The 88995-nt window shown below is 59.6% G+C and carries 84 protein-coding genes, 5 tRNA genes and 1 CRISPR repeat array; of the genes, 25 read left to right on the forward strand and 64 right to left on the reverse strand.

What is annotated here, in order from left to right:
* Positions 1 to 138: 138 nt before the first annotated feature.
* A CRISPR array of direct repeats spans positions 139 to 1266; the repeat unit is 29 nt; unit sequence CGGTTTATCCCCACTCGCGTGGGGAACAC.
* A gap of 170 nt (positions 1267 to 1436) precedes the next feature.
* Genes M6G53_RS15770 through M6G53_RS15780 form a run of 3 tightly spaced genes read right to left on the reverse strand, consistent with a single transcriptional unit; the run spans position 1437 to position 4680 of the window.
* A complete protein-coding gene (locus M6G53_RS15770; protein WP_253332864.1) occupies positions 1437 to 2576 on the reverse strand; it encodes an ABC transporter permease in 1140 nt (379 codons plus the stop codon).
* Positions 2573 to 3727 (reverse strand): ABC transporter permease, encoded by a 1155-nt coding sequence (locus M6G53_RS15775; protein WP_253332866.1) that lies wholly within the window; start codon positions 3725 to 3727, stop codon positions 2573 to 2575. Before M6G53_RS15775 ends, M6G53_RS15770 begins: the two co-directional genes overlap by 4 nt.
* Positions 3709 to 4680: an HlyD family secretion protein gene (locus tag M6G53_RS15780; RefSeq protein ID WP_060452835.1), complete on the reverse strand. Its 972-nt coding sequence runs from the start codon at positions 4678 to 4680 to the stop codon at positions 3709 to 3711. Before M6G53_RS15780 ends, M6G53_RS15775 begins: the two co-directional genes overlap by 19 nt.
* Before the next feature lie 230 nt (positions 4681 to 4910).
* On the opposite strand from M6G53_RS15780, the gene M6G53_RS15785 reads away from it, so the two are divergent.
* Complete coding sequence (locus tag M6G53_RS15785; protein WP_253332868.1) at positions 4911 to 5924, forward strand: luciferase-like monooxygenase; 1014 nt, start codon at positions 4911 to 4913, stop codon at positions 5922 to 5924.
* A 37-nt stretch (positions 5925 to 5961) separates the two neighbouring features.
* On the opposite strand, the gene yedF is transcribed toward M6G53_RS15785, so the two are convergent.
* The 19 genes from yedF to rlmE all read right to left on the reverse strand — a co-directional run bounded on the left by yedF (position 5962) and on the right by rlmE (position 25532).
* On the reverse strand, positions 5962 to 6201 hold the full coding sequence (gene yedF / locus M6G53_RS15790) for a sulfurtransferase-like selenium metabolism protein YedF (RefSeq protein WP_123893220.1): 240 nt from the start codon (positions 6199 to 6201) through the stop codon (positions 5962 to 5964).
* Positions 6198 to 7412: a selenium metabolism membrane protein YedE/FdhT gene (yedE, locus tag M6G53_RS15795; protein ID WP_253332870.1), complete on the reverse strand. Its 1215-nt coding sequence runs from the start codon at positions 7410 to 7412 to the stop codon at positions 6198 to 6200. Before yedE ends, yedF begins: the two co-directional genes overlap by 4 nt.
* A 146-nt stretch (positions 7413 to 7558) precedes the next feature.
* A complete protein-coding gene (locus M6G53_RS15800) occupies positions 7559 to 9487 on the reverse strand; it encodes a DEAD/DEAH family ATP-dependent RNA helicase (protein WP_197833194.1) in 1929 nt (642 codons plus the stop codon).
* Positions 9477 to 9557: a protein YrbN gene (gene yrbN / locus M6G53_RS25595; protein WP_099032700.1), complete on the reverse strand. Its 81-nt coding sequence runs from the start codon at positions 9555 to 9557 to the stop codon at positions 9477 to 9479. Before yrbN ends, M6G53_RS15800 begins: the two co-directional genes overlap by 11 nt.
* Before the next feature lie 116 nt (positions 9558 to 9673).
* Complete coding sequence (gene nlpI, locus M6G53_RS15805) at positions 9674 to 10558, reverse strand: lipoprotein NlpI (RefSeq protein ID WP_004933495.1); 885 nt, start codon at positions 10556 to 10558, stop codon at positions 9674 to 9676.
* Between the two features lie 128 nt (positions 10559 to 10686).
* A complete protein-coding gene (gene pnp, locus M6G53_RS15810; protein WP_253332872.1) occupies positions 10687 to 12804 on the reverse strand; it encodes a polyribonucleotide nucleotidyltransferase in 2118 nt (705 codons plus the stop codon).
* Positions 12805 to 13060: 256 nt separating this feature from the next.
* A complete protein-coding gene (gene rpsO / locus M6G53_RS15815) occupies positions 13061 to 13330 on the reverse strand; it encodes a 30S ribosomal protein S15 (protein WP_004933502.1) in 270 nt (89 codons plus the stop codon).
* A gap of 124 nt (positions 13331 to 13454) precedes the next feature.
* Entirely contained in the window at positions 13455 to 14399 is a 945-nt protein-coding gene (gene truB, locus M6G53_RS15820; RefSeq protein WP_004933505.1) for a tRNA pseudouridine(55) synthase TruB, read from the reverse strand.
* Positions 14399 to 14809 (reverse strand): 30S ribosome-binding factor RbfA, encoded by a 411-nt coding sequence (rbfA, locus tag M6G53_RS15825; RefSeq protein WP_004933508.1) that lies wholly within the window; start codon positions 14807 to 14809, stop codon positions 14399 to 14401. The genes truB and rbfA overlap by 1 nt, the downstream gene beginning before the upstream one ends.
* Before the next feature lie 70 nt (positions 14810 to 14879).
* Positions 14880 to 17570: a translation initiation factor IF-2 gene (gene infB, locus M6G53_RS15830; RefSeq protein WP_073531383.1), complete on the reverse strand. Its 2691-nt coding sequence runs from the start codon at positions 17568 to 17570 to the stop codon at positions 14880 to 14882.
* A gap of 23 nt (positions 17571 to 17593) precedes the next feature.
* On the reverse strand, positions 17594 to 19102 hold the full coding sequence (nusA, locus tag M6G53_RS15835; RefSeq protein ID WP_004933514.1) for a transcription termination factor NusA: 1509 nt from the start codon (positions 19100 to 19102) through the stop codon (positions 17594 to 17596).
* Positions 19103 to 19123: 21 nt separating this feature from the next.
* Positions 19124 to 19576 (reverse strand): ribosome maturation factor RimP, encoded by a 453-nt coding sequence (gene rimP / locus M6G53_RS15840; protein ID WP_028127574.1) that lies wholly within the window; start codon positions 19574 to 19576, stop codon positions 19124 to 19126.
* A gap of 217 nt (positions 19577 to 19793) precedes the next feature.
* Positions 19794 to 19870, reverse strand: a tRNA-Met gene (locus M6G53_RS15845).
* A 60-nt stretch (positions 19871 to 19930) separates the two neighbouring features.
* Positions 19931 to 20017: transfer RNA gene (locus tag M6G53_RS15850), tRNA-Leu, on the reverse strand.
* A 70-nt stretch (positions 20018 to 20087) separates the two neighbouring features.
* The gene (gene secG, locus M6G53_RS15855) at positions 20088 to 20423 is read right to left on the reverse strand and encodes a preprotein translocase subunit SecG (protein WP_004933519.1); all 336 of its coding nucleotides are present in this window, start codon (positions 20421 to 20423) and stop codon (positions 20088 to 20090) included.
* Positions 20424 to 20643: 220 nt separating this feature from the next.
* Complete coding sequence (gene glmM, locus M6G53_RS15860) at positions 20644 to 21981, reverse strand: phosphoglucosamine mutase (protein WP_253332874.1); 1338 nt, start codon at positions 21979 to 21981, stop codon at positions 20644 to 20646.
* A gap of 4 nt (positions 21982 to 21985) precedes the next feature.
* On the reverse strand, positions 21986 to 22822 hold the full coding sequence (gene folP / locus M6G53_RS15865; protein WP_253332876.1) for a dihydropteroate synthase: 837 nt from the start codon (positions 22820 to 22822) through the stop codon (positions 21986 to 21988).
* A gap of 92 nt (positions 22823 to 22914) precedes the next feature.
* Complete coding sequence (gene ftsH / locus M6G53_RS15870; protein ID WP_253332878.1) at positions 22915 to 24846, reverse strand: ATP-dependent zinc metalloprotease FtsH; 1932 nt, start codon at positions 24844 to 24846, stop codon at positions 22915 to 22917.
* Between the two features lie 56 nt (positions 24847 to 24902).
* Positions 24903 to 25532 (reverse strand): 23S rRNA (uridine(2552)-2'-O)-methyltransferase RlmE, encoded by a 630-nt coding sequence (gene rlmE, locus M6G53_RS15875; protein WP_004933533.1) that lies wholly within the window; start codon positions 25530 to 25532, stop codon positions 24903 to 24905.
* 143 nt (positions 25533 to 25675) lie between these two features.
* On the opposite strand from rlmE, the gene yhbY reads away from it, so the two are divergent.
* Positions 25676 to 25969 carry a ribosome assembly RNA-binding protein YhbY gene (gene yhbY / locus M6G53_RS15880; protein WP_004933536.1) on the forward strand — a complete coding sequence of 98 codons (294 nt, stop codon included), beginning with the start codon at positions 25676 to 25678 and terminating at the stop codon, positions 25967 to 25969.
* Positions 25970 to 26081: 112 nt separating this feature from the next.
* On the opposite strand, the gene greA is transcribed toward yhbY, so the two are convergent.
* On the reverse strand, positions 26082 to 26558 hold the full coding sequence (greA, locus tag M6G53_RS15885) for a transcription elongation factor GreA (protein WP_004933539.1): 477 nt from the start codon (positions 26556 to 26558) through the stop codon (positions 26082 to 26084).
* A gap of 256 nt (positions 26559 to 26814) precedes the next feature.
* Between greA and dacB the strand changes: the two genes are divergently transcribed.
* Genes dacB through pmrB form a run of 3 tightly spaced genes read left to right on the forward strand, consistent with a single transcriptional unit; the run spans position 26815 to position 29977 of the window.
* A complete protein-coding gene (gene dacB / locus M6G53_RS15890; protein ID WP_253332880.1) occupies positions 26815 to 28248 on the forward strand; it encodes a serine-type D-Ala-D-Ala carboxypeptidase in 1434 nt (477 codons plus the stop codon).
* A gap of 8 nt (positions 28249 to 28256) precedes the next feature.
* Complete coding sequence (pmrA, locus tag M6G53_RS15895; RefSeq protein ID WP_253332882.1) at positions 28257 to 28919, forward strand: two-component system response regulator PmrA; 663 nt, start codon at positions 28257 to 28259, stop codon at positions 28917 to 28919.
* Entirely contained in the window at positions 28916 to 29977 is a 1062-nt protein-coding gene (gene pmrB / locus M6G53_RS15900; protein ID WP_253332884.1) for a two-component system sensor histidine kinase PmrB, read from the forward strand. The genes pmrA and pmrB overlap by 4 nt, the downstream gene beginning before the upstream one ends.
* A gap of 38 nt (positions 29978 to 30015) precedes the next feature.
* Here the strand turns inward: pmrB and cgtA are convergent, their stop codons facing one another.
* The 4 genes from cgtA to rplU form a co-directional block, all read right to left on the reverse strand.
* Positions 30016 to 31188, reverse strand: a complete 1173-nt coding sequence (cgtA, locus tag M6G53_RS15905) for an Obg family GTPase CgtA (RefSeq protein WP_033641651.1) — start codon at positions 31186 to 31188, stop codon at positions 30016 to 30018.
* 16 nt (positions 31189 to 31204) lie between these two features.
* Entirely contained in the window at positions 31205 to 32176 is a 972-nt protein-coding gene (locus M6G53_RS15910; RefSeq protein WP_253332886.1) for a DMT family transporter, read from the reverse strand.
* A gap of 105 nt (positions 32177 to 32281) precedes the next feature.
* Positions 32282 to 32539: a 50S ribosomal protein L27 gene (gene rpmA, locus M6G53_RS15915; RefSeq protein WP_004933559.1), complete on the reverse strand. Its 258-nt coding sequence runs from the start codon at positions 32537 to 32539 to the stop codon at positions 32282 to 32284.
* Positions 32540 to 32556: 17 nt separating this feature from the next.
* Positions 32557 to 32868 (reverse strand): 50S ribosomal protein L21, encoded by a 312-nt coding sequence (rplU, locus tag M6G53_RS15920; protein ID WP_004933561.1) that lies wholly within the window; start codon positions 32866 to 32868, stop codon positions 32557 to 32559.
* 270 nt (positions 32869 to 33138) lie between these two features.
* On the opposite strand from rplU, the gene ispB reads away from it, so the two are divergent.
* A complete protein-coding gene (gene ispB, locus M6G53_RS15925; RefSeq protein ID WP_253332888.1) occupies positions 33139 to 34110 on the forward strand; it encodes an octaprenyl diphosphate synthase in 972 nt (323 codons plus the stop codon).
* Between the two features lie 50 nt (positions 34111 to 34160).
* On the opposite strand, the gene M6G53_RS15930 is transcribed toward ispB, so the two are convergent.
* Positions 34161 to 34517, reverse strand: a complete 357-nt coding sequence (locus M6G53_RS15930; protein WP_253332890.1) for a DNA-binding protein — start codon at positions 34515 to 34517, stop codon at positions 34161 to 34163.
* A gap of 181 nt (positions 34518 to 34698) precedes the next feature.
* On the opposite strand from M6G53_RS15930, the gene M6G53_RS15935 reads away from it, so the two are divergent.
* Positions 34699 to 34959 carry a helix-turn-helix domain-containing protein gene (locus M6G53_RS15935; protein WP_253332892.1) on the forward strand — a complete coding sequence of 87 codons (261 nt, stop codon included), beginning with the start codon at positions 34699 to 34701 and terminating at the stop codon, positions 34957 to 34959.
* A 66-nt stretch (positions 34960 to 35025) separates the two neighbouring features.
* Here M6G53_RS15935 and mdh read toward each other — a convergent pair whose 3' ends face one another.
* On the reverse strand, positions 35026 to 35964 hold the full coding sequence (gene mdh, locus M6G53_RS15940; RefSeq protein ID WP_253332894.1) for a malate dehydrogenase: 939 nt from the start codon (positions 35962 to 35964) through the stop codon (positions 35026 to 35028).
* 464 nt (positions 35965 to 36428) lie between these two features.
* Between mdh and argR the strand changes: the two genes are divergently transcribed.
* The 3 genes from argR to yhcN (M6G53_RS15955) all read left to right on the forward strand — a co-directional run bounded on the left by argR (position 36429) and on the right by yhcN (M6G53_RS15955) (position 37950).
* Positions 36429 to 36899: a transcriptional regulator ArgR gene (gene argR, locus M6G53_RS15945; RefSeq protein WP_016929335.1), complete on the forward strand. Its 471-nt coding sequence runs from the start codon at positions 36429 to 36431 to the stop codon at positions 36897 to 36899.
* A 403-nt stretch (positions 36900 to 37302) separates the two neighbouring features.
* Complete coding sequence (gene yhcN / locus M6G53_RS15950; protein ID WP_038879766.1) at positions 37303 to 37566, forward strand: peroxide/acid stress response protein YhcN; 264 nt, start codon at positions 37303 to 37305, stop codon at positions 37564 to 37566.
* Between the two features lie 120 nt (positions 37567 to 37686).
* Positions 37687 to 37950 (forward strand): peroxide/acid stress response protein YhcN, encoded by a 264-nt coding sequence (gene yhcN / locus M6G53_RS15955; RefSeq protein ID WP_253332896.1) that lies wholly within the window; start codon positions 37687 to 37689, stop codon positions 37948 to 37950.
* 197 nt (positions 37951 to 38147) lie between these two features.
* On the opposite strand, the gene mpl is transcribed toward yhcN (M6G53_RS15955), so the two are convergent.
* Positions 38148 to 39527: a UDP-N-acetylmuramate:L-alanyl-gamma-D-glutamyl-meso-diaminopimelate ligase gene (gene mpl, locus M6G53_RS15960; protein ID WP_253332898.1), complete on the reverse strand. Its 1380-nt coding sequence runs from the start codon at positions 39525 to 39527 to the stop codon at positions 38148 to 38150.
* 169 nt (positions 39528 to 39696) lie between these two features.
* Here mpl and fbp point away from each other — a divergent pair, with 169 nt between their 5' ends.
* The gene (gene fbp, locus M6G53_RS15965; protein ID WP_004933587.1) at positions 39697 to 40701 is read left to right on the forward strand and encodes a class 1 fructose-bisphosphatase; all 1005 of its coding nucleotides are present in this window, start codon (positions 39697 to 39699) and stop codon (positions 40699 to 40701) included.
* A gap of 45 nt (positions 40702 to 40746) precedes the next feature.
* On the opposite strand, the gene M6G53_RS15970 is transcribed toward fbp, so the two are convergent.
* Complete coding sequence (locus tag M6G53_RS15970; protein ID WP_253332900.1) at positions 40747 to 42300, reverse strand: methyl-accepting chemotaxis protein; 1554 nt, start codon at positions 42298 to 42300, stop codon at positions 40747 to 40749.
* A 260-nt stretch (positions 42301 to 42560) separates the two neighbouring features.
* On the opposite strand from M6G53_RS15970, the gene ppa reads away from it, so the two are divergent.
* Positions 42561 to 43091 (forward strand): inorganic diphosphatase, encoded by a 531-nt coding sequence (ppa, locus tag M6G53_RS15975; protein WP_004933594.1) that lies wholly within the window; start codon positions 42561 to 42563, stop codon positions 43089 to 43091.
* Positions 43092 to 43143: 52 nt separating this feature from the next.
* Here the strand turns inward: ppa and M6G53_RS15980 are convergent, their stop codons facing one another.
* The 3 genes from M6G53_RS15980 to tamA are packed head-to-tail and all read right to left on the reverse strand — an operon-like array spanning position 43144 to position 49027.
* Positions 43144 to 43491: a gamma-glutamylcyclotransferase family protein gene (locus tag M6G53_RS15980; protein WP_253332902.1), complete on the reverse strand. Its 348-nt coding sequence runs from the start codon at positions 43489 to 43491 to the stop codon at positions 43144 to 43146.
* Between the two features lie 2 nt (positions 43492 to 43493).
* Complete coding sequence (tamB, locus tag M6G53_RS15985; protein WP_253332904.1) at positions 43494 to 47312, reverse strand: autotransporter assembly complex protein TamB; 3819 nt, start codon at positions 47310 to 47312, stop codon at positions 43494 to 43496.
* The gene (gene tamA / locus M6G53_RS15990; protein WP_301286227.1) at positions 47309 to 49027 is read right to left on the reverse strand and encodes an autotransporter assembly complex protein TamA; all 1719 of its coding nucleotides are present in this window, start codon (positions 49025 to 49027) and stop codon (positions 47309 to 47311) included. The genes tamB and tamA overlap by 4 nt, the downstream gene beginning before the upstream one ends.
* Before the next feature lie 305 nt (positions 49028 to 49332).
* On the opposite strand from tamA, the gene msrA reads away from it, so the two are divergent.
* Positions 49333 to 49974 (forward strand): peptide-methionine (S)-S-oxide reductase MsrA, encoded by a 642-nt coding sequence (msrA, locus tag M6G53_RS15995; protein WP_436286527.1) that lies wholly within the window; start codon positions 49333 to 49335, stop codon positions 49972 to 49974.
* Between the two features lie 179 nt (positions 49975 to 50153).
* A complete protein-coding gene (gene paeA / locus M6G53_RS16000) occupies positions 50154 to 51485 on the forward strand; it encodes a polyamine export protein PaeA (RefSeq protein ID WP_253332908.1) in 1332 nt (443 codons plus the stop codon).
* 53 nt (positions 51486 to 51538) lie between these two features.
* Here the strand turns inward: paeA and M6G53_RS16005 are convergent, their stop codons facing one another.
* Positions 51539 to 51745, reverse strand: a complete 207-nt coding sequence (locus M6G53_RS16005) for a DUF1107 domain-containing protein (protein WP_004933604.1) — start codon at positions 51743 to 51745, stop codon at positions 51539 to 51541.
* A 330-nt stretch (positions 51746 to 52075) separates the two neighbouring features.
* On the opposite strand from M6G53_RS16005, the gene M6G53_RS16010 reads away from it, so the two are divergent.
* A complete protein-coding gene (locus M6G53_RS16010; protein WP_253332910.1) occupies positions 52076 to 52633 on the forward strand; it encodes a YtfJ family protein in 558 nt (185 codons plus the stop codon).
* 1 nt (position 52634) lies between these two features.
* On the opposite strand, the gene cysQ is transcribed toward M6G53_RS16010, so the two are convergent.
* Positions 52635 to 53375 (reverse strand): 3'(2'),5'-bisphosphate nucleotidase CysQ, encoded by a 741-nt coding sequence (gene cysQ, locus M6G53_RS16015; protein ID WP_253332959.1) that lies wholly within the window; start codon positions 53373 to 53375, stop codon positions 52635 to 52637.
* Positions 53376 to 53630: 255 nt separating this feature from the next.
* On the opposite strand from cysQ, the gene M6G53_RS16020 reads away from it, so the two are divergent.
* Positions 53631 to 55583: a bifunctional 2',3'-cyclic-nucleotide 2'-phosphodiesterase/3'-nucleotidase gene (locus tag M6G53_RS16020; protein WP_253332912.1), complete on the forward strand. Its 1953-nt coding sequence runs from the start codon at positions 53631 to 53633 to the stop codon at positions 55581 to 55583.
* Positions 55584 to 55684: 101 nt separating this feature from the next.
* Here M6G53_RS16020 and bamJ read toward each other — a convergent pair whose 3' ends face one another.
* Entirely contained in the window at positions 55685 to 56305 is a 621-nt protein-coding gene (gene bamJ, locus M6G53_RS16025; RefSeq protein ID WP_004933618.1) for a BamJ family beta-barrel-assembly machinery protein, read from the reverse strand.
* Between the two features lie 267 nt (positions 56306 to 56572).
* Between bamJ and M6G53_RS16030 the strand changes: the two genes are divergently transcribed.
* The gene (locus M6G53_RS16030; RefSeq protein WP_253332914.1) at positions 56573 to 57232 is read left to right on the forward strand and encodes an OapA family protein; all 660 of its coding nucleotides are present in this window, start codon (positions 56573 to 56575) and stop codon (positions 57230 to 57232) included.
* Positions 57233 to 57235: 3 nt separating this feature from the next.
* Here M6G53_RS16030 and M6G53_RS16035 read toward each other — a convergent pair whose 3' ends face one another.
* The 5 genes from M6G53_RS16035 to rpsF all read right to left on the reverse strand — a co-directional run bounded on the left by M6G53_RS16035 (position 57236) and on the right by rpsF (position 59149).
* Positions 57236 to 57589, reverse strand: coding sequence for a DUF488 domain-containing protein (locus M6G53_RS16035; RefSeq protein ID WP_253332916.1), 354 nt, complete (start codon positions 57587 to 57589; stop codon positions 57236 to 57238).
* A 111-nt stretch (positions 57590 to 57700) separates the two neighbouring features.
* Positions 57701 to 58153, reverse strand: coding sequence for a 50S ribosomal protein L9 (gene rplI, locus M6G53_RS16040; RefSeq protein WP_004933629.1), 453 nt, complete (start codon positions 58151 to 58153; stop codon positions 57701 to 57703).
* A 39-nt stretch (positions 58154 to 58192) separates the two neighbouring features.
* Positions 58193 to 58420 carry a 30S ribosomal protein S18 gene (gene rpsR / locus M6G53_RS16045; RefSeq protein ID WP_000135199.1) on the reverse strand — a complete coding sequence of 76 codons (228 nt, stop codon included), beginning with the start codon at positions 58418 to 58420 and terminating at the stop codon, positions 58193 to 58195.
* A gap of 4 nt (positions 58421 to 58424) precedes the next feature.
* Complete coding sequence (priB, locus tag M6G53_RS16050) at positions 58425 to 58742, reverse strand: primosomal replication protein N (RefSeq protein WP_004933632.1); 318 nt, start codon at positions 58740 to 58742, stop codon at positions 58425 to 58427.
* Positions 58743 to 58750: 8 nt separating this feature from the next.
* Positions 58751 to 59149 carry a 30S ribosomal protein S6 gene (gene rpsF / locus M6G53_RS16055; protein ID WP_004933634.1) on the reverse strand — a complete coding sequence of 133 codons (399 nt, stop codon included), beginning with the start codon at positions 59147 to 59149 and terminating at the stop codon, positions 58751 to 58753.
* Between the two features lie 236 nt (positions 59150 to 59385).
* Between rpsF and M6G53_RS16060 the strand changes: the two genes are divergently transcribed.
* Both M6G53_RS16060 and M6G53_RS16065 read left to right on the forward strand, forming a co-directional pair.
* Positions 59386 to 59607: a hypothetical protein gene (locus M6G53_RS16060; protein ID WP_253332918.1), complete on the forward strand. Its 222-nt coding sequence runs from the start codon at positions 59386 to 59388 to the stop codon at positions 59605 to 59607.
* Positions 59604 to 59870, forward strand: a complete 267-nt coding sequence (locus M6G53_RS16065; RefSeq protein ID WP_253332920.1) for a YdgH/BhsA/McbA family protein — start codon at positions 59604 to 59606, stop codon at positions 59868 to 59870. The genes M6G53_RS16060 and M6G53_RS16065 overlap by 4 nt, the downstream gene beginning before the upstream one ends.
* Positions 59871 to 59970: 100 nt before the next feature.
* Here the strand turns inward: M6G53_RS16065 and M6G53_RS16070 are convergent, their stop codons facing one another.
* The gene (locus tag M6G53_RS16070) at positions 59971 to 60345 is read right to left on the reverse strand and encodes a hypothetical protein (RefSeq protein WP_253332922.1); all 375 of its coding nucleotides are present in this window, start codon (positions 60343 to 60345) and stop codon (positions 59971 to 59973) included.
* Positions 60346 to 60468: 123 nt separating this feature from the next.
* Positions 60469 to 61221, reverse strand: a complete 753-nt coding sequence (yjfP, locus tag M6G53_RS16075; RefSeq protein WP_253332924.1) for an esterase — start codon at positions 61219 to 61221, stop codon at positions 60469 to 60471.
* Positions 61222 to 61348: 127 nt separating this feature from the next.
* On the opposite strand from yjfP, the gene bsmA reads away from it, so the two are divergent.
* Both bsmA and M6G53_RS16085 read left to right on the forward strand, forming a co-directional pair.
* Positions 61349 to 61657, forward strand: coding sequence for a biofilm peroxide resistance protein BsmA (gene bsmA, locus M6G53_RS16080; protein ID WP_253332926.1), 309 nt, complete (start codon positions 61349 to 61351; stop codon positions 61655 to 61657).
* Between the two features lie 123 nt (positions 61658 to 61780).
* Positions 61781 to 62056, forward strand: a complete 276-nt coding sequence (locus M6G53_RS16085; RefSeq protein WP_253332928.1) for a YdgH/BhsA/McbA family protein — start codon at positions 61781 to 61783, stop codon at positions 62054 to 62056.
* On the opposite strand, the gene M6G53_RS16090 is transcribed toward M6G53_RS16085, so the two are convergent.
* The 16 genes from M6G53_RS16090 to nnr all read right to left on the reverse strand — a co-directional run bounded on the left by M6G53_RS16090 (position 62053) and on the right by nnr (position 80679).
* Positions 62053 to 62451 carry a DUF350 domain-containing protein gene (locus M6G53_RS16090; RefSeq protein WP_015376394.1) on the reverse strand — a complete coding sequence of 133 codons (399 nt, stop codon included), beginning with the start codon at positions 62449 to 62451 and terminating at the stop codon, positions 62053 to 62055. The genes M6G53_RS16085 and M6G53_RS16090 overlap by 4 nt on opposite strands.
* Positions 62452 to 62517: 66 nt before the next feature.
* Positions 62518 to 64146 (reverse strand): isovaleryl-CoA dehydrogenase, encoded by a 1629-nt coding sequence (locus M6G53_RS16095; RefSeq protein ID WP_253332930.1) that lies wholly within the window; start codon positions 64144 to 64146, stop codon positions 62518 to 62520.
* A gap of 116 nt (positions 64147 to 64262) precedes the next feature.
* The gene (gene rlmB, locus M6G53_RS16100; RefSeq protein ID WP_038879203.1) at positions 64263 to 64994 is read right to left on the reverse strand and encodes a 23S rRNA (guanosine(2251)-2'-O)-methyltransferase RlmB; all 732 of its coding nucleotides are present in this window, start codon (positions 64992 to 64994) and stop codon (positions 64263 to 64265) included.
* Between the two features lie 61 nt (positions 64995 to 65055).
* The gene (rnr, locus tag M6G53_RS16105; protein ID WP_253332933.1) at positions 65056 to 67530 is read right to left on the reverse strand and encodes a ribonuclease R; all 2475 of its coding nucleotides are present in this window, start codon (positions 67528 to 67530) and stop codon (positions 65056 to 65058) included.
* A 59-nt stretch (positions 67531 to 67589) separates the two neighbouring features.
* Positions 67590 to 68015: a nitric oxide-sensing transcriptional repressor NsrR gene (gene nsrR, locus M6G53_RS16110; RefSeq protein WP_141971336.1), complete on the reverse strand. Its 426-nt coding sequence runs from the start codon at positions 68013 to 68015 to the stop codon at positions 67590 to 67592.
* A 233-nt stretch (positions 68016 to 68248) separates the two neighbouring features.
* Positions 68249 to 69547, reverse strand: coding sequence for an adenylosuccinate synthase (locus M6G53_RS16115; RefSeq protein ID WP_025159583.1), 1299 nt, complete (start codon positions 69545 to 69547; stop codon positions 68249 to 68251).
* A gap of 98 nt (positions 69548 to 69645) precedes the next feature.
* Positions 69646 to 69846 (reverse strand): DUF2065 domain-containing protein, encoded by a 201-nt coding sequence (locus M6G53_RS16120; RefSeq protein ID WP_253332935.1) that lies wholly within the window; start codon positions 69844 to 69846, stop codon positions 69646 to 69648.
* A 63-nt stretch (positions 69847 to 69909) separates the two neighbouring features.
* Positions 69910 to 70914 (reverse strand): protease modulator HflC, encoded by a 1005-nt coding sequence (gene hflC / locus M6G53_RS16125; protein ID WP_253332937.1) that lies wholly within the window; start codon positions 70912 to 70914, stop codon positions 69910 to 69912.
* 3 nt (positions 70915 to 70917) lie between these two features.
* Positions 70918 to 72168, reverse strand: coding sequence for an FtsH protease activity modulator HflK (hflK, locus tag M6G53_RS16130; protein WP_253332939.1), 1251 nt, complete (start codon positions 72166 to 72168; stop codon positions 70918 to 70920).
* A 68-nt stretch (positions 72169 to 72236) separates the two neighbouring features.
* A complete protein-coding gene (hflX, locus tag M6G53_RS16135; protein ID WP_004933675.1) occupies positions 72237 to 73517 on the reverse strand; it encodes a ribosome rescue GTPase HflX in 1281 nt (426 codons plus the stop codon).
* A 98-nt stretch (positions 73518 to 73615) separates the two neighbouring features.
* On the reverse strand, positions 73616 to 73924 hold the full coding sequence (gene hfq, locus M6G53_RS16140; RefSeq protein ID WP_004933678.1) for an RNA chaperone Hfq: 309 nt from the start codon (positions 73922 to 73924) through the stop codon (positions 73616 to 73618).
* Positions 73925 to 74038: 114 nt separating this feature from the next.
* Positions 74039 to 74980: a tRNA (adenosine(37)-N6)-dimethylallyltransferase MiaA gene (miaA, locus tag M6G53_RS16145; RefSeq protein WP_049272190.1), complete on the reverse strand. Its 942-nt coding sequence runs from the start codon at positions 74978 to 74980 to the stop codon at positions 74039 to 74041.
* Positions 74973 to 76856 (reverse strand): DNA mismatch repair endonuclease MutL, encoded by a 1884-nt coding sequence (mutL, locus tag M6G53_RS16150; protein ID WP_253332941.1) that lies wholly within the window; start codon positions 76854 to 76856, stop codon positions 74973 to 74975. The genes miaA and mutL overlap by 8 nt, the downstream gene beginning before the upstream one ends.
* 22 nt (positions 76857 to 76878) lie before the next feature.
* A complete protein-coding gene (gene amiB / locus M6G53_RS16155) occupies positions 76879 to 78675 on the reverse strand; it encodes an N-acetylmuramoyl-L-alanine amidase AmiB (RefSeq protein ID WP_253332943.1) in 1797 nt (598 codons plus the stop codon).
* 7 nt (positions 78676 to 78682) lie between these two features.
* Positions 78683 to 79153, reverse strand: coding sequence for a tRNA (adenosine(37)-N6)-threonylcarbamoyltransferase complex ATPase subunit type 1 TsaE (gene tsaE / locus M6G53_RS16160; RefSeq protein ID WP_253332945.1), 471 nt, complete (start codon positions 79151 to 79153; stop codon positions 78683 to 78685).
* An 11-nt stretch (positions 79154 to 79164) separates the two neighbouring features.
* Positions 79165 to 80679: a bifunctional ADP-dependent NAD(P)H-hydrate dehydratase/NAD(P)H-hydrate epimerase gene (nnr, locus tag M6G53_RS16165; protein WP_253332947.1), complete on the reverse strand. Its 1515-nt coding sequence runs from the start codon at positions 80677 to 80679 to the stop codon at positions 79165 to 79167.
* On the opposite strand from nnr, the gene queG reads away from it, so the two are divergent.
* The gene (gene queG, locus M6G53_RS16170; RefSeq protein WP_253332949.1) at positions 80678 to 81817 is read left to right on the forward strand and encodes a tRNA epoxyqueuosine(34) reductase QueG; all 1140 of its coding nucleotides are present in this window, start codon (positions 80678 to 80680) and stop codon (positions 81815 to 81817) included. The two genes, nnr and queG, sit on opposite strands and share 2 nt — an antisense overlap.
* Positions 81818 to 82128: 311 nt before the next feature.
* Here the strand turns inward: queG and M6G53_RS16175 are convergent.
* The 4 genes from M6G53_RS16175 to orn all read right to left on the reverse strand — a co-directional run bounded on the left by M6G53_RS16175 (position 82129) and on the right by orn (position 83214).
* Positions 82129 to 82204: transfer RNA gene (locus M6G53_RS16175), tRNA-Gly, on the reverse strand.
* A 54-nt stretch (positions 82205 to 82258) separates the two neighbouring features.
* Positions 82259 to 82334, reverse strand: a tRNA-Gly gene (locus tag M6G53_RS16180).
* A 66-nt stretch (positions 82335 to 82400) separates the two neighbouring features.
* Positions 82401 to 82476 (reverse strand) — tRNA-Gly (locus M6G53_RS16185).
* 192 nt (positions 82477 to 82668) lie between these two features.
* Positions 82669 to 83214, reverse strand: a complete 546-nt coding sequence (gene orn, locus M6G53_RS16190; RefSeq protein ID WP_123893188.1) for an oligoribonuclease — start codon at positions 83212 to 83214, stop codon at positions 82669 to 82671.
* A gap of 239 nt (positions 83215 to 83453) precedes the next feature.
* On the opposite strand from orn, the gene rsgA reads away from it, so the two are divergent.
* The 3 genes from rsgA (at position 83454) to mscM (ending at position 88834) form a co-directional block, all read left to right on the forward strand.
* Positions 83454 to 84503: a small ribosomal subunit biogenesis GTPase RsgA gene (rsgA, locus tag M6G53_RS16195; RefSeq protein WP_253332951.1), complete on the forward strand. Its 1050-nt coding sequence runs from the start codon at positions 83454 to 83456 to the stop codon at positions 84501 to 84503.
* Positions 84504 to 84579: 76 nt separating this feature from the next.
* The gene (asd, locus tag M6G53_RS16200; RefSeq protein WP_253332953.1) at positions 84580 to 85467 is read left to right on the forward strand and encodes an archaetidylserine decarboxylase; all 888 of its coding nucleotides are present in this window, start codon (positions 84580 to 84582) and stop codon (positions 85465 to 85467) included.
* Between the two features lie 19 nt (positions 85468 to 85486).
* A complete protein-coding gene (mscM, locus tag M6G53_RS16205; protein WP_253332955.1) occupies positions 85487 to 88834 on the forward strand; it encodes a miniconductance mechanosensitive channel MscM in 3348 nt (1115 codons plus the stop codon).
* Positions 88835 to 88995 lie beyond the last annotated feature (161 nt).

The following is an 88995-nucleotide window of genomic DNA, read 5'->3' on the forward strand; positions in this document are numbered from 1 at the left end:
AAGGGCAAACATCAACAACGAAATCCATATCGTGTTCAGACATAAAAAAATCCGGAATCAGAGGGCTGAATCCGGATTGTCTCTTACTGAGTGGATCGTTCAAGTGTTCTTAAACGATCGGCATTAGCCTGTGGCAGCCGGTTTATCCCCACTCGCGTGGGGAACACCATATTCAACAGACTCACCCTCCACAGCGGAACGGTTTATCCCCACTCGCGTGGGGAACACGTTGATAATATGAATCAAACCGCGCATCGGTACGGTTTATCCCCACTCGCGTGGGGAACACCAGATGGGCTTCCAGTTCGTCGGCCTCGATCACGGTTTATCCCCACTCGCGTGGGGAACACTTCAACTTGTCACCGCTGATAAAGGTGATCGCCGGTTTATCCCCACTCGCGTGGGGAACACGGGACATCAACGATGCGTTGATGGGGGGCACACGGTTTATCCCCACTCGCGTGGGGAACACCCTCAGATTAGGAGTTAGTGTCATGCATCCCCCGGTTTATCCCCACTCGCGTGGGGAACACGTGCAGACGAGATAGCGATGCACATACGCGGACGGTTTATCCCCACTCGCGTGGGGAACACGGCGATGCGCTGCGTTAGGGCGGAGACGTACTCGGTTTATCCCCACTCGCGTGGGGAACACCGCTGCTCAACACAGCCAATCTGAACGAGCAGCGGTTTATCCCCACTCGCGTGGGGAACACGTTCGCGTTGTTCTGGCGCTATCAGTCTTCGCCGGTTTATCCCCACTCGCGTGGGGAACACTACTTCATCCAACTGGATGACGATTACACCGCCGGTTTATCCCCACTCGCGTGGGGAACACGGCTTTCCACCACAGATGGTGCATATTGGGCCCGGTTTATCCCCACTCGCGTGGGGAACACTTCCGCGTGCTGCGGCCACACGGCGTTCTGATCGGTTTATCCCCACTCGCGTGGGGAACACTCGCCATGTGCGGGGAGTCTCCTGCGGTACGACGGTTTATCCCCACTCGCGTGGGGAACACGGGGAAAAGCAGTTGAAGAAGGCAACCACCATCCGGTTTATCCCCACTCGCGTGGGGAACACCCGCTTTACTACGAGCAAAACGGCATCGACCGCGGTTTATCCCCACTCGCGTGGGGAACACTGATGAATCACACATTGAAAATCATATTTTTCCGGTTTATCCCCACTCGCGTGGGGAACACGAGCGTTTTCGTGTTGGCATGCAGGCGGTGTACGGTTTATCCCCACTCGCGTGGGGAACACTCTAAATATATCCAATTGAATTAACTAAGCTTTCTGAAGCTATAAAACTGTACCGCAATTTAGGTATCCAGATGATTACATAACCCTTTGAATTCTATAAAATAAAAAAAACAGCCTACACAATAAAACCAAGTCACCAAAACTCTTCTTTTATAACAACACGATACCGCCTACACCCGCCGCTTCCTGAACATCCCGCGCAGCGCCACGCTGTTGCGCAAGAAGCCGACGCCGAAGCCCAGCAGGGTGTAGACCACGCCGAGCACCAGCATCATCATCACGTCGCCCCACACTTCGTTCAGCGACAGCCCCATCTGGTTGACGCCGGCGATCGCCTTGGTGCCCCAGGTGGAGGGAATGCTGTACGAGATGGCGCGCACCCAGGCCGGCATCGACTGCAGCGGCCAGATGGTGCCGGACAGGTAGAAGATCGGCGTGGTGATGAACGCCAGCGTCAGGTAGATCATTTCGACGCTGCGCAGGCACTCGGTCACCAGCTTGCCCAGCCCCAGTACCGCCAGCAGGAACGGGAAGGTCAGCAGCAGCAGTTCGGCGATGTTCGCCGTCTGCCTGTAGCCCAATACCCACGGCCACAGCACGAACAGCACGATCGACAGGAACAGCCAGATCGGCAGCAGCGCCGTCAGCCCGCCGAGGTGTGCCGCCAGCGGCGCCTTGCCGCCGGGTATGCTCTTCATGGCAATGTTGACGCGGATACAGGCGATCAGCAGCGAGTGCTGCAACAGCATCACCAGCAGGCCGGGGAAGATGATCGCCGCAAAGCTGATACCGGGGTTAAACACGTCCAGCGTTTGCCCCAGTATCGGCGTCAGCAGTATCTGCGCCTGCCGTTCGCTGAAGCCGCTGCGCAGCAGCAGCCCGTTGTTGTACTCCGTCAGCAGCTGCTGGTAGGCCGCCACCACGTCCTGTTGGATCTGGCCATTGGCCAGGCGGTTGGTGGCGTCGCCGTACACCGGCACCACGATGTTCTGCCCGCTGAGGATCTTCTTCTCCAGATCCACCGGCATGATGATCACCGCAAACAGCTTGCGCCAGCCGAGATCGCGCTGCGCCTGTTCCAGGCTGTCGTAGGTTTCAATCGCGATCTTGGAGGTGGCGTCCAGCTGACGGATCAGCTGGCGGCTGGCGGCACTGTGGTCCTGATCAACCACCCCCACCGGCAGATCCCACACCGTGCGGTTGGCGTACACCATGCTCATGATGCACAGCGACAGGATCAGCATCAGCCACACCGGCCGCTCGAGCATGCCGAGCAGCACCTTAACGAAGGTTTGCCAATAGAGCTTCATCCGGCGTTCCCCTCTTTTGCCAGCCGCGCCGGCAGGCGATTGCGCACCAGCAGCGCGGCCACCAGCGGGTAGACCGCCAGCAGCGCGCACACGCTGAAGATGGCGCTGGCATGCACCTGCCGCAGGAATACGTCGAACATCGCGTACAGCGCGTGGGTCAGCGGTTCGATGTTGGAAATGATGCGCGCCGGCAGCGGCATCGACAGCTCAGGCACCGCCATGCCGGAGAAGGTCATCGCGATACTGACCAAAATACCGATCAGGCTGTAGGCGGTGATGGTGCTGCCGGTAAAGGTGTACAGCAGCAGGCCGATGCTCTGCGCCGCCATCACGTAAAACAGGCCGATCATCAGCATAAACAGCGGGTTGCCGCTGACGCGGGCGTCAAAGATGCCGACCAGCGCCGCGATCTCCACCATCAGCAGGGTGGTGAAACACAGCGTGTAAGGCGCCAGCTTGCCGAGCAGCGCCAGGCTGAACGGCTTGGCCTGCAGCAGCGATTTGCTGCGCGCCAGCACGTAGATCATGCAGGTCACCACGAACAGCTGCAGCAGGTGAATGGTGGCGGCGAACTGCTGGTAATAGATATAGCTGCCGCTGGCGTTGAACAGGCTGCCGTAAGAGAGCGTCACGTTCGCCAGCGGCGGCAGCGATTTGCCCATCTCGGTGGCGATGATGCTGCGGGTGCTGGCGTTGATTTCGTTCATCAGGCCGCCGAAGTCCTGGGTGGAGTACAACCCGGCGCCGTAGAACAGCGCGTTGTAATACATCACCACGCTCGGCTGCTTTCCCGACAGCGCGTTGGCCTCAAAGTCCGGCGGGATGTACAGCAACGCGTAATCCTGCGCGCTGCGCAGGCGGTTCAGTGACTCCGGCAGCCCGCCGCCGTAGGCCTCGACGTGGGCGTGCGAACCCGCATCCAACCGCCGCGTCAGCGACTTGGACAACGGGCTGTGATCGCTGTCCACCACCGAGACCGGCAGATCGAGCAGCGTGCCTTCGGAGAAGTTGCTGCTGATCAGCCCAAACAGGATCAGCGGAAAGATCCAGCTCAGCCAGTGCACCACCGGGCTGCGAAAGGCGACGCGACACTCTTTGTCGAACGCGTGACTGAAGCAGCGCCAGCCGGCCCTTACTCTTTCCATTGCCATAAGGTGCTCATCCCCGGACGCAGGCCGTCCACCGGCTGTGACGGATACAGGCGCACTTCGAAGGTTTTCAGGTCGAAGTCGCCGGTGGCGCGGGTGGCGCGCTTGGTGGCGTAATCCCCCAGCGGCGCGATGTAGCGCACCTCGGTGTCGATCATTTTGTCCTTCAGCGCCGGCACCCGCAGCTTGACCTTGTCGCCTTTGCGCACGTGGGCCAGAATGTCTTCGCGCAGGTTAAACACGAAATAGGCGTCCGGTACCCGGATCAGCGTCACCAGCGGGCTGCCGGCGTTCAGCAATTCACCCACTTCGGCCGGGATCGGCCCCACTTCGCCGTCTACCGGCGCTTTCACCTGCAGATCGTCGCTCTGCGCCTGGATCTGCAGCAGGTTCTCTTCTGCCGCCCGCAGCGCCGCCGCGTATTGTTGCCGCAGCTCGACGCGGTCGCCGTTGATACCTTCGTCCAGATTGGCCTTGGCCGCCTGCACCTGCTGGAAGGCGGTATCGCGCGCCCGGCGCGAAGCGTCCAGCTCGGACTTCGAGATATAGCCCTTGCCGGACACGCTCAGGTTGCGGTTGTAGTCGTTTTGCGCGTTGCGGTACTGCGCCTCGGCCTGCGCCAGATTGGCGCGCAGGTTGCGGATGCTCTCTTCACGGGTGCCGTGCAGCGACTGATCGAGCTGAGCCTTGGCTTCGTCGCGCGTCGCCTGGGCGGAACGCAGCTGCGCCATCAGTTCGGGGCTGTCGAGCTGAATAATCAGCTGGCCGCTTTTCACGTCGTCGCCGCGTTCGATCAGGCGTTCAACCACCCGGCCTTTCGCTTTGGAAGCGACGATCACTTCGGGGGCGTCTACTTCACCCTGCAGTAACAGATCCTGATTATGCGCGCGGAACAGGATCGCCAATGCGATCGCCACCATCATCAGCAACAGGGTAAACAACGTCTTTTTTTTCATTATGTCGGCTCCCGGAACGGTAAGCGGCGGGCGGGGATAATCATTTCCATATCTCAAATTGCTCCAAAAAACACCATTGCTCTCATGAGGATATCACAAGCACATATCTCCTCTTTTATAACTATAAATTGGATTATGCTTTTAACACTAAAAAGCATCATTTTCGGCTTTTTGGTATGCAGACGCCTGCAATCGCCCTTTAAGCGATCCACTCTCTGATGGACGATGTCATGACTGAAAACACTGCCGTACCGCTGTCGGTACTGGATTTATCGCCAATCCCACAAGGGGCCAAAGCGCGCGACGCTTTCCACTGTTCGCTGGATTTGGCGCAGCACGCCGAACGCTGGGGCTACCGGCGCTACTGGCTGGCCGAGCACCACAACATGACCGGCATCGGCAGCGCCGCCACCTCGGTGCTGCTGGGCTATCTGGCCGCCGGCACCCAGAGCATTCGCCTCGGCTCCGGCGGCGTGATGCTGCCGAACCATGCGCCGCTGGTGATCGCCGAACAGTTCGGCACGCTGGAGTCGCTCTACCCTGGCCGCATCGATCTGGGGCTGGGCCGGGCGCCCGGCACCGATCAGCGCACCATGATGGCGCTACGCCGCCACCTGTCCGGCGATGTGGATACCTTCCCGCGCGACGTGCAGGAGCTGCAACACTACTTCTGCGATGCGCAGCCCGGCCAGCCGGTGCAGGCGGTGCCGGGCCAGGGGCTGCACGTGCCGCTTTGGCTGCTCGGCTCCAGCCTCTACAGCGCGCAGCTGGCGGCGCAGCTTGGCCTGCCGTTCGCCTTCGCCTCGCACTTCGCCCCGGATATGCTGTTCCAGGCGCTGCAGCTGTACCGCGAGAACTTCAAACCGTCCAAACAGCTGGCGCAGCCGCACGCCATGGTGTGCGTCAACGTGATCGCCGCCGACAGCGACAGCGATGCGCGCTTCCTGTTCAGCTCGATGCAGCAGCAGTTCATCAACCTACGCCGCGGATCGCCCGGCCCGCTGCCGCCGCCGGTGGATAACATCCACGCCCTGTGGACCGCCGGTGAGCAATACGGCGTCGAGCAGGCGCTGCGGATGTCGATCGTCGGCGATGAAAAAACCGTGCGCCACGGGCTGCAAACGCTGCTGCGTGAAACCGATGCCGACGAGATCATGGTCAACGGCCAGATCTTCGATCATCAGGCGCGGCTGCGTTCGTTCGAGATTGTCGCCGGAGTGAAAGGCGACGTCGTGAAGGGATAAAACGCGAAAAGGCGGTGGGAACCCCACCGCCTCGGCGTTAACGCTGGATCAGATAGCGGATGGTCGGCCCGTCCTGCTGGATATCCAGCACCTTGTAGCCGTGGTTGCGCGCATCGAGCGGAATGTTGTTGATCGACTGCGGGCAATCGCTGATCACCTCCAGGATTTCTCCCGGCTTCAGCTGCGGCATCGCCTCCAGCGTCGCCACCGCCGGGTATGGGCAAGGCTCGCCCAGCATGTCCAGCCGGTAGTCCGGCACTATCGCGGTCTCTTTCATGGCATGCTCCTCAAATTCACTACTTGCGCCTCAGGCCGGGCGCGGAAAAAGCGTTTCTCCCACCACAGCATGGCGACGAAGGCCAGCGCCAGCAGCAGGTAAGTCACCAGCAGGCCGCCGATCGGACCGAAGGTGTCGAGCAGGTTGATCTTGTCGTAGTCGGTCGCCAGCGCCGGCGCCAGATCGTCCCAGTAATAGGCCAGCAGCGTGGCGCCGATGATGTTGCCGAGCCCCACCCACCAGTAGTGCACCTGCCCTTCCACCGCGCGGTACATCCAGCCGGTCTCGCAACCGCCGGCCAGCACGATGCCGAAGCCGAACAGCAAGCCGCCCAGCACCGCATTCGGGCCGGCCCACATGATCTTCGGCGCCACGCCGAGCTGCACGTAGCTGAAGATGCCGATGGCGCTCACCGCCATGCCGATGATGATGGCTTTCGCCATGTGGGTGCGGCCGGTGATCCACAGATCGCGGAACGCAGAGGTGAAGCAGATCTGCGCGCGTTCGATCAGCAGACCGAAGCCGATGCCGAACAGCATGGCGATGCCGAGCTTCGGCGCATCGAACAGCGTCCACAGCGACCAGGCCACCGCCAGGCCGAAGACCGCCATGCCCAACCGGAAGCGGCGGCGCGCCTGCTCAGGCTTCTGCGTCAGCGGCGCGGCGGCCTTCACCTTTTGCAATTTGACCGGGATGCGGAACATCGGCAGCAGCGTGAATTTGGCACCAAAGTAGGAGCCGGCGGCGGTCGCCAGCGCGAAGAACCAGGCGTGCAGCGAGAACTGCGGAATGCCGGTGAAGAATGCCGCCAGGTTACAGCCCATCGCCAGGCGCGCGCCGAAGCCGGCGATGATGCCGCCCAGCAGCGCCTGCACGATGCGAATGCGGTGCTGCGGCTGGCGCAGCTTGATGTTGTTGGCCCACAGCGCGGCGGCGATGCAGCCGGCGAACATGCCGATGATCATGCGCCCGTCGATGCGCTCCAGCGGCGTGCCCTGCAGGCCGATAACCTTGAAATAGCCCCACTGCTCGGGGTGCAGGCCGAACCACTGCAGCACATGGCCGCCCCAGCGGGTGAACTCGCCGGTCACCGCCCAGAAGGTGCCGGTCATGCCGAAGTAGTAAGTAGAAAGGATCCCGGCGGCAATCACCGCCGGCAGCGGTGCCCAAAAGCGCACCAGGTATTGAGATTTGAACTGCTGCCAACTCATGGCATCTCCCGTGCATATCATCCGTAAGAAAAAACCTTATGAATGATACGCCATTCAGGGGCGTTTGACGGCAACTTTCAGGCATAAAAAAACCAGCCCGCAGGCTGGTTTTTCAGAGCGCTTCACCGCGCACGGCGAATCGGCGATTACGCGTCGCCGAAACGACGACGTGGTGCTGCCGGTGCGCCGTCATCACGGCGTGGCGCCGGCTTGCCGTCGCGGTTGTAGTTACCGCCACGACGCTCGCCGCCGTTGCCGCCTTCACGACGTTCGCCGAAGGAACGACGTGGGCCGCCTTCGCGACGTTCGCCGTTGAACGGACGACCGTTACCGTTGCCGCGACGCTCACCGCCGTTGCCACCGTCACGACGCTCGCGACGTTCGAACGGCTGTGCATCACCCAGCAGCTGCATGTTCATCGGCTTGTTCAGGATGCGGGTGCGAGTGAAGTGATTCAGGATCTCGCCCGGCATGCCTTTTGGCAGCTCGATGGTGGAGTGGGACGCGAACAGCTTGATGTTACCGATGTAACGGCTGCTGATGTCGCCTTCGTTAGCGATAGCGCCAACGATGTGACGCACTTCTACGCCATCGTCACGGCCCACTTCGATGCGGTACAGCTGCATTTCGCCAACGTCACGACGTTCGCGACGCGGACGATCGCCGTCACGGCTATCGCGGCTGTCGCGACGGTCGCCACGACGATCGTCACGGTCGTTGAATTCGCGGCGCTGGCGCGGTTTGAAGACCGGATCCGGTGGCAGGATCAGCGGACGTTCGCCCTGTGCCATTTTCAACAGCGCTGCGGCCAGGGTTTCCATATCCAGCTCTTCTTCCGGCTGCAGTTTGGTCAGCAGTGCGCGGTACAGATCCAGATCGCTGCTTTCCAGCTGCTGCTGAACTTTCGCGGCGAACTTGGCCAGACGACGCTCGCCCAGCAGTTCTGCGTTCGGCAGTTCCACTTCCGGGATGGTCAGCTTCATGGTGCGTTCAATGTTGCGCAGCAGGCGGCGTTCGCGGTTTTCCACGAACAGCAGCGCGCGGCCGGCGCGGCCCGCACGACCGGTACGGCCGATACGGTGAACGTAAGACTCGGAGTCCATCGGGATGTCATAGTTGACAACCAGGCTGATGCGCTCAACGTCCAGGCCACGGGCCGCAACGTCGGTCGCGATCAGGATATCCAGACGACCGTCTTTCAGGCGCTCCAGGGTCTGCTCACGCAGCGCCTGGTTCATGTCGCCGTTCAGCGCGGCGCTGCTGTAACCGCTGCGCTCCAGCGCTTCGGCCACTTCCAGGGTCGCGTTCTTGGTGCGCACGAAGATGATCGCCGCGTCAAAGTCTTCCGCTTCCAGGAAACGCACCAGCGCTTCGTTTTTACGCATGCCGTAGACCGACCAGTAGCTCTGGCTGATGTCCGGACGGGTAGTCACGCTGGACTGGATGCGCACTTCCTGCGGCTCTTTCATGAAGCGGCGGGTGATGCGACGGATCGCTTCCGGCATGGTGGCGGAGAACAGCGCGGTCTGATGTTCAGCCGGGATCTCAGCCATGATGGTTTCTACGTCTTCGATAAAGCCCATGCGCAGCATTTCGTCGGCTTCATCCAGCACCAGACCGCTCAGGTTAGAGAGGTTCAGGGTACCGCGCTTCAGGTGGTCCAGCAGGCGGCCTGGGGTACCCACAACGATTTGCGGGCCCTGGCGCAGAGCGCGCAGCTGCACGTCGTAACGCTGGCCGCCGTACAGGGCCACCACGTTAACGCCGTTCATGTGTTTGGAGAAATCGGTCATCGCTTCGGCAACCTGAACCGCCAGTTCGCGGGTCGGTGCCAGCACCAGGATCTGAGGTGCTTTCAGGTCTGCCTGCAGGTTGTGCAGCAGCGGCAGCGAGAACGCTGCGGTTTTACCACTACCGGTCTGTGCCATGCCCAGCACGTCGCGGCCGTTCAACAGGTGAGGAATACACTCAGCCTGGATCGGAGATGGTTTTTCATAGCCCAGATCGTTCAGGGCGGAAATGATTGGAGCAGACAGCCCCAGATCGGCAAAAGAGGTTTCAAACTCAGTCGTCATGTACACGTGCCTCATTAATAATGGCAGCCAGTCTACATAACTCGTCGAGAAAATTTTCAGTCATTTTCATTGAAAAGTGTGAACCGGCTCAAATTAGATTATAAAACGAACAAAAAAGCCCTCACCCGTGAAGGCGATAACTTTGGTTAAAAACCAATGTCCATCAGGCTGATAGGTGTTCGTCAGCTATTGCTGGTCCGATTCCGATAGGTCGTCTTGCTCTTGGCCCAAAAGCGCCAATTCCAACAATGCATAGCGGTGCTCAACGAAGTTGTGAACGTTGTTAGACACCGTCAGTTTGAACAGCGCCGAAGCGGTGTCCTTGTCCCCCAGACTCAGGTAGTGTTTACCCAAATAGAAGTCAGTTTCACTGAGATGCTCAGCGAGCGAAGTGTTATCCGTTGCATCTGCCTTGAGGCGTTCCATCAGCGTTTTTTCGCTGATCTTGCCCAGGTAGAATTCGACAATATTCCATCCCCATTGCCCTCTGTCCGCTTTGTCATAGCGCTGCTGAAGCGCTACCTCGGCCTTCTTGGGATCGATTTCTCGCTCCACCAGATACAGCCATAACGAACGGAAGGGATCGTTTGGGTCGTCTTGATAAAACGCCTGCAGATCATCCTGCGCCAACGGGAAGCGGCCGCCATAATACAGTGCGATGCCCCGGTTTAAACGCGCGTAATTGTAAGTTGGATCAAGCTCTAGTACAGAATCAAACGCTTCATAGGCAGCATCAAAATTGCCTGCCTGCGTTAAGTAAATGCCCAGGTAGTTGAAAACTTCCGGCATGTCGGGACGTATCGCCAGCGCCTGCGAGAAATCATTGCGCGCTAAAGCACGTAACCCGAGGCTATCATACAGCACACCGCGCTCATATAAAAGCTGTGCGCGTTCGTCGTCCGTCAGTGCCCGGCTGGCAAGAATTTGTTCCATGCGCGCCAGGATCACTTCCTGCTGCAACGTTGGCTGCAACGGGATTGCCAAAACTTCGTCTTTACGCCAATCATGGTTGCTGCATCCTGCCAGCATGAGTGCTGTCGCAACGTAACACCAGCGCAAGAAAGGCTTCATTTCCCACTCCCGAAGACAAACATTGGATGAACGTCCTGTCCTCCGTTTGCTAAAACGCGGGCATCCTACCCGCGCGACACGAACAGCTCCCAACCCCATGGCGGGGAGCTGTAAAACTATCTATACAGTTATTCTGCTTCAGGCGCAGGTGAACCCGCTTCCGGCGCCATCGCTTCTTTGATGCTCAGACGCACGCGGCCCTGACGGTCAACTTCCAGCACCTTAACCGGCACTTCCTGACCCATCTGCAGATAGTCGGTCACTTTCTCGACGCGCTTGTCGGCGATCTGAGAAATGTGCACCAGGCCTTCTTTACCACCGCCGATAGCGACGAACGCGCCGAAATCAACGATACGGGTCACTTTACCCTGATAGATACGGCCCACTTCGATCTCTGCCGTGATCTCTTCGATACGACGGATAGCGAATTTCGCCTTCTCACCGTCGGTCGCAGCGATTTTAACTGTACCATCATCTTCGATTTCGATGGTAGTGCCAGTCTCTTCGGTCAGTGCGCGGATAACGGAACCGCCCTTACCGATCACGTCTTTAATCTTATCCGGGTTGATGCGGATAGTATGAATACGCGGTGCGAATTCGGAGATATCGCCGCGCGGGGTGCTGATAGCCTGTTCCATCACGCCCAGGATGTGCAGACGCGCGCCCTTGGCCTGGTTCAGGGCCACCTGCATGATTTCGCGGGTGATGCCTTCGATTTTGATGTCCATCTGCAGCGCGGTGATACCGTCGCGGCTACCGGCCACTTTGAAGTCCATGTCGCCCAGGTGATCTTCGTCACCCAGAATGTCGGACAGAACCACATAGTTGTCGGCTTCTTTCACCAGGCCCATCGCGATACCCGCAACGGCGGCCTTGATTGGCACACCGGCGTCCATCAGCGCCAGAGACGCGCCGCACACGGAAGCCATGGAAGAAGAACCGTTGGATTCGGTGATTTCAGACACCACGCGAACGGTGTACGGGAAATCTTCCTGCTTAGGCATCATAGCCAATACGCCGCGTTTCGCCAGGCGACCGTGACCAATTTCACGACGCTTAGGTGAACCGACCATGCCGGTTTCGCCTACGGAGTACGGAGGGAAGTTGTAGTGGAACAGGAAGCTGTCGGTCTTCTCGCCCATCAGCTCATCCAGGCTTTGCGCATCGCGGGCGGTGCCCAGGGTCGCGGTAACCAGCGCCTGAGTTTCGCCACGGGTGAACAGCGCGGAACCGTGGGTGCGCGGCAGTACGCCGGTACGCACGTCCAGGCCACGGATCATGTCTTTTTCACGGCCGTCGATACGCGGCTCGCCACGCAGTACGCGGCTGCGCACCACGTTCTTCTCCAGGTTGCCCAGGATGTCTTGAATTTCACCGGCGTCCAGCGTTTCGTCCTGCGCCAGCAGGGTTTCAACGACGCTGTCTTTGATCGCGTCAACCTGAGCGTAACGCTCTTGTTTCTCGGTGATGTGGTAAGCGTCGCCCAGGCGAGCTTCGGCCAGTTCAGCCACGCGCGCGTGCAGCGCTTCGTTGACCGCAGGGGCCTGCCAATCCCACTTCGGCTTGCCGGCTTCGGCAACCAGGGAATTGATGTTTTCGATAACCACTTGCTGCTGGTCGTGGCCGAACACCACGGCGCCCAGCATCTGATCTTCGCTCAGCACTTCCGCTTCGGATTCAACCATCAGCACCGCGCCGGCAGTACCGGCAACCACCAGATCCAGACGGCTTTCTTTCAGCTCGTCGGTAGTCGGGTTCAGCACGTACTGGTCGTTGATGTAACCCACGCGCGCTGCGCCGATTGGGCCGTTGAACGGAATACCGGACAGGCTCAGGGCCGCGGAAGCACCGATCATCGCAACGATGTCCGGGTTCACCTGCGGGTTAACGGAAACCACGGTCGCGATCACCTGAACTTCGTTCAGGAAGCTGTCCGGGAACAGTGGGCGGATCGGGCGGTCGATCAGACGGGAAGTCAGGGTCTCGCCTTCGCTCGGACGGCCTTCGCGACGGAAGAAGCTGCCCGGAATACGGCCGGCAGCGTAGGTACGCTCTTGGTAGTTAACCGTCAGCGGGAAGAAGCTCTGGCCCGGCTTGGCTTTTTTCTGGCCAACGACGGTAACGAATACGGCGGTGTCATCCATGCTCACCATAACGGCGGCGGTGGCCTGACGAGCCATCATACCGGTTTCGATGGTGACGGTATGCTGGCCATACTGGAATTTGCGAATGATCGGTGTCAGCAAAATTATATCCTTGATTAGCGGCGCGCAATCGCATTGACGACTCGACACGCCTGTGACTCGATTTGCCTTCTCACTACATCCTCGCGACTAATGACAATCCTTACCTCAGGCGGGAGATAAAGCCTCTCATTAGCCGCGCGAACCTCTGTAACGGAAGAGCCTGTTTGGAAACATCAGTAATACATTAACCTGATTTGCTTATGCTTCCTAGAAGAAAGGGGCCAAAATAGGCCCCTTTCCACTGAAACTTGCTAGATTAGCGACGCAGACCCAGACGCTCGATCAGGCTGGTGTAACGTGCTACATCTTTACGCTTCAGGTAGTCCAGCAGCTTACGACGCTGAGAAACCATACGCAGCAGACCACGACGGCTGTGGTGATCTTTTTTGTGCTCGGAGAAGTGGCCTTGCAGATGGTTGATCTGCGCAGTCAGCAGGGCAACCTGAACTTCGGTAGAACCGCTGTCGTTAGTACCACGACCGAAATCAGCTACGATTTGAGCTTTAGCTTCAACACTTAGAGACATTGTAATACTCCAGATTATAGATAATAAAAACAGGCGCCGATCTCTAATTCAGCAACCCAATGCATAAGCTGCGCCATTCTACTCTTAGCGCAGTGCGATCGCAAGGCAACGCAGTGCCCCGCCGTCAGTCGAAATGTTCGACCACCAGGCGGCGCGGCGCCACGCGACCATCCTCGGCGATGTCGCCAACGCCGATGAATTTCCGCTCTTCACCCTCGGTGATGCGCACCATGCCGGAAGCCGGCGCGCCGGCCACCTGCACCGGTTGCCCCTGCTTGACGTAGCCCGCCACCACCGGCAGCAAATTCACTTCCGGATAGTTCTCAACCGGGCTGTCCATTGGCATCAGCAGCGGATCGAGCAGCTCGCCGGGGGCGATCGCTTGTTCCTGTGCCTGTGCCAACAAGGCGTTCAGCTGTTCCAGCGTCACCATGCGCGCGATCGGGTAAGTCGCCACCTGCAGGCGGCGCAGATAGATCACGTGCGCGCCGCAGCCCAGCAGCTCGCCGAGATCGTCGGTGATGGTGCGGATGTAGGTGCCTTTCGAGCAGTGGATCTCAAGCTCCAGCTCATCCCCTTCCCAGCGGATAAACTGCAGCTCGTACACCGTGATGCTGCGCGCTTCGCGCGGCACTTCAATCCCCTGGCGCGCATACTCGTAGAGTTTCTTGCCCTGGTATTTCAGCGCCGAATACATCGAAGGCACCTGCTGGATGTCGCCGCGGAAGGTGTCCAGCGCCGCGTCGAGCTGCGCCTGGGTGAAGTTCACCGGGCGCTCCTGCACGATCTGGCCGTCGGCGTCGGAGGTATCGGTACGCTGCCCCAGTTTGGCGATCACCCGATAGCGTTTATCGGAATCGAGCAGGTATTGCGAAAACTTGGTCGCTTCGCCCAAGCAGATAGGCAGCATGCCGGTCGCCAACGGATCGAGCGCGCCGGTATGGCCCGCCCGGTTCGCGTTGTAGAGGCGTTTTACTTTTTGCAGCGCATCGTTGGACGACAAACCCTGCGGCTTGTCCAGCAACAGCACGCCGTGGATATCACGGCCGCGGCGACGAGGGCGACTCATTAGTCCTCCTTGTCATCGCCTGAGGCGGAACGGCGCTCGGCGTCGTTCTTCACCACGTTGGTCACCAGGTTGGACATGCGCATGCCTTCCACCAGGGAGTTGTCGTAGGCGAAGGTCAGCTCCGGCACCACGCGCAGGCGCATCGCTTTGCCCAGCAGGGTGCGGATGTAGCCGGAGGCGTCCTGCAACGCTTTAATGCCGTTAGTGACCAGATCCGGATCGTGGTTCTCGGTCAGCACGTTGAGGAAGGTGACGTAAACCTTGGCATACGCCAGGTCACGGGACACTTCTACGCCGGACACGGTCGCCATGCCGACGCGCGGATCTTTCACTTCACGTTGCAGAATGATCGCAATCTCTTTCTGCATCTCTTGCGCCACGCGTTGACCGCGGCTGAATTCTTTTGCCATTTTGGATTCTCCAGACAAATCGGGGGGCACAAAGGCCCCCCGTAAACAGATATAAGCAGATGTGCAATCGTTAAGCGATGGTGCGTTGGATCTCAATGATTTCGAACACTTCGATCATGTCGCCGACGCGCACGTCGTTATAGTTCTTAACGCCGATACCACATTCCATGCCGTTACGGACTTCGTTAACGTCATCTTTGAAGCGGCGCAGGGATTCCAGCTCGCCTTCGTAGATAACCACGTTGTCGCGCAGTACGCGGATTGGGTTGTGACGCTTGATGGTCCCTTCGGTAACCATACAGCCGGCAATAGCGCCGAACTTAGGCGATTTGAACACGTCGCGCACTTCGGCCAGGCCGATGATCTGCTGCTTGTATTCCGGCGCCAGCATACCGCTCATCGCCTGCTTCACTTCGTCGATCAGGTTATAGATCACGGAGTAATAACGCAGATCCAGGCTTTCCGCTTCGATGACGCGGCGCGCAGAAGCGTCGGCACGCACGTTGAAGCCCAGGATGATGGCGTTGGATGCCGCAGCCAGCGTCGCGTCGGTTTCGGTGATCCCACCTACGCCGGAGCCGACAATCTTCACCTTCACTTCGTCGGTGGAGAGTTTCAGCAGCGAGTCGCTGATCGCTTCGCAAGAACCCTGTACGTCGGACTTCAGTACGATGTTCAGCTCGGACACTTCGCCGTCGGTCATGTTGGCGAACATGTTTTCCAGCTTGGACTTCTGCTGACGCGCCAGTTTGACTTCGCGGAATTTGCCCTGACGGTACAGCGCCACTTCACGCGCTTTCTTCTCGTCACGCACCACGGTCGCTTCGTCACCCGCTGCAGGCACGCTGGACAGACCCAGGATTTCCACAGGGATAGACGGGCCGGCGGAGGTCACTTCACGGCCCAGCTCGTCGCGCATCGCACGCACACGGCCGTATTCGAAGCCGCACAGGACGATGTCGCCCTTGTTCAGCGTACCTTCCTGAACCAGCACGGTGGCAACCGGGCCACGGCCTTTATCCAGGAAGGACTCGATCACTACGCCGCTCGCCATGCCGCTGCGAACCGCTTTCAGCTCCAGCACTTCGGCCTGCAGCAGGATAGCCTGCAGCAGCTCGTCGATACCGGTACCGGCTTTCGCGGACACGTGGACGAACTGCGCTTCGCCGCCCCACTCTTCCGGCATCACGCCGTACTGAGACAGTTCCTGCTTAACGCGGTCCGGATCGGCTTCCGGCTTGTCGATTTTGTTCACCGCAACCACCAACGGCACCTGCGCCGCTTTCGCGTGCTGGATAGCTTCGATGGTCTGTGGCATCACGCCGTCGTCGGCCGCCACCACCAGAACCACGATGTCAGTCGCCTGAGCGCCGCGAGCACGCATCGAGGTAAACGCGGCGTGGCCCGGGGTATCCAGGAAGGTGATCATGCCGTTCTCGGTTTCTACGTGGTAGGCACCGATGTGCTGGGTAATGCCGCCGGCTTCGCCCGCCGCCACTTTGGTGGAGCGGATGTAGTCCAGCAGAGAGGTTTTACCGTGGTCAACGTGACCCATGATGGTCACGACCGGCGCACGCGGCTCGGCCGCAGCGCCCGTATCACGGTCGCTCATCAGCGCTTCTTCCAGCTCGTTTTCACGACGCAGAATAACTTTGTGGCCCATCTCTTCGGCAACCAGCTGTGCGGTTTCCTGGTCGATAACCTGGTTGATGGTAGCCATAGCGCCCAGCTTCATCATCACTTTGATGACCTGAGAACCTTTTACCGCCATCTTGTTGGCCAACTCGGCCACGGTGATGGTTTCGCCGATCACTACGTCACGGTTAACCACCTGCGCCGGCTTGTTGAAGCCTTGTTGCAGCGCGCTAGGCTTGCGTTTGCCGCCTTTACCACCACGGGTAACGGCGCGCGCTTCTTCGCGATCCGCTTTGGATTCGGACAGCTTGTTGCCTTTCTTCTGCTTGGTGGCTTTGCCGCCGCGGGTGCGGCTGCGACGATCGCCTTCAACTTTGGCGTCGTTCTCGTCTTCTGCGGCACGGGCGTGCTGAGAGGTGGTCACGTGATAGTCGGCGCTTTCAACCGCGGCGCTTGCCGCGTCGGCTTCGGCCCACTTCTCGCCGTTCTCTTCGGCCATGCGACGGGCTTCTTCCGCCACGCGCTTGGCTTCCTCTTCAACCTTGCGGCGCACTTCCTCTTCCGCTTTGCGTTTCAGTTCAGCGGCTTCGGCTTCACGGCGTGCTTTTTCCGCCTGAGCTGGCTTGGTCATTTCGTCGGTATGTTGATTGGTCACTTTTTCTTTTTCCGCTGAATTACGCTTAGCAATCTCCGCGGCCTCACGTTTGGCTTGCTCTTCGGCAGCGCGCTTCGCTTCCGCTTCGCGTTTTGCGAGCTCTTCCGCTTCGCGCCGTGCCTGCTCTTCCGCTTCACGCTGTGCCTGCTCTGCCGCTTCAGCCAACTGGGCTTCCTGCGTATCGCGATTTACATAAGTGCGTTTCTTGCGGACCTCAATTTGCACCGATTTACTTTTACCGCCGGTGCTCGGGATATTCAAGGTGCTGCGCGTTTTGCGCTGCAAAGTGAGTTTACCCGGCGCGCTGCCGTGTTCACGGTTCAGGTGCGCCAGCAATGTTTCTTTTTCTTGCTGGGTAACAGAGTCCGACTCGGACTTGTTGATCCCTGCATCAGCAAACTGCTGTACCAGGCGATCAACCGGAGTCTGAATCTCTGCTGCCAGCGATTTTACGGTTACATCTGTCGTCATGCTGTTCCTTCCTGCTACAGTTATTACGCGTTGTCGCCAAACCAACAGATATTGCGTGCAGCCATGATCAGCTCGCCGGCTTGCTCGTCGCTAAGCCCTTCAATATCAGCCAGATCGTCAACACCCTGCTCGGCAAGATCTTCCAGCGTACAAACCCCACGCGCGGCCAGTTTAAAGGCCATGCTGCGCTCAAGTCCCGGCAGGTTGAGCAAATCGTCGGCCGGTTTGTTGTCGCCCAGGCTTTCTTCTTGTGCCAGGGCCAGCGTGGTCAATGCAGCTTTGGCGCGTTCGCGCAATGCTTCAACCGTATCTTCATCCAGACCGTCGATTTCCAACAGCTCTTTGATCGGCACGTAGGCCAGCTCTTCCAGCGTGGAGAAGCCTTCTTCAACCAGTACGGTGGCGAAATCTTCGTCGATATCAAGATACTTGGTGAAGGTATCAATAGCGGCATGAGCCTCGGCCTGGTGCTTGGCCTGCAGGTCGTCCGCCGTCATCACGTTCAGTTCCCAACGATCGTCGCCGCGGTGTTGTTTCAGCAGCTGGGAAGCCAAACGCACGTTTTGGCCGTTACGGCCGATCGCCTGCGCCAGGTTGCTGGCTTCAACGGCGATATCCATGGTGCAGTTATCTTCGTCTACCACGATCGACGCGACGTCGGCCGGCGCCATGGCGTTGATGACGAATTGCGCTGGGTTGTCATCCCACAGGATGATGTCGATACGTTCGCCGCCGAGCTCGCTCGACACGGCCTGAACGCGCGCACCGCGCATACCTACGCAGGCGCCGACCGGGTCGATGCGCTTGTCGTTGGTTTTCACTGCAATTTTCGCGCGGGAGCCAGGATCGCGGGCTGCCGCTTTAATCTCGATCACTTCTTCGCCGATTTCCGGCACTTCGATGCGGAACAGTTCTTTCAGCATTTCCGGGCTGGAACGGCTGACGAACAGCTGCGCGCCGCGAGCTTCTGGACGCACGGCGTACAGTACGCCGCGAATGCGGTCGCCCGGACGGAAGTTTTCGCGCGGCAGCATGTCTTCACGGCCAATCACCGCTTCGGCGTTGTTGCCCAGATCCAGCGCGATGCTGTCACGGTTCACTTTCTTCACCACGCCGGTGACGATCTCACCTTCGTGTTCACGGAAAGCGTCAACCACCATCGCACGCTCGGCTTCGCGCACTTTCTGCACGATAACCTGCTTGGCGGTTTGGGTGGTGATACGGTCGAAGGTCACGGATTCGATCTGATCTTCGACGTAGCCGCCGAGCTCGATGCTCGGATCTTCAAACTGAGCGGCTTCCAGCGTGATTTCACGCGTTGGCTGAGTCACTTCGTCTACGGCGACCCAACGGCGGAAGGTATCGAAATCGCCGGTTCTGCGGTCAATGCTGACGCGCACGTCGATTTCCTGCTCGTATTTTTTCTTGGTTGCGGTGGCTAATGCAGTTTCCAGCGCTTCGAAAATCTTCTCGCGCGGAAGGGATTTTTCATTGGAAACTGCTTCAACAACAGCCAGAATCTCTTTGTTCATCCTAGTTGCCTCTTCCAAACTTTAAAAGTGGGGTACCAGGTTCGCTTTCTGGATGTTGCTCAGCGCGAACACTTCATCTTTCCCTTCCACAGTAACCGTGATCATCTCGCCTTCGACAGACTTGATAATACCCTGCCACTTGCGACGGTTCTGTACCGCCATGCGCAGGACCAGGCTGACTTCTTCACCGAGGAAACGCGTATAGTGCTCTGCGGTGAACATCGGGCGATCAAGGCCAGGAGAGGAGACTTCCAAGTTGTAAGCGACCGTGATTGGATCTTCGACGTCCAATACAGCGCTGACCTGGTGGCTGACATCAGCGCAATCATCAACATTGATGCCGTTATCACTATCAATATAGATGCGGAGCGTCGATTGGCGCGCACGAATGAATTCGATGCCTACAAGCTCAAAGCCCAACGCTTCTACCGGTGCCGAAAGCATCTCTGTTAACTGTTGCTCTAATGTGGACAAGCCCACCCCCAAGACATAAAAAAAGGGCTAAATAGCCCAGTGATTCTGTTGCCAAATAACAAAAAACCCCGAAAAATCGGGGCTTTATGCAACTGGACCCTGTTTGCCGCTAGGCGGCCTCGGTACAACTTTCGAGCAAGTGTCATTTTCAAATGTTGATCGAGAAAAGCGGGTTTCAATCGAAAAGTGTATTTGAAAATAAACACTTAAAGGAAAGTGGTTGCGGGGGCCGGATTTGAACCGACGACCTTCGGGTTATGAGCCCGACGAGCTACCAGGCTGCTCCACCCCGCGTCCGAAAACGTGGCAAATACTACGCCGATAATCGCAAAATTGCAAGTTATCTCTGGGATTTGGTACCGAGGATGGGACTCGAACCCACAAGCCCGTTAGGGCACTACCACCTCAAGGTAGCGTGTCTACCAATTCCACCACCTCGGTACTGATTCTTACTGCTAACGGCCGTTGTTCCTTCGAGTTCACAACCACCGTTTTCAAACTCTGTTGCGGCTTACTGCGGGATATCGCTGCTCGGCTTGGCTGGTGCTGCCGGCGCGGTTGTCTGCTCAGTTTTCACCGGCTGACCCAGGTTTTCCCACTCGCTGCCTTTCTTGCTTTGGTTGCTGCTGAGGTTGCCCAAAATCAGGCTGATGACGAAGAACAGCGTCGCCAACACAGCTGTCATGCGGGTCATAAAGTTACCGGAACCACTCGAACCGAACAACGTGCCTGATGCACCTGCTCCGAAAGAGGCTCCCATATCAGCGCCTTTACCTTGCTGCAGCATAATCAGAGCAACCAGCCCGATTGAGATCAGCAGGAAAATTACCAGAAGAGCTTCGTACATAGTAGTACCCGTATCCTTGCGGCCTAACCGCATGCCAAATGCTTCACACTCATCAAGCAGGCGTTTTTATAAACTGCCTACTGAAGCGGGTGTGAATACTAACCAAAGCCGCCAACCCGCGCAAGGGCAATTTGCAGCCGCCGGCGCGTTTGCGGAAAAAAACGCCAACAATCGCCGATTCGGGCTCGGCTTCACCGAGCCCGGCGGCTAACTGTCTGTTTTAACCTGCGGATTTCACCGCGTCGGCGATGCAATGCGCCAGCGCGGTCACCTGCTGTTCGTCCTCGCCTTCCACCATCACGCGGATCAGCGGTTCGGTGCCCGATTTACGCAACAGCACCCGGCCGCGGCCGGCCAGTTCGGCTTCCACCTGTTCGGTAACCTTGCGCACCGCGTCGGACTCCAGCGGGTTGTGCTCGCCGGCGAAACGCACGTTGACCAGGATCTGCGGCAGCAGCTTCATGCCGCTGCACAGGTCATGCAGGCTCATGTGGTTGCGCACCATGGCGGTCAGCACCTGCAGCCCGGCCACGATGCCGTCGCCGGTGGTGGTTTTGTCCAGCAGGATCACATGGCCGGAGTTTTCCGCACCGATGCGCCAGCCCAGCTCCTGCAGCTTCTCCAATACGTAGCGGTCGCCCACTTTGGCGCGAGCGAACGGAATGCCCAGCTGTTTCAGCGCCAGCTCCAGCCCCATATTGCTCATCAGGGTGCCGACTGCGCCGCCGCGCAGCTGGCCCTGACGCAGGCCTTCGCGGGCGATGATGTACAGGATCTGATCGCCGTCCACCTTGTTGCCCAGGTGGTCCACCATCATCACGCGATCGCCGTCGCCGTCGAACGCCAGGCCAACGTGCGCTTTTTCCTTGAGTACGCGTTCCTGCAGCTGACGTACGTCGGTAGCACCGCATTTTTCGTTGATGTTCATGCCGTCCGGCTCAACGCCGATGGCGATCACCGTCGCGCCCAGCTCGCGCAGCACGCTCGGCGCGATGTGGTAAGTCGCCCCGTTGGCGCAGTCGACCACGATTTTCAGCCCCTTCAGGCTCAGCTCGCTCGGGAAGGTGCCTTTGCAGAATTCGATGTAGCGGCCGGCGGCGTCGATGATGCGGCTGGCTTTACCCAACTCGGCGGACTCGACGCAGGTCAGCGGCTTTTCCATCTCGGCTTCGATCGCTTCTTCGACGTTGTCCGGCAGCTTGGCGCCGTCGATCGAGAAGAACTTGATGCCGTTGTCATAAAACGGGTTATGCGAAGCGGAGATGACAATGCCCGCTTCGGCGCGGAAGGTGCGCGTCAGATAGGCCACCGCCGGAGTAGGCATCGGCCCGGTGAAGGAGGCGGACAGCCCTGCGGCCGCCAGGCCGGCTTCCAGCGCGGACTCCAGCATATAACCTGAGATGCGCGTATCCTTACCGATGATGATCTTGCGCGAACCGTGACGCGCCAGCACTTTACCGGCCGCCCAGCCCAGCTTCAGCACGAAGTCCGGCGTGATGGGGCTGTCCCCGACCTTGCCACGGATGCCGTCGGTGCCAAAATATTTGCGCTCGCTCATGTCTCTACTGTCCCTTAGCTGAAAGTGTTGCCTCGACGACACGCATCGCCTCGACGGTTTCTTTAACGTCATGCACTCTGACAATCTGCGCGCCTTGCATCGCTGCGATCACCGCGCAGGCCACGCTGCCGATAACCCGTTGATCCGGCGGCACATTCAGCAGTTGTCCAATCATCGATTTGCGCGACATACCGACCAACAGCGGTAAACCAAAACGATGAAACTCCGACAACCGGGCCAGAAGCTGATAGTTGTGCGCCAAATTTTTACCGAAACCGAAGCCTGGGTCGAGCAGCAATTTCTGATTTGTTATCCCCGCCTCGTTGCAACGCCGGATATGGTGTGCGAAAAACGCCTGAACATCGGCGATCAGATCGTCGTAGTGCGGCGCCTGCTGCATGGTGCGCGGCTGCCCTTGCATGTGCATCAGGCAAACCGGCAGGCCGCTTTCCGCCGCTGCCACGAGAGCACCTGGCTCCTGCAGCGAGCGAATGTCGTTGATCAGGTGGGCGCCGGCCTGCGCCGACTCGCGGATCACGCCCGCTTTGGAGGTATCGACCGAGATAAAGACTTCGAAGCGCTGCGCCAGCGCTTCCACCACCGGCACGACCCGCTCAAGCTCCTCCTCTTCGCTCACCTCCGCCGCCCCCGGCCGGGTCGACTCGCCGCCGATGTCGATCATCGTGGCACCGGCCGAAATCAGCGCATGCGCGTGCAACAGCGCCTGGTTCAGCGTGTTGTGGCGGCCGCCGTCGGAAAACGAATCCGGCGTCACGTTGAGGATGCCCATCACCTGCGGATGGGAGAGGTTGAGCGTCATATCGCGCACGGTTAACTGCATGGTTGATCCACCTTACTGTTGCCTGGTTCACTGCCCGCCGGGCAAAAAAAAACCCCGGCGTACCGGGGTTTGATGTTATTACACAGCCGCAGTTACTTGTCGAGCTGTTCGGACATGGTGTTGCCCGGCGTTGGGGTGCGCGGCTCATCTACCGGCGTCGGGGCTTTCGGGGTGCCGCCGTTGTCGGAGCTGTTGCCTTTGCTCGCATCGTCCCAGCCCGCCGGCGGACGCACGTCTTTGCGATTCATCAGATCGTCGATCTGCGGCGCATCGATGGTTTCATACTTCATCAGCGCATCCTTCATCGAGTGCAGGATGTCCATGTTTTCCATCAGCAGCGAGCGTGCGCGAACATAGTTGCGTTCGATCAGCGACTTCACTTCCTGGTCGATGATACGCGCGGTTTCGTCCGACATGTGCTTCGCCTTGGCCACGGAGCGGCCCAGGAATACTTCGCCCTCTTCTTCCGCATACAGCAGCGGCCCCAGCTTCTCGGAGAAGCCCCACTGGGTCACCATGTTGCGGGCGATGGAGGTCGCCACTTTGATGTCGTTCGACGCACCGGTAGAGACTTTTTCCGGCCCGTAGATGATCTCTTCCGCCAGACGACCGCCGTAGAGGGTGGAGATTTGGCTCTCCAGCTTCTGACGGCTGGCGCTGATCGCATCCCCTTCCGGCAGGAAGAAGGTCACACCGAGCGCACGGCCACGAGGAATGATGGTCACCTTGTGCACCGGATCGTGTTCAGGAACCAGGCGGCCAATGATGGCGTGGCCCGCTTCGTGATACGCGGTCGACTCTTTTTGCGCTTCGGTCATCACCATGGAGCGACGTTCCGCACCCATCATGATCTTGTCTTTGGCTTTCTCGAACTCCACCATCGACACCACGCGCTTGTTGCCGCGGGCGGCGAACAGCGCCGCTTCGTTGACCAGGTTAGCCAGATCGGCACCGGAGAAGCCCGGCGTACCGCGCGCAATGACGGAGGCGTCAATATCGGCGGCCAACGGCACGCGGCGCATGTGCACCTTCAGGATCTGCTCACGGCCACGCACATCCGGCAGCCCGACCACGACCTGACGGTCGAAACGGCCTGGACGCAGCAGCGCCGGGTCAAGCACGTCCGGACGGTTGGTGGCCGCGATGACGATGATGCCTTCGTTGCCTTCGAAACCGTCCATCTCAACCAGCATCTGGTTCAGGGTCTGCTCACGCTCATCGTGGCCGCCACCCAGGCCGGCGCCACGCTGGCGACCGACGGCGTCAATTTCATCGATGAAGATGATGCACGGCGCGGCTTTCTTCGCCTGTTCGAACATGTCGCGCACGCGGGATGCACCCACACCGACGAACATTTCGACGAAGTCAGAACCGGAAATGGTGAAGAACGGCACCTTCGCTTCGCCGGCGATCGCTTTCGCCAACAGCGTTTTACCGGTCCCCGGCGGGCCAACCATCAGCACGCCTTTCGGGATCTTGCCGCCCAATTTCTGGAAACGGCTCGGCTCGCGCAGGTATTCCACCAGTTCGCTCACCTCTTCCTTCGCTTCGTCACAACCGGCGACATCGGCGAAAGTGGTCTTGATCTGGTCTTCCGTCAGCATGCGGGCCTTGCTCTTGCCGAAGGACATCGCGCCCTTGCCGCCGCCGCCCTGCATTTGCCGCATAAAGAAGATCCAGACCCCGATCAGCAACAGCATCGGGAACCAGGAGATAAAGATAGAAGCCAGCAGGCTCGGCTCTTCAGGCGGCTCGCCGACCACTTTCACATTCTTCGTTAACAACGTATCCAGCAACTTAGGATCGTTGACAGGGATGTAGGTCGTGTATTTGTTACTGTCTTTCTTGGTAACGTTAATTTCACGTCCGTTGATTCGCGCTTCGCGAACCTGGTCCTGGGTCAGTTCGGACATGAAGGTAGAGTAATCCACCCTACGGCCATTCGACTCGCTGGGCCCAAAGCTCTGGAATACAGACATCAACACTACCGCGATGACTAACCAGAGAATTAGGTTTTTCGCCATGTCACTCAAGGGATTAACCTCATCTTACAACTGTGTTAACAAACAGCGTTAGGGTACTACAGTTTGCGCCCTGTCGCTACAATGTACACTTCGCGCGAACGGGCGCGGGAAGCGTCTGGCTTACGAATCTTAACCTTCGTAAACAGGGAGCGAATTTCCCGTAGGTACTCGTCAAAGCCATCTCCCTGGAACACCTTCACCAGGAAACTTCCGCCTGGTGCGAGGACATCACGACACATATCCAGCGCCAACTCCACCAGATACATCGATCTTGGAATATCGACCGCCGGGGTGCCACTCATATTCGGGGCCATATCGGACATGACCACCTGAACCTTACTTTCGCCTACCCGTTCCAACAGCGCCTTCAGCACCAGTTCATCACGAAAATCGCCCTGAAGGAAATCGACGCCAACGATAGGATCCATTGGCAAAATATCACAGGCGATGATGCGCCCGGTACCGCCGATTTGGGTGACCACATACTGCGACCAGCCGCCCGGTGCGGCGCCGAGATCAACCACGGTCATGCCCGGTTTGAACAGTTTGTCGCTCTGCTGTATTTCATCAAGTTTAAACCAGGCGCGGGAACGCAGTCCTTTTTTCTGCGCCTGCTGTACATATTTATCGCTAAAGTGTTCTTGTAACCAGCGACTGGAGCTAGCCGAACGCTTTTTATTAGCCATCTCGTTTTCCAACTATCATAAAAAGAGTCTTATGTCAGGGTCGCTGCTCACGTAGACTCACACCGGTAAAGACCGATTTGGTGATATACATGAGATGGCGGTAGAATGTACCGTTTTCAATCCCAACTTAAGCAAAAAAGACAATGAATCTGAATAATAAACAAAAACAGCACCTGAAAGGCCTGGCGCATCCGTTAAAACCGGTGGTGATGCTGGGCAATAACGGTCTTACCGAAGGGGTGCTGGCTGAAATTGAACAGGCTCTGGAGCATCATGAGCTGATCAAGGTGAAAATCGCCGCTGAAGATCGCGAAACCAAAACCCTGATCGCCGACGCTATCGTGCGTGAAACGGGTGCCTGCAATGTGCAAGTTATCGGCAGCACGCTTATTCTTTACCGCCCGTCGAAAGAGCGCAAGATCAGTCTACCGCGTTAATAACCATCAGGTTAACGAAAAGGTGCCATGCGCCTGACCAAGATAAAAGGCCGCTTGCGGCCTTTTTCCTATCTTTACAAAACGTTGGCGCATTAATGACCAACGGCCTCGATCAGAGATACTCCACCTTCAGGATCTCATACTCGACGTCGCCGCCAGGGGTTTTGATCACCACCACATCGTCTTGCTCTTTGCCGATCAGGCCGCGCGCCATCGGCGAGTTTACCGAAATCAGATTTTTCTTGAAATCGGCCTCATCGTCGCCAACGATGCGGTAAGTCACTTCTTCTTCACTGTCCAGATTCATCACCGACACGGTGGCGCCGAAGATCACCCGGCCGGTGTTCGGCATCTTGGTGATGTCGATCACCTGAGCATTGGACAGCTTGGCTTCGATTTCCTGAATGCGGCCTTCGCAGAAACCCTGCTGTTCGCGGGCGGCGTGGTACTCGGCGTTCTCTTTCAAATCGCCGTGCTCGCGCGCTTCAGCGATATCCGCAATGATTTTCGGACGGCGCACGCTTTTCAGATATTCGAGCTCTTCGCGCAGTTTTTCAGCGCCAAACAAGGTCATCGGAATTTGGTTCATCGTATAAATACCTCTAAATCTTTCCTGTTCAAATAACCGTCATCCTGACGTATTCGTATGAAAACACGGTTGGCATACCGCCACCCGCCTCCAGGCGACAAACAAAAGAAACCTGACTCGGAACGGAGCCCAAGCCAAGATCGGTTTTGCATTTTGATACGCATTTTAGCCTAGAGTTCCTTGAGGGTCATCGTTTACTTTTTCCCTGATTGCACCGTAGTATGACGGCACGTTATCCAGCTGTTATCCCGAGATTATGCGTTTTTCACGAATTGTCAGTGCATTGGCTTGCGCATTTGTTCTGAATGCGAATGCGGCCCCGGTTGAAGAGTACACACAATATCTGCCTGATGGGGCCAACCTTGCCCTGGTCGTTCAGAAAATCGGCGCCGGCACGCCGACGATCGATTACCACTCTCAGCAAATGGCGCTGCCGGCCAGTACCCAAAAAGTGCTGACGGCGCTGGCTGCGCTATTGCAACTCGGGCCCGATTACCGTTTCACCACCACGCTGGAGAGCCAGGGCGACATCCGCGACGGCGTGCTGCGCGGCAACCTGATCGCCCGTTTCAGCGGCGATCCGACCTTCAAACGTCAGAGCCTGCGCAATATGGTGGCTGTCCTGAAGAAACAGGGCGTGCGCCAAATCAGCGGCGACGTGCTGGTCGACACGTCGGTCTTCGCCAGCCATGACAAGGCGCCGGGCTGGCCGTGGAACGATCTGACGCAGTGCTTCAGCGCACCGCCGGCCGCTGCGATCGTCGATCGCAACTGTTTCTCGGTCTCGCTGTACAGCGCGCCGAACCCGGGCGACATGGCATTTATCCGCGTCGCCTCCTACTATCCGGTCAATATGTTCAGCCAGGTGCGCACCCTGGCGCGCGGCTCCGCAGACGCGCAGTACTGTGAGCTGGACGTGGTGCCGGGCGAGCTGAACCGCTTTACCCTGACCGGCTGCCTGACACAGCGCAGCGAACCGCTGCCGTTGGCCTTCGCCATCCAGGACGGCGCCAGCTACGCGGGCGCTATCCTGAAAGACGAATTGACGCAGGCCGGCATCCAGATTGACGGGCACCTGAAGCGCCAGACGCGCCCCGGCATCACCGGCACGGTGATCGCGCAAACCCAGTCTGCGCCGCTGCATGACCTGTTGAAGATCATGCTGAAGAAATCGGACAACATGATCGCCGATACCGTCTTCCGCACCATCGGCCACGAACGCTTCGGCGTGCCGGGCACCTGGCGAGCCGGTTCCGATGCGGTGCGGCAGGTGCTGCGCCAGAAGGCCGGCATCGATCTGGGCAATACCATCATCGCCGACGGCTCCGGCCTGTCGCGCCACAACCTGCTGGCGCCGGCGACCATGATGCAGGCGCTGCAGTACATCGCGCAGCACGACAACGAGCTGAACTTCATCTCGATGCTGCCGCTGTCCGGCTATGACGGCACCCTGCGCTACCGCGGCGGCCTGCATGAAGCCGGCGTCGACGGCAAAGTGTCGGCCAAGACCGGCGCACTGCAGGGCGTCTACAACCTGGCGGGCTTCATCACCACCGCCAGCGGCCAGCGCATGGCCTTCGTGCAGTATCTCTCCGGCTACGCCGTGCCGCCGGAAGATCAGAAACAGCGTCGCGCGCCGCTGGTGCGTTTCGAAAGCCGCCTGTATCGGGATATTTATCAGAACAACTGAGGCCCGTCATGAAGCTGCTGGTCGTTGAGGATGATGAACTGCTGCAACAGGGGCTGGCGCTGGCGCTGGCCGGCGAGGGCTACGTCTGCGACTGCGCTGCCACGGCGGCGGAGGCCAACGGCCTGCTCGTCACCAGCCAATACAGTCTGGTGATCCTGGATCTCGGTCTGCCGGACATGGACGGCACCGCGTTGCTGCGGCAGTGGCGCCGCCAGCAGATCGATCTGCCGGTGCTGATCCTGACCGCCCGCGACGCCCTGGAAGATCGCGTCGACGGGCTGGATGCCGGCGCCGACGACTATCTGGTCAAGCCCTTCGCGCTGGTCGAGCTGCTGGCACGCGTGCGCGCCCTCCTGCGGCGCTACCAGGGCCACAGCGACAATCTGATGCAGGTGGATGACCTGCAGCTGAACCTCTCCAGCCAGCAGGTCTACCTGCAGCAGCAGCCGGTGGAGGTGACGCCGAAAGAGTTCGCCATTCTGGCGCGTCTTATCATGCGTGCCGGGCAGACGGTCAACCGCGAACTCCTGCAGCAGGATCTCTACACCTGGCAGGACGACCTGGGCTCCAACACCCTGGAAGTGCACATCCACAACCTGCGCCGCAAACTGGGCAAGGATCGCATCCGCACCGTGCGCGGGATCGGCTATCGTCTGGAACCTTCGTCATGATCAGCATGCGCCGCCGTCTGCTGCTGATGCTGGCGCTGATCCTGCTGGTCACGCAGCTGATCAGCGCCTTCTGGCTATGGCACGAAAGCCAGGAGCAGATCGGTTTTCTGGTGGACGAAACCCTGTCCGCCAAAGTGCGCAGCGAGCGCGTCGATACCGAGATCGCCGAGGCCATCGCGTCGCTGTTGGCGCCTTCGCTGATCATGATGATCGTCACGCTGCTGGCGTCGTTCTGGGCCATCAGCTGGATCACTCGGCCGCTCAACCAATTGCAGCAGCGGCTGGAAAAGCGCTCTGCCGATAACCTGACGCCGCTGCCGATCAGCAACGACAGCCTGGAGATGGTGGCGGTCACCACCGCGCTCAATCAGCTGTTCTCACGGTTGGACAACACCATACAACAGGAACGCCTGTTCACCGCCGACGCCGCCCACGAGCTGCGCACGCCGCTGGCCGGCATTCGCCTGCATCTGGAACTGATGGAGAAACAGGGCGCCAAGGGCAGCCAGGCGCTGATCGCCCGCATCGATCAGCTGATGCATACCGTCGAGCAACTGCTGATGCTGTCGCGCGCCGGGCAAAACTTCGCCAGCGGCCATTACCAGCATTTCGATTGGGTGGCCGAGGTGATCCAGCCGCTGCGCGAAGAGCTCGACGAAATGGCCGCCCAGCGCGGGCAAACGCTGGACTGGCAATTGCCGGCCGAGGCGGCGGTGAACGGCGATCCGGTGCTGCTGCGGCTGCTGCTGCGCAACCTGGTCGAAAATGCCCACCGTTACGGCCCGGAAGGCGGCACGATCCAGGTGCGATTAACGCCGCAGGACAACGGCTATCTGCTGCAGGTTCTCGACGATGGTCCGGGTATCAAGGAAGAGATGGCCGGGGAGCTGACGCAGGCATTCCGCCGCATGGATCAACGCTACGGCGGCAGCGGACTGGGCTTGAATATAGTGCTTCGCATTGCGCAGCTGCACCAGGGGCGTTTGACGCTGGGAAACCGCCACGAAGCACGCGGCCTGAACGCCCAGTGCTGGTTGCCGGAAAAAGCGCTCAAATAACAAGGGCCCAGCGTTGCACTGAGCCCTTTATCACCGAATTACTTCTGGTAGATGATTTCGACGCCTTCGTCGTCGTCTTCGTCCCAGTCGTCATCCCAGTCGTCGTCCGCTTCCGATTCCATTTCCGCCAGTTGCTCGCGGTGGTAGTCGTCCCACATGAACTCGACTTTCTCCGGCGCGCTTTCTTCGATCGCCATCGCTTTCGGCTGGGTGTTGATGAAGTTCATCACGTCCCAGCACAGCGCGTTGACGCCTTCGCGGTTGGCGGCGGAGATCATGTAGTACTTCCCTTCCCAGCCCATGCCTTCCACAATCGCCTTGGCGCGCTCGGCGGCTTCTTCCTCACCAATCACATCAATTTTGTTGAACACCAGCCAGCGTGGCTTCTGCGCCAGATTTTCGCTGTATTGGTTCAACTCGTTGATGATGACTTTGGCGTTTTCCACCGGATCGGATTCGTCGATCGGCGCGATATCCACCAGGTGCAGCAGCACGCGGCAGCGTTCCAGGTGTTTCAGGAAGCGAATGCCCAGGCCTGCGCCTTCGGATGCGCCCTCGATCAGCCCCGGAATGTCGGCGACCACAAAGCTCTGCTCGTGGTCCATGCGCACCACACCCAGGCTCGGCACCAGCGTGGTGAACGGATAATCGGCCACCTTCGGCTTGGCGGCGGACACCGCGCGAATGAAGGTCGACTTGCCGGCGTTCGGCAGGCCCAGCATGCCCACGTCGGCCAGCAGCAGCAGCTCCAGCAACAGATCGCGCGCTTCGCCGGCGGTACCCAGCGTCTTTTGACGCGGTGCACGGTTGACCGAAGATTTGAAACGGGTGTTGCCCAGGCCGTGCCAGCCGCCTTTGGCGACCATCAGCTTTTGCTCGTGGCGGGTCATGTCGCCGAGGATCTCGCCGGTGCCCTGATCCTTCACGCGCGTGCCGACCGGCACCTTGATGATGACGTCTTTACCGCGTTTACCGGTACAGTCGCGGCTCTGGCCATTCTGGCCACGCTCGGCACGGAAAGACTTCTCAAAGCGGTAGTCGATCAGGGTGTTGAGGTTCTCGTCCGCCAGCAGGTAGACGTCGCCGCCGTCGCCGCCGTCGCCGCCGTCAGGCCCGCCGTTCGGGATATATTTTTCGCGGCGGAAGCTGACGCATCCGTTGCCGCCGTCGCCTGCAACGACCAGAATCGCTGCTTCATCTACAAACTTCATTTACCGTCTCCGTAAATCATTCACCGGGCTGCTTCAAAGGCGCAGCCAGGGGGGGTTCTGCCCGTCGCGGCCACCACCGGTGACCAATTGCGGAAAACATGGCGCCCGCCACAACCACAAACGCGCCAACATAGCCGACGACATTCAACGTCGGCGCGGCGAATGCCTGGGGCCAGGCCAGCGCCAATAAATCTGAAAACAGCAGGGTAAACAGCGGGGTCAGCGTCACCAACGCGCTCACCTGCGCCGCCTGCCAGCGCGCCATCGCCTCCGCCAACGCGCCGTAACCGATCAACGTGTTGGCGCCGCAAAACAGCAGGCACGCCAATTGCCAGCCGCTAAGCTGGAAAATCACCTCGGGTTTGGCCAGAGGGAACAACGCTATCGCACATAAAGTGTACAACATAACCAGGATCTGCGGCGAAGCCAGCCGGCGCAGCAACACCTTCTGCGCTACGCCGTAGCTTACCCAGACCATCGCCGCGCACACGCCCAGCACGACGCCCAGCGTGTAGTCCGTCAGCCGGGTGAAGATCTCAACCAGACTGACGTTGAAAAACAGCATCAGCCCGCCAATCAGCATCAGCGCGCCGATCGCCTGGGTGATGCGCATGCGCTCTTTCAGGATCAGCACGCTGGCGAACATCATGCCGACCGGCGACAGTTGGCCAATCACTTGCGACGCCGTCGGGCTCAGGTATTGCAGCGATGAGCTGAACAGCACGAAGTTACCCAACAGCCCCGCCGTGGCGATCGCCAACAGCAGCAGCCAGCGCGGCTGGCGGAACATCGTCAACGGCGGCAGCTTGCCGCGCAGCGCGAGGATCACCCCCAAACCGATGGCGGCCATGGTAAAGCGATACCAGACGACGGTAAACGGCGTCATCACCGCCAACACTTCTTTCATCGCGATCGGCAACGCGCCCCAGCAAACCGCCGTGGTTAACGCCAGGGAAATGCCAACGCCGACCTGCTGCTTCGTATCCATATCACCTTCGCCCACGCTGACGGGCCTGCACCCGGGCAGCCCATAAATGTAAAAAGCCCCGCAACGAATTGCGGGGCTTACATCTATTTCGTAAGGCTCGAAAAATTATTCAGCTTCGATGCTGATGAATTTACGATTGCTCGGGCCTTTAACTTCGAATTTGACTTTACCGTCTTTCAAAGCAAACAGAGTGTGGTCTTTGCCGCAACCCACGTTGGTACCAGCGTGGAATTTGGTGCCGCGCTGACGAACGATGATGCTGCCTGCCAGTACTGCTTCGCCGCCAAAGCGTTTTACGCCCAGACGTTTAGCTTCTGAATCGCGACCGTTACGAGTCGAGCCGCCAGCCTTTTTGTGTGCCATTAATCCGCTCTCCTAACTTAAGCGCTGATGCCGGTGATTTTAACGTCAGTGAACCACTGACGGTGGCCCTGCTGCTTACGGTGGTGTTTACGACGACGAAACTTAACGATTTTAATTTTCTCGCCACGACCGTGAGCAACGACTTCAGCTTTGATCTTGCCGCCATCGACGAAAGGAACGCCGATTTTGATATCTTCGCCATTAGCAATCATCAGAATCTGGTCAAACTCAACCGCTTCACCAGTTGCGATGTCCAGCTTTTCCAAGCGAACGGTCTGACCTTCGCTTACTCGGTGTTGTTTACCACCACTTTGGAAAACCGCGTACATATAAAACTCCGCTTTCCGCGTGCCCGACTGTGTTAGTTCAGAGCGCGCTATAAATATTCACAATAGGGCGCGAATTCTACGCAAAAAAGCGGCGCATGACAAGAGCAGAATAAGACCAGAAGGAGAAAAAAGAAGAAAAAAAGCACAGTTTCTTTCGTGGCGTTTATCTGAACCGTTTTTCAAGTACAATCATAGGGACAGTTACCGCCATGTACCGATGTGAGCAGCGATCTCAACGCGGTGAAGAGAAACACAGCTGAAAAAAATACAATGAACCTAGAGCAAATTACCGAGTTAACCGCGCAAGATATGGCGGCCGTGAACGCAACAATTCTCGAACAGCTGAATTCCGATGTCACGCTCATCAATCAGCTTGGCTATTACATTATCAGCGGTGGCGGTAAGCGCATCCGGCCGATGATCGCCGTCCTGGCGGCGCGGGCGCTGGGCTATGAAGGCAACAAGCACGTCACCGTCGCCGCCCTGATCGAATTCATTCATACCGCCACGCTGCTGCATGACGACGTCGTCGACGAATCGGACATGCGCCGCGGCAAAGCCACCGCCAACGCGGCGTTCGGCAACGCCGCCAGCGTGCTGGTCGGCGACTTTATCTATACCCGCGCCTTCCAGATGATGACCAGCCTGGAATCCTTGCGCGTGCTGGCGCTGATGTCGGAGGCGGTCAACGTCATCGCCGAAGGTGAAGTGCTGCAGTTGATGAACGTGCACGATCCCGACATCAGCGAAGAAAGCTATATGCGGGTGATCTACAGCAAAACCGCGCGTCTGTTTGAGGCGGCGGCTCAATCGTCTGCGATCCTCTCCGGTGCCAGCGCCGCGCAAGAGCAGGCGCTGCAAGATTACGGCCGCTACCTCGGCACCGCATTCCAGCTGATCGACGATCTGCTCGACTACAGCGCCGACGGCAGCACCCTGGGTAAAAACACCGGTGACGATCTGAATGAAGGGAAACCGACCCTGCCGCTGCTGCACGCAATGCACAACGGCGATGACGCGCAGCGCGACATGATCCGCGGTGCGATTGAGCAAGGCAACGGCCGTCACCTGTTGGAGCCGGTACTGCAGGCGATGCAGCAATGCGGTTCGCTGGAATACACCCGCAAACGCGCCGAGGAAGAAGCCGACAAGGCCATCGCCGCGCTGCAGGCGTTGCCGGCATCGGAGCACCGTACGGCGTTGGAAGGCCTGGCCCACCTGGCGGTGCAACGCGATTTTTAAGAAACAATGGTTTCTTAACGCTCTCATCAGGCCCGCTCATGCGGGCCTGCCTATGTCTTGATCTCTTCGTCGATACGCGCCAGCAGGCCGCCGATCCCTTCCCGCATCAGGAAAGCCACCAGTTTCTCACGCTCGTTTTCCGTCAGATGATAGTAATACTCGATCCATACCGCTAACGGATCCTGACGCTCTACGTCATACGCCGCCCCGTCTTCCTTCAGCATCAGCAGGTTGCGTGCGCCTGGCGGCAGGCTGTCGATATGATACTCCAACGCTTTTCCCTGTACGCCTTTACGCCTGCGGCTGACCCAGCTTTCGCGCCGGGCCATCAGATTGATTCCCTGTGGTGAGGAAGGTAATCCTGCGATGCCTGTCAGCTCCTTGGCGGCAAACCACTCGTTTTTCATAGCCATCATCTCTGGGCAATAGTGGGCAACGTCATTTTTTGGAAATTACTTGGGTCTTTTTTAGGAAATTTAATGGTATTCTGGTTTCCGAATAAGCGTTTCACGTTGTTCAAACGCCTAACCTTGACCCGTTAGTTATACCACTAATGCAACTTTGGCTAATCAGAAAAGGAATGTAAACATGAATTCAAGGAACCAGGATTGGCACCCGGCAGACATCATTGCGGCACTACGCAAGCAGGGCACCACGCTGGCAGCGGTGTCGCGCAAAGCCGGATTAAGCTCATCGACGCTGGCCAATGCGCTGTCGCGCCCGTGGCCAAAGGGGGAATGGCTGATCGCCGAAGCCGTGGGCGTTCACCCTTCGGAAATCTGGCCAAGCCGCTATTATGACCCGCACAGCGATCGCCTGCTGGATCGCAAAGCGCGTATCAAGTCGTGAACGCGAGGCAAAAAAAACCGCCGGAACAGCGTCCGGCGGCGTTTATCGGCTGGCTATCGACAACAGTCAGTTATTGATGAACTTCTCGCCCAGTTCGATATCTTTGTGCAGTACGTCCAGCATCTCGTTCAGCGCTTTCTGTTCGAAGGCGCTCAGGGTACCGATGTCTTTGCGTTCTTCAACGCCGTTTTTGCCCAGCACCAGCGGTTGCGCGAAGAAGCGCGCGTATTTGCCGTCGCCTTCAACGTAAGCACATTCCACCACACCTTTCTCACCCTGCAGCGCACGCACCAGAGACAGACCGAAACGCGCGGCCGCCTGGCCCATGGACAGCGTTGCAGACCCGCCGCCGGCTTTGGCTTCCACCACTTCAGTGCCGGCGTTCTGAATGCGTTTGGTCAGATCCGCCACTTCCTGATCGGTGAAGCTCACGCCAGGGATCTGCGACAGCAGAGGCAGGATGGTCACGCCAGAGTGGCCGCCGATCACCGGCACGTTCAGCGCTTCCGGCTGCTTGCCTTTCAGCTCGGCCACGAAGGTGTTGGAACGGATGATATCCAGCGATGTCACACCGAACAGTTTGTTCTTGTCGTAAACGCCGGCTTTTTTCAGCACTTCCGCCGCGATGGCGACCGTGGTGTTAACCGGGTTGGTGATAATGCCGATGCAGGCTTTCGGGCAGGTTTTCGCCACTTGTTCAATCAGGTTACGCACGATGCCGGCGTTTACGTTGAACAGGTCAGAGCGATCCATGCCTGGCTTACGGGCCACGCCGGCGGAGATCAGCACCACGTCCGCGCCATGCAGAGCCGGGGTCGCGTCTTCGCCGCTGAAGCCTTTGATTTTAACTGCGGTTGGGATGTGGCTTAAGTCGACGGCAACGCCAGGGGTAACGGGGGCAATGTCGTAGAGAGAGAGTTCAGAACCTGAAGGAAGCTGGGTTTTGAGTAGAAGGGCGAGGGCCTGGCCGATACCGCCAGCAGCACCGAGAACTGCAACTTTCATCCTATACTCCTTTATTATCTTAAATATATAAAGCGCCGTGAATGCGTTGGTTACGGACCTTAAGCTATTACACCTTTAAAAACAATAAATTAGCCAATTCTTGCCTGCGGGTGTAATAAAACGGCCGCTGTCGCGCCCATTTTAGATTAAATCGCTTGCGCATGAAGGGCATAGCGCACACTAATCAAAAATAATGCGAGGTTATTCACGAGCAAGTTAACCGGCCGTTACATTACACCCTTACGCAACATCAGAACAACATCATTTTAATAACATTTTATTTACCACCGCAGGCCGATTTTCCATCGTCAAAAGGGCATATTCATCGCGGCCGGATTTTGTTAAAATGCCGCCCTTTCCTCGCCGCCCGGTCATGTTTATTTTCTTTGGGTCGGCCTTTGTTGCATAAAAATTCATCTATATGCATAATCATCACTTCCACTATCAACATTCCACGGTGCAAAATGCGTAATCCCGCAAAACAGGAAGATCTGATCAAGACGTTCAAAGCGTTATTGAAAGAAGAAAAATTCAGTTCTCAAGGCGAGATCGTTTTGGCGCTGCAAGAAGAAGGCTTCGAAAACATTAACCAATCCAAAGTATCGCGCATGCTGACCAAGTTCGGCGCGGTGCGTACGCGCAATGCCAAAATGGAAATGGTGTATTGCCTTCCGGCCGAACTCGGCGTGCCGACCACCACCAGCCCGTTGAAAAATCTGGTGCTGGACGTCGACCATAACGACGCCGTCGTGGTGATCCACACCAGCCCGGGCGCCGCACAGCTGATCGCTCGCCTGCTCGATTCATTGGGCAAATCCCAGGGTATTCTCGGCACGATTGCCGGCGACGATACGATTTTCGTTACCCCATCCAGCGGCTTTACCGCTCAGAAGCTGCATGAAGCCATCCTGGGCGTATTCGAACAAGAGCTGTGAAACCTGGCGCTAACAAAGTGCGGCTATCACCCGCATTTTGTTAGCGCTTTTTTAACCCTCGCGTTACCTTCCCAGCCTGCAACCGCGTTTAACACTGCTTTTTTATCCGTCGGCAACACATTTCCATGACATATCCATGTAACCAGCAGTACCCACTGTGATCTTCCGCACTTTTGGTCAAAATCACTTAGCCCATTGAAATTACATAAATTTAACATCAAAAGATCGTTTTGTGAGCGGTTTTTATTACTTATGGTTATAAAAAATAAGAATCATCAGGTTAAAGTTTCACTAGCAACTGTTAGCGAACTATTAATTTTTCACGTTACTAGCTGTATACTCATTTCCGTGAACTGAATCACAGTTCGTTGGAACTGATAAAAGAATACGATGAGGTGAAATGATGAAAATTAAAACTACCGTTGCAACCCTGAGCGTTCTGTCCATGCTTTCATTTGGTGCATTCGCAGCACAATCCGTTGATGCAACTCAGGCCGCGAAACTGCAGCCGGCCGGTGTGATCACGGTGAGCGGCGTTGCCGCTGCACCTTCCGATATTCGCCAGGCGCTGTCCGATAAAGCCGACGCCAAAGGGGCAACCGCTTACCGCGTGATCGAAGCGCGCAACGACGGCAACTTCCACGCGACCGCTGAAATCTACAAATAAGTACCGGCATTACCCGGCAACGGGCAATACATCTCTGGAATCAAACGCTGTCATAACGGCCTTCAAGAATAAAAATCGCGGCCAAGCCCTTCCAGGCTGTTATGAACAAGGAGCGCTATCATGAACATGAAAACTACCCTCGCTGCACTCGGTCTGCTGTCTGTCGTTTCCTTCGGTGCCTGTGCCGCCCAGTTGGTGACTGACGATCAGACCGCCAATCTGCAATCGATCGGCACCATTACCGTCAGCGGCATCGACGGCGCACCGACCGACATTCGCCAGGCGCTGTCGGAAAAAGCGGATAAACAGGGCGCAACCGCCTACCGCGTGATCGAAGCGCGTAACGAAGGCGGCTACCACGCCACCGCCGAGATTTACAAATAACAACTCTGGGAACGGCTTTGCCGAGCTGTTCACCCTCGTCACTGCCACTGCCGAGTTCGGACGCAAACGCCGATTTCCCAGAGACCCTCTCGTCGTCCTATCCGACGAACCCCGTTGCCCTCGCTCGCGAGGGCTTTTTTATGGGCGCAAAAAAGGCCGCGAATGCGGCCCTTGTGTTGGCTGATGCGGCTGAGCGATCAGTAGGTCACCTTCGGTTCCTGCTTTTTCGCCAGCGCGTCCAGCAGGCGATCGTGAATGCCGCCGAAGCCGCCGTTGCTCATCACCAGAATGTGATCGCCCGGCTGTGCGGTTTTTACCACCATGTCCACCAGCGTGTCGAGATCGGCGCTCCAGTGCGCCGGCTGCACGCAGGCATCCGCCACCTCCGCCACCTGCCACGGAATGTGGTGCGGCTGGAACAGGAACACTTCATCGGCGCGGCCGAGCGAAGGCGCCAGATCGTTTTTACTGATGCCCATCTTCATGGTGTTGGAACGCGGTTCCAGCACCGCCAGAATGCGCGCCGTACCACCGACCTTGCCGCGCAACGCGGCCAGGGTAGCCAGGATCGCCGTCGGGTGGTGCGCGAAGTCGTCGTACACCGTGACGCCGTTGGCTTCGCCACGCAGCTCCAGGCGGCGGCGGGCGTTGATGAAATCGCCCAGCGCGCGGCAGGCGTCCGCCGGCTGTACGCCAACGTGGCGGGTAGCGGCGATGGCCATCAGGCCGTTATGCATGTTGTGCTCGCCCACCAGCGCCCAGTTCACTTCGCCGACCTGTTCGCCGTCGAGGAACACCGCGTAATGGCTGGCATCCGGCGTCAGCTTCTGCGCGCGCCAGGTGCCCTCTTCCCCCACCAGCTCCTGCTCGCTCCAGCAGCCCATCGCCATCACCTGCTTGAGGTGGCTGTCGTTGTCCGGCAGGATGATCTTGCCTTTGCCCGGCACCAGACGCACCAGGTGGTGGAACTGTTTCTGGATGGCTTTCAGATCGTCGAAGATATCGGCGTGATCGAACTCCAGGTTATTCATGACCAGCGTACGCGGGCTGTAATGCACGAACTTGGAGCGCTTGTCGAAGAACGCGCAGTCGTACTCGTCGGCCTCGATCACGAAGAACGGGCTGCCGCCGAGGCGGGCCGAAACGTCGAAGTTGCCCGGCACGCCGCCGATGACGAAGCCGGGCTGGTAGCCGCAGGCCTCGAGGATCCAGGTCGCCATGCCGGCGGTGGTGGTTTTGCCGTGGGTGCCGGCGACGGCCAGTACCCAGCGATCGCGCAACACGGCATCGTGCAGCCACTGCGGGCCGGAAACGTAAGGGATACCACGCTCCAGCACCGCCTCCACGCACGGGTTGCCGCGCGTCATGGCGTTGCCGATGATCACCAGATCCGGCGCCGGATCCAGCTGGGCCGGATCATAACCCTGAATAAGATCGATCCCCTGGTTCTCCAGCAGCGTGCTCATCGGCGGATAGACGTTGGCGTCCGAACCGGTGACGTCATGCCCCAGTGAGCGCGCCAGCATCGCCAACCCGCCCATAAAGGTGCCACAGATCCCAAGAATGTGAATGCGCATAGGTTTCTCATGTGAGTGCATCGAATGTCGGCATATTCTAACGCCCAGAATCGTCCAGAAGAAATGGATTTGCCTATGAATGGCGCGCATCTTTGGGCTACACTGCACGCGAAAACGTTGGCGGTTTGTTAACAGGCCGCTATCCATCCGTAGATTCAGGGATTGTGTCATGAAAACGTTAGGCGAATTTATCGTCGAGAAACAGCACGACTTCTCTCACGCCACCGGCGAGCTGACCGCGTTACTTTCTGCAATTAAACTGGGCGCCAAAATCATCCACCGCGACATCAACAAGGCCGGCCTGGTTGATATTTTGGGAACCAGCGGGGTGTCCAACGTACAGGGCGAAGTTCAGATGAAACTGGACCTGTACGCGAACGAAAAACTGAAAGCGGCGTTGAAAGCGCGTGGTGAAGTTGCGGGTATCGCTTCCGAAGAAGAAGATGAAATCGTGATATTCGACGGCGAGCGAGCTGAAAATGCCAAGTATGTCGTATTGATGGATCCGTTGGACGGTTCGTCCAACATCGACGTCAACGTCTCGGTCGGTACGATTTTCTCTATCTACCGTCGCATCACGCCGGTCGGCACGCCGGTGACCGAAGAAGACTTCCTGCAGCCGGGCAGCGCCCAGGTCGCAGCGGGTTATGTGGTTTACGGTTCGTCCACCATGCTGGTATACACCACCGGCTATGGCGTCCACGCCTTCACTTACGATCCGTCTCTGGGCGTCTTCTGCCTCTCCCACGAGAAAGTACGCTTCCCGGCGAGCGGCAACATGTATTCCATCAACGAAGGCAACTACATCAAGTTCCCTCTCGGCGTGAAGAAATACATCAAGTACTGCCAGGAGCAGGATGAAGCGACGCAGCGCCCTTACACCTCACGCTACATCGGTTCTCTGGTGGCGGACTTCCACCGCAACCTGCTGAAAGGCGGCATCTACATCTACCCAAGCACCGCCAGCCACCCGCAAGGCAAGCTGCGCCTGTTGTACGAATGCAACCCGATGGCGTTCCTGGCCGAACAGGCCGGCGGTAAGGCCAGCGACGGCAAAAACCGCATTCTGGACATCACGCCGGTGAAACTGCACCAGCGTGCGCCATTCTTCGTCGGCACCAAGTCGATGGTAGAAGACGCCGAACGCTTCATCGCCGAAAACCCGGACGAGTAACGCGTTCTTTGCAAGGGTTCGGCGCCGCGCCGAACCCTTATCGCCTTACAGCTTGAACGCCGCCATGCTCTGCGCCAGCAGCTGAGCCTGATCTTCCAGCGAGCGCGTCGCCGCCGCCGATTCTTCCACCAGCGCCGCATTCTGCTGCGCCACCTGATCCATCTGCGCCACCGCCAGGTTCACCTGTTCGATACCGCTGCTTTGTTCGCGCGTCGCCGCCGAGATCTCGCGCATCAGCGCCGTCACCCGGCCCACTTCGCCGGTGATGCCGCTCATGGTCTGCGCCGCCGACTCCACCATCTGCTCGCCTTCCTGCACCCGGTTCTGCGACGCTTCAATCAATCCTTTGATCTCTTTCGCCGACTGGGCGCTGCGCTGCGCCAGATTGCGCACTTCACCGGCCACCACCGCGAAACCGCGGCCCTGTTCGCCGGCGCGCGCCGCTTCCACCGCTGCGTTCAGCGCCAGGATATTGGTCTGGAAGGCGATGCCGTCCATCACGCTGATGATGTCGGCGATGCGGCGCGAGCTGTCGGTGATCGCCTGCATCTTGCTCATCACCTGGCTGACCACGTCGCTGCCCTGGTTGGCGATATCGGACACGCTCAGCGCCAGCTGGTTAGCCTGTTCGCAGTTCTCGGCATTCATTTTCACCGTCGAGGTCAGCTGTTCCATGCTGGCGGCGGTTTCTTCCAGCGAAGCGGCCGATTCTTCAGTGCGCTGCGCCAGGTGCAGGTTGCCGGCCGCCAGTTCGCGTGAACCGGTGTCGATCTGGCTGCTGGCATCGCGCACTTTGCTGACCGAACTGGACAGCGCCTGCTGCATACGCTGCATCGCCCGCACCAGGCGGCCCATTTCGGTATCGCCCTCGCCGCGGATTTCATGGGTCAGATCGCCGGCGGCGATGTGTTCCAGCTGCGCGATGGATTCGTCCAGCGGGCGCAGAATGATCACGCGCAGTGCGAACCAGGCCAGCACCGCCAGCAGCACGCTGAGCAGGCCCGCCACCGCGATCAGCGAGATCTTGGTGCTGGCGTTGTTTTCCGCGTCATACACCTGCTGTGCGCCGAGCTTCATGGCGAAACTGCGAAAATCGGTGAGATCCTTTTCGAAAGCGATGCTCAATGCGGAGATACGGGTCTCCTGAATGTGATAATACTCATCGATCTTGCCGGCCTTGATGGCGGCGGCCATCGGCTTCACGCCCTGCTCCAGATAGGCGCGGTAGCTGTTTTGCAGACGGTTGGAGAGCTCACGGCCGCGATCGGTCACGGTGCCGACGCCAACAAAGCGCGCCATTTCCTGGTTCGATTGCTCGAGATAACCGTAGATGCGGCCCACGGTGGCGTCGGAGACATCAGTCTGGCCGACCTCCCGTTGGCGCACCGCCAGCGAGGCGGCGGTTCTGGCGCGCAGCGTCAGGTTGGAGCTGTTGGCCAGCGAACCCAGCTCTTCGCCGAGGATCTGGTTTAAGGTATGGATCGAGCGCGATCCTTCGTTAATCGCGTTGACGCCAATAACGCTGACCATGATCAGCAGCATGGTCATCAGGCTCAGCAGGGCGATCAGCCCAGCCTTCACCGTAATCTTTTTTAGCATGAGTTCTTCCCGGCTTCAGAATAGTGAGATCAGACATAGTAGGGGTGGCAAAACGCGGAGCCAGCTTTGCTGACTCATTATTGTTTGTTGAAGTTATCGGCAGCCGGAGGCAAAACTTCATGCCGCGCCGGGATTAATCTGGAAATTCTCCGTGCGCCGGCACGCTGGTTTTTCAACGATGAAAAGGGCAGGAAATCGCAAAAGAGTCCGCTATAATAGCCGCCACTCCATTTCTGGTTTGATGATTAAAGGAAACCGACATGAGCTTGAATCTGGTCCCAGCTGGCAAAGACCTGCCGGAAGACATCTACGTAGTAATCGAAATCCCGGCCAACGCCGATCCAATCAAATACGAAATCGACAAAGAAACCGGCGCGCTGTTCGTTGACCGTTTCATGTCCACCGCGATGTTCTACCCGTGCAACTACGGCTACATCAACCACACCCTGTCTCTGGACGGTGATCCGGTTGACGTGCTGGTCCCAACGCCATACCCACTGCAGCCGGGCTCCGTGATCCGCTGCCGTCCGGTTGGCGTGTTGAAGATGACCGACGAAGCCGGTGAAGACGCCAAGCTGGTTGCGGTACCGCACAGCAAGCTGACCAAAGAGTACGATCACGTGAAAGACGTGAATGACCTGCCGGAGCTGCTGAAAGCCCAGATCGCTCACTTCTTCGAGCACTACAAAGATCTGGAAAAAGGCAAATGGGTGAAAGTGGAAGGCTGGGCAGACGCTGCCGCGGCTAAAGCGGAAATCATCGCCTCCTTCGAACGCGCTGCCAAGAAGTAATTCCTGCCGCTGTCGATGAAAAAACACCGCTCAATGAGCGGTGTTTTTTTTCTTACTGTTCGTCGAGACGCTTCAGCCAGTCGCCGCTGGTAATCTGCGGGTAACCGTCCACGCTGTGTTTATACAGGTAGATCCACGCACTCCCATAAGGCGTCTGAATCAGCTCGCGCTTATAGTCCTTGGTGTTGCTTTTCAGTTCGTCCAGCTCTGCCAGAATCGATGAGTTAATACGATACACCTCGCAGTGTATCGTGCCCTCTCCAGGGATCGCCGCCGGGTAATGGCCCAGATTATAAATCTGATAGCCTTCGAGCTCGTGCTCGCCGAGCCATTGGGCGTTGGTCATCCAATGGCTGTTTCCCTGTTTGCGCCGTAAACTGCCGTAGACAATTATTCGCATCGCTAAAACTCAAACTGATAGAGCAAATCTAATGCCTGGTCGAGACCAGACACCGCTTCAAGATACAACTTAGGCATAAGACGATAACGCAACGTCAGCGTGGCCAGCGAGTCGAAAATGCCCACCCCATATTTTACTTGTAAGCCTGGGAGGACATAGCCACTCACGACAACCTGGGAATTGTCGCCAACCCCCTGAGTGTCCAGAGCCAAATTACTCACGCCGAATGCCTCGCCGATTTTACCCACAAGTTGACCACTTTGTGCAACCCCCATGCCGATTAACATCGAGGTCATGGCGTTGCCGTCGGCGCCGGAGCTGCTCAAGCCCTGGCCGCGCAGCAGATAAGACAAGGCTTCCTGCTGCGATTTGGCCGGATCGGAGAACACTTCCAGCTTCGGCGCATCCGCCAGGCCGGTCACGCGCACGCCGGCGGTCACATCGTCCTCGGTGGAGTCCGGGTTGCGGATCGCCTCGATATTCAGCAGCGGCTGATCCGGCGGGCCGGAGAACATCAGCTGCCCTTTACGCACGATCAAATCCTGACCATAAGCATGGAATCGGCCGGAAGGGATGTCAATCTGGCCGTTGAGGCCCAGCCCTTTCTTGTCCTGCACCACCTTCAGGTCGCCCTTCAGACGGGCTTTGAGGCCGAAGGCATCCAGCCGCACGTCGTTGCCGACGTGGATCATCAGATTGCTGTTGATCGGGATCGACGCGGTCTTCGGTTGGATAGGCTTCAGCTGGTCGTCCAGCATCACCTCGTCGGAAGAAACGCCCACCGCACTTTCCGGCAGCTCCTGCACCGTGATGCGCGCCCACGGAATGTCCACCTTGCCGTTGAGCGAGAACAACTGCGGCGTGGCTTCGAACACCAGATCCGGCGACACGTCGATGCGGATCATCGGCGGCACCGTCACCCGCAGCTTGTCACCCTTGGCGGAAATGCGTGCGCGCCAGGCGTTGATGTCGCGCCAGTCGGCGTCGCCCGCCAGATTCAGCTGGCCGCGCGTGGTGCTGAGCAGCCCTTCCAGCGTCGAGGTCATACCGTTGAAATTCACCGCCAGCCGCGCGTCGGTCATGTCGAACGGCATCCAGTGCCCCTGCACCTTCGCCCGATCCAACGCCAGACGCCCGAACACCAGCGGCTTCTGGGCGCTGCCGCCCAGGCGCAGGTTGGCGTTCAGCATGCCCGCCGCGCTTTCGCCCTTCATCAGCGCCGGGTTGATCATCGCCAGCGAAATGTTGGTGATATTGACGTTGCCGCTGATGGTGCGCCGCACCTGCGGATCCGTCACCTGGATCTTGCCGTCGAACTGGCCGTTGTTGGTCAGTTTGATCCGCCAGTCGGCCTGCGCGCGGCCGTTGTTCAGACCGGCGTTGAGGGTCAGCGTATCGAAGGCGATCGGCAGCGCGTTGCCCTGCACCTGTTGCACCGCCTTGACGCCGCTGCCGGCCAGCGTGACTTTCGCCTCCGGCAGCGCACCGCCCGGCTTCCAGCTGACGTCGGCCCGGCCGGTGAACACGCCGCTCAGGGCGGTGTCCGGGCCGAGGAACGGCTTGATCATCGCCAGGTCGAACCGGTTGAGCACCACGCTGGCCTGGCCGCTCTGGCCCGCTTCAATGGTCTTCGGCACGCACAGCTCGGCGTTCGGGTTCTGCCAACAGTGCGGCCCGACGCTGATTTTCTGCTCGGTGTTCAGGTAGTCCAGCGCGATGGCGCGCGTCAGGCGCCATTCCCCTACCGGCGTATCGAAGCGGGTGTTGTTCAGATTGCCGCGCCAGCGCTGCTGCTGACGATCGAAGCTGCCCTGCAGCGCCAGCTGGCCGGAGACCGGCTTGCCGTCAATCTTCAGCTGCAGCTGGTGCTGCTTCTCACTGCCTTTGGCGTCGAGGGTCAGCAGGCTAACCTCCAGCGCATCCTGCTTCAGCTGTTCGACGCGTACCGCCAGCTGCCCCTGGATCTGATCCGTGGAGCGCACGTCGCCGTCAATCTTCACGCGGTTGATGCGCAGCGCCTGCCACTGCAAGCCGGAAGCGGTCAAATCCGCCAGCAGCTGCGGCGCCTGCAGATTGCCGCGCAGCTTCAGCTGCCCTTTGGCGGTGCCGCCCAGGCCCGGCAGCGCGCCGTCCAGACGCGGCGCGTCGATGTTGGCGTCCAGGTTCCAGCTCTTCTCGTCCAGCTGCCCTTTGACGTTCAGTTGGTTACGCCCCAGCGCCAGATCGATGCCGGGGATTTTCCACTGCCCGGCGGCGTTGCCGCTCAGCGTACCGCGCGCCGTGACCTTGTTCTGCTTCACGTTGCCGTCCAGCTGCAATACCGGCACCTGCAGCTGCCAGCTGCCGCCGTGCAAACTGCCGCGCGTGGTGATCTTGCCGTCGAGTTTCGCCGGCCATTCCGGCCACTGCTTGGCGGTATTGATGCCGCTCAGCGTCAATTGCGAGGTCCAGCTGATGGCTTTGCTCCAGTCCACCAGCGCGGTAAGGTCGGTATTGCCCTGCAGCGCCGCCAGCCGCAGACGCTCCAGCTTGAACTGCTCGACGTTGCCTTTGCCGTCCAGCGTCAGCACCGCCGGCGGCAGATCCTGGCCTTTCAGATTGGCGCGCGTCGACAGCGCGTAATCGGTCGCCTTGCCGTTAAAGCGCAGGCGGAAGTCATTGACCTGATACTGCGCCTCGCCGCTCAGCGGCCATTTCAGCTGCTTGCTCTGCAGCGTCAGCGCCAGCGGCAGGCCGGCTTCGGCCAGCCGGGTTTGCACATCGAGCTGGGCGCCGACCGGGCCGGACAGATTCAGCGCCACCTTCAGCTCGTCACGCAGCCCGCCGCCGATGTTCAGCTTCACCTTCTCGCCCTTCAGCGGTTCGATGTTCAGCGCGCTGTTGGCGGTCAGGGCCACCGGCCAGTCGCCGGTCAGGGTCGCCTGGCCCTGCACCGACAGCGTGCCCTGCGGCGACTTAACGTCGAAGTTGTCCAGCTGGATATGCTGATCCTGCGTACTGGCCTGCAGTAACAGGCTGGTGATCAGCACGTCGGTATCGCCGGTCAGGCGCAGCTGCTCGCCGCTGATCTCTTTGACGGTGATATCCAACGGCAGGCGGATGTCCGGCAGATCCGGCAACAGCGGTTTGGCGAACAGTTCCTTCAGCGTTTCGCCCAGCGGTTTCTCTTCCGGCTGAGGTGCCTGCTTCGCCGCGTCGCTGACCTGCTCGCCGACCTTTTTCGCCACCTCGGCCGCCGGCTGCACCGCTTCCGGCAGCGGGTTTTGCGGGGTTTTCGGCAAGGCGATCAGCAGCGAGCCGATCTGGGTCGGCATCAGCGTCAGCGCGCGCTCTTGCCACTGTGCGCCGGTGCGGAACTCGGCCAGCGAGATGGCGGTGTCGTCGACGGTGACCTTGACGTTGTTCAACGCCAGCAGGCGCAGCGTGATAGGGTAAGGCGTGCTGAGATTGGTGGTCGGCTCACTGCTCTCCTCCACCGGCGCGGAAGGCGCCATCTCTTTGGTGTTCACCGCCACGTCCACATCCTGGGCGGTCAAGGCATTGACGCACAGCGAGCTGCGTTTAAAGCAGGACAGGTCAAGGGAGAGATGGAACTGCCCGGCGTTGACCGTCACGCCCGGCATCTGATATTTCACGCCCTTCAGCATCAGATCGCGCCAACCGCCGCTGACGCCGGCGATCTCCAGCCCTGGCACCCAGCGCGCAGCGCCGTTGATGACCATATGCAAACCGGTGGTGGTGCCTATCAGGAAGGCCAGACCGCCGATCAGCAACAGCAGAACGACCAGAAATCCGAGACAAATCTTTTTAACCAGGCTCATAGTTCAGGCCCCAAACCGATGTAGAACTGCATCCCGTGGGTATCCTTGTCCCCCACAGGCGCGGCGATATCCAGCTTCACCGGCCCTACCGGCGACTGCCAGCGCACGCCCACGCCGGCGCCGGTCTTGAAGTTGCTCTTTTTGATATCGTTTACCGCTTCACCGGAGTCGACGAACATCGCCCCCCACCATTTTCCGGTCACGTTGTATTGGTATTCCAGCGAGCCGGTCAGCATCTTGGAGGCACCGGTCAGCTTGCCGTCGGCATCGCGCGGCGAAATGTCTTTGTACTTGTAGCCGCGTATGCTGCGGTCACCGCCGGCGAAGAAACGCAGATCCGGCGGCACCTTGTCGAAGTCGTTGGTTTCTATCCACCCTACCTGCCCGCGCGCCACGAAACGGTGCTTGTCGGCCAGGGTGCGGATCCACACGTTCTGTGCCTGCATCAGCGCGAAGTCCACGCCGGAACCCCAGGTGGTGTCGGACACGTCGATAGAGTAGCGTTGGCTGTCGCCCCAGGTCGGCATCAGGCCGCCGCGCGAGCGGGTGCGGTTGAAGCTGACGCCGGGATACAGCAGCATGGTGGTGTTGCTGACGTTACCCTGGGTAAAGTTATCCCAGCGCCAGGTCAGGTTGATCGCCCGCTGCCAGCCGCTGGAGAGATCCCAGTTGCGCGAGGCCACCACTTTGGAGGTGACCGACTTGGTGTCGTTAAGATTGACGTTTTTGAGGCCACCCTGCAGCAGGTAATACTGCTCCAGCGGATTCTTCAGCAGCGGGATCTTGTAGGTCAGATCCAGCTGCTGCTCCGGCGCCGACACGCTGGCACTGGTTTCCAGGCTATGCCCGCGATCGTTGAGCCAGGGCTTTTTCCAGGTGCCTTTCACCCGCGGGCCGACGTCGGTGGAGTAACCGATACCGGTCTCGACGGTGTTGCGCGTGCGCGGCGTCACCAGCGCGTCCAACGGCAAAATCTTGTTCTCTTTGGCATCATTGAAATCAGGGGACACCACCACCGAGTTGAACCAGTTGGTGGCGGACAAACGGCGGTTCAGCTCGGCCAAATCCTCCGAACTGTAGTAATCCCCCTGATGAAAGGGCACCAGATTTTGCAGATAGTCTTCGCGGATTTGCGAGCCGGTGAATTTCACCTTGCCGAAGCGGTAACGTTCGCCGCTGTTGAAATCGATATCCCAAAACGCCTTGTGCAGATCTTCGGCCACGCCGAGCTGGCTTTTGGTCATGTCGGCGTCGAAGTAGCCTTTGCGCAACGCCAGGCCAGTCAACGATCCTTTGAAATCGTCATACTTGCCGTGGTTGAGGATCTCGCCGATGGTCGGCCGCCCCTTCTTTACCAGCGTCAGGTAGTCCTCATCGGTCTTCGCGCCCCCTTCCAGCACGATGTTGGCGCCGGCGATGCGCACCGGTTCGCCCGGGTTGACCTTGGCGTGCAACACCGGACGCGACATCCCCGGTCGATCGTCCAGCGTAAAATCGATGGTCGGCTGGTAATAGCCGAGCGCCCGCAGCCCCTGACGCACCGCCTCATCCACCCGTGCGCGGAAGCGACCGTCGGTGCCGACTTCTTCAGGCGTGATCGACGACAGCCGCACCCGAACGTTTTTTTCCAACTCTCCGCTTAACCCCTCCACCTGCAGCCGCACGTTCGCCGCGTAGGCTGCAGGTGCCGCAAGCAGCACGGATAACAAGCACATGACCGGGTACTTTGGCACGTGTTCTCCTTATTGATTTTACTTTCCTGTTATGGTGTTGGCTCCGGGGCCAGGGCAGACTCCGCGCTATCATGACGGCAGCCCTCTTCAGCCTTGTTCCGGACGCTGCCCGCCGCGCTTTGTCACCGCCGCGCAACAGGCGAATTCTTCACTTTTGGCGCTCAAAATACTGCGTTAAGCTTATACATAAACCCAACTCGCCACTTATTGTGGGCAAAGACGCGGTGAGATACAACCGAACCGCCCCCGTGTAGGGTCAATTCTTACTGTGACAACAGGAGTTAACCGTGGTGCCATTTTTTGATAAATCACAAACCGTCGATAAGGCAAGCGCGCTGCCTGGCCGCACCACGCCAATGCCTGTCGCAACGCTCAACGTGGTCACCGAACACTCGATGACCCAGGTGCCGGCCGGCATGGAAGTGGCGATCTTCGCCATGGGCTGTTTCTGGGGTGTAGAGCGCCTGTTCTGGCAACAGCCGGGCGTCTACAGCACCGCCGCCGGCTACAGCGGCGGCTACACGCCGAACCCGACCTACCGCGAAGTGTGCAGCGGCCAAACCGGCCATGCCGAAGTGGTGCGCGTGGTGTTCGATCCGCAGATCGTCAGCTACACACAGCTGCTGCAAGTATTCTGGGAAAATCACGATCCGGCGCAGGGCATGCGCCAGGGCGGCGACGTCGGCACGCAGTACCGCTCGGCGATTTACACCCTGAGCCCGGAGCAGCAGGCCGAGGCGGAAAGCAGCCTGCAGCGCTTCCAGCAGGCGATGGACGCGGCGGGCGACAAGCGCGTCATCACCACCGAGATCGCGCCGGCGCTGCCGTTCTATTACGCGGAGGACGATCATCAGCAGTACTTGTTCAAAAACCCGGAAGGCTACTGCGGCCTGGGCGGCATCGGCGTTTGCCTGCCGCCGCAGGGCTAATCCACTGCCGGCCGGCGGCACTTTTTTAACCGCTGGCGGCCCCTGTGGGGCAACTGCTATACTGTACGGGCCGCTTTTGCGGCCCGATAGCTTCTTTCTGGTTGTTATCGCTGCTTTTTTTACTATGTACTACCCTTCCTCAAGAGCGCCGGCATCCCGTCGGCACGTATGGATAGATTATGTTAAACAGTATTTTACTGATTCTTTTTCTGATCGCGGTGAGTGCGTTCTTCTCACTGTCGGAAATCTCTCTGGCCGCCTCGCGCAAGATTAAACTGAAGCTGATGGCCGACGAAGGCAACGTCAACGCCGCCAGAGTGCTCAAACTGCAAGAAACCCCAGGCATCTTCTTCACCGTGGTGCAGATCGGCCTGAACGCCGTGGCCATCCTCGGCGGTATCGTCGGCGACGCGGCGTTTTCCGGCACCTTCCAACAATTCTTTATTCGATTCCTGTCGCCCGAACTGGCAGAACAGGTCAGCTTCATCTGCTCCTTCGTGCTGGTGACCAGCCTGTTTATCCTGTTCGCCGATTTGACCCCGAAGCGCATCGGTATGATTGCACCAGAGACAGTCGCCGTCCGGATCATCAACCCGATGCGTTTCTCCATCATGATCTTCCGACCGCTGGTGTGGTTCTTCAACGGCATGGCCAACCTGATCTTCCGCATGTTCAAGCTGCCGATGGTGCGTAAAGACGACATCACCTCCGACGACATCTACGCGGTGGTGGAAGCCGGCGCCCTGGCGGGCGTGCTGCGCAAGCAGGAGCACGAGTTGATTGAAAACGTGTTCGAACTGGAATCGCGCACCGTGCCGTCTTCGATGACCTCGCGCGAAAGCGTGGTGTACTTCGATCTGCGCGAAAGCGAAGAGAGCATCAAGGAGAAGGTCTCGACCCACCCGCACTCCAAGTTCCTGGTGTGCGACGGCCATATCGATCAGGTGGTCGGCTACGTCGACTCCAAAGACCTGCTGAATCGCGTGCTGGGCAACCAGAGCCTGGTGCTGAGCAGCGGCGTGCAGATCCGCTCGGCGCTGATCGTGCCGGATACGCTGACGCTGTCCGAAGCGCTGGAAAGCTTCAAGACCGCCGGCGAGGACTTCGCGGTGATCCTCAATGAATATGCGCTGGTGGTGGGCATCATCACCCTTAACGACGTGATGACCACGCTGATGGGCGATTTGGTCGGCCAGGGCCAGGAAGAGCAGATCGTGGCACGCGACGAAAGCTCATGGCTGATCGAAGGCGGCACGCCAATCGACGACGTGATGCGCGTGCTGGATATCGACGAGTTCCCGCAGGCGGGCAACTACGAGACCATCGGCGGCTTTATGATGTATATGCTGCGCAAGATCCCGAAACGCACCGACTTCGTCAAATACGCCGGCTACAAGTTTGAAGTGGTGGATATCGACAGCTACAAGATAGACCAGCTGCTGGTCACCCGGCTGAGCGACAAACCGGCGGCGGTGCTGCCGAAGGCACCGGAAGAAACCCCGTCGGCCTAAAACGTCAGCGGCCCCATCGGGGCCGCATTTTTTTACCGCTGTCAGCGCGGTGTTCACCCCATCTCGGTCTGCAACAGCAGCACCTGACGGTTCACTTCTGACATCACGCTGAAATGGCGCTTGTCGCGAATCTTCGGCGGCAGGATTTTCCCCTCGTCGAATTCAAATGCGCCCACGTCCTTGATATACAACCGTCCGCGAAACAGGGTCTTAACGTACTTTGCCACTTTCAAAGGGTTATAACGCTGGAAGATTCTCATTCTTTTACGCTCCTCCCGTTGATCCATACGCTCAGCGAGCCGCCAAAGGTGGCAGCCTCGAAATTCAGAACGCAACTTGATTGCATGTAGTAGACCCAGTAAAGACCAGAACGTTCACTTCCACCCGGTGATCTACGCTGGATTTACACTTTTTGACAGAATTGTATATGATAATTTATAACGTTTTCAGGATATCCCTTCAAAATCTGATGATTAGCGAACCAAGGGAAAATCTGCGATCCGGTTAACAGGACAGACCTCTGATCACATCCTATGCTTTAGGCTGTCGAAGTGCTGTCGCACAAATTCCCCCTATTACAAGGAGAAAGCATGAAAACAAGTCGCATGCTGATGGTATCCCTGCTGCTCGCCCCGCTTTTCGCCTCCGCACACAACTTCCAGCTCCAGCAGCGCGTGGCGCCGGTCGGCGTCAGCGACAAAGGAGAGCTCAATTACGCTGACGGTAATTTTAGCTACCAGAACTGGAACAGCGCACAGCTCAGTGGAAAAGTGCGAGTGATACAACATATTGCCGGCCGCACCTCTGCCAAAGCCATGAACGACCCACTGATTGAAGCGATCAAGAAGGCGAAGCTACCACACGATCGTTACCAAACGACGACAATCGTCAACACCGACGACGCCCTGATGGGCACCGCGATGTTCGTGCGCAGCAGCATCGAAGACAGCAAGAAGGAATTCCCGTGGTCGCAGTTTATCGTCGACAGCGACGGCAACGTGCGCAAGGCCTGGGATCTGCAGCCGAAAGGCTCCGCCATCGTGGTGCTGGATAAGCAAGGGCGCATTCAGTTCGCCAAAGACGGTGCGCTGACGCCGGAAGAGGTGCAGCAGGTGATGTCCAAGCTGCACCAGCTGTTGGCGAACTAACTCAGAACAGCGACACCCGGAAGCCGGGGTTGAGGAAGGATTCACGCGGGGTATAGAGCAACGGCTTGCCCTGCCAATCGTGAATTTGCGCTCCGGCGGCCACCGCCACCGCATGGCCTGCGGCGGTATCCCAAATGTTGGTTGGCCCAAAGCGCGGATAGAGCTGCGCCTTGCCTTCCGCCACCAGGCAGAACTTCAGCGAGGAACCAACGGACACGGTCTGGTGCTCACCCAGTTGCTGCAGATAGTCTTTCAGCTCGTCGTCGATATGCGAGCGGCTTACCACCACCAACGGCGGATGTGCGTTGCTGACGCCGATCGCCTGCCGCACGCCCTTCTCTTCTTTCCAGGCCTTGCCGCGTTCCGCCAGATACAACACGTCGATCGCCGGGGCATACACCACCCCCATCACCGCCTGCCCGTCTTCAATCAGGGCGATATTGACCGTGAACTCACCGTTGCGGTGCAAAAACTCTTTGGTGCCGTCCAACGGATCGACCAGCCAGTAACGCGTCCAGCTGCGGCGCTCTTCCCACGCCGGCGGATCTTCTTCCGACAGCAGCGGCACCTCGGGCGTCAGCGCCGCCAGGCCGCGCTTGATGATGTGATGCGCCGCCAGATCGGCCGCCGTCACCGGTGAATCATCTTTTTTCTGTGCGACATCAAGCGGTTGTTCACCGTCGTACACCGCCATGATCGCCGCCCCCGCCTCGCGGGACAGTTGGCAAATTTGCTCTAGCATCATGCACCTCAACTCTGCATCTCCGTGGGAAATTTCCCCCTGTCTCTGCTAGCAGACTAGTTTTTTTTACGCCGAATATCCATCTCAACCGGCTAACCCCCGGGAATTCCTCAGATCTTGTTAGGCACAACTGTGAACTTCCCCGCGTTACCCGCCACCGTTTTCTGCCACACTTCACAGTTTGCTGTGGCAAGCCATGTTAATTACATTTCCCTCTGCGATAACACTCGAATAATGGAATGGAGAGAGCCCAAAATGATGAAGCATCCACTGACGCTGTCCGCGCTTGCGCTGCTGGTGTGCACCTCGGCGCAGGCGGCCACCGTCGATCTGCGCGTGCTGGAAACCACCGACCTGCACAGCAACATGATGGACTTCGACTACTACAAGGACACGCCGACCGATAAATTCGGCCTGGTGCGCACCGCCAGCCTGATCCAGCAGGCGCGCCAGCAGGCCGCCAACGCGGTGTTGGTGGATAACGGCGACATCATTCAGGGCAGCCCGCTCGGCGACTACATGGCGGCCAAGGGGCTGAAACCGGGCGACGTGCATCCGGTCTACAAGGCGATGAACACGCTGGACTATGTGGTCGGCAACATCGGCAACCATGAGTTCAACTACGGGCTGGACTACCTGAAGAATGCCATCGCCGGCGCCAAATTCCCGTATATCAACGCCAACGTCATCGACGCCAAAACGCAAAAACCGCTGTTCACGCCCTACATCATCGTCGATACGCCGGTGAAAGACCGCGACGGCAAGGCGCATACGCTGCGCATCGGCTACATCGGCTTCGTGCCGCCGCAGATCCTGGTGTGGGACAAGGCTAACCTGCAGGGCAAGGTGACGGTGGACGACATCACCGCCACCGCCAAACGCTACGTGCCGGAAATGCGTAAACAGGGCGCCGATCTGGTGGTGGCGATCCCGCATTCCGGGCTATCCAGCGAACCTTACAAGGCGATGGCGGAAAACTCGGTCTACTACCTCAGCCAGGTGCCGGGCATCGACGCCATCATGTTCGGCCACGCCCATGCGGTGTTCCCGAGCAAGGACTTCGCCAACATCAAAGGCGCAGATATCGATAAGGGCCTGCTGAACGGCGTACCGGCGGTGATGCCGGGCCAATGGGGCGATCATCTCGGCGTAGTCGACCTGCAGCTCAACAACGATAGCGGTAGCTGGAAAGTGACCGCCGCCAAAGCGGAAGCACGGCCGATCTACGACAAAGAGAACAAGAAATCGCTGGCGGCGGAAGACGCCGCGCTGGTGAACGTGTTGGCGGACGATCACAAGGGCACGCGCGAGTTCGTCAGCCAGCCGATCGGTAAATCCGACGGTAACATGTACAGCTACCTGGCGCTGGTGCAGGACGATCCGACGGTGCAGATCGTCAACAATGCGCAGAAGGCCTACGTCGAACATTATATTCAGGGCGACCCGGACCTGGCCGATCTGCCTGTGCTGTCGGCGGCGGCGCCGTTCAAGGTCGGCGGCCGCAAGAACGATCCGGCCAGCTTCGTCGAAGTGGAAAAGGGCCAGCTCACCTTCCGCAACGCCGCCGATCTCTATCTCTACCCCAATACCCTGGTGGTGGTGAAGGCCAGCGGCAAAGAGGTGAAAGAGTGGCTGGAGTGCTCCGCCGGCCAGTTCAACCAGATCGACGTCAACAGCGCCAAGCCGCAGGGCTTGATCAACTGGGACGGCTTCCGCACCTATAACTTCGACGTGATCGACGGCGTCAATTACCAGATCGACGTCAGCCAGCCGGCGCGCTACGACGGCGAATGCCAGCTGATCAACGATAAGGCGGAGCGCATCAAGCAGCTGACCTTCAACGGCAAGCCGATCGATCCCAACGCCACCTTCCTGGTCGCCACCAACAACTACCGTGCCTACGGCGGCAAATTTGCCGGCACCGGCGACAAGCACATCGCCTTCGCCTCGCCGGATGAAAACCGTTCGGTGCTGGCGGCCTACATCAGCGCCGAAACCCAGCGGCACGGTGCGGTGCATCCGCAGGCGGACAACAACTGGCGTTTGGCGACCTTCAGCAGCCAGCAGCCGCTGGATATCCGCTTCGAGACTTCGCCGTCGGACAAAGCGACGGCGTTTATCAAGCAGCACGCTCAATATCCGATGACCGCCGAGGGCAATGACCGCATCGGCTTCGCGGTGTATCGCATCGATTTAAGCGCTAAGTAACCGCTCTCTCCGGCCGGGGCCGCCCGCCCCGGCTATGCCATGACCGAACGGCGCATAAAATAAGGGCGCCACGTAGGCGCCCAGAACAATCCTCGGTGGGATTACAGGATTTCCAGCAGCTCGACGTCGAACACCAGCGCGCTGAACGGCGGGATGGACGCGCCTGCGCCACGCTCGCCGTAGGCCAGGTTGTGCGGGATATACAGCTGCCATTTGGAGCCGACCGGCATCAGGGTCAGCGCCTCGATCCAGCCTGGGATCACGCCGCTGACCGGGAATTCTGCCGGCTGGCCGCGCTCGACCGAGCTGTCGAACACGTCGCCGTTGATCAGACGACCGGTGTAGTGCACACGCACGCGATCCTGACGGGACGGGATCGGGCCGTTGCCCTGCTCCAGCACGGAGAACTGCAGACCGGACTCGGTCAGCGTCACGTCGTCGCGCTTGGCGTTATCGTCCAGGAATTTCTGGCCTTCAACGGCCATCGCCTGCTGGCGCTCGCGGCGCACCGCGTCCGCACGCTCGTGGATTTCACGCAGCGCACGGTGCACCACGTCTACCGGAACCGCCGGGGCATTCCCTTCCAGCGCGTCACGCAGCCCCGCCAGCAAAGCTTCCGGTTGCAAGCCTTCCAGCCCGGACTCTTGCAGCTGCTGGCCGACCTGTAAACCAATCCCGTAACTTGCTTGCGCTTCAACGCTGTCAAAAGAAGGGGTTGTCATGGGGTTTTCCTTAAGTCTGTAAAAAGTCGAAAGCGCAGCATAACAGCGCGTCAATGCCGGGTAAAATCTTGTGTGGAGAATGATGACTTTTGTCGTAGAAAAAGAAACAATAACCTTCTGTTAACGCCCGCAGCCGCAAACCGCGGCTCTGCCGCTCAGCTGCCTTTCGCTTCAATCAGTTAGCGGACTATACTGAAAGCAGGATATCGGGTAGGCGAGGCGCTTGCCGCGCTGCGCCAATTACTACGCCGTCGAAGAGAGGTCACCATGGGCAGAATCGCGCCCAGGAGAAGGAAAACCACCCGCATCTACCAGCCGCTGCTGCACACCTGGCTGAACGTCAGCCAGCGCCTGAAACCGGGCGCCGCACCCACGTCTGAAGGTGCGGAACCCCCAGCGGAGCCGCCGTCGGCCAACGACAAAATGCAGCAGGTCAAAGCGCTGCTGGCCAAAGTCTGGCATCTGCCGGACGGTTTCCATTGGATGGAGCCGCTGCCCTACTTCCACCGCCGCTGGGTGCTGATCTTCGGCATCATTCTGCTGCTGGCCCTGCTGTGGCCTTACTCGCCCGAAAGACAGCCGTTCCCGGTCTCCCAGCAGGAAACCAACGTGCCGCTGCAGGCCGAGCGGCAAAACAGCGCCACCAACGAACCGACACCGGCGGGCAACTGGCAGCGTTACCAGATCCAGCCCGGCCAGACGCTGGCCCAGCTGTTCCGCGACAACAACCTGCCGGTGAATGAAGTGTTCGCCATGGCGCAGGTGGAAGGCGGCGACAAGCCGCTGAGCAACATGAAAGCCGGCCAGGAAGTGCGCATCGAACGCGACGCCAACGGCGTGATTAACGCGCTGTCGGTCACCACGGTAGACAACAGCCAGGTGCTGTTCCGCCGCCAGGCCGACGGCAGCTACCGCCGGGAACGCTAATCCCTAGAGCTGCGTCAGCAAAAACTCGCGCAGCACCACGCCCTGGTTGTGCTCGGTATCTTTGCTGCCATACAGCAGCGTCAGCGCATGCCCCTGCCTCAGCAGCGCCACCAGCGGCTGCCAGGCGGCGTTGGCCGCCAGCTGTTGGCGGTAACGCGTCTCGAAGACCGCCCACTGGTCGGTATGTTGATGGAACCACTTGCGCAGCTCATCATCCGGCGCCACCTGTTTTAACCACTGCACGCCCGCCAGCCGCTCCTTGCTGATGCCGCGCGGCCATAGCCTGTCTATCAGATAACAGTGTTCCGGCGCCGGCGCGCTGAAATCATACACCCGCTGTAGCGTAATCTTTGCCATCGCACGCTCTCCTGTTCATCCCGTCTTGAAGCGTAGCGCGTTTTGCCGGGCGCAGAAAAGCAAAACGCCAGCGCGAGGCTGGCGTTTTAACCGGGTTAACAGCAGCGTAAATTACGCTTCTGCAACCACAACTACATTCAGCTGTGCGAACACGTCGCTGTGTACCTGGAAGTGCACTTCGTGCTCGCCAGTGGTACGCAGAACGCCGTTCGGCAGACGAACTTCGCTCTTGGCAACTTCAACGCCTGCCGCAGTCACTGCGTCAGCGATGTCGCGGGTGCCGATAGAGCCGAACAGTTTACCTTCGTCGCCAGATTTGGAAGCGATGGTCACTGAACCCAGTTCGTTGATCTTGGTTGCGCGAGCTTCAGCAGCAGCCAGAACGTCAGCCAGTTTGGCTTCCAGTTCAGCACGGCGTGCTTCGAAGAACTCAACGTTTTTCTTGGTAGCAGGAACAGCTTTGCCCTGTGGTACCAGGAAGTTACGAGCGTAGCCCGCTTTAACGTTAACTTGATCACCCAGGCTGCCCAGGTTTGCTACTTTATCAAGCAGAATAACTTGCATTACCTTATCCTCTCAAAGTCGTTAATGGACAGTGGCCGATTACTGATGACGATCAGTGTACGGCAACAAAGACAGGTAGCGCGCGCGCTTGATAGCACGGGCCAGCTGGCGCTGATATTTTGCACGAGTACCGGTGATACGGCTCGGTACAATTTTACCACTTTCGGTGATGTAGTTTTTCAGCGTAGCGATGTCTTTATAGTCAATCTCTTGAACGCCTTCCGCGGTGAAACGGCAGAACTTGCGACGACGGAAATAACGTGCCATTTGGCTAGTCTCCAGAATCTATCAATTCAATCTGCTCGGCATGCAGAACCAATTTGCTCAGCCCGTTGCGCCCTTGATGGCAGCTTACAAAGCCTTGCACGGTAATCTGACTGCCGACCGTTAATCTTTGAGTTAGTGCTTGTGACTGTTGTCCGCTGACAACCACGGGCATTCGGCACCATGCTTGTCTGCTGAATCCGGCTTCCGTCTGCTGCGAACGGTGCTCTAGCACAAATTGGCAGTGCGGTATCCCGGAAGGACTCACTTTTCGAACCGGCGCCTTGCACACAGTGCCCGACAAAACCAGACGATTAGCCGTCACGACGGCAATTACTCTTCAGAATCCCCAGCATCTGCATCATCTGCGGTTTCGTTAGCGAAGTCTTCGCGGCGATCGCCACGACGTTCGTCTTTCGCTTTAACCATCGGAGATGCTTCAGTTACCGCGTGCTTAACGCGCATAACCATGCTGCGGATAACGGCGTCGTTGAAGCGGAAGTTAGTTTCCAGCTCATCGATCGCTTCCTGCGGTGCTTCAACGTTCAGCAGAACGTAGTGAGCCTTGTGCAGTTTGTTGATCGGATAAGCCAGCTGACGGCGGCCCCAGTCTTCCAGACGGTGAATCTGACCTTGCGCGTTAGTGATGGTAGCACTGTAACGCTCGATCATGCCCGGAACCTGTTCGCTTTGGTCAGGATGGACCATAAAAACGATTTCGTAATGACGCATCGAATTGCTCCTTACGGATTATTCAGCCTCCTGTCAGGGTCAACCGCGGCCCATGGAAGCAAGGAACGTGTTTAGTGTGCGGCTGAAAAATGACGCGTAATCATACTGACGCAGGGCGGGAAACTCAAGGACTGCGTGGGTTTTATTCGCGTTAATGCGAGGCGCTATGGGAAATAGCACGATTTGCCCGTGGGTGAACCTATGTACGCCGATCCATCGGTTTCAAAAATCTTTCAATGAAATCAGCGCTGAGTCACAAATCTATTTCACTTTTTTTGAAAAAGGTCATCAAAAGCCCCCGCTTTTTAATCCGCCGCAACGGACTAAAATTAACCATATCCGCCGCAGACAGCGCGACGAAAAAGATTTCAGGTTATTCAATGCAGATAAATGACTTTTTGCCGCAGCGACACTCGCTGTCAGGCCGTAACGGCAAGAGGTTAAGAGAGGCACTATGAAACGCATCCTTCTCGCGACGGCGCTGGCCACCCTGTTCTCCGCCAATGTGATGGCCGCGACGGAGATCACCTCGCACCAGGCCGATCAACGCCAGAGCGTCGGTTTCGTCACGCTGAACCAGAACGTGGTTTCGCCCGATGACGCCAGCAGTCAGGTAGGCAAAATCGCCGATCAACGCGGCGCAACGTCTTATCGCATCATCGCGCTGCACGAACCGGGCGACAACAGCTCGATGCACGTCAGCGCCGAGCTGTACCGCTAAAGAAACACGCCACGCCAGGGAAATCCCCAGGGCTTCGTCAGAAAGCCCGCTCAGTCCTCACCGGAGCGCCGCCCGTTGGGCGCTCCACTTCCCCCGCCAATCAGAGCTTGAGCAGCGCCGGCGCGCTGAACGCCTTGCCCGGATTGTGCAGTTGCAGCACCGCCCGCAGATAGTGGGTGCGCGTTTGCAACAGTTCGGCGCTTTCCGTCAGGGTCGCGCGCTGCTCTAAGGAGAGCGTATCGGCCGTTGCGGTATGAGTGACTGCCGCTTTCGGCGCAGAGGCGAACAGCGCCGTCATGTTTCGCACCGTATGCGCGGTGATGCGCGACAGCGGGTTAGCCTTCTCTTGCCGCGTCTTGCCGTCGGCGGCCCCCAACATCTCGCTGAACACCGATGATTTAAGCTCGGCGCGCGCTTTCATCGTTCCCATTAAACCGCGTTCGGCCTCGGCCGTACTGCTGATACTCTTTATCATGCCCTTTGTTCCTTGCTGCCCTGAAAGAATTCACGCCAACATTCTCGCCTTCATTTGGCCAAATGATGGCCGAAACAGCAGGCACAGAGCAGTGCAATTCCACGCATCGCGCCCGGATGCGCATTACAGCTCGCGGCGGAAGAAATCGGCCGTGGCGGACAGCGCCAGCGGCGTGATGCGGTGCTTCACCCCCGGCTCGACGAGCGACGTCAAACGGCCGTCTGCGCCTTGTCGCCGCAGTTCAGCCGCCAAACGCAGGCTGTCCGCCGCCGGCACCACATCGTCCGTCTCGCCGTGCCACAGCAGCAGCGGCCGCCCGGCGATCGCCGCCAAACGCCCCTCCAGCTCATACTCCGCCAGTACGGCGGTGCGCGCCGCAAACGCCGCCGGCGAGAGCGTCTCGCCCTCTTCGCCCAACGGCGGGAATAGCGTGTGCGCCAGCGCACGGTAATAGCCGGAACCCATCAGGCTGGCGGCCGCCCGGATCCACGGGAAGCGCGCGAAGGCGCCAAGCGCGGTCATGCCCCCCATTGACGCGCCGGCGACGCCGATACGCCCGTCGGCAATCAGGCCGAGCCGTTCGAAATGCGCCTTGATCTGCGGCAGCTCGTCGATATTGCTGCGCAGGATCTCCCAGAACGACGCCAGTCGCCGCGCCTCATCGCCGTCGAACCGCTCGCCGTGCCGATCGGCATCCGGCAATACCACCCGAAAACCAACGCGCGCCAGCGCATAGGCGAAGTAGGCGTACACCTCTTTCGACGAGGTATAGCCGTGACAGAAGAACACCGTCGGCAACGGCCGGTGATAGTGCCCTGCGGGGACAGCGTGGATCACCGCAATATCGCCCACCCGCTCGTCATGAATTTCGATCATCCGTTCATCCTCAGCTCACCTGTTGGCATTCATCATGACAAACTTGCGCCAGCCAGCGTTAGCTCAATCTGTTCCAGCTTATATTGCGTTACACTGAAGCCATCGTACCGGCTCTTCCGAGGTCACCATGACGCTAGTCCGCACACTCATCGCCCTGACGCTGGCCGCACAGCTTTCCGCCTGCGGCATCATGACCACCACGACGAAACCGCCGCCGCCGCCCACCGCACAGGCGCAGGAGATCGTCCGCGCACAGACCGCCGAGCTGGTGAAGACAGGTACCGTCAGCGCCGTGGTACGCGGCAGCCCGATGGATGTGGAAGCGGAGATCCAGCGCAAGGCCACCGCCGCCGGCGCCCGGTATTACGTGATCATCATGAACAGCGAAACCATCGTGCCGGGCCAATGGTATTCCCAGGCGATCCTGTATCGGTAAGGCGGGGATTTTTTAAGCAGATTTACACTGGCTTTGCACTGGCTGAAGTAGGGTATTGCACACTGGCGGACAGCATGCCGCATGGTGCGGGTGTCGATTCAGGATCTGACGAAGGGGAACGCCATGAAACGCTCCACCGCACTCACCTCCCTCCTGCTTTCAGTAGGGCTGCTCAGCACCGGCGCACAGTCCGCCGAGCTGGCGCCCGCCGATCGCGTGACGCCGCTCAGTGAAATCGCCGAGATCACCTTTAACGATCTGCCCGGTTCGCCGCAGGAGGCGGAGCAGGCCATCGCCCGCACCGCCAGCCAACACGGCGCCAGCTATTACCGTATCCTGCGAATGGAAGAACAGGCGCACCCGCTTGGCTGGCGCGCCTCGGCCATCTTATATCTTTAGTAGCTCATGCAAGCCGCATTCAACACGCCGCCGCTGACGGAGACGCCCCCCAGGAAAATCCCGGCGGCCAGGTGGTTCGCTTCGATCTTGTCGCTGATGCGCGGCATGTAGATCTTCACGGCCGCGAACAGCAGCAGTTGCACCACCAGCGCCACCACGCCCCACAGCAGGTAATCCAGCAGGCTGATCGAGTTGATCGCCGCGCTGGCCAACGGGATCACGTACCCCAGGCAGGCGCCGATGAAAGCAAAGGCGGCAGATTGATTATCGGCCTTGATCAGCGCCCATTCGTCGTGCGGGGTGATGCGGGTATAGACGAACAGAAACACCAAAATCATGGCGAAACCGCTGAAGAAGTAAGAGGCGAACGCCGCCAACGCGCTGAGAATATCCATGTGCATTTTCCTGTCAGAGTGAGGCTGAATTAAAAAGGTTTTCACCGCCGCGCGCCACCCTTTTCCCTAACCGCCGATAGCGCGGTTCAACAACAGTTCACACACCTCGGCCGACAGCAGGCTCTCGCCGCGATGATCCAGCGTCAGGTGACACCAGGCGTCGGCAATCTGCGGGCTGGCGTGCTGCAGCAGCTGCGCGGCGCAGCACAGGTCGAACAGCTGCTGGGTCAACAACCGCCCCATCTCTTCACGCGGTTGCCGGGCGCGCTGCTGCCATTGCCGCCAGGCGTGATCGAACAACCGATTCTGGCCGCGCACCGGCTGCAGCTCGAACTGCAGCATCTCGAGCGCGCCCGGCAGTTTGTGCAGGCTGCGCAACACGTCCAGACACATGATGTTGCCGGAACCTTCCCAGATGCTGTTGACCGGCATCTCGCGATACAGGCGCGGCAGCTCGCTCTCTTCGCAGTAGCCGATGCCGCCCAGCACCTCCATCGCCTCGGCAATGAACGGCATGCCTTGGCGGCAGATGCGGTATTTGGCCGCCGGGGTCAACAGGCGGCTGTAGATCAGTTCGCCCTCACTGCTGCGGTTTTCCCAGGCGCGGGCCAGCCGGAACAGCAACGCGGTGTGCCCTTCCAGCCGCAGCGCCATGCGCGCCAAGACCTGACGCATCAGCGGTTGCTCTATCAAAAGCTTGCCGAACGCCTGCCGCTGCAGCGCATGATACAGCGCCACCGACAACCCACGGCGCATCAGGCCGTGGCTGCCGAGCGAGCAGTCGAAACGGGTCAGACCGCCCATCTTCAGGATGTGCCGCACGCCGTCGCCCTCGTCGCCCAGCAGCCAGGCGGTGGCATCCTGAAACTCCACCTCGCTGCTGGCGTTGGAGCGGTTGCCCAGCTTGTCTTTCAGCCGTTCCAGGCGAATGGCGTTGCGGCTGCCGTCCGGCAAAATGCGCGGCAGGAAGAAGCAGGACAGCCCGCCCTCGGTCTGCGCCAGCACCAGGTGCGCATCGCTCTGCGGCACCGAGAAGAACCACTTGTGTCCCACCAGCCGATAGGCCTCGCCCGGCCCGCGCGCGCCGAGCGGCGTGGCGGTAGTGGTATTGCTCAAGACATCGGAGCCGCCCTGCTTCTCCGTCATACCCATGCCGATCAGCAGACCGCGCTTTTGCCCGCCCGGCAGCAGGTGAGCGTCATAGCGATCCGACATCAGCGGCGTCAGCCAGGAACGAAACTCCGCCGGCAGCGCCTGCTGCAACAGCGGCGTGGCGCCGAAGGTCATGGTGACCGGGCACAGCGTGCCGGCTTCGACCTGCGCATGCAGCATAAAACGCGCGGCGCGCGCCACGAAAGAGCCGATGCGGGCATCTTCCTGCCAGGGCAGGTTGTGCACCCGGTTGGCGATCAGCCCCTGCATCAGAATATGCCAGGCGGGGTGAAAGCGAACATCGTCCAGCCGCTGGCCAGTGGCGTCGTAGCGCAGCAGCTCCGGCGGGTTGGCGTTAGCCAGGCGGCCCAGCTCCAGCGACTCCTGGGTGCCGAGCTGCTGGCCCAGCGAAGCCAATACCTCGGCGTCCCAACCGCCCTGCTCGCGCAGCAACGCTTCGCGCAGCGGCGTATCGGAGAGAAACAGGTTGCTGTTGCCCAGCGGCTTGGGTTGGTTAAAAACGGTGTGCGTAGTCCAGACCATGAGAGTGCTCCCTGAGAAAAGCGTCAGGAGTAAGTATGGTCGGCGCAGAGATTTCTGCCGCAGGCGGGATCACAGGAGGGGGAATTAACGGGGGCTCAGGGCCCCCGTCAGGAGGATCAGCCGCGCTGACGCACCGCTTCAAACAGGCAGATACCGGTGGCGACCGACACGTTCAGCGAAGAAACGGTCCCGGCCATCGGGATGCTGATCAGCTCGTCGCAGTGTTCACGGGTCAGACGACGCATGCCTTCGCCTTCCGCGCCCATCACCAGCGCCATCGGGCCGGTCATTTTGCTCTGATACAGCGTATGGTCGGCTTCGCCGGCGGTGCCCACCACCCAGACGTTCATTTCCTGCAGCAAACGCAGCGTGCGCGCCAGGTTGGTCACGCGGATCAGCGGCACGCTCTCGGCAGCGCCGCAGGCCACTTTCTTGGCGGTGGCGTTCAGCTGGGCGGAGCGGTCACGCGGCACGATCACCGCGTGCACGCCGGCGGCGTCGGCGCTGCGCAGGCAGGCGCCGAGGTTATGCGGGTCGGTCACGCCGTCCAACACCAGCAGGAACGGCGTTTCCACGCTTTCCAACAGGCCCGGCAGATCGTTCTCCTGATACTGACGCCCTTCGCGCACCCGGGCGATGATCCCCTGGTGCACCGCGCCTTCAACCTTGTCATCCAGCCACTGGCGGCTCGCCACCTGGATCACGATGCCGGTCGCTTCCAGCTCGGCGATCAGCGGTTGCAGGCGGCGATCTTCGCGGCCTTTCAGGATAAACACTTCCAGGAAGCGTTGCGGATCGCGCTCTAACAGGGCTTTGACGGCGTGGATGCCGTAAATAATTTCGCTCATGATGCTCTTTTAAATTCGTGCGGCCGGCGATAACCGGCCGATGGTAACGATGTGCGGCAGGTTAGGCCTGCTCGGCACCTTTCTTCTTGGCTGCGCGTTTGGCTTTGGTCGCCGCCGCGATTTTCCGCGTTTTGTCGGACGCTTTCTTGGCTTTCTTCTTCGCCTTCTTCACCTTGTCGGCAGGCTTGGCGTCATCCTGCTTGCGGAAGGCGCTGTCCGGCTCGAAGTTGGCCGGCGGTTTGCCGCCGCGGCGCTTGCCGCGCACCGCGCTACCGTTGTCGCGCAGCGTGCGCTGGCCGCCCTTCTTGGCGCGCTCGCGCTCGGTTTTGCCTTCGCCGCGCGCTTTGCGGGTGCTGGACACCAGCGCGAAGTCGATCTTGCGCTCGTCCATATGCACCGCGTCCACGCGGATCTCCACCGTATCCCCCAGGCGATAGACCGTGCCGGAAGATTCGCCGATCAGGCGCTGGCCGATATTATCGTAGCGATAATAATCATTATCCAGCGTTGATACGTGTACCAACCCATCGATGAACAGATCGTTCAGGCGCACGAAGAAGCCGAAGCCGGTCACGCTGGAGATGATACCGCTGAACACTTCACCGACGTGATCCTGCATGAAGTCGCACTTCAGCCAGTCGGCGACGTTGCGCGTCGCTTCGTCCGCGCGGCGCTCGGTCATCGAGCAGTGTTCGCCCAGCTGCAGCATCTCTTCGAATTCACTGTGCCAGCCGCCGGTCGGCGTCCAGCGCTCTTTTGGCTCGCCGTGTTCTTTGGCCAGCTGGTATTTGATCGCACGGTGCAGCGCCAGATCCGGATAACGGCGGATCGGCGAGGTGAAGTGGCCGTAAGATGCCAGCGCCAGGCCGAAGTGGCCGCGGTTTTCCGGATCATAAATCGCCTGCTTCATCGAACGCAGCAACATGGTTTGCAGCATTTCGTGGTCGGGGCGTTCGGACACTTCATCCATCAGCACCGCATAGTCCTTCGGCTGCGGCTTGTTGCCGCCGCCCAGCGTCAGCCCCAGCTCGCTCAGCACGCTGCGCAGCGCGGAGATGTGGTCGTCGCTCGGGCGATCGTGCACGCGGTACAGCGCCGGCTCGTTGCGTTTCTCGACGAAGCGCGCGGCCGCCACGTTGGCCATGATCATGCACTCTTCGATCAGCTTGTGGGCGTCGTTGCGCACCGTCGGCTCCACGCGCTCAATGCGGCGCTCGGCGTTAAAGATGAACTTGGCTTCTTCGGTTTCAAACGCGATGCCGCCGCGCTCGGCGCGCGCCTTATCCAGCACCTTGTACATTGCGTGCAGCTCTTCCAGGTGCTTGACCAGCGGATGGTAGTGCTCGCGCAGCTCCTGATCGCCCTGCAGAATGTGCCACACCTTGTTATAGGTCAGGCGAGCGTGCGAGCTCATCACCGCCTCGTAGAACTTGGCCGTCGACAGGCGCCCCTGGGCCGAGATGGTCATCTCGCACACCATGCACAGGCGATCGACCTGCGGGTTCAGGGAGCACAGGCCGTTGGACAGCACTTCCGGCAGCATCGGGATCACCTGCGACGGGAAGTACACCGAGTTGCCGCGGCTGCGCGCTTCATCGTCCAGCGCGGTGCGCGGGCGCACGTAGTAACTGACGTCGGCGATCGCCACCCACAGGCGCCAGCCGCCGCCGCGTTTTTTCTCACAGTACACGGCGTCATCGAAGTCGCGCGCGTCTTCGCCGTCGATGGTGACCAACGGCAGTTTGCGCAGATCGACGCGGCCCTTCTTGGCCGCTTCCGGCACCTGCTCGCTGAGATCGGCCACCTGTTTTTCCACCTGCGGCGGCCAGGTATGCGGGATCTCATGGGTGCGCAGCGCGATATCCACCGCCATGCTGGTGCCCATCTTGTCGCCGAGGATCTCGACGATCTTGCCGACCGCCTTGGTACGGCGGGTCGGACGCTGGGTCAGCTCCACCACCACCATAAAGCCCATGCGCGCGCCGCTGACGCTGTCCGCCGGGATCAGAATATCGAAGCTCAGACGGCTGTCGTCCGGCACCACGAAGCCGGTACCGGCGTCCATGAAGAAGCGGCCAACGATCTGGCTGGTTTTCGGCACCAGCACGCGCACGATGCGCGCTTCGCGGCGCCCTTTGCGATCCGCGCCCAAGGCCTGCGCCAGCACCACGTCACCGTGGATCGCCATTTTCATCTGTTCGGCAGACAGGTACAGATCGTCTTTGCTGCCTTCAACGCGCAGGAAGCCGTAGCCGTCGCGGTGGCCAATCACCGTGCCGCGCAGCAGATCCAGACGTTCCGGCAGCGCGTAGCACTGGCGGCGGGTAAACACCAGCTGGCCATCGCGCTCCATGGCGCGCAGGCGGCGGCGCAGCGCTTCCAGCTGCTCTTCACCGCTGAGGCCCAGTTCGTTGCCCAGTTCTTCGCGGCTGGCCGGCGTTTCTCGTTTCGCCAAATGGGCCAGGATATATTCACGACTGGGGATGGGGGATTCGTATTTTTCTGCTTCTCGTTCCAGGAATGGATCTTGTGACATTGCGGTTCCTCCGTTGTCATCAGCAGGATGACGTTGAGCCTTGTCTTCTCAACGTCGTTTTATTCGACAAGCAATAGCTTGTAGAGCGGCGGATTGTCTTCGACCATGTCGGCCAACGTATGTTTATCCAGCTCTTCAAGGAAATTCTGTACGCCCTGTTGGAGCACCTGCTTTAGTCGGCAGGCGGGGGTGATGTGGCAAAAATCGCTGCTGCAGTTAACCAGCGCCAGCGGCTCCAGCGCCCGCACCACGTCGCCGAGGCGAATGCTCTCGGCCGGTTTGCCCAAACGGATGCCGCCATGCTTGCCGCGTACCGCCGTGACAAAACCGACCCGGCTCAACTGATTGATGATCTTCACCATATGGTTGCGAGACACGCCATAAACCTCGGTGACTTCCGAGATGCTGGTCATCTTGTCCTGCGGCAACGAGGCCATGTAGATCAACGCCCGCAGGCCATAATCAGTAAAACTTGTTAACTGCACATCTTACCTCTGGGTATCGCTTTACCCGTTTGATACGCCGCTTTTCGGCGCTATTCAAAAGATTACTCATTGGATAATAAACCAGCCGGAGAGTTCGTCGCTAATTATTTAGCGAATCCCGCGCCCTAAGGCGGGTTTATGAAAGGATTTTTTGACGTGAAACCGCAATCGGAGGGAGTCAGGATAAAAACAAACCGGGACGCGCCCGGTTTGTTTTGTGCCGCAAAGCCTGATTATGCGTCGAACGGGTCGCGCAGGATCATGGTTTCGCTGCGATCCGGGCCGGTAGAGATAATGTCTACCGGTACGCCGGTCACTTCTTCGATGCGCTTGATGTAGTTCAGCGCAGCCTGAGGCAGCTTGCTGTGCTCTTTCACGCCAAAGGTGGTTTCGCTCCAGCCCGGCATGGTTTCGTAGATAGGCTCGATACCTTCCCAGCCTTCAGCCGCCAGCGGAGTGGTGTCCACTTCGCGGCCGTCCGGCATGCGGTAACCCACGCAGATCTTCACTTCTTTCAGGCCGTCGAGGACGTCCAGTTTGGTCAGGCAGAAGCCGGACAGGGAGTTGATCTGCACGGCGCGACGCACCGCGACCGCGTCCAGCCAGCCGGTACGACGACGGCGGCCGGTGGTGGCGCCGAACTCGTTACCCTGCTTGCACAGGTACTCGCCGGTTTCATCGAACAGTTCGGTTGGGAACGGGCCTGCACCCACGCGAGTGGAGTAGGCTTTCACGATGCCCAGCACGTAGTCCACATAACGTGGGCCAATGCCGGAACCGGTAGCCACGCCGCCGGCAGTGGTGTTGGAAGAGGTGACGTACGGGTAAGTACCGTGGTCGATATCCAGCAGAGTGCCCTGAGCGCCTTCGAACATGATCAGGTCACCACGCTTGCGCGCACCGTCCAGCAGTTCGGAAACGTCAACCACCATGGCGGTCAGGATGTCGGCGATAGACAGCACGTAGTCCAGCGTCGCCTGATAATCGACGGCTTCAACCTTGTAGTAGTTGACCAGCTGGAAGTTGTGGTAATCGACGATCTCTTTGAGCTTAACGGCGAAGGTTTCTTTGTTGAACAGATCGCCGACGCGCAGGCCGCGACGAGCGACTTTATCTTCGTAAGCCGGGCCGATACCGCGACCGGTGGTGCCGATCGCTTTGGCGCCGCGCGCTTTCTCACGCGCGTTATCCAACGCGACGTGATAAGGCAGGATCAGCGGGCAAGCTTCGGACAGTAACAGACGTTCGCGTACCGGGATGCCACGCGCTTCGAGTTCACCCATTTCTTTCATCAATGCGTCCGGCGCCAGAACAACACCGTTGCCGATGATGCTGGTGACGTTTTCACGCAGAATACCTGAAGGAATTAAATGAAGGACGGTTTTTTCACCGTTGATTACCAGAGTGTGGCCAGCGTTATGGCCACCTTGGTAGCGCACAACATATTGAGCCCGTTCGGTCAGCAGGTCTACAACCTTGCCTTTACCTTCGTCACCCCATTGGGTGCCCAGTACGACGACGTTCTTACCCATTTTTCAAAATCACCGATTGCTTAAAAATGGATTCTACCACCGTAATTTTCGATTTTCAGCACTTTTAGCATACGATTGCATAAATTTTGGGCTAAACTTTAAAGACCCGTGCGGCTGCTCAACATGTAGTAGATCACGCAGCCCGCAACCACTATTCCACCGCCAAACCGCCGCAGCGTCGCGTCCGGCAGCTGCGACATCGCCACAATCATTTTGCGCCAGGCCTGCGGAAACAGCATCGGCCCTAATCCTTCCAGCACCAGAACCAGCCCGAGCGCCAGCCAAATCGTTGAGTTCATGCATCCCCCAAAAACGAGAAAGGGCCCGCGTAAACGGGCCCTCGATCAGATTGCCTGCCGCGCTTATTTGCGCAGGGTATCAGGCGACTTCATGTAGCGGAAGAAATCGCTGTCCGGGCTCAGTACCAGCACGTCCTGGTTGTCCTTGAAGCTGGCTTCATAGGCACGCAGGCTACGGATAAAGGCATAGAAGTCCGGATCCTGGCTGAACGCGTTGGCGAACAGCTTGGCCGCTTCGGCATCGCCTTCACCGCGGGTGATACGCGCCTGACGCTCGGCTTCCGCCAGGGTACGGGTCACTTCGTAGTCCGCGCTGGCGCGCAACTTCTCGGCTTCTTCCTGGCCTTGCGAACGCAGACGACGGGCTACCGCTTCACGCTCGGCGCGCATACGCTGGTAGATGGCGTCGGACACTTCCGCCGGCAGGTTGATCTGCTTGATACGCACGTCGATCACTTCGATGCCCAGCGCCGCCATGCTGTTCGGGTTAACCTGCGGCTGTTTGCCGGTAGTTTCCCGCTCAACGCGCGCTGCCGCAGAGGCGATAGCGTCATCGGCTTCGGTGGTCGTCACTTCTTCGCCGTCACCCACGGTGCCGGTGTTCAGCGCGTCACGCACGTCGGACATCAGCTTGCCGCGCGAGTCGGTCACGATGTCTTTCACGTCCAGGCGGCCGATTTCGGAACGCAGACGGTCGCTGAATTTGCGTTTCAGCAGCACTTCGGCCTGGGAGACGTCGCCGCCGCCGGTCGCCAGATAGTAACGGCTGAAGTCGCTGATGCGCCACTTCAGATAGGAGTCGACGATCAGATCTTTCTTCTCGCTGGTCACGAAGCGATCGGCCTGATTGTCCATGGTCTGGATACGCGCATCCAGATTCTTCACGGTCTCAATGAACGGGATCTTGAGGTGCAGACCCGGCGCATACACCAGCGGCTTGTTTTCGCCGTCGCGCAGAACCTTGCCGAAGCGCAGCACGATGCCGCGCTGGCCTTCCTGCACCACGAACAGCGAAGCGTACAGCACCACCAGCACCGCGAGAACAATAACTACAAAAGACTTACGCATTGATTACTCTCTCCCTACGCGAGTGGTGTCGTCACGCTGCGCATTCGCCCGGCGCTGATCCATAATCGAACCGCCGCTGGTGCGCGGGGCGCTACTGTTGGCAGCCGGCGCAGGATTCGGATTGAGGCGAATCAGGCTGGTATCCTTGTTGCCGCTCTCCGGCGCCGCGCCTTGGCCGCGCAGCATCTGATCCAGCGGCAGCACCATCAGGTTGTTGCCTTTGTCGCTCACCAACACCTTACGGGTATGGCCCAGCACTTTTTCCATGGTTTCGATATACAGACGCTCGCGGGTGATCTGCGGAGCGGACTTGTATTCCGGCAACAGTTTGGCAAAGCGCGCCACCTCACCCTGCGCTTCCAGGATGGTGCGGTCTTTATAAGCCTTGGAGTCTTCCAGCAGACGCTGCGCCTGGCCGTTCGCACGCGGCTGAACTTCGTTGGCGTAAGCTTCCGCTTCACGGATGTATTGCTGCTCGTTTTCACGCGCGGCGATCGCATCGTCGAACGACGCCTTCACCTCTTCCGGCGGACGCGCCGCCTGGAAGTTGACGTCCAGCAGCGTGATGCCCATGTTGTAAGGACGAATGGTCTCTTCCAGCATGCGCTGCGTATCGTTACGCACCACGGTACGGCCTTCGGTCAGGATGCGGTCCATCGAGTATTTGCCGATCACGCCGCGCAGGGCGCTGTCGGTCGCCTGGCTCAGGCTGTCGTCGGCATTGACGACGCTGAACAGGTACGCTTCCGGGTTGGTCACGCGGTACTGCACGTTCATTTCCACGCGCACCACGTTTTCATCGGAGGTCAGCATCACGCCGGATGCCGCCAGCTCGCGCACGGACTCCACGTTCACCGGACGTACGTCGTCGATGAAGGTCGGCTTCCAGTTCAGGCCCGGCTGCACCAGGTGGCTGAACTTGCCGAAACGCGTCACGACGCCGCGCTCGGCTTCCTTGATGGTGTAGAAGCCGCTGGCGGCCCAGATCACCACCACGGCCACCGCCGCGATACCGATAATGCGGCCGCTGAAGCCCGACCCTGAGGTGCCGGTGCCGCCGCTATTGCTGTTGGAGCCTTTTCCCCCGCCAAAACCGCTCAATTTCTTGCTCAGTTTGCGGAAGATATCGTCCAAATCAGGTGGCCCTTGATCACGACCGCCTTTGTTGTTACCGCCAGAGTTGCCGCCATTGTTATTGCTGCTCCCCCACGGGTCGCGGTCCTGTCCGTTATTACCGGGCTGATTCCACGCCATGTTTTAGCTCCATATTCTGTGATTGGGTACTTCAGGCCTTCGCGAAGCATAAATGTAACAGGATATGATCATACGATAAAGTCAATCAGGTCCTGTTCTTGCTTGCAGAGACGACGCCATTCGACGATCGGCATTCGCACCACCACGCCAATGCTGCCGTCCTCTTCGTTCCACTCTTTTTCAATCGCCTGAAGCTGGTAAAAACGGCTGCGAAGACGGCCTGCCCGTGGCGGTAAGCGCAATTCGTAATGCGCGATCTCCCCCGATAAGCGCTCCGTCAACGCCTGATACAGCAACGGAATACCCTCTCCGCTGGCGGCAGACAGCCACACCCGGATCGGCAGGTTTTCGTCGTTGCGGTCGATACGCGGCACAAAATCGTCCAGCATATCTATTTTGTTCATCACTAACAGTGTAGGGATTTCATCCGAGTCTATCTCCGCCAGCACGGTGTTCACCGCTTCGATGTTCTCATCGACGCGCGGATCTGCGGCATCGATGACGTGCAGCAGCAGAGATGCCTGGCGCGTTTCCTGCAGCGTCGCCTTGAAGGCGGCCACCAGATCGTGCGGCAGGTGCCGGATAAAGCCTACGGTATCCGCCAACACGGTATCCCCCACATCCGGCACGTCAATGCGCCGCAACGTAGGATCCAGGGTGGCAAATAGCTGGTCCGCCGCATACACCTCGGCAGACGTTATTCGGTTAAACAGGGTGGATTTGCCGGCGTTGGTGTAGCCCACCAGCGACACGGTCGGCACATCGGCGCGGGTCCGCGCGCGTCGGCCTTGTTCACGCTGCTTTTCTACCCGCTCCAGGCGGCGCAGAATCAAGCTGATGCGATCGCGCAACAGGCGACGGTCGGTCTCAAGCTGGGTTTCCCCCGGCCCGCGCAGGCCAATCCCCCCTTTTTGCCGCTCCAGGTGCGTCCAGCCGCGTACCAGACGCGTGGCGATGTGACGCAACTGCGCCAGCTCCACCTGCAGCTTACCTTCATGGGTGCGGGCACGCTGGGCAAAAATGTCTAAAATCAGCCCGGTGCGATCGATCACCCGGCATTCGCACAGGCGCTCAAGGTTTCTTTCCTGCGCCGGGGAAAGGGAATGATCAAACAGGACAACAGACGCGCCGCTGGCTTTCACCGCATCTGCAATTTCTTCGGCCTTTCCTTCGCCGACAAAGTACTTCGGATGCGGGGCTTTGCGGCTACCAGTCACCACTTGCAAAGCTTCGACACCGGCTGAGGAGACCAACGATTCGAACTCGTTGAGGTCTTCCGTATCTTTGTCTTGCGAGAAATAGATATGAACCAGTACGGCCTGCTCACCGGCTTCATAACGGTCAAACAAGCGTGCAACCTCTCAAACGGACACTCACCGTGAGTTTGGGGGACATAAACAGCCCGCGGCTGCTTATGCTCCCCGTCATGGTTGACTTGCAACGCGCTTTATTCAGCGTCATCGCTTTCCTGCTGCGGCTGTTGCTGCGCAGACGGATTGTTGCCATGGTGATAGTTGCTTGAACCGCCGCTCGGGTTGTTGCTGTGATGCGAAACCGGACGTGACGGGACAACGGTAGAGATAGCGTGCTTGTACACCATCTGGCTAACCGTGTTCTTCAACAGGATGACAAACTGGTCAAAAGACTCAATCTGGCCTTGCAGCTTAATACCATTCACCAAATAAATAGAAACCGGAACACGTTCACGACGCAATGCGTTCAGGAACGGATCTTGCAAAGATTGCCCCTTAGCCATTCTATCTTTTCCTTATTTGCTTGTTGTTTGTAACTAAGAACCTGTCGGCTCTAAAATAAACGACGTAAAAAATTTGCGCGCTGAATACTCAGCAATTGTACACAATCACCCAACCTATGCACTAACAACCTGTGTCACCGAGTCCAAAGCCTCTCCCGGCTTTTCACTGTCCAACCAATGGACCGACTCCCAACCCCGTAACCAGGTCATCTGGCGTTTAGCCAACTGACGTGTTGCGCAAATACCACGATAAACCATCTCATCGTAACTAATTTCACCAGACAAGTATGACCACATCTGGCGGTAACCGACACAGCGAATGGAGGGCAAGTCCGTATGCAAATCACCCCGTGCGAAAAGTGCACGCGCTTCCGTCTCAAAACCCGCCGCCAACATTTGATGGTACCGCAGCTCAATGCGTTGATGGATCAACTCACGGCTGGTCGGCGCTATCGCAAATTGGTGAACTTGATACGGTAACGATTCACCCGAAATTTTAGTCAGTTCCGTTAAAGTTTTACCCGAAATAAAAAAAACTTCCAGTGCTCTGGACAGTCTCTGCGGATCATTCGGATGAATTCTCAGTGCCGCGACCGGATCGATCGCCTGTAACTGACGGTGCAACGCCTCCCAGCCCTGCTCCGCCGCTTGCTGTTCGATACGCTCGCGCACCGCGGGATCGGCGGACGGCAGCGGCGACAATCCTTCCAGCAACGCCTTGAAATACAACATGGTGCCGCCGACCAGCAACGGAATGCGCCCGGCGGCGGTGATATCGGCCATCTCCTTCAGCGCGTCGGCGCGGAACTCGGCGGCCGAGTAAGCTTCGGCGGGATCGCGGATATCGATCAGCCGATGCGGCGCCTGCGCCAATTCTTCGGCGCTCGGCTTGGCGGTGCCGATATCCATGCCGCGGTAAATCAGCGCGGAATCGACGCTGATCAGTTCCACCGGCAGGCGTTCGCGCAGCGCGATCGCCAGCGCGGTCTTGCCCGAGGCGGTCGGCCCCATGATGAAAATAGCCGGGGGACGTGGTGTCATTTCAGTTTCAGTCATGCTTGAGGGCCGCCAGTGCGGCCTGTAAATCAACGGGTTGTAAAAGTCCGCTCGGCGGCGATTTGACCAGCTGCGGGCAAAGTCGTTCAACGTCGGTCAGCAATTGTATCGCTTGCGAGGTGTTCCAGTGCTCATGTTCGCTGCCGAGACGGCGAGCGAGCCAGGTAGCCAGCATCCCGGGCGACATCTCCTGATGTTCGGCCAGATAGCCTAACAGTTCGGGTATCAGTTTTTGTAAATTTTGTTGGCGCAATGGTAAAGGCACTGCGCGCAGCGTCACACGGCCGTGATCCGTCTGCAGATCCAGCCCCATCGCCGCCAGCAGCGCCTGATGCCGCGCAATGGCCGCCGCTTCGTGCTTGTCCAGCGTCAGCTTGATCGGGATCAGCAGCGGCTGCGGCCGCAGCCCTTCCGCCGGCGGGTTGAGCTGCGCCTGGCGCAGCCAGCGTTCGGCCACCGTCAGGTTGAGCAACGCCGGCTGCTGGCGCTGTTCAATCAGCGCGTAGCACGGCGGGTGGATCATCAGCACCCGGCCAAAACTGTGTTGGCCGCCCGCCAATGGCGTTTCCGCTGCGGCTTTCGCCGGCGGGAACAGCGGCGGCCTGCTCGAGACGTCCGGCGCGGCAGCAGCCGGCAGCTCGGCGGCGGGTTGCATCAATTTACCGTACAGCTCGCCTTCGCGTTTCTGGTAACCGCCCGCCGTTTGCCAGCCCGGTTGCGGCGCACGCTCGCGGGCAGCGCCGGCCGCTGGCGGCGTTTCGCGACGCGGCGCAGGTTGAGAAAAATGGTTGCCGCCGGCGGCGACGCGGTTTTCCGGCTGCCAGACCTGCTCAGGCGCTTCGTCAAACGTTTCCGCCAGCGGCAACGACGGCGCTTGACCGGCCTGTTGCAGCACGGTGGTTACCGCCTGGTAGATAAAATCGTGCACCAGCCGCGCCTGATGGAAACGCACCTCGTGCTTGGCGGGATGAACGTTGACGTCCACCTGGTGCGGATCGACCTCCAGATACAGCACATAGGCGGGCTGCTGATCGTCCTTCAGCTGATCCTGATAGGCCTGACGAATGGCGTGATTGATCAGCCGATCGCGCATCATGCGGCAGTTGACGTAGCAGTACTGCATTTCACCCAGCTGGCGCGCCCCGGCCGGATCCGCCACCCAACCGCGGATGCTCAGATCGCCGTGCTGCCAGTCGATATTCAGCGCATGCTGCAAAAACGCCGGGCCGCAGATGCTGCCCAAACGGCGCTCATGCTGGCTTTCTTCTTTCGCCGCGCGGTATTGGCGGATCAGTTTGCCGTTGTGGCTGAGGTTGATCGCCACATCGAAACGCGCCAGCGCGATGCGCCGCACCACTTCATCGATATGGCCGAATTCGGTTTTCTCGGTGCGCATGAACTTGCGGCGCGCCGGGGTGTTGTAGAACAGATCCAGCACTTCCAGCGTGCTGCCGACCGGATGCGCGGCGGGTTTGACCGTCACCGCCTGCTCGCGCCCTTCGGCATAGGCTTGCCACGCCTCGCTCTGGTCGGCAGTGCGCGACGTCAGGGTCAAACGGGAAACCGAGCTGATACTGGCCAGCGCTTCGCCGCGAAAGCCGAGGCTGACGATCGCCTCCAGGTCGTCGAGCGTGCTGATTTTGCTGGTGGCGTGGCGCGCCAACGCCAGCGCCAGATCCTCCTTGCCAATGCCGCAGCCGTTGTCGCGAATGCGGATCAGCTTGGCGCCGCCGCGTTCAATATCGATATCGATGCGCGTCGCGCCGGCGTCCAGGCTGTTTTCCACCAGCTCCTTGACGACCGACGCGGGGCGTTCAACCACCTCTCCGGCGGCGATCTGGTTGGCGAGCTGTGGTGGTAACACCTGGATAGGCATGCTGGCTCCTGTAGCGATGGCGCTAGGCCTGCGGAATGGTCAGCGTCCGATCCAGCGGCGCGACGTCCGACTTCAGATTATTGACCCGTTTCAGATCGCCGACGCTGACCCCGTAGCGAGAAGCGATGGAGGAGAGCGTATCCCCACGGGCTACTTTATGTTTAGACGGCTTCTTCGCCGGCGTTTTCGCCTTGGCGACGGTGGTGACGGCGGCGGTTTTCCCCGCCGGCACCTTCAGGCGTTGCCCTACCCACACACCGTCCTTCTTCAGTTTGTTCAGATCGCGCAGCGCCGCCGGGGTCGTGCCGTAGCTGTCGGCGATGCCGGACAGCGTTTCCGCCCGCTTCACCACGTGGATCCGGGTCTTGCCGCTTGCGCTGCGGCTCGCGCCGGCCGGGCTGACGATAGGCTCCGGCTGGCGCACGTCTGGTGTTGAAGTGTCAACCGCCGCTGCGACGTCCAGCGGTCGGTTTTCCACCTTTGGGTCGGCTTGCAGCGGATGCGCCAGGAAATAACTGCGCAGGCCGTTATAAATGGCCTTGGCAATCTTCTCCTGATACGCGCTACTGCCCAGCAGCCGCTCCTCCGTGCTATTACTGATAAATCCTGTTTCCACCAGCAGCGATGGAATATCCGGCGAACGCAACACGCCCAGGCTGGCGTGTTCCGGCCGGCGCTTATGCAACGATCCGACGCTCTGCAACTGCTGCAGCACCTTCACCGCCACATCGTACCCGACGCGCTGCGAGTGGCCGAACTGCAGGTCCAGCACCGCCTGGCTCAGATAAGGGTCGGCCTGGCTGTTGGCCAGCAGGTCGCCGGCGCCGCCGAGCAGCTCGGACTGCTTCTCATGCTGTTCCAGCCAACCGGCCATTTCGCTGTTGGCGCGGCGGTTGGACAGCACCCAAACGGAAGCCCCGCTGGCGCTGCGGTTCGGCGCTGCGTCGGCGTGGATGGAGACCAGCACGTTGGCGCCCTGTTTGCGCGCGACGTCGGAACGCCCCATTACCGAAATGAAATAGTCGCCGTTGCGCGTCAACACCGGCTTGAACTGCGGATCGGCGTCCAGCATCGCCTGCAGACGGCGCGCGATGGCAATGGTGACATTCTTCTCTTTCAGCCCGCTCGGGCCGATAGCGCCCGGATCCTGGCCGCCGTGGCCGGCGTCGATCGCCACCACCACCCGATCGCCGGAACCGGCGGAAACGCGGCTGCTGCGCGGCGTGACCTCGGTGGCGGTGCCTGCGACTACGGTCTGTTTATTGGTAAACGGATTCGATCCCGTCGGTGCTTTGCGCAGCGGTGGTTCCGGCGCTTCACGCACCGCGACCGGCGCCTGACGCGGCGGTTGGCTGACCGCCACCGGCGCAGCCGTTTGCACCGGCGCTTTACGCGCCACGGTATTGGCGCCGCCTTCAGCCGTAATGGTAAACACCACGGTGTGCACGCTGCCGTTCTGACGGGTGGAAACGCGGGTTTTGGCGCGCTGGGTCAGATCGAACACCAGCCGCACGCTCTGAGCATCTTTCGGCGCGCTGGAGCGAATGCTTTTCACCAGGTTTTGGCCGCTGAAATTGAGCGGCAGACCGCCGACCTTGCCCTTCTGGTTAACATCCAGCACCACGCGGTCCGGGCCGTGCAACGGGAAAAACGCGTAGTCCGGCGGGCCGTTGAAGCTCACCGACACCGTCGCTTCACGCTGGGCGTTGGCCACTTTGATATCGGACAGCGAGGACGCCGCCAGCGCATTCAATGCGCCGAGCGGCCCCAGCACGGCGATCAGCATGATGACCGCAAATTTTTTCAACGCATGCGTCATTGCTGCATCATCCCTGTGATCCATGAATGCGGTCTAACAGCTGGCTGCCATAAGCGGAAATCGCCTCGATCTTCGCCTCGCGCCCCTCCCCCTGATAGCCGAAGTGCAGCGCCAGATCCGGCTCCGGCAATACGCCGGTACCCTGCTGTGGCCATTCGACCAGGCAGATGGCGTCTTGCGCGAAGTAATCGCGAATGCCCATGAATTCAAGCTCTTCCGGATCGGCCAGGCGATACAGATCGAAGTGATACACCGCCAGCGGCTGCAAGGCATAGGGCTCCACCAGCGTGTAGGTCGGGCTTTTAACGTTGCCCTGATGCCCCAAAGCCTGCAGGAAGCCACGGCTGAAGGTGGTTTTACCGGCGCCCAGGTCGCCGTAGAGATAAATGACGCTGGCGCGATCGCAGGCCTTGGCCAAAGTGGTGCCCAATGCGACAGTCGCTGCCTCGTCCGGCAGAGGTAAAACGAGTTCTTTCATTCGATTAAAGTCTATTTTGCCCACTCAGGGTTAACGAAATGAAGGATGTCCGGCAGTAAATCGGTCGCCAACATGCCTCTTGTTCCTTGTCTTTCCGCTACGCGATCGCCGGCCGCGCCGTGCACGACGCAGCCCGCACAGGCGGCATCATACAGCGAGAGCTTTTGCGCCAGCAAACCGCCGATGATGCCCGACAGCACATCGCCCATGCCGCCGGAGGCCATGCCGGCGTTGCCGACGTCGGCGATCGCCATCCGCCCCCGCTCATCGGCGATCAGCGTACCGGCGCCTTTCAGCACCGCCACGCCGCCGTAGCGCGCCGTCAGGTTGCGCACGGCAAGTAAGCGATCACTCTCAATGTCGGCAGTGCTACAGCTCAACAGCCGCGCCGCCTCTCCAGGATGCGGAGTCATCACGCGATTCTGCCGTTTCTCGGGATTTAATGCCAGCAAGTTCAGCGCATCGGCGTCCCACAAGGCCGGTTTATCGCTGGTTTGCAGCACGTTCAAGGCGTTTTTGCCCCATTCAGCCTGGCCCAGCCCCGGGCCAATCACCAGCACATCCGCCCATTGCATCGCCTGCCGCAGCGTCGCCTCGTCCAGCGCCTGCGCCATCAACTCCGGCCGGGCCGCCAGCAGCGGTGCGACGTGTTCAATGTGAGTAAGCACTCGCACCAATCCCGCCCCGCTGCGCAGCGCCGCTTCCGCCGCCATACGAATGGCGCCGCCGAATCCGCGGTCACCGCCCACCAACAGCAGGCGGCCATGCTCGCCCTTATGGGCGCAGGGGCGGCGCGGATGCAGCCAGCGCGGCAACGCCTCGGCGGTAAGCCGCTGAATCTGTTCCGGTTGCTTCGCCAGCCAACCCGATAAGCCTAGCGCATTCTGATGAAGTTGCCCGACCCAGTCACGCGCCTGGCCGGTCAGCAATCCCGGTTTGAGGCCGATGAACGTGACGGTGTGCGCGGCACGCACGACCACGCCCGGCACCGCGCCGCTTTCCGCCAGCAGGCCGGACGGGATATCGAGCGCGACCACCGGCGCCGAATGGCGGTTGACGGCCTCGATCAGCGCGTCGTAAGGCGCACGCGGCGCGCTGCCAAGGCCAGTGCCTAACAGGCCGTCGATAATGAGAGAGACAGACGCCGGCCAGCGGCTGTTCGCCGGCAGAATGTCGCCGCCGGCGAACAGCCAGGCCTCGCGGGCCGCTGCGGCTTCCGGCGGCAAAGGCCGTGCGCCTTCGCAGGCGATCAGCGTCACCTGCAGGCCCGCCGCCTTCGCCAGGCGCGCCACCACATAGCCGTCGCCGCCGTTGTTGCCGTGCCCGCACAGCACCAGCCAGTGGTCGCGGGAGGGGTACGCGTTGCGCGCCAGCGCGTAGGCCGCCTGACCGGCGCGCTGCATCAAATCGTAAAGAGAAATACCGAGCGAGGCCGCCGCCGCGGGTTCCGAGCGACGGATCCAATCCGCAGGCCAGACAGAGTGTGGTAAACTGTCAGCGTATGCTTTTTCACTGTGGTCCGTCATGACGCACCCCCTCGATCTCCATCAACTCGCCCAACATATCAAGCAATGGGGGCAATCGCTAGGATTCCAACAGGTTGGCATCTGCGATACCGACCTGAGCCTCGAAGAGCCGAAGCTGCAGGCCTGGCTCGACAAGCAGTACCACGGCGAGATGGAATGGATGGCGCGCCACGGCATGCTGCGCGCGCGCCCTCACGAACTGTTGCCGGGCACGCTGCGGGTGATCAGCGTACGCATGAACTACCTGCCGGCCAAGGCGGCGTTTGCCAGCACCTTGCAAAATCCGCAGCTGGGTTACGTCAGCCGCTACGCGCTGGGGCGCGACTATCACAAACTGTTGCGCCAGCGCCTGAAAAAGCTGGGCGATCGGATCCAGGCCTACTGCGACGAGTTGAATTTCCGCCCCTTTGTCGACTCGGCGCCGGTGATGGAACGCGCGCTGGCCGCCAAGGCGGGCATCGGCTGGGTTGGTAAACACTCACTAATTCTCAACCGCGAAGCCGGGTCGTGGTTTTTCCTCGGCGAGCTGCTGATCGACCTGCCGCTGCCGGTGGATAAGCCGCAGGAAGAGCAGTGCGGCCGCTGCGTCGCCTGCATCACCACCTGCCCGACCGGCGCCATCGTCGCCCCCTATACCGTAGACGCCCGGCGCTGCATCTCCTACCTGACCATCGAGCTGGAGGGCGCGATCCCGGAGGAATTCCGGCCGCTGCTTGGCAACCGCATCTACGGCTGCGACGACTGCCAGCTGATCTGCCCGTGGAACCGCTTTTCGCAGCTCACCGACGAAGACGATTTCAGCCCGCGCGCCGCGCTGCATGCGCCGCAGCTGCTCGATCTGTTCAACTGGACGGAAGAAAAATTCCTGCGCATCACCGAAGGCTCGGCGATACGCCGCATCGGCCACCTGCGCTGGCTGCGCAATATCGCCGTGGCGCTGGGCAATGCGCCTTACGAGGACAGCATCGTGCTCGCGCTGCGCTCGCGCCTGGGCCAGGACGCCATGCTGGACGAACATATCCGCTGGGCGCTGGCGCAACAGCTCACCCGCCGCGACGCACAGAGCATCGAGGTACAGACAGCGCAGAAGAAACGGCTGATACGGGCTGTGGAAAAAGGCCTGCCGAGGGACGCCTGACGGCGTGCGCCGCACGGCCATCTCACTGAATGCCTTACTCTGTGGATTTGTGCATAAAAATAAAAACACGTTGTCTTTCAACTGCAACAAAAAGAGCAAGTGATCGGCATAACGTTTTGGTATAAATAAATAAGCCTATAAATCAAATAGATAAATATTTAATTTGTATGACGTTGATTTTTCAGCCAGGCGGGTTTATGTACAGAGGCTGTGGATAACTCTGTTCACAACATTTTTACCAGGTGTGTAAAACGGGACAAAAATCCGCGCCGGATAAGGCGTTGGATTTGAGTTTGAAACGAAGAGAAAATTGGAGCGGGAAACGAGACTCGAACTCGCGACCCCGACCTTGGCAAGGTCGTGCTCTACCAACTGAGCTATTCCCGCATTGAGATGCTTTTGGCATCCGGTCACCAAACACTGGCATGACCTTTGAAATTTTGGAGCGGGAAACGAGGCTCGAACTCGCGACCTCAACCTTGGCAAGGTTGCGCTCTACCAACTGAGCTATTCCCGCGTCGCATAGGTACTGCTTGATACTGCTTTATTTATTCATCATGCCGCATCGCGACATTGTTGAATTTGGAGCGGGAAACGAGACTCGAACTCGCGACCCCGACCTTGGCAAGGTCGTGCTCTACCAACTGAGCTATTCCCGCCCGGCGTATCGATGGTGGAACGTTACGAAATTCTTCATCGGTACGGGGTGCGCATTATACGAGAAATCCTTTTTGTCGCAAGCCCCTGAAAGCAAAAAAACGCGATTTTTGTTTGATTGCCGATTAAAGCGCCAAATTGGCGAATTAAGCGGCTAGAAACGGCGTTTTTCCCTGTCAGGAGCCTCCCTCGCCTTAGAGCTGGATGAAATGTTCGCGGTAATAAGCCAGTTCGGCCACCGATTCGCGAATGTCGTCCAGCGCCTGATGGGTGCCCTGCTTCTTGAAGCCGCCGAGAATTTCCGGCTTCCAACGGCGCGCCAGCTCCTTCAACGTGCTGACGTCCAGATAACGGTAATGGAAGTAGGCCTCCAGCTCCGGCATATAGCGGAACAGGAAACGGCGGTCCTGGCCCACGCTGTTGCCGCAGATCGGCGATTTGCCGGCCGGCACCCACTGCTGCAGGAAGGCTAACGTTTCCAGTTCAGCGGCGCGATCGTCCTGGCGGCTGGCCTTCACTCGCTCCACCAGCCCGCTGCCGGTATGGGTACGCACGTTCCACTCGTCCATCAGCGCCAGCTGTTCGTCGGATTGATGCACGGCGATGACCGGCCCTTCCGCCAGAATGTTCAGGTTGGCGTCAGTGACCAGCGTGGCAATCTCGATAATGCGGTCACGCTCGGGATCCAGCCCGGTCATCTCCAAATCGATCCAAATCAGGTTATTTTCGTTTCCTGTCATGATGTTTCCTGCCTAAAAGCCGAGAGAAAAACGCTGTGCGGACGAGACGGCGGGCACCGCCGGTGGCGACGCGCCGCCGCCGGCGGCTAACAACGGTTATTTAATATAAAATAGCGTGTATCATAGTCTTTTTGGTCGCCATCGGCGACATATACCCCGACGGGTTCAAGGCTGCGGCCGGGGAAAACCCCGCACCGCCGTCGTACGTAAAGGTATAAAACCGATTCAAGTGAGGCGCAGTGAGTAAGAACAAACTGTCCAAAGGTCAGCAACGCCGCGTGCAGGCGAACCATCAGCGCCGTCTGAAGCGCTCGGATAACAAACCGGAGCCGGATGATTCTCAACTGGGCGAGCCGCAGGAAGGCATCGTCATCAGCCGTTTCGGCATGCACGCCGACGTTGAGGCACCGGATGGCACTCAGCACCGCTGCAACATCCGCCGCACGCTGCGTTCGCTGGTCACCGGCGATCGCGTGGTGTGGCGCCCCGGCCTGGGCACCCACGAAGGGGTGAAGGGCATCGTGGAAGCGGTGCACGAACGCACCTCGGTGCTGACGCGCCCGGATTTCTACGACGGCGTGAAGCCGATCGCCGCCAATATCAATCAGATCGTCATCGTGTCGGCGATCCTGCCCGAGCTGTCACTGAACATCATCGACCGCTATTTGGTGGCCTGCGAAACGCTCGAAGTCGAACCGCTGATCGTGCTCAACAAAATTGACCTGCTGGACGCCGAAGCGCGCAAGCTGGTCGACGACATGATGGATATCTATCGCAAGATTGGCTACCGGGTGCTGGAAGTCTCCAGCCAGACGCGGGAAGGCATGACGGAGTTCGAGCAGGCGCTGGCCGGGCGCATCAGCATCTTCGCCGGCCAGTCAGGGGTGGGCAAGTCCAGCCTGCTGAATGCGCTGTTGCCGCCGTCCGAAGAGCAAATTCTGGTAAATCAGGTTTCCGACGTCTCGGGCCTCGGGCAACATACCACCACCGCCGCGCGGCTGTACCATTTCCAGCACGGCGGCGACGTGATCGACTCCCCGGGGGTGCGCGAGTTTGGCCTGTGGCACCTGGAGCCGGAACAAATCACCCGTGGCTTTGTCGAATTCCGTGATTATTTAGGTGGTTGCAAATTCCGCGACTGCCGCCACGATACCGATCCCGGCTGCGCCATCCGCGCAGCGATGGAGAAAGGCGATATCGCGGAAGAGCGTTTCGACAACTATCACCGCATTCTCGAAAGCATGGCGCAGGTGAAGGTTCGCAAGAACTTCACGGACGCCGCAGACTGACACTGACGGGCGGGCATTGACGACGGCGGAGCCCTCGTTACAATGCGCGCCCTTTACCCTGATTCACGAGGTTAACGTGCTGGATAGCATCAAGATTACATTGCAATATTGGCTGCCGAAGTTGGCGTTGACCCGGCTCGCGGGCTGGGGCGCCGACAAACGGGCCGGCTGGCTGACCCAACTGGTGGTCAAGGCCTTCGCCCGCTTCTACCGCGTAGACATGCAGGAAGCGCAAAATCCGGACCTGGCGTCTTACGCCACCTTCAACGACTTCTTCGTACGCCCGCTGCGCGACGGCGCGCGCCCGATCATCGCCGACGCCAACTGGCTGGCGCTGCCCGCCGATGGCGCCATCAGCCAGCTTGGCCCGATCCGCGACGATCAGATCTTCCAGGCCAAGGGCCACCACTACAGCCTGGAAGCGCTGCTGGCCGGCAACTATCTGCTGGCCGAGCCGTTCCGCAACGGCCTGTTCGCCACCACCTATCTGGCGCCGCGCGACTACCACCGCGTGCACATGCCGTGCGCCGGCGTACTGCGCGAAATGATCTATGTGCCGGGCGATCTGTTCTCGGTCAACCCGCTCACCGCCGCCAACGTGCCTAACCTGTTCGCGCGCAACGAGCGCGTGATCTGCGTGTTCGACACCGACATTGGGCCGATGGTGCAAATCCTGGTCGGCGCCACCATCGTCGGCAGCATCGAAACCGTCTGGGCCGGCACCGTCACGCCGCCGCGCGAAGGCATCATCAAGCGCTGGACCTACCCGGCCGCCGGTGAAGAAGGCGCCATCGCGCTGGAAAAAGGCGCCGAGATGGGCCGCTTCAAGCTCGGCTCCACGGTGATCAACCTGTTTACCGCAGGCAGCGTGCAGTTCGCGCCGCAGCTGCAGAACGGCACCGTTACCCGCATGGGCGAAGCCTTCGCCGAAATTCCGGCCGCCGCTGAAGCACCACAGACCTAGACCCAAAGGAATCGACGCCGTGCGCCTGATCATCACGCTTTTGCTCGGTTGCCTGCTGTGGCAACCGGCGCTGGCCGCCCCCGTGCCGACCGAGACCCAGCTCAAACAGGAGCTGAAGCAGGCGGAAAGCAGCAAAAACGCGCCGAATCAGGCGGAAACCAGCGAGGCGCTGCAAAGCGCCCTCAACTGGCTGGCGGAGCGTAAAGAGTCGCAGACTCGCGCCGAACAGTATCAGAAGGTGATCGACGACTTCCCGAAGATGACGCAGGAGCTGCGCCGTCAGCTGGTACTGGAGAGCAACAAGATCCTGCCGAACGGCGACGATCTCCCGGCCAACGATCTGGAGCAACAGATTCTGCAAACCAGCAGTTTGCTGCTGGAACAGGCGCGCCTGCTGCAGCAAGAACAGGATCGCACGCGGGAAATCAGCGACTCGCTCGGCCAGTTGCCGCAGCAGCAGACCGACGCCCGCCGCGCGCTGACCGAAGTGCAACGCCGCCTGCAGGCGCAGCCCGCCAACCCGACCACGCCGTACGCGCAGGCCGCGCTGGCGCTGCTGCAGACCGAAGCCGCGGCACGCAAAGCCAAAGTGGACGAGCTGGAGCTGGCGCAGCTGTCGGCCAACAACCGCCAGGAGCTGGCGCGCATGCGCGCCGAAGTTTACAAAAAGCGCCACGAACAGATTGACGTTCAATTGCAGGCGTTACGCAATAACCTCAACGCCCAGCGCCAGCGCGAGGCGGAACTGGCGCTGGAAAAAACCGAGCAGTTGGCGGAGCAGAACGGCGAACTGCCGAAGAGCATCAGCGAACAGCTCCAGATCAACCGCGAGCTGTCCGCCGCGCTGAACAGCCAGGCGCAGCGCATGGACCTGATTTCGTCGCAACAGCGGCAGGCGGCGGCGCAGACGCTGCAGGTGCGCCAGGCGCTGAGCACCATCATCGAGCAGGCTCAGTGGCTCGGTTCGTCGTCGGCGCTGGGGGAAACCCTGCGCGCCCAGGTGGCGACGCTGCCGGAAATGCCCAAGCCGCAGCAGCTGGATGGCGACATGGCCCAGTTGCGTGTGCAGCGCCTGCAGTTTGAAAGCCAATTGGAGAAGCTGCCGCAGCGCGAATTCAAGCGCGACGACGGCAGTGCGCTGACCAACCAGGAGCAGCGCATCGTCGATGCCCAGCTGCGCACCCAACGCGAGTTGCTGAACTCGCTGCTGTCCGGTTGCGATACCCAAATCCTCGAGTTGACCAAGCTGAAGGTGGCCAACACCCAGCTGATCGAAGCGCTGAACGAGATCCGAGACGCCACCCACCGCTATCTGTTCTGGGTGCCGGACGTCAATCCGATCACCCTCGCCTATCCGCTCAACGTGGCGCACGATCTGACGCGCGTCCTGTCGCTGGATACGCTGTCGCAGCTCGGCGGCGCCTTCATGATGATGGTGACCAGCCGCGAAACGCTGATCCCGATCTTCGGCGCCCTGCTGCTGGTGATTTTCAGCATCAGTTCGCGCAAGCACTATCACGCCTTCCTTGAGCGCGCCAGCAGCCGCGTCGGCAAGGTGACGCAAGACGAATTCTTCCTGACGCTGCGCACCGTATTTTGGTCGATTCTGGTGGCGCTGCCGCTGCCGGTGCTGTGGGCTGCGCTCGGCTACGGCCTGCAAAGCGCCTGGAACTACCCGGTGGCGGAAGCGATCGGCAAAGGGGTGACCGCCACGCTGCCGATCCTGTGGATCTGCATGATCTGCGCCGCCTTCGCCCACCCTCAGGGGCTGTTCATCGTGCACTTCCGCTGGCCGGCGAAGCAGGTTTCGCGCGCCATGCGCTACTACAAGATGTCGATCTGGCTGATCGTGCCGCTGATCATGGCGCTGATCACTTTCGATAGCCTGAAAGAGCGCGAGTTCGCCAACACCCTGGGGCGGCTGTGCTTTATTCTGCTGTGTCTGGCGCTGGCGCTGGTTACCCACAGCCTCAAGCGCGCCGGCATTCCGCTGTATCTGGATAAAAACGGCTCCGGCGACAACATGCTCAACAGCGCCTTCTGGGGGCTGTTGCTGTCGGCGCCGCTGCTGGCGGCGCTGGCGTCGACCGTCGGTTACCTCACCACCGCGCAAGCGCTGCTGGCGCGTCTGGAAACCTCGGTGGCGATCTGGTTCCTGCTGCTGGTCGTCTATCACATCATCCGCCGCTGGATGCTGATCCAACGGCGACGCATCGCCTTCGATCGCGCCAAGCAGCGCCGTGCCGACATCCTGGCCCAGCGCGCCCGCGGCGAAGACGAAACCTCGCACACCCCGAACAGCACCGAAGGTTCGGTGGATATGGATGACTCCGAGATCGACCTGGATACCATCAGCGCTCAATCGCTGCGGCTGGTACGTTCGATCCTGACGCTGATCGCGCTGGTGTCGGTGATCGTACTGTGGTCGGAGATCCATTCCGCATTTAGTTTCCTGGAAAATATCTCGCTGTGGGACGTCACTTCGACGGTCAACGGCGTAGAGACCGCCCATCCGATCACCCTCGGCGCGGTTCTGATCGCCATCCTGGTGCTGATCATCACCATGCAGCTGGTGCGCAACCTCCCGGCGCTGCTGGAGCTGGCGGTGCTACAGCACCTGGATCTGTCGCCGGGCACCGGCTACGCCATTACCACCATCACCAAATACCTGCTGTTGCTGTTCGGCGCCATCCTCAGTTTTTCCTGGATCGGCATCGAGTGGTCGAAACTGCAATGGGTGGTCACCGCGCTCAGCGTGGGGTTGGGCTTCGGCATGCAGGAGATCTTCTCCAACTTCATTTCCGGCCTGATCATCCTGTTCGAAAAGCCGATCCGCATCGGCGACACCGTGACGATCCGCAACCTGACCGGCACGATCACCAAGATCAACACCCGCGCCACCACCATCGCTGACTGGGATCGTAAAGAGATTATCGTGCCGAATAAGGCCTTCATCACCGAGCAGTTCGTCAACTGGTCACTTTCCGACGCCATCACCCGTGTGGTGCTGACCGTACCGGCACCGGGCGAAGCCAACAGCGAAGAGGTGACCAAGATCCTGATGAACGCCGCCGAGCGCTGCTCGCTGGTGCTGGATAACCCGGCGCCGGAGGTTTACCTGGTCGATCTGCAACAGGGCATCCAGATCTTCGAAATGCGTATTTACGCCGCCGAGATGGGCCACCGTATGCCGCTGCGCCACGAGATCCACCAGCTGATCCTGGCGGGCTACCGCGAACACGGCATCACGCTGCCGTACCCGCCGTTCCAGGTGCGCAGCGAGACGCTGTCGCGGCTGACCAACAACGGCCGGACGCCGCCGTCCACGCCGGCGCCGAACACCAAGCGCGACGCCGGGGGCCTGTAAGCGGCCCTCGCGATAAAAAAAGGGCCGGCAAATGCCCTGTCTCTTGATCAGATCTCTTGCTCGAGAGACTTGGCCAGCAGATAACCCTCAAGGATGGTTTGCAGTTTGAACCATCCTTCCCATAATCTCTCCCATCCCACTCGACCCGTGCGTTTACTGTC

Origin of the sequence: Serratia nevei (assembly GCF_024160145.1) — a bacterium.
Taxonomy (GTDB): domain Bacteria; phylum Pseudomonadota; class Gammaproteobacteria; order Enterobacterales; family Enterobacteriaceae; genus Serratia; species Serratia nevei_A.

Bases quoted from the DNA above. Each gene is read 5' to 3' on its own strand.
- mdh (WP_253332894.1), bottom strand. From the start codon at position 35,964: ATGAAAGTTGCAGTTCTCGGTGCTGCTGGCGGTATCGGCCAGGCCCTC.
- nusA (WP_004933514.1), bottom strand. From the start codon at position 19,102: ATGAACAAAGAGATTCTGGCTGTTGTTGAAGCAGTTTCCAATGAAAAA.
- M6G53_RS15970 (WP_253332900.1), bottom strand. From the start codon at position 42,300: ATGCTAAAAAAGATTACGGTGAAGGCTGGGCTGATCGCCCTGCTGAGC.
- cysQ (WP_253332959.1), bottom strand. From the start codon at position 53,375: ATGCTAGAGCAAATTTGCCAACTGTCCCGCGAGGCGGGGGCGGCGATC.
- yjfP (WP_253332924.1), bottom strand. From the start codon at position 61,221: ATGATCGAAATTCATGACGAGCGGGTGGGCGATATTGCGGTGATCCAC.
- M6G53_RS16070 (WP_253332922.1), bottom strand. From the start codon at position 60,345: ATGATAAAGAGTATCAGCAGTACGGCCGAGGCCGAACGCGGTTTAATG.
- M6G53_RS15935 (WP_253332892.1), top strand. From the start codon at position 34,699: ATGAATTCAAGGAACCAGGATTGGCACCCGGCAGACATCATTGCGGCA.
- miaA (WP_049272190.1), bottom strand. From the start codon at position 74,980: ATGACTGAAACTGAAATGACACCACGTCCCCCGGCTATTTTCATCATG.
- bsmA (WP_253332926.1), top strand. From the start codon at position 61,349: ATGACGCTAGTCCGCACACTCATCGCCCTGACGCTGGCCGCACAGCTT.
- ispB (WP_253332888.1), top strand. From the start codon at position 33,139: ATGAACCTAGAGCAAATTACCGAGTTAACCGCGCAAGATATGGCGGCC.
- M6G53_RS16035 (WP_253332916.1), bottom strand. From the start codon at position 57,589: ATGGCAAAGATTACGCTACAGCGGGTGTATGATTTCAGCGCGCCGGCG.
- nnr (WP_253332947.1), bottom strand. From the start codon at position 80,679: ATGACGGACCACAGTGAAAAAGCATACGCTGACAGTTTACCACACTCT.
- yhcN (WP_038879766.1), top strand. From the start codon at position 37,303: ATGAAAATTAAAACTACCGTTGCAACCCTGAGCGTTCTGTCCATGCTT.
- M6G53_RS16060 (WP_253332918.1), top strand. From the start codon at position 59,386: ATGAAATCAGCGCTGAGTCACAAATCTATTTCACTTTTTTTGAAAAAG.
- cgtA (WP_033641651.1), bottom strand. From the start codon at position 31,188: ATGAAGTTTGTAGATGAAGCAGCGATTCTGGTCGTTGCAGGCGACGGC.
- rplI (WP_004933629.1), bottom strand. From the start codon at position 58,153: ATGCAAGTTATTCTGCTTGATAAAGTAGCAAACCTGGGCAGCCTGGGT.
- rpsR (WP_000135199.1), bottom strand. From the start codon at position 58,420: ATGGCACGTTATTTCCGTCGTCGCAAGTTCTGCCGTTTCACCGCGGAA.
- M6G53_RS15775 (WP_253332866.1), bottom strand. From the start codon at position 3,727: ATGGCAATGGAAAGAGTAAGGGCCGGCTGGCGCTGCTTCAGTCACGCG.
- secG (WP_004933519.1), bottom strand. From the start codon at position 20,423: ATGTACGAAGCTCTTCTGGTAATTTTCCTGCTGATCTCAATCGGGCTG.
- rplU (WP_004933561.1), bottom strand. From the start codon at position 32,868: ATGTACGCGGTTTTCCAAAGTGGTGGTAAACAACACCGAGTAAGCGAA.
- mpl (WP_253332898.1), bottom strand. From the start codon at position 39,527: ATGCGCATTCACATTCTTGGGATCTGTGGCACCTTTATGGGCGGGTTG.
- argR (WP_016929335.1), top strand. From the start codon at position 36,429: ATGCGTAATCCCGCAAAACAGGAAGATCTGATCAAGACGTTCAAAGCG.
- rnr (WP_253332933.1), bottom strand. From the start codon at position 67,530: ATGTCACAAGATCCATTCCTGGAACGAGAAGCAGAAAAATACGAATCC.
- yhbY (WP_004933536.1), top strand. From the start codon at position 25,676: ATGAATCTGAATAATAAACAAAAACAGCACCTGAAAGGCCTGGCGCAT.
- infB (WP_073531383.1), bottom strand. From the start codon at position 17,570: ATGACGACAGATGTAACCGTAAAATCGCTGGCAGCAGAGATTCAGACT.
- orn (WP_123893188.1), bottom strand. From the start codon at position 83,214: ATGACAGGAAACGAAAATAACCTGATTTGGATCGATTTGGAGATGACC.
- hflC (WP_253332937.1), bottom strand. From the start codon at position 70,914: ATGCGTAAGTCTTTTGTAGTTATTGTTCTCGCGGTGCTGGTGGTGCTG.
- rpmA (WP_004933559.1), bottom strand. From the start codon at position 32,539: ATGGCACACAAAAAGGCTGGCGGCTCGACTCGTAACGGTCGCGATTCA.
- dacB (WP_253332880.1), top strand. From the start codon at position 26,815: ATGCGTTTTTCACGAATTGTCAGTGCATTGGCTTGCGCATTTGTTCTG.
- M6G53_RS15780 (WP_060452835.1), bottom strand. From the start codon at position 4,680: ATGAAAAAAAAGACGTTGTTTACCCTGTTGCTGATGATGGTGGCGATC.
- M6G53_RS16085 (WP_253332928.1), top strand. From the start codon at position 61,781: ATGAAACGCTCCACCGCACTCACCTCCCTCCTGCTTTCAGTAGGGCTG.
- ftsH (WP_253332878.1), bottom strand. From the start codon at position 24,846: ATGGCGAAAAACCTAATTCTCTGGTTAGTCATCGCGGTAGTGTTGATG.
- truB (WP_004933505.1), bottom strand. From the start codon at position 14,399: ATGAGTCGCCCTCGTCGCCGCGGCCGTGATATCCACGGCGTGCTGTTG.
- hfq (WP_004933678.1), bottom strand. From the start codon at position 73,924: ATGGCTAAGGGGCAATCTTTGCAAGATCCGTTCCTGAACGCATTGCGT.
- hflK (WP_253332939.1), bottom strand. From the start codon at position 72,168: ATGGCGTGGAATCAGCCCGGTAATAACGGACAGGACCGCGACCCGTGG.
- rpsF (WP_004933634.1), bottom strand. From the start codon at position 59,149: ATGCGTCATTACGAAATCGTTTTTATGGTCCATCCTGACCAAAGCGAA.
- tamA (WP_301286227.1), bottom strand. From the start codon at position 49,027: ATGTGCTTGTTATCCGTGCTGCTTGCGGCACCTGCAGCCTACGCGGCG.
- queG (WP_253332949.1), top strand. From the start codon at position 80,678: ATGACGCACCCCCTCGATCTCCATCAACTCGCCCAACATATCAAGCAA.
- greA (WP_004933539.1), bottom strand. From the start codon at position 26,558: ATGAACCAAATTCCGATGACCTTGTTTGGCGCTGAAAAACTGCGCGAA.
- rpsO (WP_004933502.1), bottom strand. From the start codon at position 13,330: ATGTCTCTAAGTGTTGAAGCTAAAGCTCAAATCGTAGCTGATTTCGGT.
- rbfA (WP_004933508.1), bottom strand. From the start codon at position 14,809: ATGGCAAAAGAATTCAGCCGCGGTCAACGCGTGGCGCAAGAGATGCAG.
- rlmB (WP_038879203.1), bottom strand. From the start codon at position 64,994: ATGAGCGAAATTATTTACGGCATCCACGCCGTCAAAGCCCTGTTAGAG.
- bamJ (WP_004933618.1), bottom strand. From the start codon at position 56,305: ATGACAACCCCTTCTTTTGACAGCGTTGAAGCGCAAGCAAGTTACGGG.
- yedF (WP_123893220.1), bottom strand. From the start codon at position 6,201: ATGAAAGAGACCGCGATAGTGCCGGACTACCGGCTGGACATGCTGGGC.
- yedE (WP_253332870.1), bottom strand. From the start codon at position 7,412: ATGAGTTGGCAGCAGTTCAAATCTCAATACCTGGTGCGCTTTTGGGCA.
- paeA (WP_253332908.1), top strand. From the start codon at position 50,154: ATGTTAAACAGTATTTTACTGATTCTTTTTCTGATCGCGGTGAGTGCG.
- M6G53_RS16030 (WP_253332914.1), top strand. From the start codon at position 56,573: ATGGGCAGAATCGCGCCCAGGAGAAGGAAAACCACCCGCATCTACCAG.
- M6G53_RS16095 (WP_253332930.1), bottom strand. From the start codon at position 64,146: ATGGTCTGGACTACGCACACCGTTTTTAACCAACCCAAGCCGCTGGGC.
- tamB (WP_253332904.1), bottom strand. From the start codon at position 47,312: ATGAGCCTGGTTAAAAAGATTTGTCTCGGATTTCTGGTCGTTCTGCTG.
- M6G53_RS16120 (WP_253332935.1), bottom strand. From the start codon at position 69,846: ATGAACTCAACGATTTGGCTGGCGCTCGGGCTGGTTCTGGTGCTGGAA.
- M6G53_RS15800 (WP_197833194.1), bottom strand. From the start codon at position 9,487: ATGACGACTGAGTTTGAAACCTCTTTTGCCGATCTGGGGCTGTCTGCT.
- ppa (WP_004933594.1), top strand. From the start codon at position 42,561: ATGAGCTTGAATCTGGTCCCAGCTGGCAAAGACCTGCCGGAAGACATC.
- folP (WP_253332876.1), bottom strand. From the start codon at position 22,822: ATGCAGTTAACCGTGCGCGATATGACGCTCAACCTCTCCCATCCGCAG.
- amiB (WP_253332943.1), bottom strand. From the start codon at position 78,675: ATGACGCATGCGTTGAAAAAATTTGCGGTCATCATGCTGATCGCCGTG.
- glmM (WP_253332874.1), bottom strand. From the start codon at position 21,981: ATGAGCGAGCGCAAATATTTTGGCACCGACGGCATCCGTGGCAAGGTC.
- M6G53_RS16065 (WP_253332920.1), top strand. From the start codon at position 59,604: ATGAAACGCATCCTTCTCGCGACGGCGCTGGCCACCCTGTTCTCCGCC.
- M6G53_RS16115 (WP_025159583.1), bottom strand. From the start codon at position 69,547: ATGGGTAAGAACGTCGTCGTACTGGGCACCCAATGGGGTGACGAAGGT.
- tsaE (WP_253332945.1), bottom strand. From the start codon at position 79,153: ATGAAAGAACTCGTTTTACCTCTGCCGGACGAGGCAGCGACTGTCGCA.
- M6G53_RS15785 (WP_253332868.1), top strand. From the start codon at position 4,911: ATGACTGAAAACACTGCCGTACCGCTGTCGGTACTGGATTTATCGCCA.
- M6G53_RS15770 (WP_253332864.1), bottom strand. From the start codon at position 2,576: ATGAAGCTCTATTGGCAAACCTTCGTTAAGGTGCTGCTCGGCATGCTC.
- yrbN (WP_099032700.1), bottom strand. From the start codon at position 9,557: ATGAAAATGACTGAAAATTTTCTCGACGAGTTATGTAGACTGGCTGCC.
- M6G53_RS15980 (WP_253332902.1), bottom strand. From the start codon at position 43,491: ATGCGAATAATTGTCTACGGCAGTTTACGGCGCAAACAGGGAAACAGC.
- yhcN (WP_253332896.1), top strand. From the start codon at position 37,687: ATGAACATGAAAACTACCCTCGCTGCACTCGGTCTGCTGTCTGTCGTT.
- M6G53_RS16005 (WP_004933604.1), bottom strand. From the start codon at position 51,745: ATGAGAATCTTCCAGCGTTATAACCCTTTGAAAGTGGCAAAGTACGTT.
- mutL (WP_253332941.1), bottom strand. From the start codon at position 76,856: ATGCCTATCCAGGTGTTACCACCACAGCTCGCCAACCAGATCGCCGCC.
- M6G53_RS16090 (WP_015376394.1), bottom strand. From the start codon at position 62,451: ATGGATATTCTCAGCGCGTTGGCGGCGTTCGCCTCTTACTTCTTCAGC.
- M6G53_RS15930 (WP_253332890.1), bottom strand. From the start codon at position 34,517: ATGAAAAACGAGTGGTTTGCCGCCAAGGAGCTGACAGGCATCGCAGGA.
- nlpI (WP_004933495.1), bottom strand. From the start codon at position 10,558: ATGAAGCCTTTCTTGCGCTGGTGTTACGTTGCGACAGCACTCATGCTG.
- fbp (WP_004933587.1), top strand. From the start codon at position 39,697: ATGAAAACGTTAGGCGAATTTATCGTCGAGAAACAGCACGACTTCTCT.
- M6G53_RS16010 (WP_253332910.1), top strand. From the start codon at position 52,076: ATGAAAACAAGTCGCATGCTGATGGTATCCCTGCTGCTCGCCCCGCTT.
- M6G53_RS16020 (WP_253332912.1), top strand. From the start codon at position 53,631: ATGATGAAGCATCCACTGACGCTGTCCGCGCTTGCGCTGCTGGTGTGC.
- pmrB (WP_253332884.1), top strand. From the start codon at position 28,916: ATGATCAGCATGCGCCGCCGTCTGCTGCTGATGCTGGCGCTGATCCTG.
- rlmE (WP_004933533.1), bottom strand. From the start codon at position 25,532: ATGGCTAATAAAAAGCGTTCGGCTAGCTCCAGTCGCTGGTTACAAGAA.
- M6G53_RS15910 (WP_253332886.1), bottom strand. From the start codon at position 32,176: ATGGATACGAAGCAGCAGGTCGGCGTTGGCATTTCCCTGGCGTTAACC.
- pmrA (WP_253332882.1), top strand. From the start codon at position 28,257: ATGAAGCTGCTGGTCGTTGAGGATGATGAACTGCTGCAACAGGGGCTG.